This window comes from Chryseobacterium sp. JUb7 (genome assembly GCF_024806495.1).
In the GTDB taxonomy this organism is placed as follows: domain Bacteria; phylum Bacteroidota; class Bacteroidia; order Flavobacteriales; family Weeksellaceae; genus Chryseobacterium.
Map to the genome: position 1 here is coordinate 57,672 of NZ_JANUFF010000006.1, position 115,343 is coordinate 173,014.

A 115,343-nucleotide genomic window follows, 5' to 3' on the forward strand; every position below is an offset into this window, starting at 1 on the left:
AGGGTTATATCGTAGAGGAAATTCTTACGCCCTTACTCGCATTAAGCAATAGCAAAAGAGAACTTTCTTTAATCAAAAAGCACTGCACAATGGACGAGAGACGGGCAAATGCGTCTTACCGCTATTACATCAACCTCAAAACCAAAACAGTTAACCTGTTCGAGGAAAATTATAACTACCGTACAGACCGATTTAAAAAAGGCAAGGATTTAACAGAACGCTACACAAGCTACTTAGAAACCTTAAATAATGGAAACCATGAAAAAGGAAATTGAAACAGCGTTTCAGGCGCTCGCCATTATCGCTGAAATGGTAACGAAATTCGGACAGCTCTACGTCCTCAATATATCATCCGAAGATTGGGAGCAACTACAGTATGTCAGGGACGGGCTTGAAAAGGTCATTCACGATAATGGCTACCGAATGAACTACGATAAAAATATTAAGCAGAACATTATTAAAAGATAACTATGGATACTTTGGCAAAATACAAGTTCGCAGATTGGTTATTCAACAGGTTTGTCGAAAAATATAAAAATCAAAATGTCGTGGAAGCGTTCATTTTCTTGGACATCCTTTCACGCTATCAGCTATTTGCACAGGAAATACGCAAACTTTCTGACCAACGAAGACATATCAAAGAACTGCACAGAACCATCACTAAGGCACTGAAAGAAGGAACAGTGCACAGACTTCACCTTGCAGGCGAAGAAGGAACAGCAGAATTTAATAGGGTAATGGCAGAATATGAAGCACAATTAAGGGAAATCGGTCTATCCGAATCATACATCACTGACCGCGTAAGCGACAAAAAAATGAATTATTATGGAAGCAACTAATTTTTTCAGACAGATTGCTAAAATGGAAATGAACAGCAAATTAATGCTAACCATTACCAAAGCAACAGAAAATATAATTATCGTTTCGATATTGATCGAAAATGACAGTTGTGGGGACAAGGCTAAAAACCTGATTCCTCCCTTTAACCTAAAAGGTACGCCCGAAGAACTTGACGAGGGATTTTTTACCCACATCAAAAAACCTGTAGAGACTGCATCTGGTTTGCTGTCCAATATGGAACATTTTATGAAACAGGTAGAACTTGCTCAGGCGAATTCTGCGATGGAAAAACAAAACTCCAATAAGGAACAAAAGGAAAAAGACAACAGAAACAAGAAATATAACGAAGCCATGCTAAAAGCGGATGCCTTTGAAAAGGAAGGAAAATACAAAGATGCTTGGACGGCACTCCCTAAAGTCGGGGATTATCCTGAACATTCCGAAGTTATCAAAAAGAAACAGGAAATCTACGAAAGACAGTTTGCCCCTAGCCTATTTTCAGATACAGTAAAAGAAACAGTCGAAATCACTCACGAGAATAACCCTTAAAATCAATAGTATGTTAGTAGCAACAGCACTTCCAAGAGTATTCGTACTCAAAGAGAAAGAACAGGAAATCAGGCTTGACGACCCTGAGCCAAAATGGAGCGTACAGGCAGTCCTTAATTTTTATTCAAATAACTATCCTGTACTCACCACTGCGAAAATTTCACGTCCCACGATTGCGGATGATACGATTTTCTATCGTTTTGAGACGGTCATCGGAACTAAAGGTTAACTAAAAAATCAAACACATGAATTATGCAAACACAATATCCCGAAACGGTAAAGTTACCAAGAAAAGAAAACCAAGCGCAACTGCACCGACAGTTGGAGCAGTTCGAACGGTGGATGAGAAAACCAAAGGATGCAGGGGAAATACAAAAGGACAAACAGAAGTCCGTACCACCTGCGATGTTGCCAATGCCTTTTTAGGAATGCGCTTTCCTCCACGATTGCAGGAAACCGAAACTATACAGGACTGTGATAGATTAAAAATGGACAGGGATTTTAAAAAATCCCTGTCTCTAATCGCTAAAAAATTTAATCTTTCTTTACAGGATTGTGAAAATATCCCTTTTCCGTATAACATTGCTGAATCAATGGCAGACCTTAAAAAACAGCTTAAAATTACGGAGACGGATTGGAAAGAAGTCCGATTGATACATCATAATAACAGCACCTACTTCGCAAAGGAAGACAGATACGATACAGGAATGACTTTATACTATATCCCTGTGATTCCACTTTATGGTATCCTGCACAATTCAGAAACTGAACAGGCTAGTAAGCTTTTACTTTCTGTATGTGCCTACATCTATCAGGTTCTCGGTGTACCCTACTACAGAACTGATGATTGCTATCTGTACTCTATGTATGAAATACATGAAAATTGGATGTACGATGACGGTGCGGAGGAAGAGTTTATAGCCGACTTCAATGATGCTAAACACATCGGTGATTTTATCAAAAAAATAATCAGTGACCCGATAAACCTGCACAGTTACACAAACCGTTTAAAAACATTTGTCGCAAAAACCGATTTTGATAAAAAATGCCTGACTGTAGCAAAGTCTTTTTATAAGATTTTTAGCGCCTATCCTAATGTTCGAATCAATAGAAAATTCTATCCCTTGCGTTTCAGGGAAAGAATAGAAATTGATGAGCCTGCAATTTCATTGGATAACTATGTTTCATTTTGCGCTTCGATTCACGGTAGTTTATTTGAATCGCTCTGCCAGTCCGTTAACGATGATTTACAGGAATACTGCGAAATAGACGAGCCTACACGCTTTATCCCCTACGACAACAGGAGAATAAAAGAAAACAATTTTGATTTTGAAAGCAAGGTTTTTAATGCCATTGATAACCTTATTCAAATTTGGCAGGAACATCAACTCTAAAATTTAGAAATCATGGAAGATATTACAAACAGCTTTGGAACCTATTTTTACCCCTCAAGCGCATTGGTCTTTTATCAAAGCAACGGTGGCTTAAATGATACTTATGTCGAACACTTTGATATGCACAGTGATGGAGCGCCCGTTAATCCCCACCCCCTCACAATAGGTGAAGCAAAAAGGTTGGCGACAGCCCTAAATATTGATGAAGACAGTCTCACTCAGCTAAAATCAGATGGCATTTTACCCAATAACCTATTGTCATTTGACGCAAAATCCGCAACCATAATCTGGTATAGCAAATCTCAAAAAAGAGAACTTCTATTTTCTGAGGGGCTTGGAATAAAATCAGGAATGGCACAAACCCCGCCTTTGGTCTGGATGGCAGACCGAGAATCACTCCATGTCTATGCATTAGCCATCAATAGAAAACCAACAGCAAACACCGCCCTGCATTATGCGCCTTTTTTCAATGTATATGAAAGTGGTGAGGTCTGTATGGGAACAGTGGACATAAAAGCAACCGAAACAGGTTCCATAAAAGAGCTGATGACCTTATGGGAAAACTATTTTTTTAATAGCTATTTCTCCCACCTGATGGCTGACCATAATCCTGTTGACGGAAACTGCGTACTGCTGTGGGAAAGCTTAATCGGAACTGATACCATGTTCCCAACTGATAGACTTATCAAAAGCAATCAAAAACTTAAAGATATATTACGATGAGAACGCCAAAAACAAATGTCCACTTTTTGGACAATTATCTGCTAAGCCCAACAAACCCCATCCGTGTCAACGTAATCGGTGCAGGTGGAACAGGTTCAAAATTTATGACTGCGCTGATGGAAATCAACCACAGTTTATTGGAACTTAACCACCCAGGATTGGAGGTACATCTTTGGGATAACGATATGATAACCTCGGCAAACGTAGGTCGCCAAAGATTTGCAGAATCAGAAAAGGGACTTTATAAATCTCAGGCAATTATCAATAGGCTGAACCGTTGGTCGGGTACAAACTGGAAAGCCAAAACAGAAAAATTCCAAAGGGATGAAAAAGGAGAAATACCGCTCCATGCAGGTGCATCAATTTATGTATCCTGTGTCGATACCGTGGGTTCAAGATTTACGATTGCAGAAATATTACAGGAACTAAACAGCAAATACGCAAACCACAGGGATAAAGGAAGGTATTGGTTAGACCTTGGGAACACCAAATACACAGGTCAGGCAATACTGTCAACCATTGGAAAAATAGAGCAGCCCACATCAAAGAAATTCAAAACCTTTGATTCGCTTCCCTCCATTATTGTTGAATACGGTGATGCAATGCTCAGTTCTGAAAAAGAGGATAACACACCAAGCTGCTCGCTGGCTGAAGCTCTTTTAAAACAGGACCTTTTTATCAACAGCACCATTGCACAAATGGGAGCTTCCCTCCTTTGGAATATGTTTAAAACGGGAATGACAGAAAATAGAGGCTTCTTTTTAAATCTAAAGAATTTCAGAACTCAACCTATTTGCGTTGGCAGTTGAAAAACTGCCGGCGCCAAAATTCGGCTCCTCCTATGGTCGGAACCGAATTTTGGCAGAAAAGCGGTGCAACCAGTTTTAAAAATAGCACCCGCGGAGCCATTCCATTTTAAAAACCGCTTGCGGCTCGTTCATTATTTTGGTTTGTTTTCTTCTAACAACTAAATTCTGTTTATCAATTTATATTTTTTTCTAATTCTTTTATCAAAAGCCATTCCCACAAATTTGCCATGATTTTTAAAAAAAATCTATTTATAAAAGGGACTATTTTTAAAGTTTATAAACAATAAAAGCACCGACGGGTACTTTTTAAATTTCATTTAATGCTATGATTTTATATTTATCCAGCCTTCAAAAAATAAATTCTTAGGTATATTTTAGGCATTAATTTTATTTTAAAGTTTTCAGAAAAAAGCTGTATCGGTTGAATACTAATCTTTTATAGAGATAATCAAAGAAGTCAGGTAACGATTTGGTAACGGTGCTTATTGCTTTGCTTTTCAATGTGTTTCCGCTAGCTCACAACAAATATAAATAATTTTAAGTGTTATTTCACAATATCTAAATTCTAATTGCTTTAACAACGTCAGCTTGTTTACGAACTGACGTTGCATAATTAATAGAAAGCACTGTTCTTATTTTTTTACTTTTATTTCAATTTAATCTTTTTCTCAGCAGGGTCGTATTCGTAGTTTACTATATTTTCATTTAAAATCAATTGAATTGTTTCTTCGATTACTTCAAAAGGAACTACAAACCATTCTCTCGGATTTAGTCTTTGTCCTTTTTCATTAAACAAGTCAATGTCTAAACAAGCTTTTGCAAAAAATCTATGCAAAAGACCTTCTAGTTTGTCAGCATTTCTATTATAAACTTTGTAAGTCGCAATTTTCTGTACATCCGCAAATAAATAGGTCGCTTCATTTTTTGCATTTTTTATTCTCTCATCTACTGAATTTCTGGCAAAACCAACTTTATATAAGTCTTTAATGTTTGCTATTTGAGTGTTGCTTGATTTTGATTTCAGTACATAAATCCAACCTGATTGTACATCTTCTTCCTTTACAAGTCCTGTATTGACAAATAAGTCTTGTTCGATTTTCTCATAAGTATTGGTAATCAATTTTCCGTTTTTTTGGATTTGCTTACCTAAGGAACGAAAAAGCATATTGCTGTAAGTTCCATTTTCAAAAATTGTTCTCGTACGCCCTTCTGTGCGAACTCTGTTTCCTGAACCTAATTCTTTTTCTTCTGTTTTCAAATTCGCAGATTCTAAGTACAAAAGAATGCCATCCATTAAATAAAAATCGCCTACGTGAAGATTTTTTTCAATGTTTTTAAACGGCTTTATCTTTCTTTTTCCTTCTTTGATTTCCTTATGTACTTTGAAAAACATTGCTTCATACTTCTCAAACTCTTTTTCTTTAATTGGCTTCCTTTGTGCAACAAAATCTGCATCAGCTCTCTCTTCTGGTTTTGGTGTGTGTTTGAATTTGAAAATGTCCAAATCCTTATCTGAATCTAATAAGCCAAGTTCATCATCTTCATTCAGAATATCATCAATTGTTGTTTTTTCCAATTCAACGTATCCCAATAAGTTATGCTTGTCAAATGGTTTTAGAATCTTCTTTTGAGATTCATTTTCTCTAAAGTTTTTCAATTTTGCCATCAAACCATATTCAGACATACTTGACTTATTTGGTTCTCTTTTGTTCTTATCAAAGAATCTGTTTATTTCTTCAAAGGAATCAATAAGTCTTTCTTCATCTGTTTTCACAGAAGAAGTTTTGGCTTTAGAATCTAACAAGCCAAAATCGTCATCATCAAAAATATCGTCTATAGTTAATTTCTTTTTAGCCATTTGCCAATGCTTTTTTACGTTTTAGTTCTCTCAAAAAAACTAGTGCTTCTGCCATTCTTTTCTCCTTATGGTCAAACGCTTGAATGTTTGGTTGTTCTCCATTATTATTCTTAACCCATTCTTTTATTTTTGGCCATAACAAAATCGCTTCTTCTTCGGTCATTTCAAATTTAGTAGACTGAATATGCTCGTCAATCAATTTTAAAACTTGGGTAGTTACCGATTTTGATAAAATTTCAAAAGCTTTTTGAAAAGGATTTACTTGGTCTATCAAGTCTATATGAATATCATCAATGTTTACAAAACTACCTGCCATTCTTATAAACTTCTTATCGCCTTGTTCTTCAATAGTACTATTTTTTATAACAGAATCAACAACTACGTGTTGTCTAACTGCTTCAATATCATCATCACTTAAGTCAGGATAAATTTCTCGAATGATTTTAGGGATTAGAACTGTATTAATAACCTCCGGTTCAACATTCCCCGGCATTGCTTTAAGCATCTGAGGATTCTGTAATAACTTTGCTTTTAAGTCATTCAGATCTGTTTCAATGATGTCTTTGGCTCTTTGTGAAGTGGGTAATTTAAAACCCCTAATTTTGATAGTTTTCTCATCATCTTCGTCTTCATCATCCTCATCTTTTTTTAGTTTGAACTTGAAGTTTGGGGCTAAAACTTGTTCCATAAGCAGAGATGCGGTAATGGCTTTTAACATATTGTTTACAGACAATTTCACATCATCATCTTGAGCATCAGGCTGAGCAATGAGGTTGGTAAATTGTGCGTGAGATTTGTTATTACTGTCTCTCGTAGCTCTACCTATAATCTGAATAATTTCTGTCAGTGAACCTCTATAACCTATTGTTAGAGCGTGTTGGCAATAAGGCCAATCAAAGCCTTCTTTTGCCATTCCTAAAGCAATAATAATATCAATGTCATCTACCGATTTCACTTCACGTAAATATCCACTTATTTTATCCCTCGATTTTGGATTGTCTTGAACTAAGTCTGCAACTTTTAAAATCTTGCCTGTTTTGTGACTTTTTATGTATATCACTCCCGTGATTTCGTCTTGATATTCTATTGTTCCCAAAACATCAATAATATGGTCAACTTCATCGTGTTTAAGCTTTGAAGATTCGGCAGAGTTTACACTCGGAATATGAATAATGGTTTTTTGATTCTCATCTAATATTTCTGCTAAGGCAGAAATTCCTGTTTCAGGATTTTTTTTGAAATATCTACCTGTATAAAAATGATAGCCAATCCCTAATGACTTTAAAAACTCATAACCGTTTAATTGTTGGTAATAAGTATAAGTTACTTTCGTAAATTTCGCTTCATCTTCTGGCATTAAAACTGGTACACTATCACCTCTAAAGTATGAACCTGTCATAGCAACAATATGAGCACTGGAATTTGCCATAATGCTTTTTAACACTTGCCCTAAGATATTGTCACCTTCTGCTGATACGTGATGAAATTCATCAATAGCAACCAAAGTATCATCCAACTTTTTCACGTCCAAACCATCAAATGCAAAACGCAAAGTGGCGTGTGTACACACTAAAATTTGTTCGTCAGATTCTAAAAAGTTTAAGAATGCCGTTACTTTGTTTTTCTCTTCGCCTGGCGTACATAGGTTGTATCTTGGATTGGGATTCCAATCGGCAAAAAAACCGTATTTTTTTAGTTCTGTTGTGCCAAAAGATGCTCCAATGGATTTTTCAGGAACAGCAACAATTACTTTTTTAATGCCTTGATGTTGCAATTTATCCAAGGCAATAAACATTAAAGCCCTCGATTTACCAGATGCTGGCGGTGCTTTAAGTAATAAGTATTGAGCAGTTCTCCCTTCGTATGCTTTTTCCTGCATTTCCCGCATACCTAAACGATTGGTACTTTTGCTTTTTCCTGTTTGGTCGTATGTTACGTGTACTATATTTGGCATTGGTTATTTCTTTTTCTTGTCTACTAATTTTCTCATTTCCTTATCAAAATCGGAAATATAATTTTGGTCTTGAATCACACGGAATTTATCATACTCACTTTCGGCTTTTAGCTTTGCTTCCAACATTGATATTTTGCCGTTGTCTTTCAAAATAGGATAATCTGCCAATTCCAAAAATTGGACTAAAAAGTTATCCCAATCCTTCATATTCATTACCTATCTGTTCCTTGCTCGGTTTTCTGCTAAGTCTAAGTAAGAAGTAACTATTCTTTCTAACGCTTTTAAATGTTCTACGTTCAAATAATTACATCACTTTTTAAAATCTTTCCGTCTGGGGCTTGTTTCCAAGTTTTTAAGCCCATATAAATCTTGGTAGCATCTGCTTCTGTATAATAATCTCGGCAGCCGTTTTCCCAGTTATTGCCCAATGTAGTTTGTTTTGAACCGAAGCAAAAAAGTGTTGGGTTATTTCCGATTTGTTGTCATAGTCAGCAGAAAGAGCGTAGATGTCTGTAATTTTTTGATATAAACGCCTTTCACTTAATCGAATCTCACGGATTCGCTCCAACATTTCTTCGAAATAATCTTCTCCAAAATGTTTGATTTGTTTCAATCGCTCATCATCCATAGCAAAACCTTTGATGATGTATTCGTGCAAAATTTCAGTCGCCCATTTTCTAAATTCAATGGCTCTTTGGGAGTTTACCCTGTAACCAACCGCTGTTATGGCTCTTAAATTATAGTATTTGGTTTTATAGGTTTTGCCGTCTTCGGCAGTGTGTCGGAAATCCCGACATACTGAAGCTTCATCCAATTCGGCATCTCCAAATATTTTTTTGAGGTGTTCGGTTATGGTTGAACGTCCTTTCTCAAAGAGTTCAGCTATTGTTTTTTGAGTTGACCAAAGCGTTTTGTTTTGATAAAAAACATCTATATTTACTTTACCATTTTCAGTTTTAAAAATAACAAAGTTGTTTATAGGCTGTAAATCGTTATTTTGATTTTCTTTGCTCATTTCACTGTCTTTTTTTCGTTTTCTTCTGCTTCGCAAAAAGCGTGTCTTTCTGCAACATTTCTTCGTACTGTCTAAACAAGTATTCCAAACGCTCGGTGTCGTTTTTGAAAGGTTGCAAACGGTAACATTGTTCTATAGCAGTATCTAATTCTTGATGTGCTTGTAGCAAACCTTTGGGCATTGTGGTTGGATTATACAGTTGTGACATTGTTTTGCTGGGATGTTTGGCTCGCTCATCTAATATGGCAAATACATAAAGGTTTAAATTTTCCTTTTGCTTGTTTGTAATGTCTGGAAACGGAAAGGTGTTGAAGCATATTGAAGAGGAGAATATATAGTCTGTTTTGAATCTTCCTCCAACTGCTTTTACCCAAACTAGCATCATTGTTGATGAAATTATACCAAACATATAAGGATCAAAATCATACACAGCTTGAGCTGTATTTGAAACTATATGATTTTCATCAAGAATTCCACACGGAATATAATTTCTTCTTACTGAAGTAATTGTTGGGACAATGATTACTTCTTTTTTAAAATAACGTACTTCACCAAATTTATGTGGAGATGAAGCTAACTTGTTGGTCGCTGACTTTGTACTATTTAATCGCATTATGGTAACAGCATCAAATCTTCTTTTAATTTCATCACAAGAAAAAATATTTTCTAAGTCATTATCATTTACCCATAAACAGTATTTACTATCCCCATCAATAAACTCTTTTGTTCCAACAAATGGTTTGATAATTTCCTTTGAGCTTGAACACTTTTCAATCAAATCATCTTTCTCTTTTTGAGACAACAAGAGATTCCCGCCATCTGTTGGCTGACTACCTTTCATCATGATTGGAAGTGATGAAATTGGTTTACTTCTTTTTGTTACAATAATATTTTTGGTGTCAGTCAAATAAGGATTTATATTTTTTACACTTTGCTTTAGATTTTGATTGTAAAGGAATTTCTCTGTACCGTCAATATTTCTTACTCCAATTATTACTACTGCGACTCCTGCATTTCCTTTGGCGTTGTTGGTCCATTTAAAAGATTGGTGTGCAAAGTCAATTTCTTGTCCTTTACTTAAAACTAATGGCCACAATAAGGCTACTTGTTCCCCTTGCGTTATGGAATTGGTCGTTACAAAAGCATATTTAGCTTTTGTATTCTGGATGTAATTGGTTCCCTTATAAAACCAACACGCTATGTAATCAAGTTTTTTATAGTTATTTACTCGTGAAAAGACAATTTTCATATCCTCCTTTTGAGTTTCGTCTTGTCGGCTATAACCCAAATAAGGTGGATTCCCAATCACATACACTTCGTCTGTTGAAGAAATTGGGCATACTTCATTCCAATCTCTTCTCGTAGCATTACCTTGTTTTATTTGCCCTGCTTCTTTTAATGGTAATATAGGTTTCGATTTTCCGTAATCAAACAATCGTTCTTCAAACACTTTGTTCATTTGGTGTTCTGCCAACCAAAGTGAGAGTATTGCCATTTCGTGGGCAAAGTCATCTATTTCAATGCCATAAAATTGTGAAAGCTGTATTTCAGTCCACTTTATAGTAGGACTTTGTCCTTCTAAATCTGTAATTTTCTCTAAAATATTGATTTCTAAAAGGCGTATTTCTTTGTAGGTAATAATCAAGAAATTTCCACTACCACAAGCAGGGTCAAAGAATTTGATTTTGGAAATTCTTTTGATGAGTGTTCTTAAATGGTTTACTGTGGTCGCATTTTCATACGCTTCGTAGAGTTCATCAAGAAAGAGAGGTTTAATTAGTTTTAAGATATTTTCTACAGAAGTGTAATGCATTCCTAAATCGCTTCGATATTCAGGAATTACTACTGCTTGTATCATTGACCCAAAAATATCAGGGTTAATATCTTTCCATTGTAATTCACCTAACTCAAGAAGCGTTTTTCTTGCTTTTGTGGTAAACAGGGGTGAGTTTATTTTTTGATTAAACAATCCTCCATTTACATAAGGGAATTTGGCTAAAAAATCTGGATAATCTTTTCCGCTTTCGCTATCTAAACGGGCAAACAAATCATCTAAAAACGTATGAGTGTCTCTTCCGTTTTCGGCAGTATGCTGAGCTAGTGTATTGGTAAAAATGCTGTCTTGATCAAATATCTCGGTATCTTCTGCAAAAAAACAAAACAACAAACGGGACAAGAAGATATTGAGGTTGTGAATACTTTCTTTTGAATTGTAGATACTCGGATTTTCATCAATCAACAAATCATACAAAGAAGCCATTTTGTAAGATGCGTTTCTGTCTGCTTCATTATTGTTGGAAGCGTTATAAACTTCGCTACCTGCTAATGGCAAAAAGAAATCAAAGTAATTGGGTAGCTCTTTTAATTGAATATCTAAGTTTTTACCTAATTTCAAGTCTTTAGCAACTATTTGTTTATTGTCGGTAAGAATTGCAAATCTAGGTTGATGTTTTAGGATTCTTTCTTCTTTTGCAACCTCTTCAATACTACTCAGCAGTTTGTTAGATGCTTCAATTTTAAAGAATATTTTCTTTTTGTATAGTATTTCTCCATCAACTTTGGATAAATTGTAGTCTCCTTTTTTTAGTCGTGTTACAGATGTTTTAGAAATGCCGTATGCAACCAGCAACTCAAAGACAAATTCTTCTTTTGAGAAGTTGTCAATCAGATTCTCAACGTTATGCTTTATTTCAGTTGATTTCATTAGTTATTTTGTTCAGGTTTGTTAGAAACTAGCAATTCTTTCACGTCTATGTCTAAAACATCCGCTATCTCCATTAAGGTTTCCAATCTCGGTTGTTGCCTGTTCTGAGCATAAGCGTTTACCATATTGTAGCTTTTTCCGAGTTTTTCAGCCAACCAAGTTTGCTTAATTCCCTTTTGTTCCAACACTTCCTTAATTCTGTTCATTGTAATTCGGTTTTGTACCTTTTAAAAGGTCTCATTGAATTGCTTTGCTTATTTCAAACGTTAATTTGTCTGTCGCTAAATTAGTAAAATTATTTAATGGTATCTCGAAAAACTGTGTATATAATGTGGTTATTTTGTTTAGCTATAGGAGGAAAGGGCTAAACCTATCATTGGCTTTTATGATGACGCAAAATGAACAAGAAAACAGAACAAGTCGATTATCTTTTTTGACGAGGATATTGCTTCTTTTTCTTCATACGGTTAGCAAACTGTTCTTCCTCGTAGTCCACGCCCTGTGTGTCTGACAATAAGTTGAACAATCCCAAATCGATACTTTGCGAATGTTCCTGTGGGATAAACTCAAAAAGGTCTTTTGTTGGCAAATCATCTATTGTATACGTTTTGGAAACAGGGCTATTCTGTATTTTCAGTTCAGGTTTGTTTCCGTTGTTCCACCAATCGTTAAATACATTTGCCGATAGGTTTCTATCCAAAGCTGAACCGTTCCAAACGCTACGGCTTCGGGGCATTCTTTTTAAGGTAGAAAAGCACCTTAAATGTTGATTTTTTTGTCGTTTCCATACTCACAATTCTTAATGATAAAATTAAACTTATGTGAGCCACGGAACAACATGAAAAATTGCGCAAAAATCTGAAATACAACATTTTGAATCGATTGTTTGCGATGTTTAAAAGTAACGTTTTAGTAACCTTACTTTTGCCAATCGTTGCTTTTTCCTGCTTTTTACCACATTACCAAAAAATCATAAAACGGCTGTAAAGCCTTTATTTACAACCGTTTTTCCTGTTTTCAATCTTTGATGTATATTTACTGAAAATTTATTTTAAAATCGATTTTCTGTTAATGTCAAAAATATCAATTTCATTTTCTTCTAACAATGTCTCTAAAGCATCGGAACCTTTTTGCTTAAATAATTCAAACTCAAGTTCTGATATCGGGATAGCAAGAAGGAAATGGACTTCTTCATTTTGTACCATAAAATCTTCAAGTTTATCCTCCCACAAATACGGTGTAGTAAAATAAACATGTTTCATTTCAGAAGTAGGGTAATACATTTCAACAAGTTTTTCAAAAACCACCCCTTCAGAAACCTTCCATTGATCTTTAATGCAAAAAAAAGCACTTGTGCTCAAAATATTCCCAACTTTATCTTGCGCCGAATATCCTGAAATCATTAATTCGTACTTTTTATCCCCTAAAGAATAGTCAGACAATCCTATTGTAGCATAAAAAAAAACATTTTTATCTAAAGGATCGGGACATTCCATAATGAAAATGGCATTCTCACCAGTATCATCTATGCTGCTCCCCTAAAACTAGACATAAATTTAAGGTATGAAATAAATAGATTAAATTAGCAATATTATGTCACGTACACGGAGAACATTTAGTAAAGATTTTAAGAGCAGAGTTGTATTGGAGTCACTCAGAGAGAAGGATACGATAGAGGTTTTAGCGAAGAAATATGAGTTGTTGCCGACTCAGATTTCGGCATGGAAAGCAGAAGCCATCCGGAATATGAGCAAAGTTTTTTCAAAGGATACAGGAGATTCCAAAGATAGCAATATACCGACGGAAAAGCTCTTTGCTCGTATTGGAGAATTAAGCCTAGAAAACGAATTTCTAAAAAAAAAGCTTTACTAATTCCTTTATCGGAGCGTTTGACTATGGTCAGCAAAAAAGATGTATTAAGCTTTAACAAGCAGTGCAATGCGCTTGGATTGAACCGTAGCACGCTTTATTATAGGAAAAAAGACAAATCAGAGCAGGATAAGGCTATAGAGTTGTTCATGCAGGAGCAATATGTCAGGACGCCATTTTATGGTTACCGAAAGCTTACGGTACTTTTACGGGAGGCGGGTTTTCAGATCAATTCAAAACGTGTTAGGAGACTGATGAAAGTAATCAACTGGCGTACGATTTACCGCGAACCAAGCACCACCGTTGTAAACAAGGCGCATAAAAAATATCCTTATTTATTGAAGGGGCTGGAAATCGATAGAAAAAATCAAGTCTGGGCAACCGATATTACGTATATACCTATGAAAAAGGGGTTTATGTATCTATCGGCGATCATTGACCTGAAGACGAGATATGTCTTAAATTGGGATATCAGCAATACAATGAGTGCGGAATGGTGTACAGATCTATTGAAAGAGACCTTGCATATGCATGGTAAACCGGAGATATTCAATACCGATCAAGGTAGTCAATACACGAGTGACCTGCACACCAAAGAACTGTTAGATAACGATATATCTATCAGTATGGATGGAAAAGGCAGGGCCTTGGATAATATTTTTGTTGAAAGATTATGGCGGTCTGTAAAATATGAAAACGTATATTTACAGGCCTACGATAGTCCAAGGTCTCTCCGTGCTGGGTTACGGTCTTACTTTGAATTCTACAATCAGGAACGCTTCCATCAGGGAATAAACTATAATACTCCGCAAAGCATGTATTTGCAAGCGGATGCGGCATAAAAATAGAATAACTTTTTTAGGCTTTCAAGAGCCAAAAAGTTATTTCCATTTTCAGCCCTAAAACAGAAAATACTATATAAAAATTAGAAATTTCTGTCTAAACAAACGGGCGCAGCTTAATCTCCATATTTAATGACTTTTGGTTCTGTACCTATTAATGGGGAAAGCTTTTTATATAATTCCTTTTGTCTTTCTGTTGGTTTCATCTATAAAAGCATTTTAAAAAATAACTATCAAATATTAGGGTTTCAGCTGGCAAAATGTAATAAAAAAGCTACCTAAGAGGCAGCTTCCATTATATCACTAATACCTATTTAAGAGTATTTGTCTTTTTATTCGATCTTGCCTAAAGCTTGTGCAACGATGGATAAATGCTCTCTTAATTTAACTTTTTGTAAATTTTCTACTTTTTCCGGTCCCCCGAGCCCTAGAATAGGCACGTAACCATAACATTCATCTGATTCAACTTTTCCAAGTCTTTCTTTCGCTGGTTCGTAATTATCTAATAATAATTCTTGAGAGAAATATTCCCAATCAGTCATTATCGAATTGAACAAAACATTAACTTTTCTTCCAATCACCTTTGAAACGCCATGACGGATGTCAATATAAATCACACTTCCACCCTCATACGAATATAATCCCCCAAAAGCATCCCTAGCAAAACAAATTGATGGTTCGTGGACAGGAACATAAATTTCCTTTAAAATAGGATCAAATTGCACCGGATCAACTACCCAAAAAAAACTATCCATATAACTTCCTGCACCGTTCGAAATAAAACTGAAAAGCTCATCCGGTAAAAAGCTTTTTACTTGTTCAAGGTGATCATTTGGCAACTCGACTTTATGCTCAATATTTCCGTATTCTTCAATAAATTTTTCAAACATGAAATCTTTTTTACTATAACAAATATGATCATTTAAGCCTACTACGGTAAAGTTCGACGTTTAAATATGACTTTAGCACTTTTATCCGCATACAAATTATCCACATCATGCATCGTTTCTGTCTTGTAAACTTACAATGCCAAAATAAAGCCGACAATTTAGCGGCTTGTATGTTTTAATTATGTGGAATCGTGAATTTCTTACTCAATTTTACCCACAGTCTGTGCTATCAGAGAAATGTGTACTTTTAAATTAACTTTATCCAAATTTTCAGATTTTTCAGCACCTCCTAATCCCAGTAATGGAACGTAGCCAAACGATTCCTCAAAATTTAAATCACCTAGTCTTTTTTTGGCCGCTACAAAATTCTTCCCTGAAAGATCCGAATCAATATAAGATGAATCTGTTAAATCTTCAAATAAATATTTTAATCCTGATTCTAATACTTTAGATATCCCGTGCCGATAATCTAGTAAAACAGTATGACTATTCTCCCAAATAATCAAGTCTGACAAACCAGTTGCAAACATAACAATCGGATTTTGATAGACCGGGCTATAAGAATCATCTAGAATATTAGCAAATTCATCAGGATTTACAACTTTTAAATAGCCGTCCATAAAAGATCCAAAACCATACTCTTTCCAGAAAGTAATTAGCACTTCTGGTAAATGATTCTGATACTTTTCAATGGTTTCATTCGTAGGTTTTTCCTGTATTGTGTAATCAGGATACTGTTTAAAAAATTCTTCAAACATATTTAATATTTTGCTTTTACAAATATAACTATTTCCAATGAGTTACGGGTATAAATGAACATTCAAATAAGTACTTTTCCTCTCTGCCTCAGACATTTTTTCTGCCGCATCTCTGACACTTTTATCCAATTCGTCTATCCGTGTTTTCCATTGACTTCCAAGACTGGAATTAACTCTCTTATCACCTAGACCAGTAACTTTATCACCAAAGCCACCAGCAATCTGATCAGGGTCATGCAGTGCTGCCTTATCCTGCATAAATTCATCAGCTTTCTTCTTCGCTTCCTCTCTGGTGAAGCCTTGATCTCTAAATTCTCTCACCTTATTGCTATGTGCTTCCTCTCTAAATCTTTTCTGAGCTGCACTACCTTCTGCTGATCTTCCATTTTTTAAATATTCATCCCTATTCTTCAAAAAATCGTCTACACTTAGTTTATTTAAACCTTCTTGTTGTCCTTTTAATTGTCGGATGAACTCATCTAAATCATGCTCTAGATTTTTTAAAAATGGATTTGTTAACTTAAATTTGGGTAGCATACTTCTTGTCACTACAGCTGCTATATCATCCGCTTCTTTCTTTGCTAATTGCTCTAAGGTTTCTGCTATACCCCTTTTTGCACCAGCTTCCAATGCTTCTTTACCCGCTTTTTCAGCTCCAGCCTCGGCAACTTCCTTTACAGTTTTTTCAACAACGACTTCTGCACCTTCTTTTAATGCTGTCTTACCTGCGGTAGCTGCCACCGAGCCACCAGCAGTGTACACAGCTGCAACAGCATCTGGTATAAATTCTCCAACTGTAGTACCGATCTTCCGAGGATTTTTAGCGATCCATTCGCCCGTATCCTGAGCTCCCTTGACAATATCATTTCCAAGCTTGTCCCAATTCTCTTCCTTGGAAGCCCAATCCCATGTTGAATTTGCTGCTTTTTCTAGATTCCCCGGTGTCGTACTCCATTTGTATGCCTCATTAAGTCCTTTAGTAGTCGCCTCATACCCCTCTTTCACCATTCCTCCTAAAGCTTCGGCAGTACCTACCGGGTCTTGCCCAACCTGATAGATTACTTCCCCAAGCCCGACTACTCCATTCACCGCCCCTTCAACTAATCCCGTTCCAAGATCATCAAACCAATCCTTAGCCCCTGCAATAGGTTTCATCCAGTCAGGAATCATCTTATCCCTTTCAGCTCGATTTTCTTTTGTTTTTTGTTCAAGCCAGTCAAATCCTTCTTTGATGTAATCGCTGGGCATCTTCCCTTCTCCTATACCATAAGCAACGGCGGAAGCCCTATCAAAAAATATACTGATCTTACCTCCAAAAATACAATTGCAGGTAGAATCTTCTAGAAGCATCCTGTTTCCATTAATTTTTACACCATCCTTCGGATTATCCCATTGCAAGGTAGTAGGTAAACAGGTTACACCCGTAGCCCATTTTGCAGGACAGGTACAAAGTCCCATTGGTTTAAGGTGAAAGAAAGGCAACTTATCTGCTTCGGTTGCCATTGGCACCGCATAAATAGTCGTATTTTTGTTAAAGCTAACCCGTAATGTCGATGGGCTCGTTCCTTTATCGCAGGCGAGAAAAGCACCCTCTGGCACATACTTTTTTGCCATGATCCACTTATTTATAATTAACGTTCTTAACGCAGGTGCAGATTTCTACCAATTTGGTTTTTCTAAAAATCCGCTCCAATTCACTTAGGTTTTCTTTCGACTCCAAGACCGTGAAATCAGGAATCTTTAATATTTCCGATACCAGACAACCTGATAAACGTTTAATCTTTACGTTGTCGGCATAGATATCGAGACAGTTTAGTTCTGCTAGTTTATCGGCATCCTTACTGCTCAGTAGTATAAAGTATCGGTCATTTTGAAAGACAAGATCCTCTATCTTAAAAATCATATTGCTTTTAAAATATTTCTTTCTTCACGGTACAGCGTACCGGGAATTTCAGCTATACTCATGCACATACTCTGTTCAGACCAAGGCCATTCATCCAAACGGTATCTCTCGATGTAACCTAACTGTAGCTGTGTAGGAACACGTGGCCTATTTTTCAGAATCCTGATCATGGCAGTAACTTTCTCCTGTTCAAACTTTTCATCGTCAATTGTCCCTTGAACTTCAATTTGGATTTTACCATCTTCTAATTCTGTAAGTGTCTCCACGGTATTAATAGGAATCATTTTTGCCGCCAAAAAATTGGGAAGTTCACGATATCCAATTGTCTCCTCGTCTTTTTTTAACTGATTTCCATGAATACCGGGGAATAGAAGAAGATACGGCTGTGCAAAACGCAAAGCATCCGATAAGTTGTCTGCGTTTTCCAAAAGTTCATTAATACCTGTGATAAAAATATCTTTGTGCGCATCTTTCTTATGTACTTTTACAAGCTCAGGTTTAATTTTTTCCCATTTCCGGCGTATATCTTCCATATTTAAGATAGTATCTAATTGCCCTTTTTCATTTAGTGTAAAAATCAGTTCATTCCTAATCTCATGAATATCCCCCACCCAACTGTACAAGCCAGTGGCATTACTCTGCTTATAGTGGATGGTATTAATTTTAAATGTGGGAACTCCTTTACTCACGGACAATAACTTTACATCGAGACCAATTTCCAAATGATTTTCATTGCGTAAACCCTGAAATTGATAACGCTCTTCCCTGAGGAAAGCATACTTTCTTGTTTTCCCCACATCCTGAATATCGAACTCCATAATTATCCCTTATTAATTTCTACATCTGCCCCTGTAATATTGGTCGGCCCACTTGAATTGATCTTGGAAGATTTGCTATCAACAGCTAAGTCAGCATCGGTCTTGATATCCATGTTGCCATTACTATGAATAGTAAATGTTCCTGCTGTCGCATCGAAACTGATGTTTCCATTGGTAACTGTTCCAGTAATCCCCTTTTTGTCGATGACAATTTTATTTCCGCCAACCTGAAAGGTTATACTTGTCTTGCCGTCAAGCGTAATATTACCTGCTGCGTCCATATTTAAGAGAGATTGTGGCGGTGCATTTTTTTTACCGCCGACATTAATGGAACTATTGCTACCAGCATTAACACTATGGGCTGTTTTTGCATTTGTTGTGGCATTTCCCGCTCCGTCGAAATGCATGTTTGCTCCGCCCTGATCCTGTAGGTTCATAGAACCTGCACCATTATGAAATTTTAATTCTGCTCCACTTCTACCACTGAAACTCATTACATTATTCCCTTCACCACCACCTGCGCCAACTTTTCCATGAAACATGCCTCCCATAACAAATGGCCGATCGGGATGCAGATGGACAAAATTTACAATAACCTGATCCCCCACTTCTGGCACAGACATAAAGCCACGGTTTTTGCTGACCTTATCGCTACTACCCGCATCGGGAGACATTACACGGATAAATTCAGTTGAATCTTTTCCACGTTGCCAGTCCAGTTGCACCTGCACGCGCCCTTGATTGAGTGGATCTGTATTTGACATTACTTTCCCAAATTGTGGTTCCGCAGTGGGAACAACAAATTCCGGTCTTGGAATGAATCCTGTATCGGATGCAATTGCCTGAAATGAACCATAGTAGTAACCACGAGCATCAACTTCGTGCGTCACTTCAATAAGCATCAGTTTTGTAAAGTATGAAGTTTCGCTACTATCAGCTTTTCTCATCTCGATATCCGCTATACAGCCAGGATGAAGAAACGGAACCGTCGTATTTCCTGAGGTGACAAAAACTTCCGACGCTTTGCTCCCGGCAGTACCTTTCTGCGATGCGTCAATATCCATAAAGGTTGCAGCTTTTATAGGGGCAACACGTAAAGATGGTGTTTGAAAAGTCCGTTCAGAAATCTCATATGCTCTTTTGGCAATATCTGATTTATGGTCAATTTTGCTTTTTCCACCAGCGAACTTTTCATCTTTACTGCTGTTATAACCATAAAATGTTGGATTTACGTGCTGGGCTTTCATTTTGATTTTCACATCAGTCAGATTGCTGCCATAAGTAAGTACAACAGGTTTTTCCTGCGGTGGTAACTGTCCAAAATGAAGGACTTCACCATCATAGAAAAATTGTTCACCATAAGCTTCTGCCATTCTAGCCAGATAGTTATAATGTGTCTCCTCGTACTGACAACTATAGGGTACATTTCCGTAGCGGGAATCAACCCTGAAATCAAATTTGTCGGCGCCTAAGCCTTCTTTGATGACTTCACTTGCTATACTATTTAGACTGATAGGTTTTGATCCGCCGAAACTTTGGATATGTGGCGCCGCATCCAATAATATTGTGGGGCTATAGCCTGTCATGACAAGATTGCCCAGACTTCCTTTTTCCTGACTAAAACCTACTTCTGTAATAACTCCTACAAAATTTCTTTCAGGGCTATTATCTACATCTTTGTATTTAAAGACAATTGTTATTCTTTTTCCTAGAAAATTTTGCGCCTCTTCCAGATTGTGATTTTCCACTGCTCCTAAGGTATCGTGAGCAAGTGTAAGCTCAAACTCATGGTGCTTCACAGCGCTTTGGGTAAGTTTAAAGTGCTTAAAATATTTGATTTCTTTTCCATCGACAAAAATATCGAGCTTCACTACCCTATTGATACCTGCAATTGCATTTTCAGGAATCCCTGCTGCATTAAATATTTTGGAAGTAGGCTGTTTTGCCCAAACTTTTTCCTTGAGAGTGGTGGGGACATTTGGTAATAATGGCTGATTCAGAAACTGCCGCCCCGTGTCGGTTATATTTTTTGCTTGTTTAAGATACTCTTTTTGTGGACCCGGAATTTTAGTAACGTCATCTAAATTGACGTCACTTAACGAATCCAAAACGTTTTTCTTGGATGAATCTATTCCTTTACTGGAGAGATTATCTTCTTGTTGAAACATGATAACATAATTTTTTTCGGTTGTGTTATTTAAAAAGGTTTATCACCGAGCGGTGAATTCAATTACCAAAGCTACAAATTAATAAGCATGTAGTACTTTCACAAGGCTATCATAATAGAGATCTGATAATGGTACGAAAAGAAATTCCGTGGGTCGAAATTACTCTTTAAGTATTAAGATACGCGAACTATTGTTGGGTTGTATTCATTCTTTTTCATAAGCATTTTAATGATTTTGGTTTTGCAATATAATACCTTACAACTTCACGGCAAAATGATTTTGACATTATTTTAAAAATTGTCGTAATTCTACTAATCAGAGTTTTACATGTAAATTTTATGAAATAATGAACTTCAATCCGAGAAAAAGAATGCAAAAAAAATATTTAAATTACCCCACCATACTTATTTCACTATTTCTTCAGTTGTAAACCGCAGACGGATTTATTGGGAAACTGCTTCAATGGCAAGATTCTGATCCAGATCTAAATCATATTTACGTCTTTTTATGAAATCTGCTGGTCCTATTCCATTGATTTCTTTGAAAAGTTTCGAAAAATGATTTCTTGAGCCCATGCCACATTCTTCCGCAAGTGTTTCGATCTTATATTTTCGGTATTCCGGGTCATTATAGAGTTTATCAGTTATATATTTGATCCTTAAATCTATGAGGTATTTAGTGAAATTCATGCCTTTGTATTCGTTCACGATCTGTGACAGATAGAAATGATTAGTATCAAATTTATCCGCCAATTTATGCTGTGTAATCCCATTCTCCCTAAACCCTCCCTTATCCTCAAAGTCCTGTAATTTATGCAGTATTTCTTCTATAACTTTTGGGTCAATTTCAAGTTTATTGCCATCTTGCTTTTCTTCTATTTTAATTGCCATATTAGCGCTATCTCTAGCTTTGATCTTTTGCTCCAGAATGTCATATTTCTTTCGGATTCTTTTTTCTCTTCGTTTATAAAACAGCATGGTAGCAGCTAAAGTGACTGCGACTGTTCCTAATCCCCATTGGGCCACTCTGTCTCTTATGGATTTATCTTCAAGTCGCTTCTTATCTTCTTTCAGTAAACGTGTATCATACTCCTTGCTTATCTTTTTGGACAGATAATTGAAATCTCTGAATAAGACGCTATCTACTTTTAAAAGCTGATTGGTATAATATAATTGCTTCTCTATGCCATTATTTGCTTTGTAATGATCAATCAAAAGTTCATAGGTATCCCGAACTTCGGGAACAATGAAACCATGCTTCTGAAAAATGGAATCGACTTTTTCAAAGTTTCTTAAAGCATGGGGTTCATCCCCCAATTCAAGATAGGATTTCCCCAAATATGAATAGTTTACAGCTAACCATGAAAAATCATTAATTTTCGAAAGTGCTACTGATGAAGCGATAAGTGAGGCGATAGCAGTTGAAAATTCCTTCTTCCGAAACTCGGAAATTCCTTTCTCTTTTATAAAATATCCCGATTCCTGCCTATGTTCGCGGGTAGAACCGATTTCTGTAAGTCCAATGCTAACAATAGAATCGGCTAGTGAAAATTTTCCCATATTTCGATAACAAATAGCCATCTGATGAAGACTATTATAGTTACCTCTCCTAGAATCGTATAGAATATTAGGATCTTGCTGTTTCTTTAGCTCTGACGCAAAATGGTTCCGTGTCTTTATAAAAATGGGCAATGCCTCATCGTAGTGGCCTATATAGCTTTTGACAACTCCGATCAGATAATTTAGCCGGTTCTGATAATAGGGATCTGTATCTTTTGGAGCATACTGAACTGCTATAAGAAACTCATTTAATGCCAATTGGTATTTTTTAAAATGGAAATAGTAAACAACTCCCTTTTCGAGGTATGCAGAACTTACTAACGCCTGTTTGCGGGATAATTTGGCGGCAATGATTGTACTGTCTGCAAATTTAAGTTTTTCAGTACGATCAGCAGAGAATTCGACACCGTCTGCATATCCCTGATACAATTTATCATAATCCTTATCCTTTTTTGCTTCAGCAATGTACTTACGTATGAATGGAAGTGCCCTGAAATCATTCTCTGAGAACACTTCATAATTTTTCCTTATATAATAATACTTACTGTACTCCTCTTGCTGGGCACAGAGAAATTCACAGTGCAACAAACATAAAACAATTATGATATGAAAAGAGGAGAATTTCATAGGTCAAGTTTATATAAAATTAGTAAAAATCGCCAAACCATTATTTATCAAAAACAAAAAACTGCAACATACCATAAAAACATTTTAAAACCCTGATTATCAAATTTATAACAATGCTCAATTTGAACAATTTGCGCATTCAAATTGTTCAACGGGCGCACTAAACAGTTTTTCCGTCTTCCAATGCCCTCTACCTTCGCTCTTGAATTCGAAATAACCGGCCGGGATAATTCTTAAAATTTTTAACAAAATGAAAACTATTATCTCAACAATATTAATCATCGCAGGAGCGGTCATTTTACACTCCTGTCGAGAATCCGAAATAGAGGAACCGTTAGAACTGGGAAAACTGAATATTGTCAACTCAAAAACGGAAATGTCAAAAAATAGCGATACAATTCAAGCAGGAGTCGTTTCCAACGACGACACTGATGAAACGATCAAAGACCCACCGATCAGACATGGTGGCCAATGGAAAACCTCTAAATAATACTCGATTTAAACTGTGTGTGAAATAACTTTTCAACGTAAATCACAAAATACTCAAACCATGCGAACGAAAAACTTGATAGCCGAAACAATTATATTCTTACTCCTACTCATGTGGGCATATACATTTGTCAGTAAGGTCCTTGATTTTGACACTTTCAGAAGGCAGATCAATGGTGCATATCTATTATCGTCTTTTGCATTACCGCTGCCTTACTTTTTACAACTACTGCATTTGTCACTTGTGATACTGCTGCTGAAGAAGTCGTGGAGGAAAATAGGACTTATAACCTCGCTATCTGTCCTGCTGTTATATACAGGATATCTCATCTACATCTTAAAGTTTGCGCCAAGCATACCATGTTCATGTATTTCGCTTTATAGGGGGTTGAACTGGAATGATCAACTGTGGATTAATCTTGCGGTGCTGACGCTAAATATCATTGGTCTGATCATGTTTTCGTATAAAAGCCCACCACACAGTAGTCATGTTCAGACCACGTACTAAATTTAAAACTAATAACCAAAACAGGGGAAGCCGAAAACCTGAAACCCAGAGTAGGCAAAAAACTAAAGTTTAGCTTTTTGATTTATAAAAGCACCAAACATCATGAAATCACTTAGAATTACCTTAGGAGTTGCAGCAATTGCACTAGGTACGTTTACAGCATTTTCATTTGCTCCGGCAAACACAGTGAACGAAGACGAAACAGGAATTTTTTACGTAAATCCAGATGGATCTATGGGTGATGCCTATAATCCGCAACTACATCCATGCGATCCAGGTCCACAAACTTGCGCACGAGAATATGATTTGGAAACTGAGTTACCTACTGGACAAAATGTAATACAAGGAGTTAAGAGACAATAATGATAATTCCTTTGTATAAAAAAGGAAGCTTGCTTCGCACGCTTCCTTTTAAATTTCTACTTTAAGCACTTCTTTATGTACTCCTTGAAACCATCTGGGTCTTTTCCTGGATGAGGAGGAATCCCAACTATCCTACCTTGTTTATCCAAAACGATTAATGTGGGATATGCACCAACTTTTGCGAATTTTATAATAGGATGATCATATCTCCTACCCTCTGTGTAAAGCTGTAATGCACTTTTTATGGAAAAAATGCCTATTCCACGTTTCCAAACGGGTATTTTTTGATCCACACTAATTGAGACAAACTGAATTTTTTCATGCTTTAAAGAAGGTTCAATCTTTTTAAGTTCAGAAACCATCGTTTTACAGGCTCCGCAACCAGTAAACCAAAAGTCCAAAATAACGACTTTTCCTTTTAACTCTTTTAAACTATGATACACACCATTTGTATCTGGCAAGTTAAAATTATAAAAAGGCTTTCCATGTTGTAGCACATCTTCTAGTGTCTTATATTCATTGAGAACATTCTGAAAATGCGGATTATTTTTATTTACATTTGCTACATAAAATTTATAAATGTCTTTAGATTTCTGTCCGTACCAGTTCTCACGAAAGGTGCTAATCGCATTATCGGAAAGGAGATAGTCATTTACGTAGGATATATTTCCAAATTCTTTTTTAACCAAGGAGGCATATTCCAAAGGGTAGTTGTACCTAAATAAATCATATCTTGGACCCAATTGGTGCATATTAGATAAAGAAATATATGCAGGAAGCACGTGAAGCCCACCAAAATAATCTAGTGTTAAGCTATCAAGAAGTGGTGTGATTCTTTTCTTTTGTTTGATAAACTGATTAAATAATGTCGCAACAGAATCGTTATATTGTTGTATTGACTGCGACATTATTGCATCCAAAGTTTGATTAACCAGTTGAGCTTTTGCTAACCTAAAATCTCTGGTATTCTTTTTAGGATGTCTATTAAAAATTGAATCAATAATATCAAGTGATCTATCCACTTCCAGATATCTTTCTGTTATATTTTGTTTATGGTAAGGTTTTTTAGAAAATTTACTTGAAAACATTATTTTTGTAACTTCTTTTGTCATGAGTAATTTTTCCGCACCCTTACCGGTTATTTCCATATTATTTAATCCCGATTTATTATCCCGAAGGGTCAAGTTTAGACTGTCCCCAGGATTGACAATAATATTGAAAGTTCCTGGGACAAATAAAAGACCTCCGACCATATTTGAATAAATGCATACTGTTGTAGTTTCTTTCAGTGGAAAATCAAAATGGAAATTGCCGTCTTTTCTTTCCAAGACATACTCCTGTGCACTATATAAGGCAAATTTGCCATCAAAGATTGGAAACGATAATCGAATAACAGAATCTTTAAAATTTTCAAACTTTATATTTAGAACGGTTCTTTTTTGAGCAATGGAAAACTGTACCATAAGTAAATACAGCATAGTACTAAATAATATTTTTTTCATGATATGTATTAAGTTATGTTGACATATTAGTTCTTTTCTATGCCGTTATAATCGATAATATATTGGGGAATTGGAAATAGGTAACGTTTGTCATTGGGTGGGAGCGTATATACTTTATTACCAACAATTCTTGTCAATGTTTTCGCATAACGAGGATCTTTATTTAAACGTTTAAGATCTTGAAATCGAAGTCCTCTTTTCAATAATTCTTTTCTTCTTTCTTTCAATATTAAATCAAGCGCATCTAAATCTGAACTGGCCGACAACGGCAAGAATTTGCCTTTTATATATCTTTTAATAAGCAAAGTATTGAGCATTTCCATCGCTTTCACTTTATCTCCTAATCTGGCTGCACATTCTGCTCCAATGAGAAAAACTTCATCAGTCGCAGTACCCGATAGATTATTACCAATGGGAGCACCACGCCAAACGTTCTTCCCGTTTTGCTTTCTAAAATATAATAGTTTTCTAAGATCATTATTATCATAAAGATCATACAATTCGTCTGGTATTGAGGAATAGCTATTTCCTGAAGTACCATACCCTGTTGTCATTTCAATCATAATATGCACTTCTTTACTCTTTGACAGAATGGGGTAAGATTCTGAAGGATCAAATGTATTGTAATCATCAAGATAAGAATTTAGGTTTAGTGAATTCTGAGATGCATCAAATGCTTTTTTGTAATCATTCATATATAGATATGTCCTTGCAAGTAATGCATATGCTCCTGAATTTGTTATGTGAGTCGATGAAATCGCGTTTTGAGGTAATAATGTTGCAGCCAAACTTAGATCTTCCGCGATCCGCTGATAAGTTTGCTTTAAACTGCTCCTAAAAATTGGTTCATTGATATCATCATTTATTTTTAAAGGAATGCCAAGATCCGTATCAGCAGTATTGGCGTCATAATATTTACAAAAAGTCATTGCTAGGTTTAAAAATGCTTTTGATCTGTAATACAATGCAGAGCCTTTAATTCGGTCATATAACTCAATATTGCTTGATGTTCGCTTAATCTTTTCAAGTGCTTTTAATGTTACATTACAAGCTTGGATCTGGACATAAGGTAGCTCCCACTCTTCCTGGGTAGTACCATAACCTAATTTAGGAAACACATCTACTGTCCATGTTAGCAATTTACGTTCAAAATCTATCCACAACGAATTGTATTGTTCAAGAGTTACATCAAAATCGTCACAAGATACTTCCATTGCACCTCGGCCGTCGTAAAGAAATTGACTCGAATTCATAAGTAGACTCAAATCATTAAGTGTCGTAGGTATAATAAGTTTTATGTCTTGCTTTTCCTCAAGCCACTCTTTCGAACAAGAAAGCAGAAGAAATAGCAGAGTTAATGGCAACAATAGTTTTATTTTCTTTTTCATAGCAGTCTGATTAAAGGTTACAGTTAAGCCCCAAAGCAAAAGTCCTTACGGGTTTCGTTGTTGGAAAATCAGGGTCTAAATTTTCTTTGTTAGCTTTCCAAATCATGGCGACATTATTTACATAGCCAAAAAGACGTACGTTTTTAAGATGAAGCTTTTGTAATACTTTGGAATCAAGGTTGTAACTTAAGTTTATATCTTGAAGCCTAATATGATCACCTTTACATACCAATATTTCTGAATTAAGATAATATTGATCAGCGACGTTCACTCCCGGATAGACCATTGCTGGAACGGTCGTCGTCAGCTCATCTCCTGGTTTTTGCCACCTTCTATAATAATCGCCATGTGCATAATAATTGCTATAGAGAGAAGAGTACATTATAGAATTTCGTTTAAAATAGTACCCAAAACGATAAGTAATATTAAACGATAGGTTAAAGTTTTTGTAACTAACAGTATTCCGCAAAGCCCCAAAATATGGTGCTAATGCATTACCATGATATACAAGTCTATTCTCAGGATCCTCCGCCAGTTGTTGAGTTATCTGGGCATACTGTGTAGAAGGTTCGCCATCTAAGAAACCTCTAGCTTGACCTGTTTGCGGATCTAATCCTGCCCACGGATAAGAATAAATACCAAACAGCGATCTGCCAACAATGGGATTGTATAACGTTGCGTTTCTAATTATACTATTATCAGCGACAAAATTGGTAAGGCTAGTTGGTCGTTTATAAGCTGTTATTATGTCCTTAGCATAAGAAAAAATTGCCGTTGTTTTCCAACCAAAAGATTCTGTTTGAATATTTATAGAATTCAGTTCGATATCAATACCTTTACCTGTCATATTTGCTACATTCCCACGAAAAGATGCATATCCGGTAGTAGGATCTATATCTCCATTCCCTATAAGGTCTTTTCCTTTACGGTTAAAATATTCAATACTTCCAGAGAACCTATTGTCTTTTGAAGCGAAATCAACGCCGATATTAAACATCCGGTTACGCTCCCAACGAAGTTCATTATTTGGCGGCGTTACAAGATCCGCGTTTGGTAAATTATTGTATAAATTCCTTGAGAGACGGGCAGTTGTATATGCTGTTGTAGTTCTGTCAATGTTTCCACTATATCCGAAAGTCGATCGAAGGCTTAATTGCGAAAGCCATTCCAGATGATAAAAATCCTCTTTGTTAATATTCCATTTGACACCCGTAGACCATAAAGGGACAGACTTTTGATTGGTCTTCACTCCAAAAAGATTGGATTGGTCTATGCGGGCACTAGCAGAAACAACATAGCGGAGATCATAATTATAGGCTCCATTTAAATAGTATGAGCGGATTCGATCAACTGTACCAGAATAGTTATCAAAATTTGATATAGTAGCAGTGCCATTTCTTCCATATTGTGTAAAACGGGTTATATAATCGACTAAGATGCTCGAACCTACATTCGGGTCAAAACCATATTGCCTTGAACTGATTCCGTTAGAATTTGTTTCTCGAACTTCAAATCCAGCAATAGCATTAACCTGATGTTTGTTCCATTTTTGATCATAATTTAATTGAAACCTACCATTCAATGCATTAAGTTCTGTATTTGTATTATCAAGCCGTCCACCCAGTGGAATGTTACGGGTCAAAACCCCATTGTTAATGGTAGTAAATCTATTAATTTGATCACGCATCAAGTAACTGTCCTGATCATAATAGTTTTTTCGTCGACCCAACTGATTTTCGTATTGAAATCGTACTTCAGCAGAGAGAGCTGGAATAAAAGTGTACTTTATGGCTGTATTTAAGCGAAGTTCGGACTGTTTATATTTGTTGTTCTGATAATCCAATTCTTCCAATGGTACAAAATCCCAATTGAGCAGTCCAGCAGTAAGTGCTTTCTCTTTTAAAACATTACTTGCATCTTTAATTACCCGTACAGCATCCCCTTTGTCATCAACCAATCGTGCATACGGATACATTAATTCAGTACCCATATTGTTAAGCATTGAAATTACATTGGATGTAGATTGATTATTCTGGTTGTAAGCAAGACCCACAGAAATTTCCAGTTTTTCTATTGGACGGAAGACCTGATTACTGTTCAAGCTTATCCTGCTGAAGTCGCTGCCTTTTTCAGTATTTTGGTTTTTATCGAATCCTGCGGAAAAATAATAAGTGTATTTATTTGTTCCTCCATTAAAGTTTAGCGCATACTGCTGCTTGATGCTATTTCGATAGAGATACTTGCTCATGTCATCCCGTAGATGATTGTTTCGGAGTGCATCAATCTGGTTGGTGGCTTGCTGTTCCGTCAATATTCCGTTTTTCTGGTCATTCAAAATGCTGACCACAGGTGAATAAGGTCTATTAGCAGCAGTATTGCTGATAATCGTATTGTAGAAACCTTTTTCAAAAAGCATCTTTTCAATGTCAATGAAATCTGTTGGCTTTATTTGGGGGATGTAATTTAAATCAGGCTTCTGCCCGATCGTGACATTGCTCGTAAATCCTATGTTCATGGGCTGGTCTGCTCGTCCCTTTTTAGTCTTAATGACGATCACACCATTACCAGCACGAACTCCCCAGATTGAAGCGGCAGCTGCATCTTTTAAAATATCAATGTCGTCTATGTCGTTCGGATTGATATTGTTGATATCACCTTCATAAGGGAAATTGTCAACAACAATTAGGGGTTGATCGTTACCAAAGATCGTAGCCTGTCCCCTGATGGTTAGCTTTGGGCTACCTGACCTCTCATCAAATAGAATGGACGGCGCTATACCTTTCAGCCTGCTAATAACATCGGTTGAAACCTGCCTGTTAAAGGTGGCATTATCGACCTTGGAAAAAGACCCTGTTGCTCTTTCCTTTGGAATAGATTGATATCCACTGGCAACAACGGATACCTCATCAATAACATTGCTATTGGTTGTCAATGTTATCCGGTCAATGTATTTTGCTGATACCGACATTGGTGCATAGCCTAAAAAGCTGATCTTTAGCTCAGATTCAGCATACTCCGAAGGCAATTCAAAATTTCCGTTGTTATCGGAGTTCGTCACAAAGTTGCTGCCCTTAACCTGAATAGTCGCGCCAGCTAATGGATTGCCCTTTTCATCGACGATCTTTCCCTTTATGGTTTCCTTTTTTTTTGAATTGGAAGTATTCGATGTTTTCCGCTCCTGCAAAATGATAATGCCATCTGCAATTTCAAATGCGATCGGTTGGTTTGCGAAGAGTGTCCTTAATGTCTCTTCTAATGAAGCATTTTTCAGGTTTACAGTAATAGGCCCAACTTTTTTCAGTAGATCCTCATTGTAGACAAAATCATATTTGGTCGCTTTCCGAATTTCTGAAATTGCTTTTGACAAGGGCGCTTTCTGCAAGGAAAGGCTAATCTGTTGAGCCTGTAAAGCTGTACCGCTGGCAAGCAGTATAAAAAGTGCAGCACTCTTTATACCGTTTCGCAGAAGTTTTCTCCTGTGGGAAAACAGATCCACCCACAGCGGAATGTTTTTCTTGTTGGAAAAATCATGTTTTTTCATAGATTTGTGTAGGGTTAAAAAGTAATTTTCGTTGCTGGAAATTTATGATGTAGACCCGATCGCCGGAGTGCGCTAACACTCCGGCATATTTTCAGGCCAACATATGAAACTATAAATTCTTATTTCTGAATCTCAATCCTCCTTCCTTTCGATAGGTTAATTTGTAAATCTGTAATTTTTTCAAGTGCATATAACACGCTGGAGAGTTTCTTATCTCTTGAAATGGTTCCGTTAACCTTGATATTTGGAATATTGTTGTAATCAACGTCAACGTCATACCATCGTTCAATTTGTCTCAAGACTTCCTGCAAAGCTGCTCCTTTAAACTGAAACTCATTTGAAGTCCATGCTGTAAAAGGTTCGGTATCTACGGAATTTATGGCAAAACCGTCATTGACTAGCTTAGCTTGCTGGCCGGGAACAAGTATAACAGTTGCCTTGTCACGGCTGCTTAACAATTCAACTCGCCCACTGACCAAGGTTGTTCTGACAGCAGGTTCATTGGAATAACTGTTGATATTAAACTTAGTTCCAAGTACCTTCACCTGCTGGCCACCCGAAGCAACAATAAAAGGCTTTGATTTATCATGCGCCACGTCGAAAAAGCCCTCCCCCTGCAATTCAACATACCTGTCTTTATCAGTGAACTTTGTAGGATAACGTAAAGAAGACTCCGCATTTAGCCAGACCTTAGTGCCATCGGGAAGCGTTATCTTATACTGTCCCTTACGTGGGGTCGTTAGTGTCGCAAACTGTACTTTATTTTCTGATATGCTCGTGCCATCCATATAGGAAGTGCCCTGTTCATTTACTTTTATAGCTTTCTTATCCCCTGCGAGCGAAAGAACTTTCCCATCTTCAAAAGTTAGCGTTGCTTTATCTGTACCGGGCAGAATATCGCCCGATATGGTAGTTGTTGCTACCTCTGTTGGTAGAATCTTGTCTGATTGGTAAAATTTATAAAGCCATAGGGAAATGGAAATGGTAAAAAGAACCGCTGCCGCAGTCATCAATCTGAACCAAATGCCCATTGGCTCAGGTTTATCAAGAATTTTATTGAATTTTGCGAGCTCATCGTCGCTCGAGGAACCCGATTCTTTCAGTTCGATTAGATCAGCAGCCAAACGGTGTTGATCCAATAGCTGTTGGAAAATAGCCCGATTGGATTCACTTTCTTCTATCCAGTCTTCAAGGAACTCCCTATCCCAATAAGGGAGCTTTTGTCCAGTAATATACTTATGTAGTAATTCCGTGATCTCAAATCCGTCGAACAATTGTTCCTCTTTCATGTTTCGCATTTTATATAAAAACCGGAAACTAATAGAGGTTGTCCAAAAGAAAATGAAAAAATTATAAATAAAATAACAAAAGTGCGATTCCTTTATTTGAAAGGGTCTTTTTAAGTATAGAAATTGCCCGTGCTTTCTGGCTGTTCACAGTACTGACACTAATATCCAGTTCCGCCGAAACCTCTTTGGGAGTTTTTCCATCCATCAATTTCTGCATAATGTTCCTGCATTGTTCTGGAAGAAATTCAATGGATTGGCTTAGCTCCCGAAGTACTTCAGTATGGATCATCTTGCTTAAAATATTCTCGTCATCAAGTTCGTCAAGGTCCTGTGTATATTTGTTAAGACGATTTAACCTTACTTTCTCTTTCTCAATGACATTCAGGCATCTATTTTTTGTGGAAATATACATAAATGCCTTGACGCTCGCATAGCTCTTAAAGGTTTCCCGCAGCTCAAATGTTTTGAGCATAACATCGAGAACGACTTCCTGCGCACTGGCCTGATCAAAATTGAAAAGTAGTCTGTTGGCAAAAAAGATCAATGCCGGATGATAGAGCCGGAAAATCGTATTCATTGCGCCCCTATCACCGCTTTGAAATCGTATAAGCAGTGCCTTTTCTTCGATCTCATGTCTGGATGTCATAATAAGGCTATTGATAGAAGAGTAAAGTTAGTTATTTTATTTTACTAAATTAAATTTAGAGGCTCTTAGGGCTGAAATAACGTAAAAACACAATAATACGTTTATCTGAAACACTTTTATAAAGTACTGTTATGAGGTTCAATTATCTTTAACTGCATAAAGCAAAAGAATAGAAACATCAGTCCTTACAGTATTTTTTTAATTGAAGGTTGCATAAACAGATTATAATTGCTACTTTTCAAGTAAAATATAACCATATTAACTCTGTTTTATCAAGTGAAGCATCCTTTAAACGAAAGTCTCAGGACTCAGGTATTAGTTTTACCTGCCAAGCACGGAGATTCAATAATCGTAAAAACATTTGACAGCCAAGCAAATCCGTTAAATATAGTTATTGATGGCGGAACACCGGGGACCTTCGATGAAGTACTCAGAAGAGAATTTAAACTTATTCCCATAATCGATATTATGGTTCTTACCCATATTGATTACGATCATATTGGAGGACTCATAAAATTTGTAAAGCATGCGTACTTTAATCCCGAGCAGGTAAAAAGATACTGGTTCAATTCAAAAAATATAAAGTTTACTACCGTAGGAGATAATATACACAGCGGCCATGCCAAATCGTTTGAGGAACTCCTTATCGACAGGGGAAATATTAAGGATAAATGGACAGAAGATATTATTGTAGGTAGTGATTTGAAGATGCCTGAAGGCATTACAGTAGAAGTTGTTTCTCCTTCAAAAGAGATCCTTGATGAACTATATTCAAAGTGGCCGGATCTCAGTGATGAATATAACCAAAAATTGGAGGACCTTTCAATTTCCGCTGTCAAACCTTCACAGATATTACGGGGCTCATTGGTGGATCTCTCCAAAGAAGATGATACACCCGATAAGACGATCATCGAAGATATTTTCAACAGTTCTTCGATCGCATTTATCCTTAGAACTTTTGACATGTCCATTCTTTTTCTGGGGGACGCACACCCTTACTTCATTGAACAGACCTTGAGAGCAAAAGAATATTCGATAGGTAATAAACTCAAAGTGGATTTTGTAAAAGTATCGCATCATGGTAGTAAAAACAACACGACAAATGCCCTTTTAGACTTAATAGATTGTGATAAATTCGTAATTTCAACTAACGGTGGAAATTCAACACACACTCATCCGGACAGGGAAACACTCGCACGGATAATTCATCATCCCCAAAGAGTACAATCTAAATACATCAAGAAACGAACAATATATCTGAACTATCCAATAGCTAACATAGAACAGAAGGCCGGAGAATTTATAAATGAAGCCGACCTGCAGCAAGGGAACTGGGAACTGATTGAAAATACAGGTGTTTTAGAAAATGAATGAAGATTTAATTAATAGAATATGTGTGCGAATCACCCTCCATATAGGTGGGAAAGATGTGAGCTACGGCACTGGAACCTTAGTTAAAGGAAAAGATTATTTTTACGTGGTTACGGCACATCATTGCGTATACGGAGATGAAAATGCTTATCCTGATATACAGCTAGATCAGATAATTTTACAACAACAAAGGGCCTTTAATGCTCCTTTTGAAGATGTTGAAGTATTGGAAATAATAGGTTCAGATTTTAAAGAAGACTGGGCGGTTATAAAAGTAAAGCATGTGGATAAAGATGGTATGCATCCTCACATAGCAGCGACAGTGAATTTCAAGCGCAACGATGAAATACTATTTACAGGGTTTCAGTTCGCAAACAAAAATGAATCCAGATCATTTAAAAGTACGGTTCAGAACGGGATAGCCAGTGGTGAATTCCGCATTACGTTGGCCGACAAAGATACCTTTAAAGCTGGTGGCGATGATGCGAAAGGCCTTTCCGGTAGTGGTGCTTTCCTGATTGATGGTGAGACGTTTCTGTTGATAGGCGTTTTAAAAAATGTCAAGGGGGATGAAGCATTAAATGATGATATCAAATGCTGCTGCATGGAAAAAATTGCTCCCCTGATCGGTCTTGAGATCTGTGAAGAGTTTAAAGATCACTCGACAGACACTTTCGGAAGCAAAAAGTTTGGTGAGATTATAATTAACGACAAAAGAACGCTGATGGAAAAGATTCTGGCCGTCAACAACGATTTTTCCGAAATGAGGATGAAAAGACTGCGCCGTCAGCTTGCACTGGGAAAGGCCGAACTCGAATTTGTGCAGGAACGTGATATGAGTGCCATAAAGTACCGTTTATTTATAGAATGTCAAGAGATGCTCGAAGATTTTGTTGATGAAAATATTGGCACAGTTTTGACTCAGGAACAAATAGAAGATCTTCTCAAAAAATTTACGGACAGCGCAATTACAATAATCGAGGTAAAATCAAAAATGTACAAGTACCCGATAATTGACGATAACTTAATGCGCAAAATTGTTTTGGATCTGATAAATGAGTGTTATCTGTCATTTGATAAAGAAGGGGTATATGAAACAGAATAGAAGCTCAGCAAAAAAAAGATTGATGTTCATCCAAAAGGAGGACTACAATTATTTGGCATATAGTACGATAATACTGTTGAAAGTCTTAGACTGTACAACCGAAGAAAAGAGATTTAGGGATTTTAGAAAAATTGCCTATCTGGTTGATTTTGTAAACGAAGGCGGAGAACCGAGCCAATTTGAAACACAGCGACTGGCCGATATATATAACAAAGCACAGATAAAGAAAAAGCTGCTCCATCACTTAGTCATCGTCCTCAAAAACAGGGAACTTATTAGTGTCTCGGTTAACAAATCATCACAGACAATTGATCTTTGGCTAAATAAAGAACTTATACCTGTGGACTTCTTTGACGCAGAAATATTTGAAAATGAGATAGCGAATGTCGCAGAACTAAAGAGAGCAATGACCTTAAGGGTCAGAAGTATGCCAATAAAATCTTTGGTAGAAAAAATATTTAATGATAATAATATACTGACGTGGGGAGTTTAATTGTTAAAAAAGTAAAGTATTCAGGAGAAAAGTATTTCTACGAGTCTCCGGAACTAGATGCTGGAATAAATGTTATCTTGGGTGACAATGGCTCAGGGAAGAGTACATTCAGCTATTTTATTGAATATGCACTGGGCGGTAAAATAAAACCCTTTGAGGACGATAATGAAGATGCTAGATATTCCTTGATCATAGAGGATACGAACAATTTTGTTCACATTGATATACTAATCGATCAGGTTCCCTATTCACTGAAAAGGTTTATAGGTGCGCAGGATGTTTTTGTGGACAATGGAATAGCAACCGAAACTTATCCTATCAATAGAAGAGGTGACATCCAAATTTTCTCCGACTGGATATTAGATAAATTTAAAATCCCTGTCTTTGAACTGTATATTGGTGCTGTACATTGGTTTTTCAATTTCAATGACCTTTTTCGGCTATTGAACTACGACCAAAATACAGAGCCGAGAAAAATCTATAAATCGCCTATTGCCGAAAACTTTATTGCCGACTCCATTATTATCAGAAAATCTATCTTCGAAATTCTTCTAGGAATGTCCTCGGCGGAATACTTTAAAAAATTAGATATCCTTAAGGCAGCAACAAAAAGAAGAGATACAGCAAAAGCATTGTTGCAAAATTATGAATCTACGCATGACGCAGTGCAGAACAGTGAAGCGTTGCTACAACGCCAGGTAGAAACAAATACAGAACTGGCGAAACTTGAGGAAGAACGCGATGCTTATCAGATAAGAGAAACTACTGTAGATGACAAAATTGGAGAATTGGCTAATATTCAGTCCATGCTTGTCGATCTTGAACTTAAAACCTCAAGGGAAAGAATTTTTCTGAAATCATTGGAGAATGAGCAGATAAAGGTCGACCAAGTCCACCGTACCCTGTTGGAAGAAATACAGCAGATTCAGAAGATTATCTTCACCCATGACAGGCTTGACCTATTTTCGATGGAAGTCTGTCCCTTTTGTATGAACAAAAAGGAGATTGCCACAGGTTTCTGTATCTGTGGCTCTAAATTCAAAGAAGATGATTATGAAAAATTTGTTTACAACTCAAGTGAATATAAAGATATCCTTTCCCACAGACAAAATAGCATTAAGGCTATTACTCAGGCCAAAGAAGACTATGCAGTGGATGTTCGAGAAGTAAAAGGAAAAATAGAAAAAAACTCTAAACTTATTGATGAGTATACTACCAAGCTTAAAACAGTAATTGAAACAGCACAATTTGCAGGAAGCACAACAGTTATCGATGATTATAATGACCAAATCTTAAAGCTGAAAGAACAGTTGATGGAAATTGGTTACGCATTAAGAACAAGTGCTCAATGGAAAAAATTATTTGATGATCTCGAAACAAAAATTGAAGAACTTAGAACTGCTCAGCAAGAATTCAATACTGCAAAAATTCTGTATGATAAAAATAATGCAAAAACGATTGAACTTTTTAATTCAGTCTACAGTTTTCTTTTATCCAAATCCTCCTACGAAAGTACTGAAGCACATATTGACGAAGATTATATGCCTTTTATAGATAATCGAGAATACAAAGCTAATAGTAGTGATGTTCCAAAAAGGCTGATGTACTATTTTACTATCCTTGCGCTGGCACTCAGGTTACCTTCGGTTAAGCATCCAAGATTCCTTTTGATTGATACACCAGAAGATTCAGGAATCGATACAGATCACCTCAATCAAAATCTAGAACTGTTACTTGAAGCAATCCGAGTTGGAATAAATGGAGATCCAAAAGGTAAAGAATTTCAGGTAATCCTAACCACCGGATATGGTAAATTCCCTGCTTCATTCCAGGGTTTTGTCAAGGAACGCTTCTCAAAACAGGATGGTAACTTTATCTTAAAACAGAAAATGCTCAAAATTTAAAAATAAAAAAGCCTCGAATTGCACTGCCCCAAAAAGTTAGACACTTATTGGGGCTTTTTTAATTACCATCAATGTATATTAAGTTATTAAGTACCATTGAAGTAAACATCTTTCTCTAAAATACGTTCCTTAAGAGATAGTTTTATATCTTGGCAATCCAATTTCATGCTCCTGCGGATAGGGTGCACGGAACGTCATACTTACATCTTCCTTTATACGCTCTTGGGCTTCATATCTCTTCTCTTCATCATGAGAATACCTAGGATCAGAAATAAAAGGCATTTTTGCCATTTTTGTAATTGTGATCGTAGGAAAATGAAAATCTACTTCCACCACTCCTAAAAGTAAATAGCACCCACCCCCCTGAAATGGATGCTTTTCAAGGCAGTCCGGGAAATGTGCCGTATCAAAATAGTCCCCATTGACATCGACCCAGGTTCCAAAATACATTGTCCCCCTTTTCGTCGGAACATGTTTTCTCGAAATCAAATAGGCTAGCATTTTAACTTGCTTCTTATGATATTGAACAAGCTCATTTGCCATCACTGTTCCCCTGTACTTTGTCTGTAATAGATCAAAAGGTGTACAGGACACTGGAAAACTTAAAATTTCTATCTCATCAAAAGCATCTTCAAAGATGTTTCTTTTCAGTTCCGGAAATTTAAATTCCTTTACAGGCTCCTCAAACAATGTTTCAAACCGATGTTCAGGTTTAAAGTCTCCAAGCAGTACCCTGGCTTTTAATAATAATTCATTCTTAGGAACTCCGCAAAATCGAAAAGCACCAATAAATATCAATATCTGCAACGTTTCTATGCCAATAGGTATTCGTTTGATAAAGTCTTCCATGGATTTGTATTGTCCATTCCTTCTCCTGTCTTCGGGAATCAATTGTCCAAGTTTTGATTCCACTTTTTCAAGGTGCATAAATCCCAAATAAATCTCATCGCCATAAATCGTAGCTTGGTGCTCACTCCTGTTTACACATGGATTCATAATCTTTCCACCAGACATCCTTGCTTCATGAACATACACTTCCGTCCGGTAAAAACCACCCGTATTGTTGATAACTGACACCATAAATTCCAACGGATAGTATACTTTCAGATATAAACTCTGATAACTTTCTACAGCGTAAGACGCAGAATGTGCCTTGCAAAATGAGTAGCCCGCAAATGATTCAATCTGTCGGTAAATCTCTGTACTCAGTTCTTGCGGATGTCCCTGTTGTCTGCAAGATGCAAAAAAATCGTCTTTTACTTTTTGAAGTGCCGAAAGTGACCTACCTTTTCCGCTCATTGCCCTTCTGAGAATATCACCATCCGCTGCGGATACTCCCCCATAATGCAGCGCAATCTTAATAACATCTTCTTGATACACCATGATGCCGTAGGTATCTCCGAGTTGCTCTTCAAAAACTTTATGGAAATATTCAAACTTATCTGGATTGTTGTGCCGAAAGATATATTCCCGCATCATGCCGCTCTGAGCCACTCCTGGACGTATAATCGACGATGCTGCCACCAGTACTTTATAGTTGTCACATTTTAACCTTCGCAGCAGCCCGCGCATCGCAGGACTTTCGATATAAAAACAACCTATTGTCCTTCCCTGGCTTAAAAACTCATTGCATTTTTCTTCATCCTTGGAAATGTTAGTGTCTTTGATGTTTACCTTAATTCCTCTTTTCTCTTCAAGAAGCCTAACTGTATCATTGATTGTACCCAGCCCTCGCTGAGATAGGATATCGAATTTCTCAAATCCAATTTCCTCTGCCACATGCATATCCCATTGCACGATCGGAAATCCCTTGGGCGGCATTTCCAGTGCGGTAAAATTTGTTAGGGGTTCTTCAGAAATAATAATCCCACAAGAATGCATGGAACGCTAATTTGGAAACTTTTCTAAGAGCTTTCCATACTTCTGAACTTGCTGTACTATCTCATCTCGAAATACTCTTTCAGGATATTTCGACAATTCATCGAGTTCCTCTTTTGGTAAACCAAACACCTTCCCTACCTCCCGGATAATAGATCGGTACTTAAACTCAACATTCGTCCCACAGAACGCAACGTAATCTTTGCCGTAACGGTCAAAGATATACTCCAATATAGTATCCCGATCCTGCCAGCTCCAATCGATATCAAAGTCCGGTGGGCTTTTTCGGTTCTCATTTAAAAACCGCTCAAAATAGAGATCGAGTTCCAAGGGGCAGATATCGGTAATACCCAGACAGTAAGCGACAATACTATTTGCACCACTCCCCCGTCCCACATGCATGAACCCCATACTATTACTATACCTGATAATATCCCATGTGATCAGGAAATATCCACTGAAATTAAGTTCATCAATAACTTTCAATTCCTTTTCGATCCGCTGTTTTGCCTGTGTGTGACTTTTCCCATAACGTCTTTCCAGTCCAGTAAAAGCTAACCGTGTTAAAAGCCGCAGGTCATCTTTCTTAGAACCTGTATAAAATTTTCTATTGCGTGGTGTTTCGAATTCAAAGTCAAAACCGCACTCCGAAAGAATTACAGTTGTATTCTGGATAATTTGCGGATAATTCCGGTAGGCATTTAAAATTACTTTTGGAGATTTTAAATATGCTGTTTTCGAGCAAATTTCGCTTTCTGCTAATTTAGAAAGCAGCATATTATTATCAATAGACCTCAAAATCCGGTGCAGATTGAATTCCTTCTTCGTGCTGAAAGTCACAGGGTGTAATATGACCATTTTGGGAATCAACCTTTGATATTCTTTGCGGATCAACATATTTAGCTCTTCCTCCTGAATTCCAATATATTCATTATCATTAAGCTGTTCAGGTCTGTGAGCATTCAGTGGATAAATGATAAAACAGTGTTCAAAATCAGGTCGCTCAGGTAGATCGATACCATCACAATTATAAGATGTTAGAGCCCGATTTACCTCTCCTATCCCGGTAAACTCTTTTGCAATGACAATATAGAGCAATTCACTCCCCTTACGTATCTCAACACCAACAATAGGCTTTATTCCTTTCCCTTCACATTTTTTCTTAAATTCATAAATGCCCGTAATCGTATTGATATCAGTAAGAACAAGCTCTTTAATACCCATTGCGGCTGCCTGGCATACAAGATCGTCAATGGATAACGTTCCATAACGTAAGCTGTGATAGGAATGGCAGTTCAAATACATAGTTGAGAAATTAGCGTGAAAAATTAAAACCCACGGCCCTGCCGACCGCATCTTTTCCGAAACGATTCTTAATATTGTCCATTGCCTGATACAAGCTGATGAGCTCAGCATTATCCTCAAATAAATTCATCTGATAACTACCATGGACAAGATCAGTAAATCTTAACCCCACTAAACGGAGACGCATCCTTCGCACATATACTTTATCGAAAAGTTCAAGCGCAACCCTTGCCAAAGTATGATCAGATGATGTATAGCTTACACGGCTCTGTTTGGTTTCGGTGTCAAAGTTTGAATACCTGATTTTAATTACTACAGTTGCTGTCAACCACTTTTCTTGGCGAAGCTGATGGGCCAACTGTTCAGCCATTCCCGAAATAATACTTTTAATTTCATAGACATCCATCGTATCGCTATTAAAGGTTCTTTCTTTCGAAATTGATTTTCTCTCTGAATATGGTATGACAGGAGTTTCATCAATTCCATTGGCTTTCTTCCATAGATCAACTCCATTCTTTCCGATCATCTGTTGGAGCACCTCAACCGGCATTTCTGATAATGTGCCTATAGTCCTTATTCCAACTCTTGAAAATAGCTGAAAAGTTGCATTCCCTACCATAGGCATCTTTTTGATCGACAAAGGATTTAAAAATGAATGAACGCCTACTGAAGGTATCTCACGATGACCGTGAGGTTTGGATTCTCCCGTACCAATTTTGCTCACTGTTTTATTTATTGACAACGCATAACTGATCGGAAGTCCTGTTTCTTTTTCAATTCTGGCACCTAACTCATTCGTCCATTTATATGCCCCGAAAAATTTATCCATACCAGTAAGGTCAAGATAAAACTCATCGATGGAAGCTTTTTCCATTACCGGTGCGCTTTCTTCAATAACTTCTGTAACAGTATGGGACATCTTACTGTACAATTCCATATCTCCCTTCACTACTTTAGCCTGTGGGCAAAGACGTAGTGCCATTTTCATTGGCATGGCGGATCTAACGCCGAAAGTTCTTGCTTCATAACTACAGGAAGAAACCACACCGCGGTCTCCTCCACCAATAATCAATGGGATACCATTAAGCTGTGAGTTTACAAGCCGCTCGCAAGAAACAAAGAAGGTATCTAAATCCATATGTACGATAGACCGATTCATTTTTACTAAATTATTTAGCAAAATTGAGAAGATTTATCACAATTTATATTACTTTTGTTGTGATAAATTGTCACAAAATGTCAACACTCTCTATTCTAGCGGATAACATAAGGTATTTGCGACTTAAACAGGCACCTAATCTCTCACAGGAAAAAATTGCTGAGAAATTGATGATTTCCAGAGACTCATACGCAAAATATGAGACTGCGAAATACACTCCTCCTCTGGATGTATTGTTAGCTATTTCCCGCTATTATCATATCAGTACGGACCTATTATTGACTGTTGACCTAAGAAAATATAAACTGGAAGAAATGCTCAATCTGCCGGATAACAGAATACTGCTTCCTATTAAGACGGACTCATTAGGGGAAAACAAGATAGAAATAGTTCCCTACAAGGCTAAAATGGGCTATCTTAAAGGATATGCAGATCCTGAATACATCGAGGGGTTACAGACAATGTCCCTTCCGTTTCTAAGAAATGGGAAGTATAGGGCTTTTCCCGCAGAAGGCGATTCCATGCCCCCTTACAAAGATGGTACTTATGTTATTGGAGAATACGTAGAGCGTATTAGTGATATAAAATTAGGTAAAGTTTATCTCCTTATCACACGCACCGATTTTATATTTAAGCGGATAGAAAGCATAAATAAAAAGTCCATCACTGTGAAATCAAATGAAAGCTTCTATGAAAACTATGAAATTCCTTTTTCTGACTTATGGGAAATCTGGCAACATGCTGGAAGCTATTCACCCCAGGAGCTTGAAATTATCGACTTTGCAAGCGAAGATGTAAAATCAATGCTATTGCAATTAATGCAGGAAATAAAGGAATTAAAGGCAGCTATAAAGAATTGAGTGAATTTAGGAAAACAATCGGGAGGCTATCACCTTAGGAGACTCCCGATTGTTTTGAAGATAACTGTTGCTATTCAGATTCATATTTAACCCAGGCACAGCCTGAAATATAAACTGCAAATTCAGTATCCCCAATGTGGCAGATCGTAAACTCGTCTTCCCTATCCGTATTGAATTTTTTAGTGAATTCTACACCCCCAAAAATAAACTTTTTATTTTCTGGGAGCGATCCTAGCGTTATTTCTTTCGTCATTGTACCAAAAATAATAAACAAAACACAGAGATTTTACGGTTTACCGTAATTCTTTGAAATTTAATTAGATCTATATTTTTATCAGCTTTGATATAAAAGAAATATCAGAACTTTTAACTATGACCCTAACGCCAGAAGGATATTCTATCATGACTGGAGTTTCAGCATAGTGAGAATCTCCTTCGACTGCATTCCCGTTCATTAATTCATTTCTCACAATCTCCAATGTATGACTTTGCGGCGGAGTTGGCTCATGAAAGGTTTCAGGAGCTTTCACTTGAACAGATAACATCGAATCGGATACACCATGTTGTTCCAGATATGGATTGATCGGTTTTCCAGTTTCCTTATGCTTTAAATACGCAAAATAGCTATATGGACGTGGTGTAAAATTCAAAAGCCAGGCAGCCATTTCTATAGCTAGTTCAGAAGTATTCTTGTCCTTTTTCAGAAAGTAAATTAAAGGCTTAAATTTTGCCGGATTAATCATTTTAACTTCCAAAAGCGAAACCTCGTCCTTCATCGACTTATCCATGAAATTTTTGAGTGTACGCATATCGTAATGGTTCGAAATTTCCATGTAGCTCATAATACACTCATTTCTAACCTTCGCTGGAGATAAGTACAGCATATTATTTGAAATTATCCCTTGTTCTTTGAGCATCAAATAATGGTTTCTTACAGCATCTCTATATTCATTCGTCATAATTTAAATTATTTATATGTCCTAACTATGATTTAAAGTTCATAATTTTTGGCATAATTTAATAATTCTGGACTGCTATAAAACTATAATATCTTTTGTTAAAGGGAAATTTATTTGAGTACACTTAAAAACTAAACCGAACTAACGGGACAACCTCGTGTCTTCATATTTTTTTCGTTCAGTTTTTAAAGAAACCAACCATTCCAAATACATTCCTTCAGGCATATTTCGATAACCTATTTCATGAATATGCTTATATTCTTTATTCAACAAAGAAAGCAATTCTTTTGCTTTTGGTTCAGTAGCAACTAGTTTTTGATATTGCTCCTTATGCGTTTCAGCTTTTAAAATCAATGCGGTCACTAAATAAGGATAAACCTGCAAAGCTCTTTCAGCACATTTCAGGGCGAAGCTTCCATCATTTTCGGGAAAAGATCTCTTGTAGCCATTGGCAAGATCCACCAAACATAGGGCAAGACTTTCATGATCAGTTAAAGCCTTCATATAAACACCGTTCTGTATCGCATCCAAGTGTATAAATCCCGACGCCATAAGCCATGCATCCTGTGGGAAAACACCACTCGTCAATTCCGTATTGTACCAACCTATTGACTTTATATTATGCTTAATATAGATGTGGTTTGGAGCTAGCGCCAAACTCGCATCAGCACCAATCTCTTCTGCAAGTATTTTATATAGGTAAGGTAGAGAATTACAGTTACCTTTCTGCGTATTGACCAGTTTGGAAACAAAAAGGTTTGTTAGCTCTTTATGACCAAAAACGTCATTAAAATCATAAGAAAAGGGTTTATAATGAAGCGTATCCTTATTTATAACAATCGGTGTTTCTTGGCAGATAATTGAAAATATAGCGGCATATTTACTCACAGCTACTTTATCGTTTCCGTCATAGGTCAAGTCTCTACTTTCTATAATTTTTTTTGCAAAGTTGGCCATGAATTTTATTTTCCGGTTTACTTCGACTGTATCCAGCTTACCTTGATAATAAGCATCTTCAACACTTAGCACAGCAGTTTTAAAACTATAAGCCTGTTTATCAGCCAACATATTATTTATCGTCTGAAAAGCATCATCGTAAAACTTATTTTGTTGTGCTTTGGCAAAATTGGTTATTGAAAGAACAAGGGTAATAATAAAGTATTTCATAATTTGGAACTCTTAATCATAAAGAGTATTAGATTTTATTGTTATCAAGATGATCAATGATTTCGATCACCAATACATCATCGGTTTTTTTATCATATTTCGCAAGGAACAAATCTATTAGTCGGCTTAATTCCTTCAACGAGCACAGACGTTCATAACTAATATTATCCGCTTTTAGCAATTCGCCCATACCTCTTTTTGACTTAAAAAACCGATATTCTGTATCTGTACTAACAGAATGTTCTGCAAAAATTATAATCTTGTCAAAATCCAGGTCTATATACTGATCGCCTAACAAGGTAGCTAGTGAATTGCGTCTGATTGCTTTAATAATATCTTCTAATTTCATCTCTATTCGCATTTCATAATTAATTTCATTCAACAAGGTTCAATACTTTCCAGCCATCTTTGCCAGAATACCATACCCACAGTCTATTTATAGTAACTGTACCGTCACTGTAAATAACCTTCTCCTCTATTAATTGCTGATCTTCTCTTTGATATTCAATGGTGAAAACCCTGTCTAAACCTTCAAATTTTGGAAACCCATTTAACTCTAACTCTTCAAAAAATGATACTTTCAAGGCTGATGTTATCATTTCATGGGTCTTCTCAGTAATTTCTACAGAATGTTCTATCATAATATTCTCAGCTTCCTTCCTGAAATCTTTACAGGAAATAATTCCATCAAGATCTTTGTGACCATAAAACTCCTCAATACTTAAAATTGCACCTTCAGGCGTAGAACGATCTGGTCTGAAAAAATCATTACCCTCGTCAATTCGAAATCCACATTCTATTTCAAAATTGAGTTTTTCCTCTTCTCCCAGCGTATTCCAATAATGTCTTATAGAGTAGCCTCCAAGCATTCTTTGCTCCTCAATAATCATCCAGTCTATAGCTGTATTTAAAGGGACTTTTTTCGGCTCATTATTTTCTGACAAAACTCCACAGTAATAACTATCTTCAATCCTAATATTTTCTAACCAAACAAAAATGCCATTCTCATTCTGAAATTTGATCGCAGAATAACCAGTATAACCACTTTTAACTAGCTCGTTGAAATACCAGATTGTGTTTTTTGCTTTATATAATAAATAGAGATATTCTTGATTTACCTCTAACTGAAAACTTTTATTCATGTTTCACAGGTGAATGTCACCGTTGTTTTAGGGTTATATTATTATAGTCGAGCAGACATCTTTTAATTTATAACTTTACACATCGCATTTTGGGTTATACAATGCAGATCAATTTATCGAGGATTATTCATCACAAAATAGCTCTTATCCACTGTGCCGATTTCAAAAATCGTTTTGCTGTATCATCCCCCCATTGCGCCCCATAATCAAACTCAAAGTTTTTGCAATTGTCATTTTTCAAAACTGTATTGGCGGTTAGTAAAAGCTTTTTACTATCAATAGTTCCTGAAAGCTCCTGAAATTTCTTTTTCCAACCTGCGGATGGATTAGCACCACGCCCAGTATCAAAGAAATTAATAAGCTGAACTTTAATGTCAAAATCATCCCAATCGTCTTCAGCAATTTCTAAATTAAAAATGCCATTCAAGATTTTATAACAGCCCTGCTGATTTTCCACTTGAAATTTTTTCAAATAATCAATTAATGCGACATCCTTAGGCGAAACCAATTTTAAAATCTTTTTAAAACAGATAATATCATGGTGAAAGGTCTTTTGCTGAATAATGTGCAATATATTTTTCAAAGTTGAAAACTTAACTTCGTTAGTAGCCTGTTTAAAAATTCCACGAACATGTTCTATTTTTAGAATGTCTTCTATGAAATTACTGTTGGGCGAAACGAAATAGTTATCTCTAAGATAAACAGTAATATGAAAAAAATCTTCTGGTGAATATACAATCATCTTGTCCTTTACAAATTTGCCTATCAAATTATCTCTGAGTAATGCACCTAATCTTACAACATATAATGACCTCAAAAAAGCATCATTGAATACATTGTTGTAATGCAACAACTTAGGAAGGATGTATTTGTAACATTTCCTTTCGATTTCAGATGAAATAAGTTGGTTGAATTTTGCTTCCAATTCTTTTTCTGTTTTTACCTGCTCCTCCATATCATGAATCGCTTGCTCATGTTTCAAGAGCAATAAGTAAAACCAATTTTGAATTTTAATAAAATCACTTTCAGAAATATTTAGCTCTTTAGCTAAAATTTCAGATTTCGCAAATTCATCGTTTTTAAAAGTCAAATATGGATTATTTGTCATGATTTTTTGAATAAATTCTCACCAAATATTACTTTCTTATTCTCTATTTTATACGGATATAGTTGCTGATATCTGTCTTCTGGTGATAGGATAAACTCTGTTACTAATACATCTTTTCCTTGATACTTACCATCCATAGCTATAGCATAAACCCGAACATCTTCATCTTTAAGATCTTCATACGCTCCGGCCAATAAAACATCATACATTTCTTTTGAATCGGTTGATTCTGAGTAAGCGGAAATATAAGTCAGTTTGCCATTTGCTCTAACATAAGTAGCATATGGAGCAAATTCACCATTTTCAAGTAAAAATTTTTCTGCTTGCTCTTTAATAGCGTCAAGCAATATTTCAATATTAGTCATCATTAAATATAATAAATTTAACACTATGCACAACCAGGAACACCGTTACAAGGATCTTTAGGTTTTGGTACAGGCATAAGCTTTGGCGCTGGAGCAGGAGTAACTTTCATATTATCTATTTTTGGTTTTGGAGGTGCAACATATCTTTGTATTTTAATACCAGAATTTTCTAAAGGTTTAGTAATTTCTGCTGACTTATTTAAATGTAATATTGCCTCCTGACCGTTGCCTTTAGAAATTTGTTGTTGACCCCTGAGTTGTTTAGTGAAAGACTGTTTTACTACATGCTTAATTTCAATTGTTCCACCTTCATCTGTCATTGCATCTGGAATGGTACGCCCTGTTTTCCCTGTTTTTGGATCTGTAAATTCATAAGTTTGCGTATTTTTATCCTTCCCCATTTCAGCAAGCTCCTTTTTCTCAACATATCGACCAAAATTAAAACGTTCCTGTCGAGCTGAATTTTCTGCTGCTTTAGTTCCTACTTCTCCTGTTTTTGTAAGCGTTTCAATAACAGTTGGTTTAATTGAGGACTCCTCAAATAAAGGCATTAGCCGAAGCCACCAGCAGCATCCATTAACCTCTTCTGGAGCTCTACCATCAGGATCAATAAACTTTAGTGGATTATTAAAAGACATGTTGTAGGGACTCCAACTACTAAATTCCTCACTTAGGGGATCGGGACTGATCCAGCGACCATGTGTGTCTCCGATCGGTTGAGCATCTGGATCATCAAGATTCACTTCTAAAAAATCGACAACTTCGCCCTTTTTTACATTAAATCGCACCGATCCAATAGTAACCACGCTATCCTGATCGTGAAATTCAAGGTATTTTCCCTTGCTTAACGTCGCAACCTTGGGATAATAGCCATATTTCTTAAAGGGATTTCCGGCTTCAATGTTCTTTCTTCTTCTTTCAGCTTCCTGAGGGCTCAGACTATCTCTAGTTTTTAGTACCTCAGTCATATAGGGGCGAGATCGCTCTTCCTTGGTCAGTTTAACGGGATTTCCCCATTCCTTTTGTTTTGTGTTCTTTTTCTTTTGATTTACCTGCGCTTGCGAAGAGCAGACAAGGAATAGGAAAACAAAAAATAAAATCTTTCTCATAATTTATTTGTCTTTTGATTTTTTTTTATAAAAATTCCTTTGGAATCTTGTAGATCTTTGGGGATTCTTTTTTCGGTGTGATTGGTTTTGGCTTTTTATTGGCTTCTTTTTGCTTTTGTGCATTTAGGATCTTAATCCTTTCAGCGATTTCATTACTTTTTTGCTGGTTTTCTGTACTCTTTAATGATCCAAGCCATTTTTCGTACTGATCAAGCGGCATCTGGGTAAAGCCTGATTGATCAATATAATCAAAGCCTATATTTATTTGGCGAAATTGATTTTCCAGTGGTGGATAATTACGGATATTTTGAAGCTGCTCTTTAATTTGAGGATCAATCCCAAACCTACTACAAGCCTGCATAAAGCGTACTTGATCCGTGTTACTCTTCCATAAGATTGCATTTATATTATTTGGATTGAGTATTAATGCTTTATCGAGAACTTTGGAGACAAATTCATCATAACCATATTTGTGGATATATCCGCTGGCAAGATCCACATAAGTCTGTGATAAGATCTCACGCTTAGTTAGATTCTGCATATATAGTTTGTTCTTTAGTGCTTCTGCTTTAATATACCCCGAATTAAGAACAAATGAATTTGCAGAAAACATCCCATTGGTAAGCTCAACACTTAACATTTCGCCATCAGCATCTTTAAACCGGATATAAGAGTGATTGGGTGACATAACCAAGTAAGCTTCCGCACCGATCTGTTCAGCTAAAATAAGGTATAACAAGGGCATCGAATGACACTGTCCTGTATTGGTTTTCATCAACTTGGAAACAAACATTTTGGAGTAATCCTTTGCGCCCATATAATCATCAAAATCATACTTCATTGCTTTGTGCACTACTTTTCCGTTAAGTTTACTGTCTTCCGCGAAGTATTTGAAAATGGATAAATTTTTAGAAACATTGTCGGAATCTTCAATTCCCCTATTTTTTATTTCTTTACGAATGATATTTGTGGCTTTTTGGATTTGACCCTGATATGTTGACTGGAAATTTTTATCATTGTTATTGTATGCATTTTCCACTATAAAAACTGCATCAGCAATTGAATAACTTTCAGAATCAAGTTTTGAAAGATTTTCAAATGCATTATAATAAGCGCTAGTTCCTTTCTTGTCTGACAATGGAGATAGCTTAAAATTTCTTGAAAATGCTTCCGCACGAATCTCTGCGATCTGACGTTCAACTTCTTTATTCAGATGCTCTTGATCAGACTGGTAATTAACTTTCTTCTGCGGATTTACAAAATTTGTGTAATTATTCGCTCTAGAAGACAAATTGGATGTCTCATTCCGAATCACCGGAACACTATTTAAATTAGCTTGCTGAGGAGTTTCAGGAAGTTTTGGTAATCGTTGGCCATAACAATAACATCCAACTATAAAATAGTAAAGTAAAATAATTTGTCTCATCGGTTTTAATGTGTTCTTATAGGTCGATTTTGGTTTCGCAATATATTTATTTTATAAAAACTAAAACCATATGTGTCCTAAATAAATTTTAGGATTGGATTTCTGTGGTACAAGCATAGCTTTTTTCATCATTTCGATATTGACCCCTATTTTTCAATCTGCGAAGATCTTTAGCTGTCCCTTTTTTCCTTTTATAGGCGGCCTGAGAAAGGGATCATCTATCCATTGCCAGATGTTTATTTTCACGAAGATATTCATTCTGATGAATGCGACCAGATTGGACAGGTTCCAGTCATATTTGGCCTTTTTTTGTAAGTATTTTAACAGTAATATGCCAATGAGTGAAGTCCAGATCTGGATCATCACTGCATTTTCAGAAGTCCCTATGAATGTCGATACTTTTAAGCGCTGCTTTAGATGCTTGAAGAAGACTTCGATATGCCAGCGTTGTTTATAGATGTTTGCCACCAAAGAAGCCTTCCACTTCGTATTATTGGTCAAAAAGTGGTACTCATTGCCAGTGGTGCTGTCCCAAAAGTGGACTAGGCGTAGCGGCTTGCCGTTGTATTTATTGCAGGCAGCACCGGATAGCTCAATGAGCTCATCCTTAAGGATCCCCTTTTCCATGAGTGCTTCACTCTGATAGGACTTGATAACCTTGTACTTCATATTAACTTTACTCCTGGTAACGAAGTAACACCCCCTGCTGTCCAAATCCCCAAGCCAGCTGTAATCCACGTAGCCACGGTCCACTACCACCACGCTTCCCTTGGAAAAACTGTAACTACCGGCTCGCTGGCTCTCATGTACTTTTCCATCGGTAATCTGCATAAAAACAGGTAGGCAGCCATCATAATCCAAGACAGTGTGCAGCTTTACGGCACCTTTGGTGCTCCTGAATTTAGCCCAGTCAAATACAGATAGACATAAGGGGATGATGCTTGCATCCATCAGATATACTTTACGCTTTAGCTGACCAAGATCTTTGCGAAAATGGGTGTCCTTTTGCCAAAGCCTATCCAAAACAGAATAGTAAAGATCTTTGAAAAGTTCATGGGTACGGTGTGTGTTGATATAGGATATATTAGACTTACTTGGAGCTCTTACTACACCTAAGTGGTTCAGATTACCAGTGGTACTGCGTAGACCGTTACTAATATCACGAACCGAATCTGCCGAGGAAAAATGACAGAAAAGCATACTGACTAGATGCGTCCAGCTGTTGATCCCTTTCTGATGTTTGTCACTTTTGTGCTTTGAAACCAAATCTTTGAATAATTCGCGGTCGATAAGAGATAAAATCTGACTAAAAACATTTAAATTTATCATGGCGGTGTGTTATAATTTTGCAATTTAAATATAGCAACTTTGCTATATCCAAACACCGCCACTTTTTAAACGTTTAGGACGCAAGTGAACTAAAACATAGGTGTTTTCACGGAATTTTGAATAATTTCCTCTGTTTAGCTCTTCATTTCTAATTCTTTAAAAACAAAATTAAACTGCGATAACGCCAAAACCTGTCGTAATATAATAGATGTTATTACGAATTTGCACTCATGTACTTTTTAGGGGTAAAATACAAAAGGCATGGAACTATGACGCTATGTTAGAGAGGTACTGCGAGAACCCGACAACCATATAGACGACCTAGCCCATGCCCATATAATGGTACACGGGCGTAAGTCTGTCAAATAATGGTTGTAAAGAAGATTCGCAGTTTTCTCTAACCAGTTGACAGCTTACGCTTTATTTTATTTTCGATAAATTTTAGGATGTAAATATATAAATATTTTTTAAACGAAATTTAATTTCACCATCAAAGGATGTAATTACACATATCTAGACAATTATTGAGCAATTCCAATTTTACATAAAATTATTCAAATAATTGTAAGATTCAATGCAAATCTATCACAAAAATTAACTCATTCAATAAAATATAATTAAATTTGTAACGCGAGACCCCCGAAACCTTTTGTAATGACTTTCTTCTCTAACCATATAATTGATGTAGAGGATATGTATAAATCCATATATAATACATATCGGGAACGTGTGTTTCATTACATCAAAGGAAAAGTTAAGAACAGAAATGATATTCGTGATATCGCACAAAATGTGTTTTTCCACCTATGGGAATATAAGGAGTCGCTGGGAGGTGCGAATACTGAAAATATAATTTTTAAGACCTGTAATCAGGAAATTTCAAAATTTTTCAAAACACAGCGAAAACATGTATTTGAAAATGATCATGCTATTCCTGAAACACCCGACGATGCTGTCGATCAGCTGGATTCCAAACTCAAAAAAGAACAACAACTGCAAGCGGTGCAGGATAGCATTGAATTGCTTCCGGCTTCAAGTAAGAAAATGTTTACAATGAACAAACTAGAGGGTGTCAGTCAGCAAAAAATTGCCGCTCAGCTTAATTTGCCAAAAAAAACTGTGCAAAAACAAATTTCTAAAGCACTGATTTTTCTCCAAAATTTTCATAAAAACTCTTAAAATAAGTTAAAGTCAGCTAAAAAGAGTTAAATTAATACTCCCTGAGGGGATCTTTTTTCATTTCGTTCCTAAATGTAATAAAAGACCCTTTCCTATGAACAATAATGAACCTTACATAGAACCACTCACCCCCCAGGAGGCAGAAGAAGATTGGCTCGCTATTATCGCTCGGATAAGAGCCCACGAAGCCAAAAAGAGAAAAAGAAAAATCACCCGCTTTGTATCTGCAATTGCAGCATCAATCCTGCTGTTAATCGGTACTATTATAACTTACAGAATGTATGTGCTACCTGACATATACTTCGCTAAGAATAATGATTTGGCAATAACCTTAACGGATAATTCTCATATTACCCTTTCCAAAGGTGCAAAATTAACAGTATACAAAACCTTTCCTTCTGATACAAGGGATGTTTTTCTTGAGGGTAATGCAGTCTTTGAGGTCAGCAAATCAAAAGAGCATCCATTTATTGTACATGCTGGTTCCTACGAAGCTAAAGTTTTAGGAACTGTATTTAAAGTGGTGCAAACAGGCGCTACTTTTAACGTGGATCTTTATGAGGGCAAGGTTCAGGTGAGCAACTCTACAAAACCCAAAGAATCTTATATCATACGGCCCAAAGAAACATTTTCAAATATGGGCTCCAATCAAGTTGCTACTGTAGCACCAACAGTCCATGACGATTTCAAAAAGAAAAAGATAAGCGCTACGCTAGCTTTTACCGACTTCTATTTACAGGATGCCTTAAAGATCATAGAAAGGACTTATGGGATTAAAATCATATTTCCCGCGGACCGGGCCTCTTCAAAAATATCTATTTTGAGTAAGGATGCCACGGTAGATCAGCTAATGGAAAATATTTCTATACAATTAAACCTAAATATAAAAAAAGCCAATGTTAATACTTTTGAACTGGAGGAGTAAACTCCGGTCTTTGATTACTGCGGACATGATCCCAGACATTTGCCCTAAGTTAGCTTGGACTTAATAGAGAAGACCGACGGGCGCAACCGTCGGTCCTGTATCCAACTAATAAAACTGAACGGAATTATTAATTTTTAAATACATGCAAAAATATGAAAATTTTATGCAGTGCCGCTGTATTTCTATTATTCGGCTGGCACGGGCTACATGCCCAACAGAATCTCTCCCAAATGAGGGTAAGTTTTGAAATCGGTAAAACTCCTGCAACAAAAGCAGTTGAAAAATTTCTAACCAAAAATAACATACCGTATAACTACTCTAATGATGACCTAAAAAATTATACGGTTCAACCGCTAAAGTGTAAGAACGAACCTGTAATTGATTGTTTAAACAAGCTACTAAGAGATATACCGGTTGAAGCTTTAATAAATAATAATAGTGTTATTATTCGACCAAAAAAGAACAAGATAACATCTGATAATATTGAATTGTCTGAACCCTCTATCGCAAAAGCAGATACCTTACGCGAAGCATCTAAAATTCAAACCATTGAAGAAGTTATCCTAAATGCTGGTTACTATAAAGTGAGAGACAAGGAACGCACTGGTAGTATTTCTAAGGTAACAGCAAAAGAAATAGAAAACCAGCCTGTTACCAATGTGTTATCAACTGTTCAGGGACGTATGACAGGGGTCAACATTATTCAGAATAGTGGTGTACCTGGCGCAGGATTTGAGATTCAGATCAGAGGACAAAACAGCTTAAGAACAGGAACTTTTACAGAACAAAACGGTAACGTCCCTCTCTATGTTGTGGATGGCGTTCCCTTTAGTGAAATAAGTCCCCAGAAATCTCAGATCTCATCGACAATCATACCCGGAGGGAATATCAACCCATTAAATACAATCAATCCTAATGATATCGAAAGCATCGAAGTACTAAAGGACGCCGATGCCACAGCAATCTATGGTTCAAGAGGAGCGAATGGTGTTATACTGATCACTACAAAAAAAGGTAAATCCGGCAAAGTAAGCCTGAATTTTTCTACCAATTATGGAATAAGCGAAGCTATATCCAATCTTACCCTGCTCAATAAAGATGAATATCTAAACATGCGCCGTACAGCCTATAAAAATGATGGTATTACTGCCTACCCATCAAATGCCTATGATGTAAATGGTGTGTGGGATCAGCAGAATGGAATTAATTGGCAAAAAATTTTGATAGGTAAAAAGGCTACGACCAATAATACCCAGCTATCAGCAAATGGAGGAAGCAAAACCACAAGCTTTCTGGTGAGTTTAGGTCATAACGAACAGACAACGGTATATGGACAGGATTTTAAATACACTTCTTATAATTTTAGCTCAAATCTATCACATCGCTCAGAAGATAACCGATTTCAGATCAATGTTTCAAATTTGTTCACACAACAAAAAAATAATGTTATTTATAGTGATCTGACAACAAGAGCGTTTACACTATCTCCTATATCACCTCAGCTCTACACCCCTGATGGTAGTCTGAACTGGGCTAACAATACATTTACAAATCCGCTAGCAGCCTATAATGCATCCTATAACAATGACACAAAGCTGTTCCAAACAAATTTAAACTCAGAATACAAGCTTTTTAAAGACTTTAAAGTTAAGGTTAACGCAGGACTAAATTATACGATGGTCGATGAGTTGGCCCTACAGCCAAATACCATCTATAATCCTAACATTGGAAGTGGCCTTTCGAGTGCAAATTCACAGGCACGCCAGAAAAAACAGAACATTTTCTCCTTTATTATAGAACCACAGGTAAACTGGGCAAAAAGCTGGGGCAAACATAATCTACAGATTCTTTTCGGAGGAACTTTTCAGAGTATGGTCAGAGATACCGAAGAAGAGCTGGGTTTTGGTTTTGAAAGCAATCAGTTCATCAGTAATATAGCCGCTGCAAAAACTATAATGATGTTGGAAAACTCCAACATTGAGTACAAGTACGCAGCAATCTATGGTAGGCTTAACTATCAATTTAAAAATAAATACATACTGAATTTAACAGGCAGACGCGACGGTAGCAGTCGTTTTGGCCCCAATAATAGATTTGCAAATTTTGGTGCCATAGGGGCAGCCTGGAATTTTTCGAAAGAAAACCTTTTAAAAAATCTGGAATGGTTGAGCACAGGTAAGTTACGTGGTAGTTACGGATCTGCTGGAAGTGACAATATCGGTGATTTTCAGTTTCTTAAAAATTATATTGCTTCATCAACATTGATCTACAACAATATTACTGGCCTATCTCCTTCCCGTCTTTACAATCCGGATTACAGCTGGGAAATAACGAAAAAAATGGAAGCCGCAGTTGAACTGGGCTTTTTTAAAAATAGATTAAGCCTCAGTACAGCCTTGTATCGCAACCGCTCTTCAAGTCAGTTGGTTGGATATCAGCTTTCCGCAGTGACAGGATTTTCCAGTGTTATGGCAAATCTGAACGCGACTATAGAAAATAAAGGACTGGAAATAGAAATTACAGGTCGCCCGATCGCAAAGAAAGACCTGCAATGGGAATCAAGTTTTAACATAAGCTTCCCCAGTAACGAGCTGCTATCATTTCCCGGACTGGCAGGCTCATCCTATGCAAATCAATATGTTATTGGCCAGCCCACAAATATTGTAAAATTATATCAGTTCGAGGGAATCGACCCATCAACCGGTCAATATAGATTCAAGGATTTTAATGGTGATGGTAAAATTACTAGCCCGGAGGACCGACAGGTTGTAGCCGATATTGGCATCAAATATTTCGGTGGATGGAGCAACAATTTCCGATACAAAAACTGGGATTTATCCATTCTCTTTCAATTTGTTAAAAAGAAAGGTTGGAATTACAACTCCATCATGTCACTTCCGGGAACAATGAGCAATCAGCCTACACAAGTACTTGACGTTTGGTCACCACAGAACCCTACAGGTTACTACATGCCATACAGTACCTTAAACACGAATATACATAACCTATTCCGTACTAGTACTGCCGCAGTTTCTGATGCTTCCTTCATACGTTTAAAAAACATTCAGCTTGCGTACACGCTACCACTAACTGAGGGTACATTCAAAAATGTAAAAATTTACTTTCAGGGCCAGAACCTCTTGACCTGGACAAAATTTTTTGGCGTAGACCCTGAAGCATTGACATCTGGTTTTTTACCACCACTCCGAACATACTCTTTCGGAATTCAATTTAACCTTTAAAAAAAAGAAAATGAAAAAGATAAATTTTGTCATACTGATGATATTCATTTTAACAGCCGCATCATGCGATAGATTATTAGATGTAAATACACCTGACAACCAGATCGACCAAAGTAAAGTTTTCGAGGATATTCAGACAGCAAATGCTGCTCTTGCTGCACACTATGCCGATCTGATGAAAAGTTCCCCAATTGCGGGAGGTGATCTTGAGACTTATTTGAGCTCATATACAGATGAACTCCGTAATTATACGACAAACGCATCTGATAGCAGAGATCTGTTTTTAAATCTGCACACAGATACAAACAGTATCATGCTTAACGCGTGGGCAACAGCTTACAAGCACATCTACACTGCGAATGCTATTATAGAGGGAATTTCAGGTTCACAAGGAATTTCAGCCAGTGAAAAAAACTGGTTCCGCGGGCAGGCTCTACTGACAAGAAGTATTATGTTCTTCTATTTAAACCAACTTTATGGAGATATTCCCTATCCTGAATCAACAGATTACAAAGTCAATAATGTCATTAAAAAAACATCATCAATCACCGTATTGACAAATTTGGAACGTGATCTTCTGGAAGTCTCTTCGCTACTTCAAAATGAATATAAAGATCCCGAGAGGATTTACCCGAACAGATTTGTAGCGAAACTGCTACTGGCTAAAGTATACATGGCTGGGCAGAAATGGGATAAAGCTGAAATTTTATTGAAAGAAATTATACAGAGCTCCATGTATCAGATCGAATCTGACATTACAAAGGTTTTTACAAAATCTGGAAAAGAAGTAATATGGCAACTAAAACCTAACAACAATGCTTCTTTACAGCAGGCCACAATATTTTATTTCACCAATTCATTACCAAATATTTACGCAATTTCGGAATCGTTGATCAACACATTTCAGGATAATGATCTCCGTAAACAGAACTGGATAGGACGTGTAGATTTCAACGGCGTTTCCTACTACAGAGTGGAGAAATATAAAAACCGTAATAACACCAATACCAACGAATATTCGATTGTGTTTAGGCTTGAAGAAGCCTATCTCTTACTGGCAGAAACACTTGCTCAGGAGAATAAGGTTGATGAGGCACTGCCCTACGTCAATGCAATAAAACTGCGCGCGCAACTTGCTCCTCTTACAATGCCAATCTCTAAGGAACTACTTCTGCAGGAGATCCTACTTGAAGATAAGAGAGAATTTTTTGTGGAAATGGGACATCGTTTTCTGGATTTAAAAAGAACAGGAAAATTGAACACGCTACAAGCGACAAAACAAAACTGGAAAGATTTCCATCAATTATGGCCAATACCTCAAAAAGAAATTCTTTTAAATGCTAACCTGAAACCTCAAAACCCTGGATATTAATGTTGACTATAATAAAAATATTACTGCTGTTTACAGGTTGTATTTGCGTTTCGGGACAAAGCTATCCGGACACTATAACAGCCTGGAAAACGAAGTTCGCCAAATTGGGAGGAGCACCAAAACTTTCTCCCGCAGGTAAATGGATATCTATCAATAAATTTTCCAGGAACGCCACAGACACTACCTACGTTGCTGAAAGTCTGTCTGGAAAAAACCTCCACAAAATAGTGGGCAGTGCCACCTTTTTAAATGACCAGCTCGTCATAGGAAAAAATAGGGATAACGTTGAAGTTATCAATCTTCAAAATGGAAGTAAATCTTTGCACGAAAATATCAGCAATGTTTATGCATTAACTGCTCTAAATCGATATGCTCTGCTAACAAGGGCAAAGACAATCGAAATATATGATCAGAGCGGTAAATTAGAACAGTTAAACAATATCGAGGGATTTGGTATCAATAAACAAAATAGATTGTATGTGGTACGCAAAGTTGAAAACAGCCATGAAATCTGGGATCTCTCCTCGAAACATATCCGTTGCGCTTATAGTACACCTCATAATATAAGAAAAACCGATATTAGTATTTCTGGTGACAAACTATTTATTACCGAAGGGATTAAAGGTGAGCCAGATGACCAGCTTGTAATCGTTGGAACAACTGGAACTGACATTAAAATTCCAATACCCAAACTGGCAGAAATAAGTTTTACAGAAATCCAGAAAGGTAAAGCATTCCTACTGGAGGCGAAGGTTAAATTTGACGAGATTCACAAGGAGGATGTAGAAATTTGGTATGGTAATGATACGTATCTGGGACAGGATAAACTGTATTTTAAAGCCAAATCACAAAAATTCTGGTTTTATAATCCGACTAAATCCATTATTAAAGAGTTAACATCGACCAAAGGATTCGAAGTTAAAGCGCTAAATAATGAAAGATTTTTCTTAACCTATATTCCCCGTAAAGACTTCAATTACCTGACATCTAATCTCAGTCCAGAAGACCTCAATGATGCGCATATATATGATAGCTTTTCGGATACCTTCATCCCCATCGGCAATTTTAAGGCGGTCAGAAGGTTAAACCGCAGAAAGGTACATAAAACAATTTTTGAACAAGTTATATCTTCGCCCGATGGCACCAGATTTCTTGCGAGCACAGATGGACTTAAATGGACTTTATTTCATGTTTCAGGAAAAACTAAACGTGTAATAGACAAGGAAGGATTAGAACTTCCTGTCTTTTCGCAAGACGGTAAAAATATCTTTTTTGAAAGTTCGGATGACCTCTGGATTTATAACCTCAAGAAAGAACAGCTTAGTCCAATGAATATTGCACATGGTCAAATAACTAGGATTAAAGACAACGTTTATAAAAATGATAACCGCGCTCCATCTCTGTCTGTGCAAGAACCACTGTTGGTTGAAGGTTATAGTTTGCTGAACAATACAACCTCCTACTACCTTATCGAAAATAGAAAATCAAAAACAGTTATTCCGTCTACTGATAATCGGATCAACAACATCGTATTTGATCAAAAGTTTAGGAACTTCTATACTGTAGAGGAAAATTTCAATAAACCACCGTTTTTACGGCACTATAGTGGAGCAAAGACAGCAAAGATAATCATGGAATGCGATGGAGGCGATAAAAATGCTAACAGGATCAAACAGGAAATCATCACTTTTGATGCCATCGGAAAAAAACTAAATGGTATTTTATACTATCCTACTAATTTTGATCCAAAACGGATATATCCAATGGTTGTTCACATCTACCAAAGACAAAGACAGGAGTCAAATGAATATCTTTCACCCAATAATGAGTTTCCAGTAGGATTCCAGATAAGGACTTTAATTGAAAGAGGCTACTTTGTCTTCCTACCAGATATTTTATACAATGACTCAGGTACCGGGTTATCGGCGCTAGAATGTGTGGAACGAGGTTTAGACCGCGTGCTGAAGAACCCCAATATTAACGCGACAAAAATTGGGCTCGGGGGCCATTCACATGGTGGATATGAGACAAATTTTATCGCCACCCATTCAAACCGATTTGCCACTTACGTTTCCGGAGCTGGTAACAGTGATATTATTCGCTCCTACTATTCCTATAATTACAACTTTATCAGTCCCTTTTATTGGCAGTTTGAAAATGAACAATATGAACTGGGTAAATCCGTTGCAGAAGACAAGTCTTTATATCTGAAAAACAGTCCGATTTTAAATGTAGAAAAAGTGAATGCCCCAATACTCCTATGGGCGGGCAAAAAAGATGAAAATATTCAATGGGATCAGGTAATGGAATTTTTTATTGGCTTAAAACGCTATAAAAAAAATGTTATAGCTTTATTTTATCCAAACCAAAGCCATGCTTTTATCAACGGTACATCAGCTGAACAAGATCTTAGTACACGGATAATACAATGGTGGGATTACAATCTGAAAAATGAAAAAAATATAGACTGGATCAATCAATTGAAAAAGGATGCCGATTAGGCATCCTTTCTTTTCTTTACGGCTGACTTCTGTGCATTTCAGTTGAACAGGTTGTTTCGTTCAATTTGAATTGGTACAACTGCACGGAACTTGATCCATCTAAAGTACATAGAAAAGAGCCTGCATTATCACAGTCTTGCTCCACTTGTACACATTGATTTCCTTCAATACGAAAAGTAGGAATAATTTTAGATGATTTGCTTACCTGATTTCCAGCAAAAGCTGCACCTATACCTACTGCTACAGTAAGAACAGGAATAAGTAATTTTTTCATGCTATCATAATTTAATCGGTTATCGCCTAATCTATTACAGGGTTTTCGGCTAATTCCCTTTTTTATCCCTATCCACCGACGGCTCCCAGAGCTGCCGATTTCGCAAATAATTCTAATTAAAAGCTTCTCCCCTGATTTTATAACGGCGCAACTCATTGCCAACAATTGCATACAGATCATTCCCGTTTACTAACCATGAAGATAGCGCTTCACCTTTTTTATGATCAATATAAAAACTGCCCATGTACTGCTGTCTCGCTGTATTATACACGTCTATTATGGACGAGGTTCTCCAAGCTTCAGATGGCTCATATTGACCTTTCAGATTTGATTCGTTAAACAATAAGTCACCATAAATAACTGATCTTTTATTCACGGTAAATGGGGGTGCTCCCATTTTTTTGCTACCATCCGATAATTTTGTTATTGTTATTTTGGCATGTGTGGTCGTATCTATTGTTTGCAAACGTTTATCAATTCTCAAAGTACTATCCATGACAATAAACTGATTTCGATAAACGTATGTATAAACCAATTTCGTCGCATTGCTATTGGAAATTAGTGAGCCATCAACCGAAAATACACCATCAATCTGTCCTTGAAGTACATCTGATTTTAATTTTACCTTCGAATTCCTACTTAGATCCAGCAAAGCTAATGTATAACTCCGGTCTGATCCTCGCTGTGTTCTGATGGCAAACCTCGTGGAATCGAGAATGACCATTTGATTAAAAAATGCATCCTTATAACTTAATGTCCGTGCGATAGAATCACCAAGATGTCCTCTATATATTATAGGAACTGTACCGTCAAACACATAAAAATATGGTTTTCGGACTTGAAGCTTTACATTGCGGAAATTATAATCTTTTTTATCAATTATTGTATGCATTTGGGAAAACACGGTTAATGATGTGTCAATTGTCGTAACAATCAACGGTGCACTGATATTTCCAAGATATAGAATACCCTCTTCAATTCCTGCCAGATAGAAAGAGTTCACTTTTAAGTCTTTTGTTTTTTCAATGAGTACAGGGTGCTGCAAGAATCTTCTTATGAAACTATTTTCACTTTTAATGATATGTTCTGAGCTTCGAAAAAGTCCAATAACAACGAGACAGCTGATAACAATAATTAGTCCTCCAACTCCAAGTTCTTTAAGTCCAGACCTTCCTATTTTTTTCACCAAAACAATTAGCGCAATAAATGATAACACTAAAAAGAAAATATTAAAGATCAGATGTTCAGTCCATCCTAATTTTTCTAGAATACCTCCACATGAGCATGGAACGAAATCGCTATAATTTAAGATAAGATATATATACAGTGTGAATGCTGACATAAGGCCGATTGATGCATATAGTCCTACCTTATTGCTATTTGGAATCAATAACATGATTGCCACCAAAAACTCAATGACCAAAATTCCGTAAGAAATAACTCCAGCATAGGCACTCAATAGTGGAGATTGGGCTAATTGAACCTGAAATGCTTCAAAGTCAAATAATTTACTGGCAGCTGCATAAATGAACAGTAAGGCAAGTAAAATACTGACAATCTTTACTAAGTGTTTCCAAATAAAATTAATAACCCTCATAACCATTGGCATTGATTATTACAAATTTCGCCAATACAGGAAAATATAATACGGACAATATTGATGATAATATTTCCATTTTGAGGAAAAACATGCCAAATATTTATTTACGAACCTTTAGCTTTGCCAATCGAGGAATATCACCAAGACGAATTTCATTCCTTACAAAAACCTTGTGCATGTTCTCGTAATCAGAGAAATTATTTTTGAATGCTATTTCCTTCAAACTAAGGGTTGTAAAGGCGATATCACTAACAGCTTCCAACATCTTAATTTTTAACCAAAACCGATAGAAGGAATCACCAAGACAGATCTTGGAGTCGCGCTGAAAATGCTCATAAATATAACCTTCGGATTCAATATAATTTTGAAGAGTCTGTTTAAATCCTTGGTTATATGACTTTAGTAGATCCTTTATATACGAGACATCGGATGGAACATCTTGCAGTACATGTTTTGGAACGGAAAGATCGACAAAATGCAAGTAACCATTCCTGATATCTTCCAAGTATGCTATTCCAACGACAAGATGCATGCTGTCCCCTTCAGTATAACGGTGATGAACTGGAAACACATCCTTAAAAGCCTGGGCTTTCCAATTCAACTTAGCAATAACATCAAGCACGATGGGGTCGTAATCATTTAAATTTGTAAAATCAAAACTACACACATGTTCCTTCTTGAATGCTTTATTCGGAATAATATCAAGCTTTTTTAAAATTGCATAAAAGTTATCCACAATACTTTGCAAACGCATAGATAATTCCAGTTGGTCGGAGAACAAAACGGCTGGCTTCACAAAGTTTAAATTGCAAAATTTAGAGATATTTCGCCCCGCCAAATCATCCAATAATGAAATGGTGTAAAAATTCATTGTAACCTATAGTTAGTTTTCAAAGTAAGACCGATCTCAGAACTGGCATTGTAATAAGTTTTCGTATAGTGTAATTTACGGCCTATAGTTTTTTAAATATAATATTTTTAATCTAATAAAGAAATAACATACAATAAATTACCAATTAAATGCATTACAACACATTACCGATCCTTTAATTGTAACAAAAAAGGACGGCTTTAAAGCCGTCCAATCGAGCATGGGCTCATTCTGGTAGTGTAGGATTTTCGTTTTATAAAAGTAACAAACAATTCCAGATTTAGAAATTATCTAACTGGGCCAATAATAATGGGGCCTAGCTTCTTATTGTTAAACTGGAATGATAGCTGCTTTTCATTACCAAAACTATCACTGATCCATACGTCAAAATTCTGTGCTACAAATGACTCAGAGGTATAATAAAGTCTGAATTCCTTTTGCATTAACGGGTATAGATCATTTGGCAGGTAAGGTTTATGATCAAAATACCTCAATGTTCCTTGTCCGTCGTTCTGAAAATAACGTATATGATACTTATTTTCAGCGTACTCACCACTGGAGATAATCGATATTCTCATTTCCACTGTTTCACCCAGTGCTATATCTTTTGGTACAGGCATTACCTTTACATCAAAAGGAAAATTCTCCTGGATATCCAAAGTATCTTTTGTACAGCCTGACAAGAAGATAATTCCAACAATCGCCATCAACCCCAGTACAAGCGTACCAAATGACATTTGACTAATATGCATTATATTTTTCATAACATTATTTTTTCAAAAGTTAATGCGTAATCCAATCCCTGAAGAGGGTCTGAATTGATCCAAATCTGTTCCCCAAAGCACTCTAATGCGTCCCTGTAAAAGCAAAACGATATTATCGGACAAATAAGTTTCAAGAGATAATCTACCTGCCGTGCCGAACATGAAACCACCATCATTCAATAACAGCGCGCCGTCTGAAAGTATTCTATCGCCACGATTCAAAACTTCATATCCGGCAACACCGGTCAATCCCGCATTAAGTGTGATAAACTTTCTTGCATCCGAAAGCAACTGTACACTATATCCAATCTCACCCAAATAATTTTCCAACGGGAGCGTCCACTGCTTATAATCTGTAGTACGACGCTGAAATTCTGCACTCCAAATCCAGTAGTTCCCGCGCCTGCCGAAGCTATTTAGGGTTAAATTGACGTAGTAATTAGAACTTACATCTTTACTTGCCAGCATTCCGCCACTTACCTCTAGCGCTTTTTGTTTATAGACCATGCGTTGCGAATATCCATGAATACTTATAAGCATAAGTATCAAAACAATGATATACTTTTTCATAAGATATTTTTTTACTGACTAATTTTGATTTTCATATCCGAAACAGATTTCGCATTCACCAGATCGGAATTTTCTATTTCTAACACCTGATTTCGACCTCCATTCTTCTCATACAATGCGATCTTTAGAACCTGATCATCACTAATGGTAAATTGATCGAGAAGCACGACATTTGATGCCAATGATTCATCTGAAACGATCTCCATCATCGGATATTCACGTAATGGTGCAAGCTGTTTTTCCTGCGATACTGTCCTTTTACCAACCTGTTTATCCACAATCTTGAAAGTGCAATAATCAATTAAGTAAGGAACGTTCGATTTATTCTTGACCTCCGTATGAAAGTAAAATTTACCATTGTGCACAAATATGCCCTTCAGGATAAATTGCACACCATACGATTTAGATCCTATGTGTCTGATGTACCGTTTGTCTTGCTGATAAATGGTCTTCATCACCGTTTCCGTTAATGATGGTGGGTTAAAACCTAGTTCCTCAAACTGGACATTTTTTTGCTCGACACGTTCCCCCTCTTGTTGCATTTTATGCAGGTCATAATTTAATGTTTGCGGATAACCATTGTATGTCACATTAAAATTATAGAATTGCCCATCCTTTGTAATTACACTAAAATTAGTTTCTTCACTAAAATCCTTTACCGCAGCTTTAACACGCAGCACGTTCTGAGCATCTTCCGCGATTCCAGCAGTAAGCAACTCTGAACCCAGATCTGCATATCTTATCGCAACAGGAAAGATTAAATGAGTAGTCTTGTTGTATGTTACCTCAAGCCTATAGGCTTCGACCCTTCCCTTTTCAAGATCGGATTGTTGTCCAAAAGTTTTTATAAATAGTCCCACCAAAAGGACTATTAAAACTGTATTCCTTATGATATTCATCTTTTTGATTTTTGTTAATTATTCTTTTTCGTAACCAGCAAGACTTGCTGACCGGCTTTAAGGGTCACCTTGACAGTCCTTATTTTTTTTGAAAAATATCCCGAAACTCCCTGCACAAGACCGCGTGTCAGGTCGCCAACAACCTGCTGTCCTGCTGAACGCGACATGGAAATATTCATACCGGAACTTTGGCTCATATTAGCAGCTATCTCACCAGCGGCATTGATTTCATCAGACCTTGGAACGGATAACCCTAATTGACCATTCACATCATAAGCAAGTATCTCAACAGGCAGGATATTCCCCTTGACCTCAACTGATGAAACTTTTAACTGTAACCTATTCCCCTGAAATTTTGTACCAGCCTCCATTTCTGTCCCTTTGGGAACGCTGTAGCCCGCAATCGTTGCATCTTCCAGTAATCTCAGCTTTACAGAGCCATCCGCCGTAACAGTTTTAGTTTCCATAATTATAGCACGTATACTATTCCTTGCAATCCCCATTTTTTCTCTTGCCCCTACCGTTAAAAAGGAATGATTCCTTTCACCTTCCAGACTTGCTAGGAAAGTGCTGTCATCTTGTTCGCGATACAAAGCGCTGACTATACTTTTTCTTAGTCCCTTTAGACTTTCCGTTTTTTCGGTTTTGCTTGGACTTTTATGATAATTATAATTTGCTGAATCTTTAAAAGATGCTGCTGCTGTCATATCCGTTCCTTGGGTTCCACTGGGAAGATATTTTGATGCCATTTGATACGACTTTTCCATTAAAGTTAGCTGGTCATTCAAGGTAGGAGCAGCCGGAACATCCTTTGCAGAAAGCTTCTCTTGCAATTGATCAACTTTCCTGCGCAATTCCAATTTCTCCCTATCATCATCTTGATAAAAGGAACTCAGCGTACTTTGTGCATTTCTGTAGCTCGTTAACGAATTATTTTGGTAACCTGGGTTTCCAATATTTCCTGATGTATTTCCAACACTTGCGGTAGACCCAGGAAATTCTCCTGCTGTAGTGCTATCGCCGTTGTTATTCCAATAATCAGCCAGTGATTGCAATGAACTTCTTTTTTCAGCTTCCTTTTCATCCAACATCTCTTTCTCGTATGCCTTTTGTTTATCCGCCTGCAAACCTTTGTCCGTAGCTTCGGGAACAACATTTTTTAATCCCTTTTCATCTATCGCGCTACCAGAACTTTTTGGCTTAAATATCAAATACAGGCACGCAATAAAAACAATTCCCATGATTCCAAAAATCAACGGTTTTTTGAACTTGTCAACTTTTGATTTACTATCGGTTAAATTGGAACTATCACTGCCAGTTTCATCATCGACGATTATACTTATGCGTTTATTCTCTCTCTCTTCCATTTCTATATTTTTTATAGTTAATTAGGATAGAATCCTTCCTCGCAGATGAACCATCATTAATGGAGGGAGATTCTATATGGCTTATTTCCATTTGTCGATCCTCTTTGCCCAGATCATAGCATACCTTGACAAGCACACCAATGCCCATTGTGAGGTAAAAAGCAAAAAGAATAATGACATACCTGCATTGGGTCTTTAGCGGTAGTGCCTGCCACCTATTATCGAGTTTTTCTAACTCGCTTTCGATTGTATTTCTAAAATTTTTCATGTTATTTTTTTTAGCTATAATGAACCTTCGTTGTGCAGATTTTTCATTCGTCTACTACTTGTTTCTACCGCTCAATAACCTCTTCGTCCTTATTTGCTAATACACCGAATTTCAAAATCTGAAATCCCTGTGGATTATTATCTGATTTCACACTGTTCAAGAGTGTACAGGAAGTAACCAAACTTCGCCTGGTCAGATTACTGGATCTTATAATGAACTGCTTGGCATAGGTAGTCACAGCATAGGGGTAAGAATTAAAATTGCATACAATGCTATCAACCTCAATACGTTGCTGCACATTACCAGAGATAATCCGATTATAGTATCCCTTCTCTGCAAGATCATGGTAGTAGTCGTAGGCACTTTTGTCCGCCAGATCAAATGCGCGTTTCATATTACTTTCAATGGCAGCTTTGTCGGGAGCAAGCGTAAAAAACAGCTCGTGAAATCTACGCACATGTTCTCTGGCCATAACCGGCCTATTAATGGCAGCGTCCTGTGATAAAGCCAGCATTAGGGATTTACCTTGATCCAAAACATAAATCTTTTCCCGCTGCACATTTGCAAAAGAATAGGATTTCCAGACTGAAAATCCAGTCACTCCAAAGCAAAGCAATGCAAAAACAATAGCGTATAGCCGGATCTGTCTAAAGCTATTCTCTATATTTCTTAAAGTTTTAAACTCCATAACTATTTCGTTTTTTGCCCACCTTGATTATTACCCATAAGTTGACCTCCAACTTCGCCGATGGCAGCTCCAGCACCAGCAGCAGCGACATTTCCGCTACGCATAGCCATTTGACTAACATTTCTGGTAAAGTTCCCAGCGCCTCCAGCCTGGATAATCCAGCCCGTCACTGTAGGTATGGTGAAGTAACCAACAATTCCAATGATCATGAATATCACATATACGGTGTTACTGGTGTCGGGAATAAATGTTGGATCGTTGAGCATTTCAATATCCCGCTCTAATATCAAAGACTGGATTTTCGCAAGCATTGCACTGAACATATCCGCCACAGGAAGCCATAGGTAAACACTTATATACCGTGTCAGCCACTGGCTTAATGTACTCTGAAAACCATCCCATACGCTGATCGCAAATGCTATGGGGCCTAATATAGAAAGCACGATCAGAAAAAATGTTCGAATTGTATCGACGACCAAAGCAGCAGCCTGAAAGAGGATTTCCAGCAGTTCCCGAAGCCACTTTTTTGTAGCCTGCTCCATATTATAAGCCGTGCGATCCATATACATTCCTGCCATAGTAACCAGATCATTTGGCGCCCAGCCCAACTCTTCCAGTTTTTTGTCGAATTCCTCGTTATTGACCAGATAGGCTGTTTCTGGATTTCTCAGTGTTGCTTCCTTTTCCAATAGGTCCTTCTGCTCCTGTAGCTTATTTAGGTCAAGCACCTGATTGTCCAGCATACTATGTGTTCCTTGCACAACCGGACTTAAAACCGCATTAATGGTTCCCAGTACGATGGTTGGAAAGAACATGATGCACATTCCAATCGCAAACGGTCGAAGTAAAGGGAAAACATCGATAGGTTCCGCTCTGCTCAATGCCTGCCACACTTTTAGTGCGACATAGAACAATGCACCCAATCCGGCAACACCTTTGGCAACGGTTGCCATTGTAGCAGACATCGGAAGCATCTCATCGTAGAGCCCCCGAAGGAGCTCATGTAGATTATTAAATTCCATAATTCTTCTTTTGATTTACCAATACTTTTGTCCATCTGTTCCATATAATTCCATTACCCTTTTGGTATTGTTTTGCTTCTTTGCGCGAAGAATACTGACAGAAATGTTTTTACTCGTATAGTATCGAACAAGGCTGTGGTATTCTTTGACCTCCTTATATACGCGGTCGATAATTTCCATTCGTTCCTTATCATTTAATGAAAGACTGCTTGAAGTGACGATCTGCTTGAGATCCTTAAGCAGCTCAGTACTCTCATTTAATAGTGCAGAATAGCCGTTACCGATAGCCATAAGTTCATTCGGAGAAAAATTATTGTCATTCAACATTTTCCCAAAATTGTTTACATACATTGAACTGACATCTCCGACCAGCAATACCGTCTGCTGCACCTTCCTGGCATCTTTGACTAAATTGTTTACGGCCTTTAGCTTATCATAGTATTCCTTCCCCTGCTCGTAAACTTTCTTGACTTCGTTAAAATTTTTCACAACATTTGATACAGTGCTGGAGGTCTGTACAATTTCATTGGCAGAATTTAAAATTCCAGAAGCCAGATTTGTCGGGTCGGTTACGACCCACTGTGCTTGTACTTTTTGGGTAATGGCTACTGTTAACACCATTACTACGGTGATAATAAAATTTTTCATTTTCTAAATTTTTAGGATTGTTATTAAATAGTTAATTGTCTTCTCTCGACAGTCCCTTGATCCTTCGTAGGGATATTTTCTTGATCGCTCCCTCAACATCGCCACCCATTTCCTGCGCAAGATTCATCACTTCTAATTTTTCAGATTCTTCCGTTGTATACGCCAAATACTCGTGGTGGCTCACTTCTGTGGCATATACTGCGGAATGCGTTCCACCTAAACCGATCCAAACTTCTTTGTAGAGGCGTGTGGGGTCATTATCCTGGTTAATACTTAAAATCTGAGATTTTTCGCGTTCGGTCAGCCCCAGCATTTTTTGAATGTCATCAAACTTATTAGCGTACTTTCGTTGGTCGAGCAGTATTTTGCAGTCTGAATTATTAATGATACTTTCACGTACAATCGGTGAATGAATAATGTCGTCCACTTCCTGGGTTACCACTACCGCTTCGCCAAAAAACTTCCTAACCGTTTTAAAGAGATACTTTAAATATTCCGCCATTCCTTCCTTCGCAATGGCCTTCCAGGCTTCTTCAATTAGTATCATTTTACGAACACCTTTTAATCTGCGCATCTTATTTATAAAGGTTTCCATTATGATTATTGTCACAACAGGAAATAGGATTTTATGATCTTTTATAGCATCAATTTCAAAGACAATAAATCTCTTATTAAGTAGATCAAGCTCTTTTTCTGAGTTCAGCAAATAGTCATATTCTCCACCTTTATAATATGGTTCCAGCACATTTAGAAAATTTGCAAGGTCGAAATCTTTTTCGCGGACTTCCTTTTCCTGAAGTACCCTTCTATAGTCTCCTTTCACATATTCATAAAAGCCATTAAAACTTGGTTGAACAGTTGATGATTTTATTTGCTCGATATAACCCGCAACCGCATTTGACAAAGCCACCTCTTCACTACGCCTCGGCGCTTCGTCATCACGTTTCCAAAGGGTAAGGATAAGCGTCTTGATGCTCTCTCTTTTTTCGATATCAAACACATTATCGTCCGTGAAGAAAGGGTTGAACGAAATCGGATTATCTTCGGTGTAAGTAAAATAAACGCCATCACCGCCTTTCGTCTTTCCCTTGATAAGCTCGCATAAACCTTGATAAGAATTTCCAGTGTCCACTAAAAGCACATGCGTCCCCTGCTCATAATACTGCCTCACCATATGGTTGGTGAAGAATGATTTTCCACTTCCATTTTTTTGAAGGGTTGGCGGGCTACTCAATTAAGGGTAGCCCGCCAACCCCCAGATGGCCCCAGAATGAAACGGTTTCTATTGGTAATAATGCCTTTTTTCATAGGCAAGTCCGAAATATCCAAATGGATTGGCTTACCCGTCAGCCTATCTGCGAGTTTGATCCCAAATGGCGACAATGAATCCTTATAGTTCGTTTCCTCCGTAAAAAAGCAAAGAGCTGGTTCAATGAAGGTGTAAAAGGATTCTTCAGAAGGGAAGTCACCTGAGTTGCCTGGTATCCCCGCCCAAAATAATGTGGCAGCGTCAACTGTGTTATGACGTGGTTTACATTCCATCAATGCCAAGGCACTTCCTACATCGTTCTTTATTTGTCGTAATTCTTCTCGATCTTCAGACCACGCAAATACATTGAAATGCGCCCGAATAGAAGGAGACCCATGAGAATGTGCCTCATTCAAATACCTTTCGATCCATTCCCTATTTATCTGATTGGCACGGCTATACCTTGCAAGTGAATGCATATTACGGGCAGATTTTTCAAACTTTCGTAAATTATCGGAACTATTGTCAATGAAGAGGTATTGATTATAAATGTGATTACAGCTCAACATTAGCCCAACGGGGGAGGCAAACGATAACATACAGTCACTTCTGTCGGTCGATAATCTGTCATATCGTTGCGATTCAGAAACGACACCAGGTAGATCATCGGTATCTGAAAGCGTATGCAAAACCATTCGGTTGCTTCCTATTCGTAGTTCCTCAGCACCTAGTGCCAGGTCTTCTAAGGGCACATCTTTTCCGCGTGACAGTGTGAAATACTGATCCAGTATTCCACTTCCATCCTTAGTTCCGATAATGTCAGACTCTTCGAGCTGATTCATTTTGATGTATCCGCTGTCATTGATGATACGCTGGAATTGCGCAACGTTCTCTACAAATCGTCGCATACCTTCCCTATCTCTGACCTCCTTTGAGATTAAGTTTCCCTTACAAAGACTACTAAAGTTGCTTTGCATACGCATCCTATCTTTAGTAGTTTTAGTTATAAAAACATAGCAGTAGTGATTTAAAAAGGGGCGTTCATTAAAATGCATTTGAAAGGAACGCGATAAAAAACTATGTTCAGCATTTTCTAAGTCGGGTCTATATTCTTCTTTTAAGTACCAATCCTGCTTATGTACGATGGTAAAATCAGGAAGTGTTTTAACAGCCTTGCTCCACGTAGAATGAATAGACTCATAAACATCAGCTCCTACGGTGAAGAGCTCAGGAAGAAAAATTTGAAAACATAACGTGATATCCCCTTCCTTTGAGATGATACAGTTATTTTCTACGGCCAGCAATGGAAATCTACTTTCCAAGGTGGTAGCCTTGCTAATATTTTTCATTGTAAAGATTTTTGTTTTTTTATTATCTACGGTTGCGCAGTTTTCTTGATTGGGCTCGAAGCCGCTGAGTGGCAACCCATTTTTCATTTCGGACCAACTCGATTGACCTGCCAATCTTTACCGTGTCTACAAAGATTAAATCAGGATTCTGTTGACCGTTTTTATGATCCCGAAGATCCTTACACAGTGGTGGGCATCGAAGTTTTCTGTCAATGTAGAATCCTATCTGGTCATTGTTAATATCCAAGTGAAGATCCTGGCGAGTCAACAAGTTGAAGGGGTTTTCCTTTTCGCGAAAGCAAATGTTCTGAAACTCATAGAGAAACTTTATTTCTGCTATTTCAACTTCGATTGCTTTGACACGTGGATGCATCTGTCCTACATATTCCCATAGTAACCTCGATCCCTCGCGGTCGTAAATTTCAAGTTGCTGCAAATGAATTTCCTTATACTGATCCTTGTTACCGCACGAAAGCTCTCCGACATTTCTGGTCTCTTCATCAAAATGAAAGTGAAGCTCACGACCACAGTGATTAATATTTCGTCCACTGATTATGTTGTTTCTATCCTGCGTATCAATCAACCGATAGTTCAATGCATCCACATAAAAGTCCGACCCTGGAACTAAACTGATCATCGGTAACAATCTTTCTTCATTCGCCATATCCATGTTATTTTCCATTAGGTGACTTACATACTAGATACTTGGTAATAATCTTTCTGCTGATGATATACTTTGGGTGCTTATTTTTTGCGCCAAGCTTCATCAGGCCATGCTCGCCATATTTTGCATTAAGCGCGAAAGTTTTCCAGATAATAAGTGAAGCAGTACTGAGACAGAAACTAAGACACAGGTACATGTGGATTCCAACCATATACATGATCATCACAAGGATGAGAGCAGTAAGCAGCCCACCGGCAAAAACAAAAAGGTATTGAGCTTTCAAACCTTTGAATTCAACCGTCCTCCCTATTCCTTTATTAATATGATACTTCATAGCAATTTTATAGAAAGAATGAACGCAATATTGTTGCAGCCACAATCAGGAAAATACATGCCCCAAACCAGCTCGCCGCCGTTTTACTCGTGTCAGGGTCTCCAGATGAAAATTTATTATACACTTTCACCCCTCCAATCAGTCCGACGACAGCACCGATCGCATAGATCAGCTTGGTTGCAGGATCAAAATAGCTGGTTACCATTTGGGTTGCTTCTGATATACCTGCTACACCATTTCCTTGGGCTAGGAGCACATTTTGGAAGGAAAAGCAAATGGCAAATACTAACAGAATTTTTAGTCTTCGATTTTTCATGTTTCATTACATTTTTAGTTCGTAATCCCCGCCTGTGCGGGCTTGGAAACAAAGGTGTCACGGGAATGAAATGAAATTGGGGAGAGTGGTATAGAGTGGACTAAATTGGCCTAAGGTTTCCTAATTGAACATATTCTTGATACAAAAAAAACCGCCAAAGTACTCAACTTTGGCGGCTCCTTACTATTAGCCATTTATATATTTATAGCTTTGGTCCTCTTTTGTTTTTGAAAGAATTTTCCTGTGCTTTGACGGCTTTCTGAATAGGTTTCTTTAATCTGTTTTCAGTAATAAGATCATCTATCCCTGTTTGTTTCCAGGGAACGATCTTAGCCTCAAATTCAAGCTTCAATCCAACCCACTTTAGATCATCTGTTTCAGGCCATCCGTTTCGCCTGTTCCAGCCGACAGGATCGAGTACTTTCACATCTGGAATTTCAACGAATAACAGATCCTTTGGATATTCAGTGATATTCTCATAGTCCAGCTTTCCAATTTCATGCGTGCGTGGATTGTAGGGAAATGCATAAGTGTTGGTTTCCACAACATAATAATCGTCAAGGTCGTCAAAACGGATTCCCATTGTTGAAAAATCATCTTTGGGCCTTAATAAATCTATTCGGGCATCTGCATAGAAAATACTATCGGCAATTGTAATAGTTGGAAGTTGGCCGGAAGAAATTCGCTTTTTAAGCAAGTCCTGATCAACCATAACCTCAAAATCACTTGACCCCTGAATTTCTTCCACTGACTTATTGTATTTTAATGCCATACCATTCGGATCCAAGGTTACCAGTGGAGGCAGATCGACCATAAAGGATTTACCGGTAGATTCATCGTAGTGCTCAAACGAATAACCTTCTTTCCCTAGATCGTTCATTTGAAACATAGAATAAGTATTTCTGGGATTTGACGTTTCTCGCACAGAATTATTTTCAACATCAACAAGAAATTCGAAATTTTCCCATTTGTAAATAGGCAGGTTTGTTTCCATAACATTTTGATTTTAGTTTTTCTTAATTCCAAGACTGCTAAAATCTGCGGAAACAGGAAAAGGATGCACAGAATGAGATAATTAAGTACTAATTATTCCTATAGTGTCCCATTGATGCATTGTTTTCGTCAAGCTCTACCTTGCAATCGAAATTGATCCTATCATAAAAAATTACCAATATCAAAATCGTCCAACTGGCCTTCAGATGGTGCCACAACGTTCAAGTTCTTGCTATCTAAAGTTTTATCAAGTAAAATTGCTACCCTTTGGGAAGCACCTTCAATTGTATTCTCTAAAACATTGTATAAATCCGTCCCCTGTATTTTTTGCATAACATCAATTACCTTATTTTGCTGCTCCGATTCGAGATCATTTTGCTGGAGCAGTTTTCCTACCGTCAACAACTCTTCAAGGGAAACACCCTGACTGAATCTTTCATCATAGGGTGGAAATTCATCCTCCAACCATTCTTCATCTTCGATCGGATCAATAGGTACTTCGCCCTCCAGTTGTGGATTTAATTGATTTTCCAAAACTTTGTTAGGTTGATCCAATTTATCAGTTTTAGGTTTTATCAATGGCCTACCGCTAATTCTGTCTTCACTTAACCTATGATCTGTGTCCTTATGGGTTTTGCCCATAACATCAGGTAATTGGGAAGAAACCGCCTTCGGTTCCGGTGTTTTCACGGACTTAACTATTTTAACCTTATCAATAGCAAGCAAAACGATAATTGTAAAAAGGCAGACCAGGATCACAATTTGTATTAAACCTTCCATAACACATCAAAAAAGAGGTTTACAGTTAGCTTCAAATTCCTCAATTATCATCGACTCAAATAGGTCAAAATGATGTGAAAGTATATTGTCGAGGTAGGCATAGAGAGGGATCTTATCTCCGCCAATGATTTGGGCAATCCGGGATAAACGTTGGTGGTACTCTTCCCGTAAATAGATACTTTTTTCACCTCTTTTTTCCATATTTTTTTTGTCTAGGAACAACTTTTCATATGTTCCCTTAGCAATTCCTGTTTCTTGATTTACCTTAATAGTAACTTCAACTTTGTTTTGTGTCTTTTTCATTGTCAATTATATTATCGGTTTAAAGCGGTCATTAAAGTAATCAGTGATGTCACCCCCAAATTCCCTGAAATGATATTCCAAAATATTGTCTATGTAAGAGTACAGCGTTACTTTATCTTCCCTTGTCAATTGTACGATCCGAAGCAAACGTTCATGGAATTCCGATCGAATGTATACAACCTTACCACTTCTTCCCGAAGGAAAACGGTTGACCAGAAACGTTTCTTCATAATCAACTTTCTTAGCTAATGATGATTTTGCCCGTTCGCGGGGTTTGCTCTCTTTTGGTTCATCCTGTTTATCGATAATCTTATCTAGAGTCGGCTCATCCCCACTCATAATCTGCATGAGATAATCTTCATCGACGACAGGTCTGTCAAAATCTTTTCGTTCCTTTCCTCTTGTCATTTCTTTAAAATTTATAGGTGAATGATCTTTAGAAACTCCGTTATAAATAGGTCAAAGCGGGTAACCTTCAATAGCTGCAATTCAGCTGGTAGCAGACTGGATCGAAAAACGTAATTAATCGTATCATCCGTCTCTTTTCTAAACCGCTTACTATCCCGAATACCTGTTTTCATCATATGTAAACCAAGCTCCTCGATCACCTCTTGGTATGCATTGTAGAGACCTGTCTTTTCACGTCCATCAACTTGGTTCCAAAACAGCCAGAGGGCTAGCCTTTCGTTCTCATCATCTGAGGGAGGAAGTTGAAGAAAGGCCTTACTGAATGCAAGTGTACTCTCCACGACAAGACGATCAGCAGTGATCGGAGAAAAAATAAAATCCATCGACTTTAGCGCAGATAAAACTCCTTTTGTATTGGCTGTACCCGGTAAATCAAAGAATACAATATCTGGCTCAACAGAAAGCTGACTTATATTCTCTAAAGCTGTTTCCAGAGCTATATCCGCCTTACTCTTAATAATCGGGTAAGCTTTCTTATTAATGGTCTGGAATTGCTTCATAGCGGCCTTTTTGTGATATCCACTATTCATGACACTTACTTTATCTCTTTCTCGCATATTACTCAGACTATGCTGTGGGAAGTCACAGTCCATAACCACAACATTAAAACCTAGCCGATAATGCAGCATACTTGCCAGCAAAGTTGTGATTGTGGACTTCCCCACTCCTCCTTTTTGCGTATAAATGCTGACTTTTAAAGTTTTCTTCTTTTTTTCCATTGCTTATATATTATTAATCATTTTAAAACATAACTCCACAAGTGGGAACACAGAAATATATTTTACCTTTTTAACTTCTAAAATCGCTGTGTACAAAAACTTATACATAAGTTGTTCTATTACCTTTTGTATAATTACCAAGTAGGAAATATGCCCATAAAAAAAATTGTAAAAACATATAGCTATAGCTACAAAAGACATTTTGGGAATTTTACCGCTTTTACACTTTTATGTTTTTATGTTTTTATGTTTTTAAAACCTAATACTTTTATTACCTACTTATTGACATGTTACCTTCCTGACCAAAATGAAGGTTTACCAATCTTCCCCATTTGTTGTAAAGGAAAACAGTTTTAATAGGCATTAATGCTATCAGGAACATACTAACCTATCTTTTCCGAAATTGACTTAATCCTTTTAGGATTAACTTCTACTGTAGTATTTCTTTTATTTCTGTTCCCGTGAACAGAGCAAGTTGTGTTTTGAGTGCCTCAAAACTCGTTTTGTGCCCCAAAACGACTTGCTCCTGCCGAGAGCTAAGTACATCCTCCGAAGTCGTATGTACTATTTAATTTTTTTATCAACTATTGTCTTCTTTTCGGCTATTAAACGCCGACTTAGGAAAGAATAGGTAAAAACCTGGTTTGTTGTTTTTAAAACAGATATGTTTTGGCAAAAAGATATGAAAGCTCATCACAAAGGCGGGAGAAATCCAAAAATAAACAGAGCGATACACCGCTATGTATTCCGATTGACCGAGACAGAAAACACTAGGTTTTTATCACTTTTCGAGCAGAGCGGATTGGATACAAAAGCAAAGTTTATTGTCTCATTATTATTTGAGAGACGCATAAAATCAATTAAAATAGATGCTGGCGCAAACGAATACACAACAAAATTATCGCATTTCTTCGCACAATTCAGAGCCATCGGCGTAAATTATAACCAGGTTGTTAAGGTGCTACATACAAACTTCAGTGATAAAAAAACCATACTTTATGTTGGTAAATTGGAAAAACATACCCTTGAATTAGCCAATTTATGTAAGGAAATACTGATTCTCACCAAACAGTTTGAAACAGAGTACCTGCTAAAAAAAGAAAATTAATGGTCGCAAAAATCGGAAGAGGAACTAATATATATGGAGCTTTACTGTACAACCACAGCAAAGTTCTCAATAATAATGGCGAGATTTTGCACCTTCATCATATGAAGGAAACTGCTGACGGAAATTATACGGCAATGCAACTCTTAACTTCTTTTGCCCCTTATTTACTGGCAAATAAAAACACCGAAAAAACAGCGCTTCATATTTCACTTAATCCAGATCCAAACGATAGTATTTCTGATGAGGACTATATAAAGATTGCTGAGGAATACATGCAAAAATTGGGCTATGGCGAACAACCTTATGTCGTCTTCAAGCATACTGACATCGAACGTACGCATATACACATTGTATCAACAACAGTTGATTGTAAGGGTATTAAAATTCCGGATTCATTTGAAAAGAAAAAATCAATGGATATCTGTAGAGAACTCGAAACAAAGTTTAACCTATCGCCTGCACCTGAAAAGCAGTTCTTTGAGTCCAGCATCCCATTAAATCCTGTTAATTTTGCCACAGGAAATATCAAAGCTCAGATCGCATCAATTGTTCGTCATCTTCCAAAATATTACCAATTCCAGAGCCTGGGCAGTTACAACGCATTGTTGTCACTTTTTAATATAACGTCTGAGTACATCAAAAAGGAACACCGAGGGGAAATCAAAGAGGGGTTGGTTTATTTCGCTACAGATGAAAATGGGAATAAAGTAAGCAATCCCTTTAAATCTTCATTGTTTGGTAAACAGTCCGGCTTAAAAGAACTCAGAGCGCATTTTGATAAAAGCAAGGAAAAGAGCGCATCAGCAAAATCTTCGCTTACGCAAATTATAGTGCAAGCAATGCAGCTAAATTCAAACGAAAAGACCTTTAAGGAATATTTGATCCAACATGGAATTAACACTGTTATCAGGAGAAATGAGCAAGACCGAATTTACGGCATTACCTTCATAGACCATAATACAAGGAATGTGTTTAACGGTTCCCAACTAGGAAAGCAATTCTCAGCGAATGTCTTTCAAGAACTATTTTCTAGTCACGACTTAAAACTGAACCAAAATAAAATAGTACAGCCAATTATTATTAATCAGACAAATTCAACTAATAATACGGCCACATCAGATAACTTACATCCGTTTTTTGATTTTATGGTAAATCTTTCTAACATTGATGGTTTTGGGTTCCTCGAATCACTACTCACTGGCACATTTGCCGAAGATCCCGAAGAGCAAGCCTTTGAATATCAGATGAAGAAAAAACGAAAAAAACGCCCCACCTGATAATCGCCAGCAAAAGCGTCAGAAAGATGGTACAACCTACAAAAAACCGTAAGTGGCCCACATTTCCTGAATACGGTCTTCTAATCTCTCTGCCATATATGAACTTTTATAGACGCGATCCTGCCATATTTCAACGCACCAATATCCCAGTTCATCATTCCACCATACAAGCCCGTGAAAATTACTGGCCGTAAATTCAGCACAGTAATTCTTTCCCTGTATCCACGATGCCACATTATAATCCACCTCATTATCAAAATTTGAAAAGACCGACCATTTTTGGTATATAACAAACTTTTTAGGTATCCTCAAATCTACTTTCATAAATGACCTATAATTTTTATTGACTGAATTCCCAAAAATGTAGACGATTAGGCTAACTTGGATATCATAACCTATAACGAAGCGCTATTTGGCGCCAGATGTCTTCTGCCAGATCCTTATCTTCGCCATGTGCAAAATGCCATTTTCCATCTCGCTTAATAAGAGTCTGAACCAGCCCATCTAATAAAACAGAAAATTCTTCTTGGTCCTTCGTTAAATTTTTTTTCAATAAAACAATCTGGAAATCACGGTTTTTAAATGTAATCCTAAAAGTCTGCTTATTAAAATGTTCTTCATATTGTCCGATTGTATCCAGCATGATAATATATTTACTTTCGAAATTCTTTTTAATAATATGAATTTTGTCTCAAAATAGAAATTCTCTGAAAATATTCCAATTTTAAAAACCCACATTCAAACCAATTTTTCGTGTCTCTAAAAACTTGTTTTTATCCTTGATATAAGACATTACAGGACAACTTATACCGCTTGGAACAACTTCCCAAATTTTCATCCGCAGAGATAATATCTATGGTGAAAATTTTCACTTATGCAAGAAGACGATTTGCGAGGATTAGCCAAAATTATGGCCTTTATGCGCGCAGTAAGTATCCTATTGGTACTTATGAATTTCTACTGGTTCTGTTATTCTTTTTTCTACGACCAGGGATGGACACTTGAGGTTCTGGAAAGGATATTAAAGAACTTTCAAAGGACAGCCGGCCTGTTCGACAATTCGCTATATAGTAAAGTATTTGCGTTGATCTTATTGGCGCTCAGTTGCCTTGGGACCAAAGGTGTAAAAAATGAAAAAATTAAATGGAAAAACATTTACATATGCCTGATATCCGGTTCAGTTCTTTTTCTTTTAAATTTTCCACTCCTTAAAATTTCAAATCCTCTTTATATACTTACTACTTCAGCGGGATTTATCCTGCTGATGGTAGCTGGCTTATGGATGAGCAGGCTACTAAAAAACAGGTTAATGGACGACCCTTTCAACAACGAAAATGAAAGTTTCATGCAGGAAAGCCGTCTTATCGAAAATGAATACTCCGTTAATCTACCTACACAATTCTATTATCAAGGAAAATGGAACGATGGATGGATAAATGTTGTTAATCCTTTCCGTGCTGCAATAGTCGCCGGTACTCCAGGATCAGGAAAAAGTTATGCTATTATAAACAATTATATCAAGCAGCACATTGAGAAAGGATTCTCTATGTATGTATTCGATTTCAAATTCGACGATCTTTCATTAATCGTATATAACCATTTGTTAAAACATTATGATAAGTATAACGTCAAACCACAGTTTTACGTCTTAAACTTTGATGATCCCCGTCGCAGTCATCGATGTAATCCTTTAAGCCCCTCATTTTTGAGTGATATTTCCGATGCGTACGAATCTGCATATACGATAATGTTAAATTTAAACAGGACATGGATTCAGAAACAGGGAGATTTTTTTGTAGAATCACCCATCATTCTGCTCGCCTCCATTATTTGGTTCCTCAAGATATATCAAAACGGTATCTATTGTACGTTTCCCCATGCCATTGAACTTCTGAATAAGAAATACTCCGATCTATTTACGATTCTGACAAGCTATCCAGAACTTGAGAACTACTTAAGCCCTTTTTTGGATGCGTGGGAAGGTGGAGCGCAAGACCAGCTACAGGGTCAGATCGCATCCGCAAAAATACCATTATCAAGAATTATATCTCCAAAATTATATTGGGTAATGACCGGAGATGATTTTTCACTTGACATAAATAATCCAAATGAACCCAAGATCTTATGTGTTGGTAGTAACCCGGACAGGCAAAATATATATTCCGCTGCGCTAGGACTTTATAATTCAAGAATTGTTCGTCTAATCAATAAAAAAAAGCAGCTAAAGTGCTCCCTGATTATCGATGAGCTACCCCAAATTTATTTTCGAGGCTTGGATAACTTGATTGCCTCCGCCAGAAGTAATTTAATATCCGTATGCTTGGGATTACAAGACTTTTCAATGTTAACGAGAGATTATGGCGATAAAGAATCTAAAGTAATCCAAAATATAGTAGGTAATATTTTCGCGGGACAAGTGGTTGGCGACACTGCAAAAACATTGTCAGAAAGGTTCGGGAAAATTGTACAAAAAAGACAATCCATCAGTATAAACAGAAATGATACCAGTTCTTCCATTTCCACACAGCTCGATAGTTTGATTCCTGCATCAAAGATTTCAACCTTATCACAGGGTATGTTCGTCGGAGCCGTAGCGGACAATTTTGGTGAAAAAATAGAACAAAAGATATTTCACGCCCAGATCATAGTGGATACAGAAAAGGTAGCTAATGAAACGAAAAATTTTAAGCCTATTCCACAGATACGATCCTTTCTATCCGAATCTGGGGCAGATATTATGGAACAGGAAATTAACGAAAATTACCGGCAGATAAAATTGGATGTTTCGATTATAATTTCGAACGAATTGACGAGAATTGAAAATGATCCTGAACTGGCTCATTTAATCCGACAGGAATGATTTCAATACGATGAAGGATAACCCGAGAGCATAGGCTGAGAATGTACCCTCCTATCTCCCACTGATCATAACGAACCTACCATTTACTAATAGAAATTAAAAAAAATAAATTTAATATGGATTCAATCAAACCTAAACAATCTACAACTAAAACCTTATATCACGGAACCAACAGCGATTTTAATGAATTTTCACTAGAATATCTAGGCCAAAATACAGATAGAGACAATTGTCATCGGGGTATTCATTTAACGGAGGAAATTGGTATAGCACAACTTTTTGGTGAAAAAGTTTTTGAGTGTCAGGTTCACCTAAAAAAATGCCTGAATTTGGATGATGTCTTTGGCTGCGCTGACCAAGCACCCGACATTGTTAATATTGTATTTGAAGAGGATATTACCGATCCTAATGAAGCTTTGGAATTTATAGATGATAATATCGGATTAGGGGAATATATGGAATTTATGGAAGCCTTTAACTCACAAGATAACCTCAATATGTTTAAAGAACGTGGTTACGATCATATTATAGCTGGATTTGCCAGGGATAAAGTAGAATATTGCATTTTTGAACCTGCTGAAATTTCAATTCTTAATAAGGATTTTATTTCTCTTTTTTCAAAGAATGCGTACCTTTCTGTACTGCCTGCGAATTCCCGTCAGATTGAAAATATTTTAAAAGCTCTACAATCAACGAATGATCGGGAATTAAATATCCTGTATAAGCAACTGTTAAAAAATATCAATAGTATTCCCAACAAAATAGACGGTTTTGAAATAGATAATTTAAAAAAGCTAAAGATACTGGCTGGGAAAGATAATACAGAAGGTTCTCTGTGCTATTCTATAAATAAGGGGAAACTATATCGAGAGTTGCCTGGTACGCTGGACGGAAAATCGCCAGTTCTAAAGCTGTCTGCCGATAAAGTCAAAAATAAGGGCTTAGGAATCTCACGATAAACCATTAACTGTACAGCAATTCACATTTTTCTTCTAAAGGACCTTTAAAATTAGATCTTATGCTTATTGACTACTTTAGTATTTTCTATTTTGTTTTGTCCGTCTTCTGAATTAACAATACTGTTTTTGCTTTCATCCAACGAAATCTGAATGTTACGCTCCACTGCTGCAAGTTCAGTCTTTAAACCAGCTAGATTCTTTTCCTTATTCCACTCACCATTTACAATGTCATCCAGTATAGTTTTGTCCTTTTTTATGACTTCTATCTGTACTTTTTCTTCGTCAATTAAGCGTGGTATTTTTTTCAGGGCATTAAGAAAATTCAAGCTGGCCTTTTCGGGATCTGCAGCGATAATTCCATTGTTATGAGTGTATTTTATATTGCCCTCTCCACAGATATAAAAACGGTTATCCCTTTCCATTATATTCTCTTTTTCCCGAATCTCGGTTTTTACAAGAATACGAAAACCATAGAGAGAACCAATTTCTTCATAATCACCGCCTGTTCGGGCGCTTGCAGCAACTTTATTAAGATATGAACCAATTTCCATAATTCTTGCATTTTTTGCCAGCCCATTTAATTGTATAGGATTTAATAGAGTACCGTCAGAAGATTTAAGAATACGATTTTGAAGATTATCCCTATCAACCATAAATCTTTCCAACCTTGAAATTCGCCCTTCCAGTTCCTCTTGCAACAATCCAAGTTTGGAGCCTGCACTCCATTTAGACCGTAAAAAAGCATTTTTTTCATTTTCCATCGCCACAATCTTCTTTTCTACTTTTGCCTTTTCCAATAAGTCAGTATTTCCTGAGAGTAAGGCAACATACTCCGAAAAGTTCATCCCGGAAACCTCATCCATCCCTCCCTCATCGATAGTACGCACACTTAGACTATTACTTTTTAACTGACCAACAAATCGCTGTTTATTAGCAAGCGTATTAAACTTATAAGCATCCAGCGATTTTTCAACAGCATAAATAAAGACATCCACCGTATTATTGGCAAAGAATTTCGCGATTTCATTTCCTTTGCGGACAGCGCGGCCATTGCGCTGTTCAAGATCTGACGGTCGCCATGGAATATCCAAGTGATGTACTGCAACTGCTCTTTTCTGTGCATTAACACCAGTTCCAAGCATATCTGTAGAACCAAAAAGAACTCTTACCCTTCCATCATTCGCGGCCTTTATCAATTCATTACGTTGATCCTCCGTCTTGGCCTCCTGTATAAACCGAATTTGATCAACTGGAATATCATGATCCTGCATAAGCTTTCGCTTTATCTCGGAATAGATATTCCATTCACCAGGCTTGTAGGTTCCTAAATCTGAGAAAACGAACTGCGTACCTTTCTGAGCATTATACTTTCTGTAATATTTAGCTATGTTTGCGGCACATACAGAGGCTTTATTTCCAGCATCATCGGCATATTTAGATGAAATCAACCTCATATCCAGCGACATTTTTCTCGCGTAATCAGTAGCAATCAGCATTTTGGCTTTTTGTTCTGTCGGACTTAATGGTGGCCTTCCAAGCAATTCTGCATTTCCAGACTTAGCAAATTCCATCAATTTTTTGATGAAAATCTCCTGATCCGGAGTTGGTGGGATATTATACAATATCTCATTTTTTACAGGCCGGTCAATACCAATGTCTTCAGCAGTACGGTAATCGGTTATCTCTGCATAGAATTGTGCCAGCTCGGGTACTTTGATAAAATGACGGAATCTCTCTTTTTGCACAATATTATTTGCAACAGAAAATTCATAATCAATGGACTTTCGCGCAAATATCGCAGCCCAGGCATCGAAGCAATTAATACCCTGACGTTCCAATGCTTTTGGACGTAGATACTTAAAAAGACAGTATAACTCGGTCAGTGAATTGGAAATGGTCGTTCCCGAAAGAAAAGTTGCCCCTAAGTCCTTACCGCTTCTTTCCTGGATTGTTCTTATGGCAAAAAGAAGATTAAGTGCTTTTTGACTGCCTTGCGAATTGCCCAGACCGGCAACACGCTCATGTCTTGTATTAAACATAAGGTTCTTGAATTTATGGCTCTCGTCCACAAAAAGGTGATCGATCCCCATCATTTTGAAGTCCACAACATCATCTTTTCGGTTTTCTATATCATGTTCTAAGGTCTTTAGTTTAACATTCAGGTTTTTCTTACGGATTTCTACTCCTTTAAGCATAGCACCCGAAATATCTTTACCCTGACTTCTTAAGACTGAAAGATTTTGCTCCACGCCATCCAGTTCAGCCTGTAGAATATCCTTTTGAAGTTCTGACGACTGGGGGATCATCCCAAATTGATCATGCGTGAGAATAATGCAGTCCCAATCGTTATTCTTGATATCGCCAAAAATCTTAAGCCGCTTTTGTGGGGTAAAGTCCTTTTTTCCGGGATAAAGTATTTTTGCATGGGGATAAGCTTCCCGATAGGTCTTGGCAATATCATGCACATTTGCCTTTAATGCAATAATCATCGGTTTATGAACAAGCCCTAATCGTTTCATCTCCTGGGCCCCTGCACACATAATCAGGGTTTTGCCAGCTCCCACTTCATGATCACAAATTCCTCCGCCATTAGATTTTATCATCCAGATAGCATCTTTCTGGCTGTCATAGAGGTCCTCAATGTTCACCGCCCTCCGATCCAGTCCGGGAAAGCTCTGATGGCTACCATCGTATTGCGGTCGTACATAACAGTTAAATAATTCATTATACCGTTCTGTCAGTTCATTTTTGAACGCATCATCCTGCTGATAGAGCCATTCTGTAAATTCGTGACGGATTTCATCTATCTTCGTATTGGCAACCTGAATAGTCTCCATATCCCGTACCTTCACAGCTGTACCATCAGCCAAATATTCTGTTTTTGTAATATCTGGGGTAGTATTAACAAGTGCATGTCGCAATAAATTCAAACCGTCAAAACTGCGGCTTTCGGATTTCACCGCATACTTTTCTGTGATCTTCAGATTGCTGGATTTTGAACTGACAAAATAGTCATCACTACTTTCAGAATAATGAATACTAATCGTTGTGTCAAAAAGATGGATAGCAAAACGATTATAGATATCGGTTCCGATCCAGCGTTCTCCCAGATTAAAGTCAAGAGCCTCAAACTTAATAGGCTCAGGCCGTACCTTTTCAAGCGCTTCAAGACCTACTAGAGCTTCCTGATCATTAGGATTATCGACAATGTAAGCTTTTACTTGTTTTGCTTTTTCAACGACATCACCAGAAAGAAATTTTTGAGAGACTTCCAGCTCGCCACTTATCGGATTATAGTAAATACGTCCCTGTAGGCTTTCTCTTAATGCATCGGAAGACAGACCACTGATCTGTTCCATATACCTCATATCAACATTACCGGAGCGGTTCAAAGAAGCCGACAAAGCTTCCTGCGGAGAAGCCTCAGAGATTTTCATTCTTGCAAAACTAACCGGATGGTCAAAAATATCCGACTTATGGATTACACCTCCGACAACCCGTTCAAGTGAGGGAATTTCATTGCCCGAGGGATCCATTTTTATAACCTTAATATTTTCGGCAGCATTTAGATGACCATATCTTCTGACAAAATCATCATAGAGCTTATTCAGGAGTCCCCGATTGGTACTATCCTCTTCCTGATTTTTAGTTTCGTAATTATACAGATCATTATAACAGTCCCTTACTTTTATATAGGCATCAATTCGTTTTCGCTGGATCTCGCTAAGCGCTATTGGTTTAAAACTATGATTTCCCTCGGGTGCATTTCGTTTGATCCTGCCAACATGTCCCCTATAATTAACTAGGGTATCCTCTCGATAGTAGCTTTTAACTTCAGCATCAAAAACCTGCGGTTCCACACTACGCTGTTCCTCATTATCTTGAAATAAGGAAAGCATGGAAACTGCTTTAACGTGTTTGTTCCCGCCATCTTGCTTCTTATCTACGCTGGAAGGCTTTATTTTTACTGTAGTATTCTGTGACCGCACCTGTTCATCCAAATTCTCCGCGAACAGTGACAACTGTTCAGTCACCGTGGGCTTATTTGGCGTATTGCTTCGCTTTTTCCTATTTGTTGGTGACTTTGTAGACTGAGCAACCTCATCTTCTGTAAAAAGGTTGAGCTGAACTGCATTTGATGTGGTCGTATCAAGTAGATTGTATGATAATTTATCGCTTACCGTAGAAGTTATTTTTTTCTCCGAACCACTGACATCTGATAATTTGGCTCTTTGAAATTTTCTGTACAAATCAGGATTAAAATAATTTTTAAAATCAGCTTCAAGCTTTTTCGCAAGATCTTCACCGATACCAGCCAGTCCCCCTTCATGTAGATATACTGTGCCGGGTTTACCATATTGATCGGTACCGACAACAGCTTTTGTATAAACAATGTGATCAGAATTATAGAAAAGTAGATTGCAGTTTTCTCCGCCCGGTTTGACTCCGCTTTTTATAAAATCTCTGGCCCTTTGGGACAATTCCCTGTTTTCAGTTCTTTTCTGTAAAATAAGGAGGTCCGTTCCAACTGATGTGCCAGCCTCATCAAATAGGTTATTTGGCAATCTTACCGCAGAAACCAAATGATGTTCTTTCATCAACACTTCCCGGATAGGTTGATTGGAGGGACTATCCATCACTCCCTGAGAGGTGATGAATACCAAAATTCCTCCTTCTCGTAACTTATCTGTTGACTTTAAAAAAAAATAATTGTGAATCGCTGAAATAGAAGCTTTTCGGGCCAGATCCGTTCCTTTTGAATAAGAAAGATCAAACACAGACGTTTTTCCAAATGGAATATTCCCAAGAATCACATCGTACTTACTATCTTCCTCTATACCTATATTTTCAAAACCTTCGACATTGACCTTAGACTGTGGGTACAATAATTTTAGGATCAAACCTGTGAGTGGATCTTGTTCATATACTGTAATTTCAAGATCACGAAGGTTTGAAAATGGTTTGATGAATGAACCTACACCCGCTGATGGTTCCAACAATGTCTGAATCTCTACATCATTATTAATTAAAACCTTTGAAATCGTTTCTGAAATGGGTACAGGGGTATAAAAGGCATCCAGAATTGATGCCTTTATTCCATCTATATATTGCTTATATGTTCTGTCATTCTCGCTGTTCTCCAATATCAGATCGTAGAGTGTCTTCGTTAACTCAAAAAGAGGTCGGTCAGCCACACTCCACTTCTCAATGTCATCAACAGACTCTGCTGGATTTAGGATAAATTTCAGTCCTCCAAATCCGGCATACAACGACATCTGTCTTAGCTCCTCCGAACTTCCTTCCCTTTTTTCTTTGTGCAACAGAAAAGCAATTTTCAGGGCATCAATATTCTGCTGGAGGTGCTGCCTCTTATTGAATGCCATTCTTTTCGATCCATATGGCGATGAAACCTGTCAGTTCCGTATATAGCAGGTCATAATCATTTGAATATGCAAAATCATCGGTTAGATCATACTTTGCAAAAACCTCTGCACAGATAGGAAGTATTTTTAATGCAAAGTCCCGATATTCAAAGTCAACGAACAGATCTGTAAACTCATTGGTCAGGACATCAAATAGACTGTCGTATTTTGAAAAATGTAGACCTTCATACAAAATATAGTCGGCTATTTCATCACATTTGTGAACGCCATTGCCAGACCTGAATGCTCCTTCATACGCATTGGCCGCCCATCGAGCCCGTTGGCCGATAAATTTTGTATCCTCTAATTTCTCAGGAAAACTCGCTTCTATATGTTCCTGTAGCTTTAATTGGTAGTAGGAAAAATCCTTTTGCTCTTTTTTCATGTGTCAATTGTTTACTTGTCAGGTAAACCTAGCCACAGAAGCTCTCGTAATGCAGTTTATGAGGTATTCTAACCTAAGAAGTCCGTCATTTTCCTAATTGAAAAATGAGGTAAAAAAAAGAAGCCTGAAATCACCGGGGATCTCAGGCTTCACACCAAATCACATCATGAAAATTATCTGAACTTTCGTTTCTTTTTCTGCTCAAATTCAAAAGAAGTAGTACCGTCCTCGGATAACACAATATAGGCATCAAAAGGTTTTCCACTATGCCCCATCATCCTTCTGATAAGTGGCGTCCTTTTTTTCGTAAGCAAAGCTTCTATATTTTTATATGTTAACTGTATGCCACAAACCTTACGAAAAAGTATCCAGCCACATTCTTCACTACTACATTTAAGAACCTTTTCGCGCAGAGATGCCTTACTACTACATTTTGGGCAGTATAGGTTTTGCGGTCCCACCTCCGCAATTTTCTCGGTCAACAGTTCTTTGGTAACCTCTTGTGTCAGCTTTTCAAGTTCTCCATGAAATTCCGTAGCAGACATTTCATTATTCTGTATCTTTTCAAATGCAAGTTCCCATTGCGCTGTCATAGACACGTCTGCTATCTTTTTATCCGCTACGATCTGATAAACAAGAAGGCCCTTCTCAGTAGGAATGATCGACTTCTTCTCCCGGCGGATATAATCCCTGTCGAAAAGCGTTTCAATAACCGAAGCACGGGTAGCTGGTGTACCTATTCCAATGGTTTTAAGTGCCTTTCTCTCCGCAATATCCGCAATGGTATTACCGGCATTTTCCATTGCTGATAAAAGTTCTGCTTCAGTAAATAATGCAGGTGGCTTTGTTTTTTTGGAAAGAAGCGTCGCAGCGGTTACCTGTAAGAGATCGCTATTGTGGAGTTCCGGCAGGTCAAAAACATTGTCCTCCTCGTCTTCATTAAAATTTCCATTGATCAGCTTCCAGCCTGGGGAAGTAATCTTTATTGCTTTAATTGCAAAATTATAATGTAGGATTTCTAACGTTACCGAAGTAGTTTCCCTATGGCAGGCTGGTGAAATAACTTCAAGAAGTCGGCAGGCGATCATATCATACAGTGCATTTTCCTGCGCGTTCAAAATACTAGGTATATTCTCCGTTATTAAAATTCCATGATGGTCAGTCACTTTCACATCATTGACGATATGTTTGTTATATCTCTCCCATTTAACTTTTTCAACCTTTTCTTTAAATGCGTTGGAAGCCCCTAAAGCGACAATCAGATTTGGAATTTCGCTCCAGACATCTTCGGGAATGTACTTTGATCCCGTACGGGGGTAACTTATCAATTTCTTCTCATACAAGATCTGCGCTATTTCCAGTGTTTTTTCCGCGGAAAAACCCAGCTTCCTGTTGGCCTCTTTTTGTAAGCCTGTCAAATCAAAAAGTAATGGTGCCTGCAAGGAACCGGATTTCTTTTCAACATCCACAACAAGTACAGTTCCTGCACGCTCAATAGATCTTATTGCAGATTCTACTCTAGTACGTTCTTCCCATTTATCAACCGATAAACTCTTGAAAATAATCCCCTCTTTTTGATGTTCCAGCTCAATCTGGAAATAGCTTTTTACTTCAAACGATTTATGATCTATATATCTTTTGCAGATAAGCGATAAAGTAGGTGTCTGAACACGTCCTAAAGAATATAAACCATCTCCTAAACTGATCGTAAGGGCTTGCGTGGCATTGATCCCTATCATCCAGTCAGACTGTGACCGCTCGCGTCCCGCATAATAAAGACCATCAAAATCAGCCCCGGACTTCAAATTGTTTAATCCGCTTATGATTGCTTTCTCTGTTAAACTACTGATCCAAAGCCTCTCAAATGATTTATGGCAGCCTAAATATTCATATATGTATCGGAAAATTACTTCACCCTCCCTACCTGCATCGGTAGCAACAATAATGCTGTCGCACTTTTCGAAAACTTCGCCAATTATTTCTAATTGCCGTTTTGAACCTTCATCGTAAACATAACCATTACCAGCCTTTACTTTTCTACAGGTAAGCATAAAATTTTCTGGTATGATAGGAAGGGATTCCCTGTTGAATCCCTTTATTCCATAGTCCGCAGGCATCGCCAGTCCTACAAGATGTCCATAAGCCCATGTGACCATAAAATCACCCCCCAAAAAATATCCATCTTTTCTTTCAGTCGCTCCTACAATTCGGGCTAGTTCATGTGCTACAGAAGGCTTTTCTGCTAAGATTGCTTTCATAATGGCTTACTTTAGTGAAGTTTCGGTCGTCTTGTAGGTGTCTTTCTTTCTTGCGCATCAGTCTTTGCAGTATTACGTGCGGCCTGTTTTGAATCATCTTTTTGCACCGGAGATTGTCGCTGTTTCTTCTCTTGATTTGTATCACCAAGGACTTGCTCCAGCTGATTTTCCAAATGAGGTTTCTGGAAGGAGAAGTCAACCTTTCCTTTTTGTTCATTGTAGAAGGCGTAACCTGAATATATTCTATTTTGATCCTTATTGACAAGATCTTCCAGATAAATAGCTTTACCCTCTTTTAGCTGATCCTGTTCTTTTTCGCTAAGCTGTCGATCTCTGAAGACGGGTGGAATTACCCTTGTAAGCTGTTGCTCAATATTTAGGGTTTCTTTATTGCCAGCAAATACAATTTTTCTGTCATCCGCACTGAACTGCAACGTTTGGCTGAACAGTTCCCCTGTTTTTGTATTTACCATACCATCAACAAGCACCGGCTTTCCTTCCATGAGTTCCTGTTTTTGTTCTTTACTTAACTTTACACCACCGAATTTATCATTGATTTTAATCCATTCAAGCGGATATGATACCGGCTCCTTTGTATATTTGTCCAAACTGATCAAGGACTTTACTGAAATACCCTGTGTATTCGTCAGTTCAGCCACCCGTCCCATATTTCCAGTTTTTATCAGGTTCTCCTTATCCTCTCTAGTAAATCTATGGCCATAAAAAGGATTTTCCAAAGGAGCTTTATGTCGTATACCATGCGTCAAAATAACAATCTTATTATCGACTTGTCTTAAAGAAAGGCGAGCATCACCTTTTAATGCCAGCCCTTCAAAATTTCCTTCAATCTTAAATATTGTATCTGATTTGTATCCTTTTAGCAATTTGTCCAATTGTCCATTTTTCTCTAACAGCTCCCTGTTCAAGCCAAATTTATGAGCTGTATTCCAGTCAATTTCATCTGCATTATAACGATACACATTTTTTGTATCATCTTTGGTTTTCCCTTGATTTACTTCTTGTTTCGTTTCCATATCCTGCTTTTTTTGTTTATTGTCATGTTTCACTTCCAATGCCTCCAGCAATTTATTTCCTTCTGGTGTTGGATTATCGAGCGCGGACTGTAGTCTTTTTGCAACTGCCTCCATATCAATGTCCGCAATTTTAAAGAACTTGTATCCTGTGGGATCGTTGAGCTTTCGCCAGAAATTAGAAAAGAAATTGCTGAAAATGTCATTTTTGTCTACGCGCATAAAATCCAGCAAATTCTTCTGCTTAGGTTCTCCTGTTTCCAGTTTCCCATCCTTATCTACTCCTTTTACTGCTTCAATCCTGTTCTTAACTTTGTCAAGAACCAATAGGATATCGGACAGCGGCTCTAACGCTTTGGCTACCTTTTCGTCAGTGATTGTTTGTTCGTTCATAATAAAAAAGTTTTAAGATTATCGAAAGTAGAATGGGAATTGTTGCAGTTTTATATCTATTCCGTTAGAAACCTATTTTTGCCTATATTTTCCGCCGTGATAGCTGTCTCTAATAAACTGTTGCACATCAGAACTCTTGTAATAAATTTTACCACTGATAGTGAAAAACTTTATTCTGCCGATTGTACGGTAACGCTGAAGACATCGGTAAGTGATCTTTAGCATTTGAAGCACGTCTTGATTATCGAGCAGTTCATCACCGTCGATACTCAATCTCTTTTTGTCGCGGATTTCAAGATCCCCTGCGAGTATATCAAATCGCTTCATGATACGATCCATCCACGCGAGGAATTCAACTCGATCTATATTCATAGCCTTTTACATTTGGTTTACATACCAAAATTGGCCTTGATTTTCCGCTAAATCGTACAAGGTACTACCAAGGATGTACCAAGAGAAATGAACTTTTTTTTCGTTATTTTTTTAATAGTGGCGCCAGTTTGCATTGGTATCCTATGACTAGTATATTGGTACATACTAAAAGTATGAACTGTCGAAGCCAGTTGTGTAAATTTCAGGTTAGTTATTCTACGAATGAATTCAGTATAACAGGACAGTATAAATTTCGGCAATAAAAAACAGGTCATCGATATGATTACCTGTCTTGTACAATAGATTTACTACCTACCTTAAAGTTCTCTATCCATATATTGTTCTAGAGAACTTTTTAAGAAAAGTAAATAGCTGGTTTTCTCTCCTGCCCTGAACTTCATCTGATGGAATGCATGATGAATATCCCCCAATTTGATTTCAAACACTTCCTCAAATAGTTTACTCATTTTTCGCAGGCCAGCTCTGCCATTAGACACACTACCTGCTGCATGTAGCGCATAAATCAGTTCAATTAACGCATTCTTGGAATCCGTCCAAGAAAAACTTCCATTTTCAGGCATAGGGGAACTACCGGTATTATTGGAGTCTTTCTGACTAATTTTCGACAAATAATAGGAAAAAAGCAAGTCCATCGCTATGATCTGAGCGACTTTATAATCATAATAGGTAGAAAAGTCAATATCAACTTCAAAGAAAAAACTGTCTACACCATCGAAGAAATTAATATTACCTAATCTAAAATATGAATTGTCTTTATCGCAGCGACCAGAACGATAATACCAGTAAAAATCCGAACTCTCCAGGTGCTTTTTATATTCTTTATTTAAAAGCTTGATCTGCTCGTTGTAATAAGCTTGTACCAAATCATAAAGTTCCGGGTTAATAACTTCCAAACGGACAAGCTTATTGTAGTAAATGAGTTTTCCTAAAATCTCGGGCTTGACAGTCTTAAAAAAGACTACTTCGTCGTCGGCTGTAGCAAAACCATTTTTTGCAATTTGGGTTTTAAGATCGCTTAATAATTGGCGAAGAAAAGAAACCATATGATAAGCTTCTTCAATGGTGCTTTTCGTACTTCGTTCTAGATTCTTCTCCTGTTGTTCGATTGATAATAGAATATTTTTATATAATTGTTTCATGGTTACTTTTTTAAAGTGAATAACCTCCACACAGTCGTTTTCCCTTTAAATTATATCTCTCCACGTTGAGATATAAAATTAAATATACAATATATTTTTTTTCTAATAATCAATAGTTTAGGCCAGTTATTATTCGCCGACACTAAATCAGAATTCGTACCAATATACTCATAATCTGCAATTGAATGAAATATGTTTGCTCATTAAAAAATTATTATTCTCCAATAAAACAAAGATTATTCTTTAAGATACTGTAAAAATTAAACCAATGAAATTTATTCCTTTTATCTAATATAAAATGAAACAAAAGATTTTTAATCAAAATCCTGGTTAGAATTAATGCATAAAAGAGACCACCATTTAAGTAATCTCTTCTATTGTACCCTAATCTAATCGGGGAATTTTTGTAAATAAATCTTTCCGTTCAAGAATTTAATAGCCTTACTTGTATTCTCTAGCGTACCATGCGAGATGAAAAATATCAGATGGATCATATTCAAATCCTGCATTTGGCTCGATTTCCATTGTTAATTTATTAAATGTAACCTTGTACTTTATAAAAAAGCCAATTGGTTGGAGGCAGTCCTCTTTAGCGTCTTTGATAGCCTTGATCGCATCGCTACTTGGTAATGTTATTTTAATCATATTGCTAAATTACATTTGCGGATATTTTTATTTTTACGGTTACCCGTAAGATTATAATTTTTATAAAAATTTGAATTTTGATGGTTTAGGTTTTATATTAATCTACTTAGAAAATGTAAAGCTAATCCGTTCAAGTGCTCCTTTCGGAAATCCTACGACAAAAGAAGCAACAAATGGAAAACTTTTCATCAAAACATTTTTTTTATGGAATTTTGAGACTATATAAAAAATATGGTCTTTATGGGTATTTCGGAGCAATGATGCCAGTGATTTCGGTCAAACCGTGCCACTTAAAAGATCACACAATTATATAAAAAAGCTTTGATTATTCCTTTTTCAATATTCCTTTTCTTAGCGATTCACCTTTTTTATGGAAAGCTTTCCATAATAAAGGTTATGACCACAATATGGTTATGGAAACTTGATGACTAAGATTTGTCCAGGGAACTCAACTTTAGCGGTTTACAAAAACACTATCCATAACCCCTTTCCATAACTTTAATGTGAAACAATGCAGTTTCAACATTAAAAGTAAAAGTTATGGAAATTCAAAAGCTTATTGAGCAAGCCAATCGGCTTTTAATAGAAGCAAGGTATTCGAGTAGCAGAATCTACACCTATAATTGGTTGTGGAAGAAAGGCATCCTCGCGTATATGTTATCACGGGGTCTGTTGGACTATGAGGAGAGCATCGGCAATGATTTCGTGCTGACGTGCCATGATGGTTTCAGTGTTACACTCCATCATCGTGACATTGTCAAGAGTGTTGATGTATTAACCCGCGTGTTGTTGAACAACAATCTCGGAGGAAGAATGCATTGTGCGGTACAATTCCCATTAAGGGGTGAAATTGGGGAGGCCGCGAATCAGTACCTCGATTTTTTGAAATCCCGGCGTATTAACGAGAAGAAAACTCTCCAGCGTTACAAAAAGTCTATTAGCAACTTCATAGAATATCTGCTTGAGAATGGAATAAACAACCTTTCCGGCATAACTGAAGAGATAATAACACAGTATGTTGAGAGCCGCGAACATCAACGGAAGGAATATATCGATAACACAAGGCGCTTTCTTTCGTTCCTTTTTCGGGAAAAGGTTCTTTCCAGGGACTTTTCACGTATGCTGAGCTCACTTGGCAATAGGTTCAAGCGCACGAAAGTTCCTTCGTTTTATTCCCAGGATGAAGTACGGAAGGTAGAGCAATCGATATCCCTTTCGAACAATGTCGGCAAACGTAATTATGCAATGGTGTTATTGTGTTCCCGGCTTGGGCTCCGTGTATCTGATGTGTCCAATTTGAGCTTCAGTAACATAGATTGGGAAAACAATAAAATAGCCCTTGTACAATATAAAACAGGAAATCCATTGACCCTGCCGCTGTTATCCGTAGTTGGCAATGCGATTATAGACTATCTACGGTATGCCCGTCCAAAGTCCATGTCCGAGAAGGTGTTCCTGAGCTGTCGGCCACCGTACAGGGAACTTGATGGTGGAGCCGTCCATTCTGCAATCCTTACTGTTTTTATGTCATCCGGAATAGATTTCGGGGACAGACACCGTGGAGGACATGCCCTAAGGTTCAGTCTGGCCCAAAGGATGCTGGATAAATCAACACCTATCCCGATCATATCGGAAACTTTGGGCCATTCGAAAGCAGATACCACCAGAACCTATATACGGATTGACCTATCACATATGCTGGAATGCGTATTGAAAGTGCCGGAACCAAAGGATTACTTTTATATGCAGAAAGGGGGATGGCTCTATGACTAACCCGTTCAACTACCAAGGACCTCTTTCTCCATATATGAAAGCCCTTATCCGCATAAAAGAATCCTGCGGGTTCAATGTGATATCCACAAAGTGGACATACAAAGAGTTTGATGAGTTCACCGTTCATTACGGTCTAAGGGAACCTGTCATTACGAAAGATCTGATAGTTGCTTGGTCAACGTCCAGGATGAATGACTGTAGCAGGACATTCTATGGAAAATGTTCCAAACTGTCACAACTTGCCAGATATATGAATGAGCAGGGAGCTAAATCATATATAATGCCCTTGCCCAAATGTGTTAATGACCGTGGCTTTACGCCCTATATCTTCACGGAAGAGCAGATGCTGGCAATATTCCATGAATCTGATAGCCTATTGCGTGAAAGTCACAGGAAGGATGACCCGATCATATCGGTGCCCTGCCTGATCAGGCTTTTGTACAGTACGGGTATAAGGATCACGGAAGCCGTTTCATTGAGGAACAAGGATGTGGATCTGGACAGGAATATCCTAAAAGTCGGAACGTGGAGCAGTACCAAAAATGGTGAAGAACGTTTGGTCCCGATATGTGACAGCCTAAAGGAAAATATCCTGAAATACCTGCATTATCGGAGCATGGTACCGGTAGAGGGCATATCTGCCCCTGACCACCCGTTCCTCATGAAATTAAACGGCACGGCACTATCATCTGCCAATGCCTACAACTGGTTCAGAAAGATATATACAAAATGTGGAATTGCATATAGGGGTGAACGCTTTGGCCCACGTGTGCATGATCTTAGGCATACCATGGCAACACACTCTCTAGCGAAGATGGTAAAGGGTGGTATGGACATATATTCCGCCCTGCCTTTGTTGTCAGCTTGCCTTGGACACAGGTCCCTTCATTCCACTGAAGGGTATGTAAAACTCACCTGCCAAGAATACCCCGAATTATTGGATCAGTGCACTACTCTCAATGACTTTATATATCCTAAAAATGATGGCAACGAATAACATAGCAAAGTATATTACAGCATTCTTGGGAGAATATCTCCCCCACGAACGGAATGTTAGTCCAAATACGATATCTGCATACCGTGATTCTTTTGTTTCCTTCTTTTCATTCCTGAGGGACGAGCAACAACTAAAGGTCGAGAAGGTGACATTGTCGGACATTAACAGAGACAATGTACTGGAATATCTGCGATGGCTGGTTGAGAAGAATGGTAATAGCATTGCAACCCGTAACAACAGATTGGCAGCGATACATTCCTTTGTGTCGTATCTTCAATATGACAGCATAGAGTATCTGGATCAATGGCAAAGAATCTTGGCAATCAGAAATCTGAAAAAAATGCATCCAACTCCGGTACACTATACAAAAGAAGGAGTAAAACTGCTACTGGCGCAACCGGATTATACAAACAACAGGGAACTGAGACACGTGGCTATACTTGCGCTGATGTATGACACGGGTTGTCGGGTACAGGAATTGGCAGACCTTACAATAGAATCATTGCAGATACAGTATACACCATTCTCTATCAAGGTGTATGGGAAAGGACGAAAAGTGAGGATAGTACCTATCTCAGAACATGTAGTTGAAATACTCATGAAATATATGGACCGGTACAATATTGATTGCGCGATAAATATGAAAAGACCTATCTTCTGGAATAGTGCCGGTAAAAAACTTACCAGAGCGGGAATCACTTATATCCTGAAAAAATATGCAGATATGGCCCGGGCACACAATCCTCACCTTATACCTGATGTAACTAGTTGTCACCAGCTAAGGCACAGCCGGGCGATGCATCTGTTGCAATCCGGCGTAAATCTTATTTGGATCAGGGACTTGCTGGGCCACACTTCCATCCAGACCACAGAGGTTTATGCCAGAGCAGATTCTAAACAAAAAAGAGAGGCAATAGAAAGGGCATCAGAATGTCTTACTCCTTCTATACCTAATGGAGAATGGGTTGATAACAGAAACTTGATAACTTGGCTGAAAGAGTTCGGTAAAAGGTGATTATTATGGAAAGTCTAAATGTAAAGTAATAACGCAATAGTTTATTTATCCTTATATCTTGCAATGGACTTTCCATAACCATATTGTGGTCATAACCTTTTAGGTCAATTCGGTGTGAAGAGTTTACGATCCGGTCCAAGATGGCATCGGCAATAGTGCCCTCTCCGCCGATGACTTCGTACCAGGCCGATACCGGTATCTGGGATGATATTAGGGTTGATCTTTTACCATGTCGGTCGTCGATAATGTCCATAAGTGTTTCGCGATCTTGGCTATCAAAAGCCTGCAAACCAAAGTCATCAAGTATCAGCAGTTCCGTTTTCGTTAGTTTTTCCAGTTCTTTAAGGTATGTTCCGTCAACTTTGCTCAATTTCAGCCTTTTGATCAGTCTTGCAGTTACTGTATATAGGGTTTTTACCCCTGTAATACATGCCTGATTTCCGAGAGCCTGTGACAGGTAGCTTTTTCCGCAGTAATGTAAACTTTTACATTACTGCGGAAATGTAAACCATATGATAATGTAAAGTAATTTGCTAATGTATAACCAGAACCTTTAAACGGTATGGGATTGTCTAAAGTTTACTTTACATTACATTTCTCATCATCATGATGTTATTGTCTGTAAACAATATATCATGAATACAAAAAAACAAACAGTGGATGATTTGATGAACGACTTCTTTAATTACATGAGAAGCATCTATCGCACAGAAGGAAGCCTAAAGCGTTATAAGCGCATATGGCAAAGAATAAAAGATTTCATGTCTGCTCAAAAGCTTAAATACTACAATCCAGCAGTAGAACAGGCGTACTTAAAACATGAACTTGGAGATTACGATTATTATCAGCTTGATAGGAAAAAAAGGGATCTAATAAATATAACTGAGGCCCTCGGAGAGTTTCAGAAAACAGGCCGGCTGTTTATGGGGGCAAGAAAACATCGCCCTAAAGAGTTTCGTGGATCAGCTGCAGCAAGCATCAAAGCCTTCATTAATTATAAGCAGGTTGTGTTAGGCTTATCAGAAAACACTATTGGATCTTATATTTTCCATCTTTATGCATTTTGCAACTATATACATAGAAATAAGATCAATCTAAAAGCGATAAAAGCTTCAGAAGTCTTGCTTTATGTAGAGCAAATGAATGCCAATAAACCGGCAAACAGGTATGTGTCACTGAATATCCTGCGGAACTATTTCAAACATCTGTACGAGAATAATACGTTGTCCTTGGATTACTCCAGAATTATTCCCAAGGACAATTATAAGCAGCAGCCTAAGTTGCCATCCACATTTACAGATCAGGAGATAGCAGCCCTGTTAAAATCAGTAGATCGTGGTAATCCAAAGGGGAAACGGGATTACGCCATGTTGCTATTAGCAATTAGGTTAGGTCTTAGAGCTTCAGATATATGTGAACTGACCTTTGATAATATCATTTGGGAACAAAACATCATCCAGATCATTCAGTACAAAACAGGAAAAGCATTAGAGCTTCCGCTCTTGGCGGAGGTTGGCAACGCCATCGTAGATTACCTTAGATATGGCCGTCCCGTTACCAAGGATAATCATTGTTTTATTCACGTACAGGCTCCTTATGAAAGAATCCATTCCACAGATATGGGCAATATGGTTCGAAAATATATGACGCTATCTAAAATAAACTATTCTAACCGGAGGCATGGCCCCCATTCCCTACGTCATAGCTTCGCCAGCGCCCTTCTGAGAGAAAAATTACCGTTGCCAATCATATCAGAAGCCTTGGGGCACAGTTCTATGGAATCAACTATGCTGTATTTGCGTATTGACAAGGACTCCCTAAAAAAATGTGCAATTGAAGTTCCCCTAGTTCCAGTGTCGTTTTATAAACAGAAGTGAGGTAAGCTATGAACAGAATCTATTATAGCCTGTATGGGCCCTACATTGTGAAATTTATAGCTTTAAAAAACAGCCTTGGCTACAAATATAAAGACGGAGGAAATGCACTAAGGTTGCTGGATAACTTGGCGTTGAGAGAGGATGTCACTGAAGTTCCTATCACAAAAGAACTTACTAGTAAATATGCTGAAATAAGACCTAATGAATCAGAAAAGACCCGGTATAACAGAATGCAGATATTAAGGCAGTTTGCCCAATTCCTATGTGATTTAGGGCTGAGATCTTATATCCCCAGGCTTCCAAAACTAAGCCGTACGTTCATTCCCTACATCTTTTCACAGGATGAAATTCAAGCCATCTTTGCCGTTTGCGACGGGCTTTCACCATCCTGCCGTAACCGTAATTCCGGAGTATTCCAGATCCCTTTTTTGATAAGACTACTTTATGGTACAGGAATAAGGATCAACGAGGCTCTTTACTTGTCATACAATGATATAAACCTTGCTGAGAAATACCTTGTACTAAGAAAAACCAAAAATGGAAAAGACAGGATGGTACCAATGTCAGACTCCCTAAATGATGTATGCAAAGACTATCTAACCTACCGATCCCTGTTTACTGGAGCTGATAAAACAGAGAGAATATTCATGCTGCCCGATGGGACCCCATTGAATCAGTATACTTCTTATAAATGGTTCAGAAAGATTATCTGGTGGGCAGGCATATCTCACGGAGGAAGAGGAAAAGGCCCTAGACTACATGATCTGCGTCATACTTTCAGCGTTCACTCCCTAGCAACAATGGCAAGAGAGGGACTTGATCTGTATCACTCTATGCCTCTATTATCGACCTATCTTGGGCACCAATCTCTTGAAGCGACAGATGGTTACGTACGTTTAACTGCTGAAATGTATCCATACCTCATCAAAAAATCAACCGACTTATCCGCCAGTGTATTCCCTTTGCTTCACCTAAACCAAGATGATCATGAAACCGACTGACTTTTCCCGACATCTGACTAACTTTCTTTCACGCTATCTTCCGGGAGAACGTGGAATGAGTAACCATACGATATCATCCTACAGGTTTACCTTTATTCTGTTTATCTCATTTATTGAGCAGGTAAAAAAAATACGTGTTTCCAAATTGGTATTGAGCGATATTACTAAAGAAATAGTTGTAGAGTTCCTTGATTGGCTGCAGTCAGAAAGAAAATCCTCCGCTGCTACCCGAAATGTGCGGCTGGCCGCATTACATTCCTTCTTCAGTTTTATGCAATACCAGCAGCCAGATCACATGGCAGAATGGCAACGTATCCTCTCCATAAAAGTTAAGAAGATCGCAAAAAATGCTGTCAGTTATCTTTCTGTAGAGGGTCTTAAGCTCCTATTGGAACAACCTGACACCTCTAGTCGTAAAGGAAGAAGGGATCTTTCCATGCTGGCCTTGATGTATGATTGCGCTGCCCGGGTACAGGAGATAATTGATGCGGAACCATCCTTTATCCGATTAGATAAACCCTTTACAATGAAGATTACTGGTAAGGGAAACAAGGCCAGGGTAATTCCTTTGATGGATGAGGCGATTGTTCATATAAAAAGATATATGGATGAAAACCACTTACTGGAACCGCAAATGCGCACATCCCCCTTGTTCTGTAACAGTCGCAGAGAAAAACTGACTAGGGCAGGAATCAACTGCATACTGAAAAAGTACGCCTGCATGGCCAGGAACAAGAATCCAGGACTTATACCAGAAAAGATAAGCTGCCATTCATTAAGACATTCTAAGGCGATGCATCTTTTGCAGTCTGGAGTACATCTCGTTTATATAAGAGACTTCCTGGGACATGAATCCGTTCAAACTACGGAAATATATGCCCGTGCCGATTCACAACAAAAAAGAGAAGCTATAGAAAAAGCGTATGTAGATGTGGTTTCCAAGGAAATACCTGAGTGGGTTGAAAATAATGACCTTTTGGAGTGGCTGAAGGCCTTTAGATAAAGGCTAATATAATGTAAAGTGGATTGAATGATAAAAGCTTAACATAAGGATACTAAGTATAAAAAACTTTCTGCTTTACATTATCATATGGTTTACATTTCCTGTGCCGGAAGCACCACAGATAATAATGTTTTCTTTTCGGAGCACAAAGTCCAGTGTACCCAGACGCGCAAACATATTTTTGTCCAGATTTCTTTCGCTGGCGTAGTTTATATCACCTAGACTGGCATTATGCCTAAAGTTTGCCTGCTTGAGCAAACGCTCTATCTTTTTATTTTCCCGGTCTTCCCACTGATGGTCAGTAAGTAACGCGAGATATTCGTCGCAGGTCATACCTTCGAGCCTGTTTTCCTTAACGTACTGCTGGTGTAACTGTGCCATAGCTCCCAGACGCATGTCGCGTAGTTTTTCAACTGTCTGATTGTTCATTTTCTTGATTTTTGTTTATTATTCATATGCGGAAGCACCGCGTATATTGCTGTGAAAAGGTATATGTGGTTTTTGGGTCTCAAGCTCATTCACAGATAAAAGCAGCCTGTCCATATTGTTTTTCAGGATATTCTTTATCCGTAGATAGGAGCAGCTATCTGTATCCAATGCTCTTTTACACGCATTGTTCAGACGCCCGGATCCATAGGCTCGGTGCAGGTGGATAATTCCAAGGGAGCGTTTATAGTTTATTTCGGGATAATCATGGGAAGCAAGTATCTTTTCGATGCATGCCAGGACATATTCCCCATGTGGCAGCGCTTTTTTTCTAAAGAACTCAGGGCTCCATTCCGAATAGAACTTATGTGTGCTGCTCAGGTGATCTGCGTTGGTGATGTAGCTGCCTTTGGTCAGATTGCGCGGGTGTAGCGCAATTCTTTCATGATTATAAAAGATCTCAATACGACTTCTGGTGTAATGGATCATTGTTTCCTTTCCGATATACCGGTATGGAACACTATAATAACACTTCTCGGGAGAAAAGTATACGTAACCCATTTTCTGCACTTTGGCCCTTTTGTAATCTTTCAGTTCATATGGATCAGCGGGAAGGGCTTTGAGATATTCTCGTTCAATACTCTGGAAGAGCTCGATACGGCTCGATTCTTTTCGTTTGAACAATAGATTGTTATAACGCTCCAGTAGTACTGCAATTTCTCTATTGAGATCTTCCAGCGAGAAGAAAGTCATTTCACGTAATGGGTAATAGATACGCTGATAGGCCAGATGCACCGCATTCTCAACCAGCGCTTTGTCCTGTGGAGCGTAACTACGAGTCGGGTTGATGACACAGTTATAATGGCGGGCAAAGTCCTTGAAGCTACGGTTGATGTCCGCTTCGTATCTGCTCGATCTATTGACGGCGGACTTTAGATTGTCGGACACTATCGCTTTGGGCGATCCACCATAAAAACGAAGCGCCGCTGTGCAACAGGATATCATATCTTCGCGTTTCTGGCTCCTGCATGCCTGGATATAGGTGTACTGGCTGCACGGTAGTATGGCCACAAATACTTCCACAGCGATAACCTCTCCGGTATGTTTATCGATGATCTGCAGCTTCTTCCCGGCAAAGTCCACGAACATTTCTTCGCCCGCAATATGCTGAAGTTTCATTGAACCCTTTTCTTTTGGATATTTACGACGGTAATGTTCGAGAAACTGCGTGTAGCTATATGGTTCTGCGGCCAGCTCAACATATTGCTGATAATGATACAGAAAGGTAAAGCCGGGATGATTCCGGGCCTTGTTGACCCCCTCAAAGTAAAGCATGAGTTCATTGTGGCGGGTAGCGTCCAGCGTCGTATGGGATGAAAAGAGTTCGGATAAAACAGCGGTATCAAAGCCCAGAAGCTCCTTGAATGAGTAGCCGCTGCCTGCAAATAGCTGCATGTAGGTATTGACTGTATTGCGGGAAATACCGAGAACGGAACCTATTTTACGGTTACTGTAACCGTCCAGATGTAATGTGAGTATTTGTTTTAAGTCCATCGGATCAAGTTTGTTGGCCATATCGCTGTATTTAAAGCGACAAGGTAATTCTTTCTTGATCTTTTTAAAGTGGCACAATTCAAACCGTAAAAAATACGGATGGACGGACTAAAACTATACCACTAAAGTGGCATCATTTGAACCGTAATAGCTGGCACCATCCGACCGAAATGACTGGCACAAATCAAACCGTAATATCCACTTTAAACATGGAAATAAATTTATCTAGTAGCCCTATATTTAAATGTAACCTTCGGCAGCAATTTTAACATACACTTTCGGATCTAAATAATGTTGAAATAGCTGATCTTTTGTCAAAGTGTTGAAACAAAAAGCACCCGATTAAAAATTATCAATTGGGTGGTACAGCTATGATTGAATTAATATTCGCACACTAAAATTATTAATTTTGAAATCGCATATTGGTAGACAAACCACAATAGTAAAATAAAAGAGTTAGTAAAATGCTGACTCTTTTATTTTTCAATGCAAAAAATGATTTTAAAGGATTGGTTCGGATCTGCGTAGAGGTCAACACCTAATTTGAATCGATCAAAAACTTGACAAAGTTTTAAATGAGCGATGCTTGTCTAAACAAATTCTGGATAACACTAAAGGAAAAAACAAAAATAGAAAACCATGAATGCATATAAGCAAATAACAAACATTGCTCTCTTATAATATTCTTGCGCCATAACCAAATGCGAAACCTTCATATTTATTACAGCCTCATTACCCTTTATGATTTTGAAAAATGATGAAATAATGTCTCTTTTGTATTTATTTTTATCGCCTGAAATATTTATATCCTCATTGCCTAGCACATGGTAGGTTCCCCTTTCCAAAACTTTTACTGAAAACCATACCGTTCTGAGAGTATAAATTGCTAAAACGATTGAGATAAATACCGAAGTTTTGATAACTCCACTTGGAATCTCCTTGCCCCATATTAATGTATTTGCACCTATTACAATAGTATTAGCCAAACTTAAAGATCCCATAAATAAAGCTGCTTTGGATTCGGTACCTTTTCTGCGATCATCTTCTTCTTGATATATCTTACCTTGTAATTGCAATGCAAGATCCAGGTTTTCATCCTCAATTTTCAGAACTGGATTTTCCTCAAGGTCTTCGACTTCTTCTGTTAAATACTGATTAGATATGTAATCAGTATTATCCTCTTCAAGCAACGGCCAGACCAGCTCTCTAAGTTTAAGTAGTTTCTCGTTCATCAATTTTATCTTTTAACAAATTTACTATAGCACCCGAAATATCTAAACCGAGTAATTTTTCGAGCCAAGCCCACTGGCCATTGGGATTAATTTCAAGGAATACATATTCACCATTTTCATTTAAAATGAGATCTATCGCACCGAAATTTAAATCTAACTCTCTCAGTAGATTGATACAATTAGCTGAAATATCTTCTGGTAACATATAAATACTGTGTTTTAGACCATCTTGGCTAACTCTCCAATCCACTTTTGAGTCGTCAGAATCTTGTGAGTGTATGAAGGCAGCAAAAACCTTCTCTCCCACTACAGTCACCCTGATATCTCCTCTCTTTTTTATATGCTTTTGGAAAAATGTTGGACATCCTTCTACACGCTGAGCATTATTTTTGTCGAGGTATATTTTGTTGGTGAAAATGATCGCTTCTTCATTTCCGTCATCAGATATTAATCCTGTACGAATCGGTTTAATAATACAATCCTCTTCATTCATTCCATAAAAATTCATTGCTGAACCAGCATTGGTCGTAATCAAACTGTGGGCAATTGTAAAACCTATTTTTTTCGCTAGTCGCAGCTGAAATATTTTATTTTCAGCATTTCTAATATTTTTAACATTATTTAACCAGTATGCGGAATTTAAAATTTTATAGATACCTTCTAATGTATAACTAATCTCATTGCGTATAAATTGATTTTCAGCCCGACTAAGCTCTGAATTATCGTTGGGCAGTTCTGGTCTACGAAAATACACACTTCTAATATCCAAAAGATCTATTTGATTACCAGTTGTCCTATCAGATATTTTAAAATTATCTTTATGAAAGTCCAAATTTACCTCAACATTATCGCCTAACTCTTCAGTGTTTAGTCTGTAAAACTCTATTTTTTTCTCTTTAAGTTTTTTTACCACAAAATCAGTTGTAATATCTGCTTTATTGGTTATAAGGAGTACGCGTATCATCATTTTCCATTTTAACAAGAGTTTTTGTAGTATACATCACATAATCTAAATGATAGTCATCTTTTTCACCACTTACCTTAGTTCTGGTAGTTAAATCAAAAGACAATGCACTAGTATCACTTTCAGCTTTAACTTTTGTGACGGTAGCTAACGCTACCATAATATTGGTCGATGCATCAATTAGCGGGATCTTTGTACCGTCAATTTCCAGCATATTGAGGGATTCTAATGAATCATATTGGTAGTTGGGAGCAAAATCTGGCTCCGAACGAACAATCTTATAGTCTAATATTAATGGCTTCATATCTTTATCAGGTATATCTCGTAAAAATAATAATTATCCTTTCAATTTTCATCAGAAAAAACTAAACATATTAGAAACAGAATGGTTAACTGTCTATAAAAATCTTGAGCAATTGATTCTTTAGATTTAAGCGATTCAAGAATGCTTTTCTTATTCAAATTATTTCAATAAATGATATATTTGAGTTTTATTTTAAACTGTTCACTTGGAATGCCAGATATAGACCTAAACTCAATTAAAATTTTTAAAAGAAATGGCGATGCAATTTCAACAAATAGAGGTTTCTATTATCAGTACTTATCTTTCTTGAAAAAATGGATAACCAACTTTATAAATGGAGATGACAGTCCCATTTATACAGAAGTTGACAATGATATTAAAGAGGTTGGGAAGATCTTTGTATTTACACAATTAAAATGCTATAGTTCAGATTTTAGTTTAAATTCAAAGGAGATAAAACATACTCTGTTTGATTTTTTTATAACCTACCTTAGGTACAAGCAAAATAATATTACCCCAAAATTCTCCTTTGTTACCAATTCTGGAATACAAAAAAGAGAAAAATTATTGGGAAAATGGCTTAACAGGGAAGTTTTTGATAATTCTACAGACTTCGAATCTTTAAAAAAGAAAAATAGGGAAATACTAAAAGCCGAATCTAACAAGATAAGACAAGCAAAACTCAGTCGCCAAAATATTTCTTCAGTAAAAAAGCTTGAGATCAATAAAAGTTACAAGGCGCTCTGTGATATTCTTTCGGATGATTTAATCGTTGAAGATTTTTGTAGAGCTGTCCACTGGGATTTCGGGGAAATTACGACAGAGGAAGCTATTTTCCAAATTAGGCAAAACATATTATCCTTATTAAAGAACAAGGTGTTTGGTGATAAGCCGATCGAAATTATTTTTAGGGTTCTTTTGTCTGAAATATACAGATGTTCACAAGAAACCGAAACTTCAATGCGATGCCTGACAAGCCTAGACTTACAAAACCTTTTAAATTTAACAGATTCTGAAATATTGCAAAGAATTGATTCAAAATTTATACAATTAATTGGTTTTGAATTAGAGGAAATAAAGGATAGAATTAAAGCGGTTGAATCCATACAAGAAAATCAAGCTGTATTAATAGAAAATCTAAGACCAAATACATTAGAAAATCTTGATTTGACATTAGTTCCATATGTCAATGATGTAGAGGAAGTATTTGGCTGGGAAAATGAACTTAAGGAGGCATTTGATATTCTCAACAAAAAAAAACTTATTACAGTTAATAATTATGGTGGTGTTGGAAAAACAACATTTGCTAAAAAATTTCTTACCATTAACCGCAGTAAATATAATAACGTCATATGGTTAAATATCGAAAAATCAATAGAAACCTCATTTGTCTTTAATAACCTGTTACTTGCTAACTTACGTATCAATTTGGATAAGGATAAAACTGTAGATGAACAATTTAATATTATATTGAATGAGCTAGATAAAATTGGAGGAAATAACCTCATCATACTAGACATACAAGAAAATGACGAGACTTATTCTGCGCTAAATACCATTGCGAGTTTAAGAAATTGGAAGAAAATATTTCTTACACGAGCGAAACTTAAAACCTTAAACCCGTACTTACTACCGCACTTGGATTATGACAGTGCGATCAGCTTGTTTAAATTACATTGTTCAAAGGAATTTGACGAAATAGTATTTAAATCTTTCTTAAATTATATTGAGTTTAACACCCTCATCATAGAGCTTGTTGCGAAAACTATTGAGAATGGATTTGATCTAACTTTAGAGTTTGTATTTGATTCCTTAGAAACACAAAATCTAAATAATGAATTGCTCAAAATAGATATTGCCCTTTATGATAAGGAGAATAAAGTAACGGCTATATTTGACTTTATTCTACAAAAATTTTCTGTAAAAGGTATCAACGATAAAGAAAAGTTCTTTTTGGATTATCTTGCCTTACTCCCATCTACAGATATTATCATTGAAGATTTAGTATTAATTTGTGGTAAGGAATTTTATGATGGTAACAAACTAAGCTATATAAACTCTATTAATTCTTTAGAAAGGAAAGGGCTTGTCCAATACGAGAATGACAAGAAAAGTATACGAGTCCATAAAATACTGCAACAAACAATTATATATCGATTAAGAGCCGGGAATAGCGATTTTATTGGTTTCATGTTTTATATATCCTGGATAACGCATAGATTAACAGAAGGTTATAATAACCCGAAAGAATCATTCAGATTTTTAAAATATGCAGAATCAATTTTAAGTACCATTAAAGAAGGGTATCGGACAAGTATTTATCAGCCACTTTTACTTCTTGAAAATGAATATTTGCATCTATCATCATTCTTCTTTATACGTGAAAATAGTGCTGAATTATGGGCAGACTTGATAAGGAGAACTGAAAAATATTTAGGAAAAGATGCGCTTTGTTTAGGAGCAATGTATAACAATCTAGCTTCAACATTAAACATTGAAAATTCTTTGGATGATATTATTAAATACCAAAGAAAAGCTAACAATTTATATTTGCAACATTCCCGCGATTTTAAAAAAGGTGATTTATTAATGTTTATTACCTCATTACAAAATCTAGCCCAGGCATATCTTTTAAAAGATGATCCAGAAAACGTACTAAAATGTCTTCAAAAAGTAGCAGCCCTTAGAAAACAAAATTATTTTTATAGTGATGCACAAGTGGGCGTAGGTTACACTATATTATCTGAACTTCACCGAAAGACCAAAAATTTTGATGAATCTGAGTCATTGATTAAGAAAGCTATTAAGTATCATAATTCAATACCTATAGAAAAGAGAAATGAATTTTTATTATCTAGCTACTACAATAAATTATCAGAGAGTTCCATTTTGAAAAACAATTTGGATGAAGCAATAATACATCAATTAAGATGTGTCGAAATTCTGGAATCGCAAGGAATAAAAAATACACATCTTGTAAAGATGTATCAGTTTCTCATTGACCTATTTAAAATATGTAATGATCCTGATAATTTTAAAATTTATAATGATAAGCTCGAATCATTAATAAGACAGAATTAGGAAAGGTGTTGCACTTTCTAATTCATAATTAAGCACAGGAGATACACATATTATTCTTAGTGTTTACTATTCAGTTTAACCCTCTCAATTGGAGTTGATTTATTATCAACCCCAATCTGAAAAATACCTATATTGCCATTATCAAAAGTCCGAAAACTTAATAAAATCAATTATATTAAAAATTTAATCTCCTAAAATTTTCGAGTGCAAGTTCGAAAATTCTCTCCCGTAAACATAACTTAGCAGGAATCAAACTAAAAGAACAAAAACACAATCAACTGGTTTTCAAATACATAAATCTAAAATATTTTCGATATCATTATAAAAATAGTTTGGATAGCCTACCAGCGAGTTCACTTAAGGAGACAACTATTTGATAGTTGTCTCTTTTTTTATACACATAAAATCTCTTTGTCAAAATGTTATAATCTGATTTTCGGTGTTCGATATAAATAGTCTTAAAGTGCCATAATATTTTTTTATTGTTTATAAGTTCGACTTAAATCTCAAATACAAAATTTTTGATTGCTGTTCTATAAAAAGTAGTTCAATTGGTAATTGTTATAGTTAGATTTTCAAAAATTATTTAAACTATTTAAAGTTAAGCTCTACATTATTTAACGATTTGATTATTAACATCCCATCGGCATATGATCCGAAGTGAGATACATTGAAATTTTCATTCATTCTTTTTACATTTGCTGATTTTGGAATAATAACGGCTTGTTTTGAATTATCCATTTTTTTCGCAGGATTAAGAAGCATTTGGAAAATTATTGGCGAGTAGAGAAAGAATATTTATGAAAATTGTTAATAACCAAAAACTTCACTAAAAAATAAGCCTCAACAAATGTCGAGGCTTTTATAATTAATTAGCATTCTTTAGGACTGAAGATACTAGAAGTATTTCCTATATTTTAGATATCAATTTATTTTGGTAGAAAATTCATTGATTGGCAAACGGGCTTTTGGAACCGATGCTAGATAATCGTTGGCAGAATTCCGATAGCCCAATGTCAATATCACTGAGGGATGCAGCCCTTTTTCCGACAGGCCTAAAACCTCATCAAATAATTTCGGATCAAAGCCTTCCATAGGCGTTGAATCAACTTTTAGTTCTGCAGCAGCAATTAAGGCTGTACCTAAACCTATATACGCCTGTTTGCTTGACCAGATTGCATTCTGTTCGGGCGTTTGGGTAGAGAAATAGTCGATTAAAGTATTTTTTAGTGCATTCAACGCTCCGCTTTCCAGACCTCGCTGCTTTTGTATCATCTCAACATAGTCTGTAATGTAATCACTGGTGATTTTATTGAATCCTGCAAAAACCAATAAATGGGAGGAAGCGTGGATCTGCGTATTGAATGAACCCTCTCCCAATCTTCGTCTTAACTCAGGATTGGTAATTATAAACAGTCGATAGGGCTGTATTCCACAAGAAGAGGCACTTAGATTAATGGCTTCAATAATCCGATCAATCTTATCTTCGCTTACTGATTCATCTGAATATTTCTTGACTGCATAGCGCCATTGTAAATTTTTGATTAGATCCATTTTTTTTATTTATAAATTAGAATAGCAAAGTTATATGTTCAATGTGTATATTTGTAACCAAGTGACAAAAAGTTATAGTGACAAGCGGGTAACCAAGTGAATAGTATGGAACAAGAATTTGATTTAGTTAAGGATTGCAGCCAAAAAATATTGGCAATCAGTGATACAATGGAAATTTTAAATGGAAAGTGGAAAATGTCCATTATTGCTTGCTTGTGTTATAAACCTATGCGGTATTCTGAGCTCCTGAAAGAGGTTAAAGGGATTTCCGGTAAGATGCTCAGTCGTGAGTTAAAGGATTTAGAAATTAATGAATTAATTGAACGTAATGTATTAAACACGGCACCTGTAGCAGTAGAATATCAAATTACAGACTACGGTAAATCGCTTAAACAACTCACTAATACAATAGCAGACTGGGGATTTATACATAGAAAAAGGATCATATCTGGAATGAAGACTAAAATTTAACAAGGAAGTGTAAAATGATTTTTTATAAAAGTTGACGTTTTAAACACTTTTTATTTCTCCCATATTGATAATTGATATAATAAATCAAGTCAACTATATATTTTAGTGTATCAGATTATATCTATAAATTACTTTCTTCTTAAAAATCTGCTTATAAAAAAGACAAGCGCAGCTAACTAAAGACTTATTATTCCATTACTATTTGTTTCAAATTCCCACAAATTAAATTACAAAATATTAAAAATTGAATGATAAGTTAGCTATAGTCAATTGTTGTTTAATTTGACTCAAACGAACCAAATCATCGATAAAAGTGTTTGTATAGACGTGCGTCAACGTCACTTAAGGAGACAACTATTTAATAGTTGTCTCTTTTTTTATAGGCATAACAAATTATTTATCAAACTATTACAGCTTAACATTTTATGGTTTGAATTTTTTCATACGAAATATTTAGCCTATCTAAAATATACAGCCTAAAAGTGCTACATCAGAGATTTCATCGGTATTGAAGCGTAGTTTAAATATCGATGAAAACGGAAAAGTATCAATTCCTCTTCATTTAATAAGGTCAGTACCTCATCAGGCTCGATGAAAATATTCAACATGAAGGTCTGTTTAAAGGAAAAAAAATCTTTGCAGAACGACACCGCTGTGATTACAGCCTTATTGTAAATTAAAATCAAAAAAAGATACGAATTTGATGTTCGTATCTTTTTTATGTATAATCGCTGTCGCTTATTTTAAAGCAAATAATATTGTTCCGCTAATAATTAATAAAGCTCCGATTGCGGTTTTTAAAGTCAATGTTTCTTTAAAAAACAACACCGCAAATATGATGGCTATTGCTACACTTAATTTATCAACTGCTGCAACCTGCGAAACTTTTCCAATTTGTAAAGCTTTAAAATAAAATAGCCAGGACAATCCCGTTGCAACTCCGGAAAGAATCAAAAATATAATATTGGTTTTTGATAATGCCCCTATTTCCTTTGCCTCACCTTTAATGAAAACAATGCTCCAGACTAATATCAAAATAATAATTGTTCTGATACCTGTTGCCAGATTAGAATTGATATTAGACACTCCTATTTTAGCAAAAATTGCCGTGAACGCTGCAAATAATGCTGATAATAAAGCATAATAGAACCACATTTTTATCAATTAAAAGTTTTTAACAAAACCTATTCCTATCGTTTTATTTTGGTAGTAAGGCATTATCATTGCAGAAGAATTTTTATTTTTCCCGGTAATCAAATTATTGATTTTAGGGTACAGCCAATACGCCAGCTCTGTGGAAAGAATTCCGAAACCTGCACCGCCGACCACATCTCCTACCCAATGTTTATCGTTCAGCATTCTGTAAATTCCGGTAAAAATTGCGAGAGAATATCCAGAAATTCCCAACAGAAAATTCGTATCCTTATATTCTCTGAACATAAACTGAGCAGACGCAAAAGCGATTGCCGTATGTCCCGACGGAAAAGAAAGATTATTGGACTGATCCGGTCTTTCTTCCTTCACGATATGTTTTAAAGGAACTACAATCGCAGAAGTAATCAACATGGAAGTTCCGTAAATAATCGTTCGGTCTCTAAAATTATGTTTTCCTTCTACACCAACAGCATTTAAACCATAAACCAAAGCCGCAGGTGCAAATTGAGTATAGTTATCAAGTCTTATGTGATCAGGTTTGTGTTCGTTAATTTCATCTCTGGTGGAGAAATTCAGTTGTTTTAAACCTCTTACACTTAAACTTGCCACTCCGTATCCTATAAATGCGGTGGGAATGATTAACTTTTTATAACTCAGTGTGTTTTTTTCTATGATTGCTGTAACTGTACTGTCTTTTTGTGTTTCCTGAGCCTGAATGGTATCATTATTTTGAGCTTTTCCTAAGACTGATATTAAAATGAAAAGACCAACTACAGTTTTCTGACGATAATTTGACATTTCTTTTTGGGTATTAAAATTTATTGGAATAATTCATGAGCCGGACGTTAACCTCTTTAAATTTGGCGAGAACATTTTGTCCGTATTCTGTAAAATATTGATGATTTCTAAAGAAATCACGGTTCTCCATTTTCCATTCTTCATCGGTAAAAATGAGCCCAAGGTATTTTTCGAACTCCAGTCTTAAAGCTTTTTCATATTTAGAGTAATTGGTTTTCGTTAAATGAAACATATCCGCATCACACATCACCTGATCTGTTAAGCACGTTGGATGTTGAGGATATTTTGTAGATTCGATACAGCGTAAAACAGCTTCAATAAAATATTTTTCACATCCGAAATTTTCTAAAAAATTCTTCGCTATTTTCTTGCTTTCCTCCTCATGACCGATATAGGTATTCACATATCCACAATCATGAAACCACGCGGCAATCTGTACAGTATACATTTCTTTGTCAGAAAGATGAATCTGGAAACCAATTTCACGCACCGCACCTACAGCATCATACGTATGACTGATATTGTGAAATGTAAGCTGATCCGAAAGATTTTCCAAAAGAAATAATATTACATAATTGCTTACAGCTTCTATTAAATTATTCATGACTGTTATATTTAAAACTTATATTGATAACATAATCAGACAACCTGCAGTTTGCAGTGATTTCGACTTCTGCAGGATTCATAAAATAGGCAATAAAACATAAAAAATTTTCATCCGTACTTTGATATCATTGATATTATACTGAAACAAAATTGATGTAAGATTTAGAAGAAATTTTGAATTCTATTGATTTTTTTTTGATGTAACTAAAAAATGGAAGCTTCTAAAAATTTAGTAGCTTCCACTTATAACCATTCCACTTAAATACTTAATCTTTTTGAAGTTTTACAAAATTACCCTTGGCATTAAATAAAGCATCTCCACTCTCCACCTCAGCTTCGTACATTACCGTACCATCAGCTTTGGTAATTTTAGATGCTTCCTTAATTGTGCCCAGTTTATTTTGTGCGATATACGAAGAAACTCCTGCAGGAAGCTGTTTCACATTGATTTCGGTTTCCCTTTCTTCCCAAACACCATTCGCGTTATAAAGAACACTCATTTCCTTTCCGTTATACTTAAAACCTGCTTCATATTTTCCATCTTCATTTTCCCATTCAGCTTTTACTTTTGGATATGCTTTCTGAAAAGCTTTTTCTACCATTGAAGGCA

General features: G+C 36.9%; 102 protein-coding genes and 4 pseudogenes (2 of these 106 cut by a window edge). 35 read left to right on the forward strand and 71 right to left on the reverse strand.

The annotated features are described in order from the left end of the window. The 8 genes in view from M2373_RS12590 to M2373_RS12625 are tightly spaced (at most 16 nt apart) and all read left to right on the forward strand, a layout consistent with a single transcriptional unit that may run on beyond the window. Positions 1-275: the 3' portion of a penicillin-binding protein gene (locus M2373_RS12590; RefSeq protein WP_123871770.1), read on the forward strand. Its footprint begins 82 nt before the window's first position; the window shows 275 of its 357 coding nt (coding positions 83-357); the start codon falls outside the window, past its left edge; its stop codon occupies positions 273-275. Continuing rightward, entirely contained in the window at positions 259-468 is a 210-nt protein-coding gene (locus M2373_RS12595; RefSeq protein WP_259111225.1) for a hypothetical protein, read from the forward strand. The genes M2373_RS12590 and M2373_RS12595 overlap by 17 nt, the downstream gene beginning before the upstream one ends. A 2-nt stretch (positions 469-470) precedes the next feature. Continuing rightward, on the forward strand, positions 471-839 hold the full coding sequence (locus M2373_RS12600) for a hypothetical protein (protein ID WP_123871772.1): 369 nt from the start codon (positions 471-473) through the stop codon (positions 837-839). Then, on the forward strand, positions 826-1,389 hold the full coding sequence (locus tag M2373_RS12605; protein ID WP_123871773.1) for a PRTRC system protein E: 564 nt from the start codon (positions 826-828) through the stop codon (positions 1,387-1,389). The genes M2373_RS12600 and M2373_RS12605 overlap by 14 nt, the downstream gene beginning before the upstream one ends. Positions 1,390-1,399: 10 nt before the next feature. Further along, the gene (locus M2373_RS12610) at positions 1,400-1,618 is read left to right on the forward strand and encodes a PRTRC system protein C (RefSeq protein ID WP_123871774.1); all 219 of its coding nucleotides are present in this window, start codon (positions 1,400-1,402) and stop codon (positions 1,616-1,618) included. A gap of 16 nt (positions 1,619-1,634) precedes the next feature. Beyond that, positions 1,635-2,783, forward strand: coding sequence for a hypothetical protein (locus tag M2373_RS12615; RefSeq protein WP_123871775.1), 1,149 nt, complete (start codon positions 1,635-1,637; stop codon positions 2,781-2,783). Positions 2,784-2,795: 12 nt separating this feature from the next. Next, a complete protein-coding gene (locus tag M2373_RS12620; RefSeq protein WP_259111231.1) occupies positions 2,796-3,506 on the forward strand; it encodes a PRTRC system protein B in 711 nt (236 codons plus the stop codon). Further along, positions 3,503-4,315: a PRTRC system ThiF family protein gene (locus tag M2373_RS12625; protein ID WP_123871777.1), complete on the forward strand. Its 813-nt coding sequence runs from the start codon at positions 3,503-3,505 to the stop codon at positions 4,313-4,315. The genes M2373_RS12620 and M2373_RS12625 overlap by 4 nt, the downstream gene beginning before the upstream one ends. A 646-nt stretch (positions 4,316-4,961) precedes the next feature. Here M2373_RS12625 and M2373_RS12630 read toward each other — a convergent pair. From M2373_RS12630 to M2373_RS12660, 7 genes and pseudogenes are all read right to left on the reverse strand, one after another. Then, positions 4,962-6,173, reverse strand: a complete 1,212-nt coding sequence (locus M2373_RS12630; protein WP_123871778.1) for a GIY-YIG nuclease family protein — start codon at positions 6,171-6,173, stop codon at positions 4,962-4,964. Further along, complete coding sequence (locus M2373_RS12635) at positions 6,166-8,127, reverse strand: DEAD/DEAH box helicase (RefSeq protein WP_123871779.1); 1,962 nt, start codon at positions 8,125-8,127, stop codon at positions 6,166-6,168. The genes M2373_RS12630 and M2373_RS12635 overlap by 8 nt, the downstream gene beginning before the upstream one ends. Positions 8,128-8,130: 3 nt before the next feature. Beyond that, a pseudogene (locus M2373_RS12640) lies at positions 8,131-9,142 on the reverse strand (virulence RhuM family protein). A gap of 1 nt (position 9,143) precedes the next feature. After that, positions 9,144-11,846 (reverse strand): DNA methyltransferase, encoded by a 2,703-nt coding sequence (locus M2373_RS12645; RefSeq protein ID WP_259111239.1) that lies wholly within the window; start codon positions 11,844-11,846, stop codon positions 9,144-9,146. Then, complete coding sequence (locus tag M2373_RS12650) at positions 11,846-12,052, reverse strand: helix-turn-helix domain-containing protein (protein WP_259111241.1); 207 nt, start codon at positions 12,050-12,052, stop codon at positions 11,846-11,848. The genes M2373_RS12645 and M2373_RS12650 overlap by 1 nt, the downstream gene beginning before the upstream one ends. A 218-nt stretch (positions 12,053-12,270) precedes the next feature. Further along, on the reverse strand, positions 12,271-12,582 hold the full coding sequence (locus M2373_RS12655) for a hypothetical protein (protein WP_228459660.1): 312 nt from the start codon (positions 12,580-12,582) through the stop codon (positions 12,271-12,273). A 310-nt stretch (positions 12,583-12,892) separates the two neighbouring features. Continuing rightward, positions 12,893-13,342, reverse strand: a complete 450-nt coding sequence (locus M2373_RS12660) for a suppressor of fused domain protein (protein ID WP_259111246.1) — start codon at positions 13,340-13,342, stop codon at positions 12,893-12,895. Positions 13,343-13,439: 97 nt separating this feature from the next. Between M2373_RS12660 and M2373_RS12665 the strand changes: the two genes are divergently transcribed. After that, complete coding sequence (locus M2373_RS12665; protein WP_145331133.1) at positions 13,440-13,718, forward strand: transposase; 279 nt, start codon at positions 13,440-13,442, stop codon at positions 13,716-13,718. A gap of 23 nt (positions 13,719-13,741) precedes the next feature. Beyond that, positions 13,742-14,557, forward strand: a complete 816-nt coding sequence (locus M2373_RS12670) for an IS3 family transposase (RefSeq protein ID WP_259111252.1) — start codon at positions 13,742-13,744, stop codon at positions 14,555-14,557. Between the two features lie 332 nt (positions 14,558-14,889). Here the strand turns inward: M2373_RS12670 and M2373_RS12675 are convergent, their stop codons facing one another. The 7 genes from M2373_RS12675 to M2373_RS12705 all read right to left on the reverse strand — a co-directional run bounded on the left by M2373_RS12675 (position 14,890) and on the right by M2373_RS12705 (position 23,280). Next, complete coding sequence (locus M2373_RS12675) at positions 14,890-15,447, reverse strand: T6SS immunity protein Tdi1 domain-containing protein (protein ID WP_123871782.1); 558 nt, start codon at positions 15,445-15,447, stop codon at positions 14,890-14,892. A gap of 200 nt (positions 15,448-15,647) precedes the next feature. Continuing rightward, complete coding sequence (locus tag M2373_RS12680; RefSeq protein WP_123871783.1) at positions 15,648-16,205, reverse strand: T6SS immunity protein Tdi1 domain-containing protein; 558 nt, start codon at positions 16,203-16,205, stop codon at positions 15,648-15,650. Positions 16,206-16,247: 42 nt separating this feature from the next. Continuing rightward, positions 16,248-17,819, reverse strand: coding sequence for a polymorphic toxin type 15 domain-containing protein (locus tag M2373_RS12685; protein ID WP_123871784.1), 1,572 nt, complete (start codon positions 17,817-17,819; stop codon positions 16,248-16,250). A gap of 7 nt (positions 17,820-17,826) precedes the next feature. Then, positions 17,827-18,108: a hypothetical protein gene (locus M2373_RS12690; RefSeq protein ID WP_123861430.1), complete on the reverse strand. Its 282-nt coding sequence runs from the start codon at positions 18,106-18,108 to the stop codon at positions 17,827-17,829. Continuing rightward, positions 18,105-18,926, reverse strand: coding sequence for a hypothetical protein (locus M2373_RS12695; RefSeq protein ID WP_123871785.1), 822 nt, complete (start codon positions 18,924-18,926; stop codon positions 18,105-18,107). The genes M2373_RS12690 and M2373_RS12695 overlap by 4 nt, the downstream gene beginning before the upstream one ends. 2 nt (positions 18,927-18,928) lie before the next feature. Then, complete coding sequence (locus tag M2373_RS12700; RefSeq protein ID WP_123871786.1) at positions 18,929-21,094, reverse strand: type VI secretion system Vgr family protein; 2,166 nt, start codon at positions 21,092-21,094, stop codon at positions 18,929-18,931. A gap of 443 nt (positions 21,095-21,537) precedes the next feature. Beyond that, on the reverse strand, positions 21,538-23,280 hold the full coding sequence (locus M2373_RS12705; protein ID WP_259111263.1) for a helix-turn-helix domain-containing protein: 1,743 nt from the start codon (positions 23,278-23,280) through the stop codon (positions 21,538-21,540). Between the two features lie 250 nt (positions 23,281-23,530). On the opposite strand from M2373_RS12705, the gene M2373_RS12710 reads away from it, so the two are divergent. From M2373_RS12710 to M2373_RS12715, 3 genes are all read left to right on the forward strand, one after another. Beyond that, positions 23,531-23,770: a hypothetical protein gene (locus M2373_RS12710; protein WP_123871788.1), complete on the forward strand. Its 240-nt coding sequence runs from the start codon at positions 23,531-23,533 to the stop codon at positions 23,768-23,770. A gap of 60 nt (positions 23,771-23,830) precedes the next feature. After that, positions 23,831-24,277: a MauE/DoxX family redox-associated membrane protein gene (locus tag M2373_RS22585; RefSeq protein ID WP_409013204.1), complete on the forward strand. Its 447-nt coding sequence runs from the start codon at positions 23,831-23,833 to the stop codon at positions 24,275-24,277. A 102-nt stretch (positions 24,278-24,379) separates the two neighbouring features. Beyond that, the gene (locus M2373_RS12715) at positions 24,380-24,640 is read left to right on the forward strand and encodes a hypothetical protein (protein WP_123871789.1); all 261 of its coding nucleotides are present in this window, start codon (positions 24,380-24,382) and stop codon (positions 24,638-24,640) included. Between the two features lie 56 nt (positions 24,641-24,696). Here the strand turns inward: M2373_RS12715 and M2373_RS12720 are convergent, their stop codons facing one another. The 5 genes from M2373_RS12720 to M2373_RS12740 all read right to left on the reverse strand — a co-directional run bounded on the left by M2373_RS12720 (position 24,697) and on the right by M2373_RS12740 (position 33,006). Continuing rightward, positions 24,697-26,142, reverse strand: a complete 1,446-nt coding sequence (locus M2373_RS12720; protein WP_123871790.1) for a TlpA disulfide reductase family protein — start codon at positions 26,140-26,142, stop codon at positions 24,697-24,699. Positions 26,143-26,168: 26 nt separating this feature from the next. After that, positions 26,169-27,530 (reverse strand): RagB/SusD family nutrient uptake outer membrane protein, encoded by a 1,362-nt coding sequence (locus M2373_RS12725; protein ID WP_123871791.1) that lies wholly within the window; start codon positions 27,528-27,530, stop codon positions 26,169-26,171. A gap of 10 nt (positions 27,531-27,540) precedes the next feature. Then, positions 27,541-31,071, reverse strand: coding sequence for a SusC/RagA family TonB-linked outer membrane protein (locus M2373_RS12730; RefSeq protein ID WP_259111269.1), 3,531 nt, complete (start codon positions 31,069-31,071; stop codon positions 27,541-27,543). 119 nt (positions 31,072-31,190) lie between these two features. Beyond that, positions 31,191-32,360 carry a FecR family protein gene (locus M2373_RS12735; RefSeq protein ID WP_259111271.1) on the reverse strand — a complete coding sequence of 390 codons (1,170 nt, stop codon included), beginning with the start codon at positions 32,358-32,360 and terminating at the stop codon, positions 31,191-31,193. A 61-nt stretch (positions 32,361-32,421) separates the two neighbouring features. Further along, positions 32,422-33,006, reverse strand: a complete 585-nt coding sequence (locus M2373_RS12740; protein ID WP_259111273.1) for a sigma-70 family RNA polymerase sigma factor — start codon at positions 33,004-33,006, stop codon at positions 32,422-32,424. Between the two features lie 276 nt (positions 33,007-33,282). On the opposite strand from M2373_RS12740, the gene M2373_RS12745 reads away from it, so the two are divergent. From M2373_RS12745 to M2373_RS12760, 4 genes are read left to right on the forward strand one after another with little or no spacing between them, the layout of a single operon-like run. After that, positions 33,283-34,380 carry a ComEC/Rec2 family competence protein gene (locus tag M2373_RS12745; RefSeq protein WP_259111275.1) on the forward strand — a complete coding sequence of 366 codons (1,098 nt, stop codon included), beginning with the start codon at positions 33,283-33,285 and terminating at the stop codon, positions 34,378-34,380. Beyond that, positions 34,373-35,482 carry a serine protease gene (locus M2373_RS12750; RefSeq protein ID WP_259111277.1) on the forward strand — a complete coding sequence of 370 codons (1,110 nt, stop codon included), beginning with the start codon at positions 34,373-34,375 and terminating at the stop codon, positions 35,480-35,482. Before M2373_RS12745 ends, M2373_RS12750 begins: the two co-directional genes overlap by 8 nt. Beyond that, a complete protein-coding gene (locus tag M2373_RS12755; RefSeq protein WP_259111279.1) occupies positions 35,469-35,975 on the forward strand; it encodes a hypothetical protein in 507 nt (168 codons plus the stop codon). Before M2373_RS12750 ends, M2373_RS12755 begins: the two co-directional genes overlap by 14 nt. Continuing rightward, on the forward strand, positions 35,963-37,879 hold the full coding sequence (locus tag M2373_RS12760; RefSeq protein WP_259111281.1) for a hypothetical protein: 1,917 nt from the start codon (positions 35,963-35,965) through the stop codon (positions 37,877-37,879). Before M2373_RS12755 ends, M2373_RS12760 begins: the two co-directional genes overlap by 13 nt. A 129-nt stretch (positions 37,880-38,008) precedes the next feature. Here the strand turns inward: M2373_RS12760 and M2373_RS12765 are convergent. Then, positions 38,009-41,062, reverse strand: a pseudogene (locus M2373_RS12765) (DNA polymerase III subunit alpha). 10 nt (positions 41,063-41,072) lie between these two features. Beyond that, positions 41,073-42,221: a DNA polymerase IV gene (gene dinB, locus M2373_RS12770; protein WP_259111284.1), complete on the reverse strand. Its 1,149-nt coding sequence runs from the start codon at positions 42,219-42,221 to the stop codon at positions 41,073-41,075. Positions 42,222-42,298: 77 nt separating this feature from the next. Between dinB and M2373_RS12775 the strand changes: the two genes are divergently transcribed. Then, positions 42,299-43,081: a LexA family transcriptional regulator gene (locus M2373_RS12775; RefSeq protein ID WP_076351058.1), complete on the forward strand. Its 783-nt coding sequence runs from the start codon at positions 42,299-42,301 to the stop codon at positions 43,079-43,081. 323 nt (positions 43,082-43,404) lie between these two features. Here M2373_RS12775 and M2373_RS12780 read toward each other — a convergent pair whose 3' ends face one another. From M2373_RS12780 to M2373_RS12820, 9 genes are all read right to left on the reverse strand, one after another. Then, positions 43,405-44,040 carry a hypothetical protein gene (locus M2373_RS12780; protein ID WP_259111289.1) on the reverse strand — a complete coding sequence of 212 codons (636 nt, stop codon included), beginning with the start codon at positions 44,038-44,040 and terminating at the stop codon, positions 43,405-43,407. 141 nt (positions 44,041-44,181) lie between these two features. Then, entirely contained in the window at positions 44,182-45,207 is a 1,026-nt protein-coding gene (locus M2373_RS12785) for a hypothetical protein (RefSeq protein ID WP_259111291.1), read from the reverse strand. A gap of 28 nt (positions 45,208-45,235) precedes the next feature. After that, a complete protein-coding gene (locus M2373_RS12790; protein ID WP_259111293.1) occupies positions 45,236-45,568 on the reverse strand; it encodes a hypothetical protein in 333 nt (110 codons plus the stop codon). 13 nt (positions 45,569-45,581) lie between these two features. Further along, complete coding sequence (locus M2373_RS12795) at positions 45,582-46,349, reverse strand: DUF2314 domain-containing protein (protein WP_259111295.1); 768 nt, start codon at positions 46,347-46,349, stop codon at positions 45,582-45,584. A 130-nt stretch (positions 46,350-46,479) separates the two neighbouring features. After that, positions 46,480-47,457, reverse strand: coding sequence for a hypothetical protein (locus M2373_RS12800; protein ID WP_123871804.1), 978 nt, complete (start codon positions 47,455-47,457; stop codon positions 46,480-46,482). Next, the gene (locus tag M2373_RS12805) at positions 47,454-47,825 is read right to left on the reverse strand and encodes a hypothetical protein (RefSeq protein ID WP_228453198.1); all 372 of its coding nucleotides are present in this window, start codon (positions 47,823-47,825) and stop codon (positions 47,454-47,456) included. The genes M2373_RS12800 and M2373_RS12805 overlap by 4 nt, the downstream gene beginning before the upstream one ends. A gap of 20 nt (positions 47,826-47,845) precedes the next feature. Continuing rightward, on the reverse strand, positions 47,846-48,931 hold the full coding sequence (locus tag M2373_RS12810) for a putative toxin (protein WP_129058462.1): 1,086 nt from the start codon (positions 48,929-48,931) through the stop codon (positions 47,846-47,848). Positions 48,932-48,956: 25 nt separating this feature from the next. After that, positions 48,957-50,357, reverse strand: a complete 1,401-nt coding sequence (locus M2373_RS12815) for a transglutaminase family protein (protein ID WP_259111303.1) — start codon at positions 50,355-50,357, stop codon at positions 48,957-48,959. A 153-nt stretch (positions 50,358-50,510) separates the two neighbouring features. Continuing rightward, positions 50,511-51,686, reverse strand: coding sequence for an IS4 family transposase (locus tag M2373_RS12820; RefSeq protein ID WP_103290968.1), 1,176 nt, complete (start codon positions 51,684-51,686; stop codon positions 50,511-50,513). Between the two features lie 654 nt (positions 51,687-52,340). Between M2373_RS12820 and M2373_RS12825 the strand changes: the two genes are divergently transcribed. The 5 genes from M2373_RS12825 to M2373_RS12845 all read left to right on the forward strand — a co-directional run bounded on the left by M2373_RS12825 (position 52,341) and on the right by M2373_RS12845 (position 60,905). Then, entirely contained in the window at positions 52,341-52,865 is a 525-nt protein-coding gene (locus M2373_RS12825; RefSeq protein WP_259111308.1) for an RNA polymerase sigma factor, read from the forward strand. 94 nt (positions 52,866-52,959) lie between these two features. Further along, positions 52,960-53,790 carry a FecR family protein gene (locus M2373_RS12830; protein ID WP_129058465.1) on the forward strand — a complete coding sequence of 277 codons (831 nt, stop codon included), beginning with the start codon at positions 52,960-52,962 and terminating at the stop codon, positions 53,788-53,790. A gap of 152 nt (positions 53,791-53,942) precedes the next feature. Continuing rightward, entirely contained in the window at positions 53,943-57,032 is a 3,090-nt protein-coding gene (locus M2373_RS12835; protein ID WP_259111312.1) for a SusC/RagA family TonB-linked outer membrane protein, read from the forward strand. Positions 57,033-57,042: 10 nt separating this feature from the next. Then, positions 57,043-58,404, forward strand: coding sequence for a RagB/SusD family nutrient uptake outer membrane protein (locus M2373_RS12840; protein WP_259111315.1), 1,362 nt, complete (start codon positions 57,043-57,045; stop codon positions 58,402-58,404). Further along, entirely contained in the window at positions 58,404-60,905 is a 2,502-nt protein-coding gene (locus M2373_RS12845) for a prolyl oligopeptidase family serine peptidase (protein ID WP_259111319.1), read from the forward strand. The genes M2373_RS12840 and M2373_RS12845 overlap by 1 nt, the downstream gene beginning before the upstream one ends. A gap of 16 nt (positions 60,906-60,921) precedes the next feature. Here the strand turns inward: M2373_RS12845 and M2373_RS12850 are convergent, their stop codons facing one another. The 20 genes and pseudogenes from M2373_RS12850 to M2373_RS12945 form a co-directional block, all read right to left on the reverse strand. After that, complete coding sequence (locus M2373_RS12850; protein WP_076351028.1) at positions 60,922-61,179, reverse strand: DUF6520 family protein; 258 nt, start codon at positions 61,177-61,179, stop codon at positions 60,922-60,924. A 112-nt stretch (positions 61,180-61,291) separates the two neighbouring features. Then, positions 61,292-62,788 (reverse strand): DoxX family protein, encoded by a 1,497-nt coding sequence (locus M2373_RS12855; protein WP_259111322.1) that lies wholly within the window; start codon positions 62,786-62,788, stop codon positions 61,292-61,294. A gap of 91 nt (positions 62,789-62,879) precedes the next feature. Continuing rightward, entirely contained in the window at positions 62,880-63,650 is a 771-nt protein-coding gene (locus M2373_RS12860; RefSeq protein ID WP_259111323.1) for a helix-turn-helix domain-containing protein, read from the reverse strand. A gap of 287 nt (positions 63,651-63,937) precedes the next feature. Beyond that, positions 63,938-64,414 carry a DUF3872 domain-containing protein gene (locus M2373_RS12865; protein WP_123871813.1) on the reverse strand — a complete coding sequence of 159 codons (477 nt, stop codon included), beginning with the start codon at positions 64,412-64,414 and terminating at the stop codon, positions 63,938-63,940. Between the two features lie 12 nt (positions 64,415-64,426). Beyond that, positions 64,427-64,984, reverse strand: coding sequence for a conjugal transfer protein TraO (locus tag M2373_RS12870; RefSeq protein WP_250253551.1), 558 nt, complete (start codon positions 64,982-64,984; stop codon positions 64,427-64,429). Positions 64,985-64,995: 11 nt separating this feature from the next. Further along, on the reverse strand, positions 64,996-65,883 hold the full coding sequence (gene traN, locus M2373_RS12875) for a conjugative transposon protein TraN (RefSeq protein WP_259111328.1): 888 nt from the start codon (positions 65,881-65,883) through the stop codon (positions 64,996-64,998). 14 nt (positions 65,884-65,897) lie between these two features. Further along, positions 65,898-67,250, reverse strand: coding sequence for a conjugative transposon protein TraM (gene traM, locus M2373_RS12880; protein WP_250253553.1), 1,353 nt, complete (start codon positions 67,248-67,250; stop codon positions 65,898-65,900). Then, entirely contained in the window at positions 67,231-67,518 is a 288-nt protein-coding gene (locus M2373_RS12885) for a TraL conjugative transposon family protein (protein ID WP_076352062.1), read from the reverse strand. The genes traM and M2373_RS12885 overlap by 20 nt, the downstream gene beginning before the upstream one ends. Before the next feature lie 64 nt (positions 67,519-67,582). Then, the gene (gene traK / locus M2373_RS12890; RefSeq protein ID WP_259111333.1) at positions 67,583-68,206 is read right to left on the reverse strand and encodes a conjugative transposon protein TraK; all 624 of its coding nucleotides are present in this window, start codon (positions 68,204-68,206) and stop codon (positions 67,583-67,585) included. 2 nt (positions 68,207-68,208) lie between these two features. Next, positions 68,209-69,228, reverse strand: a complete 1,020-nt coding sequence (traJ, locus tag M2373_RS12895; RefSeq protein WP_076351014.1) for a conjugative transposon protein TraJ — start codon at positions 69,226-69,228, stop codon at positions 68,209-68,211. Positions 69,229-69,243: 15 nt separating this feature from the next. Then, positions 69,244-69,849 carry a DUF4141 domain-containing protein gene (locus M2373_RS12900; protein ID WP_378114386.1) on the reverse strand — a complete coding sequence of 202 codons (606 nt, stop codon included), beginning with the start codon at positions 69,847-69,849 and terminating at the stop codon, positions 69,244-69,246. A 58-nt stretch (positions 69,850-69,907) separates the two neighbouring features. After that, positions 69,908-72,474 (reverse strand): annotated as a pseudogene (locus M2373_RS12905) (TraG family conjugative transposon ATPase). 22 nt (positions 72,475-72,496) lie between these two features. Continuing rightward, a complete protein-coding gene (locus M2373_RS12910) occupies positions 72,497-73,138 on the reverse strand; it encodes a hypothetical protein (protein ID WP_259111339.1) in 642 nt (213 codons plus the stop codon). A 7-nt stretch (positions 73,139-73,145) separates the two neighbouring features. After that, a complete protein-coding gene (locus M2373_RS12915) occupies positions 73,146-73,472 on the reverse strand; it encodes a DUF4133 domain-containing protein (protein ID WP_076351008.1) in 327 nt (108 codons plus the stop codon). A gap of 7 nt (positions 73,473-73,479) precedes the next feature. After that, on the reverse strand, positions 73,480-73,788 hold the full coding sequence (locus M2373_RS12920; RefSeq protein WP_076351006.1) for a DUF4134 domain-containing protein: 309 nt from the start codon (positions 73,786-73,788) through the stop codon (positions 73,480-73,482). Between the two features lie 202 nt (positions 73,789-73,990). Further along, positions 73,991-74,782, reverse strand: coding sequence for a hypothetical protein (locus M2373_RS12925; RefSeq protein WP_259111346.1), 792 nt, complete (start codon positions 74,780-74,782; stop codon positions 73,991-73,993). 161 nt (positions 74,783-74,943) lie between these two features. Beyond that, positions 74,944-75,561, reverse strand: coding sequence for a hypothetical protein (locus M2373_RS12930; RefSeq protein WP_259111348.1), 618 nt, complete (start codon positions 75,559-75,561; stop codon positions 74,944-74,946). A gap of 6 nt (positions 75,562-75,567) precedes the next feature. Beyond that, positions 75,568-75,864, reverse strand: coding sequence for a DUF3408 domain-containing protein (locus tag M2373_RS12935; RefSeq protein WP_076351002.1), 297 nt, complete (start codon positions 75,862-75,864; stop codon positions 75,568-75,570). Between the two features lie 6 nt (positions 75,865-75,870). Continuing rightward, positions 75,871-76,272 carry a DUF3408 domain-containing protein gene (locus M2373_RS12940; protein ID WP_123861470.1) on the reverse strand — a complete coding sequence of 134 codons (402 nt, stop codon included), beginning with the start codon at positions 76,270-76,272 and terminating at the stop codon, positions 75,871-75,873. Positions 76,273-76,283: 11 nt separating this feature from the next. Then, a complete protein-coding gene (locus M2373_RS12945) occupies positions 76,284-77,051 on the reverse strand; it encodes a ParA family protein (protein ID WP_259111355.1) in 768 nt (255 codons plus the stop codon). Positions 77,052-77,715: 664 nt separating this feature from the next. On the opposite strand from M2373_RS12945, the gene mobA reads away from it, so the two are divergent. Both mobA and M2373_RS12955 read left to right on the forward strand, forming a co-directional pair. Next, positions 77,716-78,159: a conjugal transfer protein MobA gene (gene mobA / locus M2373_RS12950; protein WP_259111358.1), complete on the forward strand. Its 444-nt coding sequence runs from the start codon at positions 77,716-77,718 to the stop codon at positions 78,157-78,159. Continuing rightward, positions 78,159-79,436: a relaxase/mobilization nuclease domain-containing protein gene (locus M2373_RS12955; protein ID WP_259111362.1), complete on the forward strand. Its 1,278-nt coding sequence runs from the start codon at positions 78,159-78,161 to the stop codon at positions 79,434-79,436. Before mobA ends, M2373_RS12955 begins: the two co-directional genes overlap by 1 nt. A 36-nt stretch (positions 79,437-79,472) precedes the next feature. Here M2373_RS12955 and M2373_RS12960 read toward each other — a convergent pair whose 3' ends face one another. Both M2373_RS12960 and M2373_RS12965 read right to left on the reverse strand, forming a co-directional pair. Continuing rightward, positions 79,473-79,760, reverse strand: a complete 288-nt coding sequence (locus M2373_RS12960) for a hypothetical protein (protein ID WP_259111365.1) — start codon at positions 79,758-79,760, stop codon at positions 79,473-79,475. A 64-nt stretch (positions 79,761-79,824) separates the two neighbouring features. Further along, a complete protein-coding gene (locus M2373_RS12965; RefSeq protein WP_259111368.1) occupies positions 79,825-80,079 on the reverse strand; it encodes a hypothetical protein in 255 nt (84 codons plus the stop codon). 231 nt (positions 80,080-80,310) lie between these two features. Here M2373_RS12965 and mobC point away from each other — a divergent pair, with 231 nt between their 5' ends. Together mobC and M2373_RS12975 are read left to right on the forward strand one after the other, a co-directional pair. Continuing rightward, positions 80,311-82,296 (forward strand): conjugal transfer protein MobC, encoded by a 1,986-nt coding sequence (mobC, locus tag M2373_RS12970; protein WP_259111371.1) that lies wholly within the window; start codon positions 80,311-80,313, stop codon positions 82,294-82,296. A 116-nt stretch (positions 82,297-82,412) separates the two neighbouring features. Next, positions 82,413-83,255 (forward strand): hypothetical protein, encoded by an 843-nt coding sequence (locus M2373_RS12975; protein WP_259111374.1) that lies wholly within the window; start codon positions 82,413-82,415, stop codon positions 83,253-83,255. 50 nt (positions 83,256-83,305) lie between these two features. Here M2373_RS12975 and M2373_RS12980 read toward each other — a convergent pair whose 3' ends face one another. The 7 genes from M2373_RS12980 to M2373_RS13010 form a co-directional block, all read right to left on the reverse strand. Further along, positions 83,306-88,639, reverse strand: coding sequence for an N-6 DNA methylase (locus M2373_RS12980; protein WP_259111377.1), 5,334 nt, complete (start codon positions 88,637-88,639; stop codon positions 83,306-83,308). Further along, entirely contained in the window at positions 88,626-89,063 is a 438-nt protein-coding gene (locus M2373_RS12985; RefSeq protein ID WP_259111380.1) for a DUF1896 domain-containing protein, read from the reverse strand. Before M2373_RS12985 ends, M2373_RS12980 begins: the two co-directional genes overlap by 14 nt. Positions 89,064-89,236: 173 nt before the next feature. After that, complete coding sequence (locus M2373_RS12990) at positions 89,237-91,321, reverse strand: type IA DNA topoisomerase (protein ID WP_259111384.1); 2,085 nt, start codon at positions 91,319-91,321, stop codon at positions 89,237-89,239. An 11-nt stretch (positions 91,322-91,332) separates the two neighbouring features. After that, positions 91,333-92,745 carry a DUF3945 domain-containing protein gene (locus tag M2373_RS12995; RefSeq protein WP_123871839.1) on the reverse strand — a complete coding sequence of 471 codons (1,413 nt, stop codon included), beginning with the start codon at positions 92,743-92,745 and terminating at the stop codon, positions 91,333-91,335. Between the two features lie 72 nt (positions 92,746-92,817). Beyond that, positions 92,818-93,117, reverse strand: a complete 300-nt coding sequence (locus M2373_RS13000; RefSeq protein ID WP_076350974.1) for a helix-turn-helix domain-containing protein — start codon at positions 93,115-93,117, stop codon at positions 92,818-92,820. Positions 93,118-93,434: 317 nt separating this feature from the next. After that, a complete protein-coding gene (locus M2373_RS13005; protein WP_076352060.1) occupies positions 93,435-94,277 on the reverse strand; it encodes an RteC domain-containing protein in 843 nt (280 codons plus the stop codon). 441 nt (positions 94,278-94,718) lie between these two features. Further along, complete coding sequence (locus M2373_RS13010; protein WP_259111392.1) at positions 94,719-94,922, reverse strand: hypothetical protein; 204 nt, start codon at positions 94,920-94,922, stop codon at positions 94,719-94,721. Between the two features lie 540 nt (positions 94,923-95,462). On the opposite strand from M2373_RS13010, the gene M2373_RS13015 reads away from it, so the two are divergent. Genes M2373_RS13015 through M2373_RS13025 form a run of 3 tightly spaced genes read left to right on the forward strand, consistent with a single transcriptional unit; the run spans position 95,463 to position 98,707 of the window. Further along, positions 95,463-96,695 carry a site-specific integrase gene (locus M2373_RS13015; RefSeq protein WP_259111395.1) on the forward strand — a complete coding sequence of 411 codons (1,233 nt, stop codon included), beginning with the start codon at positions 95,463-95,465 and terminating at the stop codon, positions 96,693-96,695. A 34-nt stretch (positions 96,696-96,729) separates the two neighbouring features. Further along, positions 96,730-97,692 (forward strand): tyrosine-type recombinase/integrase, encoded by a 963-nt coding sequence (locus M2373_RS13020; protein ID WP_259111398.1) that lies wholly within the window; start codon positions 96,730-96,732, stop codon positions 97,690-97,692. Further along, a complete protein-coding gene (locus tag M2373_RS13025; RefSeq protein ID WP_259111607.1) occupies positions 97,679-98,707 on the forward strand; it encodes a site-specific integrase in 1,029 nt (342 codons plus the stop codon). The genes M2373_RS13020 and M2373_RS13025 overlap by 14 nt, the downstream gene beginning before the upstream one ends. On the opposite strand, the pseudogene M2373_RS13030 reads toward M2373_RS13025, so the two are convergent. Beyond that, positions 98,643-99,167, reverse strand: a pseudogene (locus tag M2373_RS13030) (ATP-binding protein); the annotation flags it as partial. The gene M2373_RS13025 and the pseudogene M2373_RS13030 sit on opposite strands and share 65 nt — an antisense overlap. 175 nt (positions 99,168-99,342) lie before the next feature. Here M2373_RS13030 and M2373_RS13035 point away from each other — a divergent pair. Genes M2373_RS13035 through M2373_RS13045 form a run of 3 tightly spaced genes read left to right on the forward strand, consistent with a single transcriptional unit; the run spans position 99,343 to position 102,588 of the window. Beyond that, entirely contained in the window at positions 99,343-100,584 is a 1,242-nt protein-coding gene (locus M2373_RS13035; RefSeq protein WP_088159863.1) for a tyrosine-type recombinase/integrase, read from the forward strand. An 8-nt stretch (positions 100,585-100,592) separates the two neighbouring features. Continuing rightward, positions 100,593-101,585, forward strand: coding sequence for a tyrosine-type recombinase/integrase (locus M2373_RS13040; protein ID WP_088159864.1), 993 nt, complete (start codon positions 100,593-100,595; stop codon positions 101,583-101,585). Next, positions 101,572-102,588 carry a site-specific integrase gene (locus M2373_RS13045; protein ID WP_088163413.1) on the forward strand — a complete coding sequence of 339 codons (1,017 nt, stop codon included), beginning with the start codon at positions 101,572-101,574 and terminating at the stop codon, positions 102,586-102,588. Before M2373_RS13040 ends, M2373_RS13045 begins: the two co-directional genes overlap by 14 nt. Positions 102,589-102,663: 75 nt before the next feature. On the opposite strand, the gene M2373_RS13050 is transcribed toward M2373_RS13045, so the two are convergent. From M2373_RS13050 to M2373_RS13070, 5 genes are all read right to left on the reverse strand, one after another. Then, on the reverse strand, positions 102,664-103,017 hold the full coding sequence (locus tag M2373_RS13050; RefSeq protein WP_232475545.1) for an ATP-binding protein: 354 nt from the start codon (positions 103,015-103,017) through the stop codon (positions 102,664-102,666). 18 nt (positions 103,018-103,035) lie between these two features. After that, complete coding sequence (gene istA, locus M2373_RS13055) at positions 103,036-104,589, reverse strand: IS21 family transposase (protein ID WP_259111410.1); 1,554 nt, start codon at positions 104,587-104,589, stop codon at positions 103,036-103,038. A gap of 590 nt (positions 104,590-105,179) precedes the next feature. Next, positions 105,180-105,800 (reverse strand): hypothetical protein, encoded by a 621-nt coding sequence (locus M2373_RS13060; protein ID WP_259111412.1) that lies wholly within the window; start codon positions 105,798-105,800, stop codon positions 105,180-105,182. Next, complete coding sequence (locus tag M2373_RS13065; RefSeq protein ID WP_259111416.1) at positions 105,781-106,767, reverse strand: MvdC/MvdD family ATP grasp protein; 987 nt, start codon at positions 106,765-106,767, stop codon at positions 105,781-105,783. Before M2373_RS13065 ends, M2373_RS13060 begins: the two co-directional genes overlap by 20 nt. Next, on the reverse strand, positions 106,736-107,068 hold the full coding sequence (locus M2373_RS13070) for a hypothetical protein (RefSeq protein ID WP_076549615.1): 333 nt from the start codon (positions 107,066-107,068) through the stop codon (positions 106,736-106,738). The genes M2373_RS13065 and M2373_RS13070 overlap by 32 nt, the downstream gene beginning before the upstream one ends. A gap of 210 nt (positions 107,069-107,278) precedes the next feature. Between M2373_RS13070 and M2373_RS13075 the strand changes: the two genes are divergently transcribed. Further along, positions 107,279-110,149, forward strand: coding sequence for a tetratricopeptide repeat protein (locus M2373_RS13075; RefSeq protein ID WP_259111423.1), 2,871 nt, complete (start codon positions 107,279-107,281; stop codon positions 110,147-110,149). Positions 110,150-111,073: 924 nt separating this feature from the next. On the opposite strand, the gene M2373_RS13080 is transcribed toward M2373_RS13075, so the two are convergent. After that, complete coding sequence (locus tag M2373_RS13080) at positions 111,074-111,703, reverse strand: nitroreductase family protein (protein ID WP_259111425.1); 630 nt, start codon at positions 111,701-111,703, stop codon at positions 111,074-111,076. 105 nt (positions 111,704-111,808) lie between these two features. On the opposite strand from M2373_RS13080, the gene M2373_RS13085 reads away from it, so the two are divergent. Next, the gene (locus M2373_RS13085; RefSeq protein ID WP_259111427.1) at positions 111,809-112,174 is read left to right on the forward strand and encodes a helix-turn-helix domain-containing protein; all 366 of its coding nucleotides are present in this window, start codon (positions 111,809-111,811) and stop codon (positions 112,172-112,174) included. A 485-nt stretch (positions 112,175-112,659) separates the two neighbouring features. Here M2373_RS13085 and M2373_RS13090 read toward each other — a convergent pair whose 3' ends face one another. From M2373_RS13090 to M2373_RS13110, 5 genes are all read right to left on the reverse strand, one after another. Further along, a complete protein-coding gene (locus tag M2373_RS13090; protein WP_259111429.1) occupies positions 112,660-112,782 on the reverse strand; it encodes a hypothetical protein in 123 nt (40 codons plus the stop codon). Between the two features lie 130 nt (positions 112,783-112,912). Beyond that, positions 112,913-113,329 carry an EamA family transporter gene (locus tag M2373_RS13095; RefSeq protein ID WP_259111432.1) on the reverse strand — a complete coding sequence of 139 codons (417 nt, stop codon included), beginning with the start codon at positions 113,327-113,329 and terminating at the stop codon, positions 112,913-112,915. Between the two features lie 9 nt (positions 113,330-113,338). Further along, positions 113,339-114,127: a phosphatase PAP2 family protein gene (locus tag M2373_RS13100; protein ID WP_259111434.1), complete on the reverse strand. Its 789-nt coding sequence runs from the start codon at positions 114,125-114,127 to the stop codon at positions 113,339-113,341. Between the two features lie 13 nt (positions 114,128-114,140). Then, complete coding sequence (locus M2373_RS13105; RefSeq protein WP_259111437.1) at positions 114,141-114,731, reverse strand: HD domain-containing protein; 591 nt, start codon at positions 114,729-114,731, stop codon at positions 114,141-114,143. A gap of 268 nt (positions 114,732-114,999) precedes the next feature. Beyond that, positions 115,000-115,343: the 3' portion of a PepSY-like domain-containing protein gene (locus M2373_RS13110; protein WP_259111439.1), read on the reverse strand. 91 nt of this gene lie beyond the right edge of the window; 344 of the gene's 435 nt are visible here — the last part of the coding sequence; the start codon falls outside the window, past its right edge; the stop codon is at positions 115,000-115,002.

What these genes read in the sequence shown, in the direction of transcription:
- M2373_RS12820 (WP_103290968.1), bottom strand. Translation starts at nt 51,686, where the DNA reads ATGATAAATTTAAATGTTTTTAGTCAGATTTTATCTCTTATCGACCGC.
- M2373_RS13035 (WP_088159863.1), top strand. Translation starts at nt 99,343, where the DNA reads ATGAATACAAAAAAACAAACAGTGGATGATTTGATGAACGACTTCTTT.
- M2373_RS13065 (WP_259111416.1), bottom strand. Translation starts at nt 106,767, where the DNA reads ATGATGATACGCGTACTCCTTATAACCAATAAAGCAGATATTACAACT.
- M2373_RS12855 (WP_259111322.1), bottom strand. Translation starts at nt 62,788, where the DNA reads ATGCCAATGGTTATGAGGGTTATTAATTTTATTTGGAAACACTTAGTA.
- M2373_RS12925 (WP_259111346.1), bottom strand. Translation starts at nt 74,782, where the DNA reads ATGGAAACAAACCTGCCTATTTACAAATGGGAAAATTTCGAATTTCTT.
- M2373_RS12755 (WP_259111279.1), top strand. Translation starts at nt 35,469, where the DNA reads ATGAAACAGAATAGAAGCTCAGCAAAAAAAAGATTGATGTTCATCCAA.
- M2373_RS12655 (WP_228459660.1), bottom strand. Translation starts at nt 12,582, where the DNA reads ATGCCCCGAAGCCGTAGCGTTTGGAACGGTTCAGCTTTGGATAGAAAC.
- M2373_RS12650 (WP_259111241.1), bottom strand. Translation starts at nt 12,052, where the DNA reads ATGAACAGAATTAAGGAAGTGTTGGAACAAAAGGGAATTAAGCAAACT.
- M2373_RS13105 (WP_259111437.1), bottom strand. Translation starts at nt 114,731, where the DNA reads ATGAATAATTTAATAGAAGCTGTAAGCAATTATGTAATATTATTTCTT.
- M2373_RS13050 (WP_232475545.1), bottom strand. Translation starts at nt 103,017, where the DNA reads ATGAACAATCAGACAGTTGAAAAACTACGCGACATGCGTCTGGGAGCT.
- M2373_RS12960 (WP_259111365.1), bottom strand. Translation starts at nt 79,760, where the DNA reads ATGAAAGTAGATTTGAGGATACCTAAAAAGTTTGTTATATACCAAAAA.
- M2373_RS13080 (WP_259111425.1), bottom strand. Translation starts at nt 111,703, where the DNA reads ATGGATCTAATCAAAAATTTACAATGGCGCTATGCAGTCAAGAAATAT.
- M2373_RS12700 (WP_123871786.1), bottom strand. Translation starts at nt 21,094, where the DNA reads ATGTTTCAACAAGAAGATAATCTCTCCAGTAAAGGAATAGATTCATCC.
- M2373_RS12685 (WP_123871784.1), bottom strand. Translation starts at nt 17,819, where the DNA reads ATGGCAAAAAAGTATGTGCCAGAGGGTGCTTTTCTCGCCTGCGATAAA.
- M2373_RS12940 (WP_123861470.1), bottom strand. Translation starts at nt 76,272, where the DNA reads ATGACAAGAGGAAAGGAACGAAAAGATTTTGACAGACCTGTCGTCGAT.
- M2373_RS12840 (WP_259111315.1), top strand. Translation starts at nt 57,043, where the DNA reads ATGAAAAAGATAAATTTTGTCATACTGATGATATTCATTTTAACAGCC.
- M2373_RS12600 (WP_123871772.1), top strand. Translation starts at nt 471, where the DNA reads ATGGATACTTTGGCAAAATACAAGTTCGCAGATTGGTTATTCAACAGG.
- M2373_RS12720 (WP_123871790.1), bottom strand. Translation starts at nt 26,142, where the DNA reads ATGAAAAAAATATTATTTAGTACTATGCTGTATTTACTTATGGTACAG.
- M2373_RS12605 (WP_123871773.1), top strand. Translation starts at nt 826, where the DNA reads ATGGAAGCAACTAATTTTTTCAGACAGATTGCTAAAATGGAAATGAAC.
- M2373_RS12610 (WP_123871774.1), top strand. Translation starts at nt 1,400, where the DNA reads ATGTTAGTAGCAACAGCACTTCCAAGAGTATTCGTACTCAAAGAGAAA.
- M2373_RS12660 (WP_259111246.1), bottom strand. Translation starts at nt 13,342, where the DNA reads ATGGAATGTCCCGATCCTTTAGATAAAAATGTTTTTTTTTATGCTACA.
- M2373_RS12715 (WP_123871789.1), top strand. Translation starts at nt 24,380, where the DNA reads ATGAAATCACTTAGAATTACCTTAGGAGTTGCAGCAATTGCACTAGGT.
- M2373_RS12965 (WP_259111368.1), bottom strand. Translation starts at nt 80,079, where the DNA reads ATGCTGGATACAATCGGACAATATGAAGAACATTTTAATAAGCAGACT.
- M2373_RS13045 (WP_088163413.1), top strand. Translation starts at nt 101,572, where the DNA reads ATGAAACCGACTGACTTTTCCCGACATCTGACTAACTTTCTTTCACGC.
- M2373_RS12815 (WP_259111303.1), bottom strand. Translation starts at nt 50,357, where the DNA reads ATGAGACAAATTATTTTACTTTACTATTTTATAGTTGGATGTTATTGT.
- M2373_RS12885 (WP_076352062.1), bottom strand. Translation starts at nt 67,518, where the DNA reads ATGAAAAATTTTAGAAATACAATCGAAAGCGAGTTAGAAAAACTCGAT.
- mobA (WP_259111358.1), top strand. Translation starts at nt 77,716, where the DNA reads ATGTTTTGGCAAAAAGATATGAAAGCTCATCACAAAGGCGGGAGAAAT.
- M2373_RS12995 (WP_123871839.1), bottom strand. Translation starts at nt 92,745, where the DNA reads ATGAACGAACAAACAATCACTGACGAAAAGGTAGCCAAAGCGTTAGAG.
- M2373_RS12865 (WP_123871813.1), bottom strand. Translation starts at nt 64,414, where the DNA reads ATGAAAAATATAATGCATATTAGTCAAATGTCATTTGGTACGCTTGTA.
- M2373_RS12690 (WP_123861430.1), bottom strand. Translation starts at nt 18,108, where the DNA reads ATGATTTTTAAGATAGAGGATCTTGTCTTTCAAAATGACCGATACTTT.
- M2373_RS12680 (WP_123871783.1), bottom strand. Translation starts at nt 16,205, where the DNA reads ATGTTTGAAGAATTTTTTAAACAGTATCCTGATTACACAATACAGGAA.
- M2373_RS13015 (WP_259111395.1), top strand. Translation starts at nt 95,463, where the DNA reads ATGGAAATTCAAAAGCTTATTGAGCAAGCCAATCGGCTTTTAATAGAA.
- M2373_RS12945 (WP_259111355.1), bottom strand. Translation starts at nt 77,051, where the DNA reads ATGGAAAAAAAGAAGAAAACTTTAAAAGTCAGCATTTATACGCAAAAA.
- M2373_RS12955 (WP_259111362.1), top strand. Translation starts at nt 78,159, where the DNA reads ATGGTCGCAAAAATCGGAAGAGGAACTAATATATATGGAGCTTTACTG.
- mobC (WP_259111371.1), top strand. Translation starts at nt 80,311, where the DNA reads ATGCAAGAAGACGATTTGCGAGGATTAGCCAAAATTATGGCCTTTATG.
- M2373_RS12975 (WP_259111374.1), top strand. Translation starts at nt 82,413, where the DNA reads ATGGATTCAATCAAACCTAAACAATCTACAACTAAAACCTTATATCAC.
- M2373_RS12830 (WP_129058465.1), top strand. Translation starts at nt 52,960, where the DNA reads ATGAACAATAATGAACCTTACATAGAACCACTCACCCCCCAGGAGGCA.
- M2373_RS13005 (WP_076352060.1), bottom strand. Translation starts at nt 94,277, where the DNA reads ATGAAACAATTATATAAAAATATTCTATTATCAATCGAACAACAGGAG.
- M2373_RS12910 (WP_259111339.1), bottom strand. Translation starts at nt 73,138, where the DNA reads ATGGCGAATGAAGAAAGATTGTTACCGATGATCAGTTTAGTTCCAGGG.
- M2373_RS12630 (WP_123871778.1), bottom strand. Translation starts at nt 6,173, where the DNA reads ATGGCTAAAAAGAAATTAACTATAGACGATATTTTTGATGATGACGAT.
- M2373_RS12695 (WP_123871785.1), bottom strand. Translation starts at nt 18,926, where the DNA reads ATGGAGTTCGATATTCAGGATGTGGGGAAAACAAGAAAGTATGCTTTC.
- M2373_RS12800 (WP_123871804.1), bottom strand. Translation starts at nt 47,457, where the DNA reads ATGACAAATAATCCATATTTGACTTTTAAAAACGATGAATTTGCGAAA.
- M2373_RS12850 (WP_076351028.1), bottom strand. Translation starts at nt 61,179, where the DNA reads ATGAAAAAATTACTTATTCCTGTTCTTACTGTAGCAGTAGGTATAGGT.
- M2373_RS12665 (WP_145331133.1), top strand. Translation starts at nt 13,440, where the DNA reads ATGTCACGTACACGGAGAACATTTAGTAAAGATTTTAAGAGCAGAGTT.
- M2373_RS12615 (WP_123871775.1), top strand. Translation starts at nt 1,635, where the DNA reads ATGAATTATGCAAACACAATATCCCGAAACGGTAAAGTTACCAAGAAA.
- M2373_RS12740 (WP_259111273.1), bottom strand. Translation starts at nt 33,006, where the DNA reads ATGACATCCAGACATGAGATCGAAGAAAAGGCACTGCTTATACGATTT.
- M2373_RS12645 (WP_259111239.1), bottom strand. Translation starts at nt 11,846, where the DNA reads ATGAAATCAACTGAAATAAAGCATAACGTTGAGAATCTGATTGACAAC.
- M2373_RS13095 (WP_259111432.1), bottom strand. Translation starts at nt 113,329, where the DNA reads ATGTGGTTCTATTATGCTTTATTATCAGCATTATTTGCAGCGTTCACG.
- M2373_RS13010 (WP_259111392.1), bottom strand. Translation starts at nt 94,922, where the DNA reads ATGATTAAAATAACATTACCAAGTAGCGATGCGATCAAGGCTATCAAA.
- M2373_RS12825 (WP_259111308.1), top strand. Translation starts at nt 52,341, where the DNA reads ATGACTTTCTTCTCTAACCATATAATTGATGTAGAGGATATGTATAAA.
- M2373_RS12730 (WP_259111269.1), bottom strand. Translation starts at nt 31,071, where the DNA reads ATGAAAAAACATGATTTTTCCAACAAGAAAAACATTCCGCTGTGGGTG.
- M2373_RS12780 (WP_259111289.1), bottom strand. Translation starts at nt 44,040, where the DNA reads ATGACGAATGAATATAGAGATGCTGTAAGAAACCATTATTTGATGCTC.
- M2373_RS12620 (WP_259111231.1), top strand. Translation starts at nt 2,796, where the DNA reads ATGGAAGATATTACAAACAGCTTTGGAACCTATTTTTACCCCTCAAGC.
- traJ (WP_076351014.1), bottom strand. Translation starts at nt 69,228, where the DNA reads ATGGAATTTAATAATCTACATGAGCTCCTTCGGGGGCTCTACGATGAG.
- traM (WP_250253553.1), bottom strand. Translation starts at nt 67,250, where the DNA reads ATGGAAGAGAGAGAGAATAAACGCATAAGTATAATCGTCGATGATGAA.
- M2373_RS12805 (WP_228453198.1), bottom strand. Translation starts at nt 47,825, where the DNA reads ATGATGACTAATATTGAAATATTGCTTGACGCTATTAAAGAGCAAGCA.
- M2373_RS12790 (WP_259111293.1), bottom strand. Translation starts at nt 45,568, where the DNA reads ATGCGAATAGAGATGAAATTAGAAGATATTATTAAAGCAATCAGACGC.
- M2373_RS12985 (WP_259111380.1), bottom strand. Translation starts at nt 89,063, where the DNA reads ATGAAAAAAGAGCAAAAGGATTTTTCCTACTACCAATTAAAGCTACAG.
- dinB (WP_259111284.1), bottom strand. Translation starts at nt 42,221, where the DNA reads ATGAATCGGTCTATCGTACATATGGATTTAGATACCTTCTTTGTTTCT.
- M2373_RS12725 (WP_123871791.1), bottom strand. Translation starts at nt 27,530, where the DNA reads ATGAAAAAGAAAATAAAACTATTGTTGCCATTAACTCTGCTATTTCTT.
- M2373_RS12795 (WP_259111295.1), bottom strand. Translation starts at nt 46,349, where the DNA reads ATGAATAAAAGTTTTCAGTTAGAGGTAAATCAAGAATATCTCTATTTA.
- M2373_RS13025 (WP_259111607.1), top strand. Translation starts at nt 97,679, where the DNA reads ATGGCAACGAATAACATAGCAAAGTATATTACAGCATTCTTGGGAGAA.
- M2373_RS12835 (WP_259111312.1), top strand. Translation starts at nt 53,943, where the DNA reads ATGAAAATTTTATGCAGTGCCGCTGTATTTCTATTATTCGGCTGGCAC.
- M2373_RS12810 (WP_129058462.1), bottom strand. Translation starts at nt 48,931, where the DNA reads ATGAGAAAGATTTTATTTTTTGTTTTCCTATTCCTTGTCTGCTCTTCG.
- M2373_RS13100 (WP_259111434.1), bottom strand. Translation starts at nt 114,127, where the DNA reads ATGTCAAATTATCGTCAGAAAACTGTAGTTGGTCTTTTCATTTTAATA.
- M2373_RS13070 (WP_076549615.1), bottom strand. Translation starts at nt 107,068, where the DNA reads ATGAAGCCATTAATATTAGACTATAAGATTGTTCGTTCGGAGCCAGAT.
- M2373_RS12595 (WP_259111225.1), top strand. Translation starts at nt 259, where the DNA reads ATGAAAAAGGAAATTGAAACAGCGTTTCAGGCGCTCGCCATTATCGCT.
- M2373_RS12870 (WP_250253551.1), bottom strand. Translation starts at nt 64,984, where the DNA reads ATGAAAAAGTATATCATTGTTTTGATACTTATGCTTATAAGTATTCAT.
- M2373_RS12920 (WP_076351006.1), bottom strand. Translation starts at nt 73,788, where the DNA reads ATGAAAAATCGAAGACTAAAAATTCTGTTAGTATTTGCCATTTGCTTT.
- M2373_RS13090 (WP_259111429.1), bottom strand. Translation starts at nt 112,782, where the DNA reads ATGTTGAATATTTTCATCGAGCCTGATGAGGTACTGACCTTATTAAAT.
- M2373_RS12705 (WP_259111263.1), bottom strand. Translation starts at nt 23,280, where the DNA reads ATGAAATTCTCCTCTTTTCATATCATAATTGTTTTATGTTTGTTGCAC.
- istA (WP_259111410.1), bottom strand. Translation starts at nt 104,589, where the DNA reads ATGGCCAACAAACTTGATCCGATGGACTTAAAACAAATACTCACATTA.
- M2373_RS12750 (WP_259111277.1), top strand. Translation starts at nt 34,373, where the DNA reads ATGAATGAAGATTTAATTAATAGAATATGTGTGCGAATCACCCTCCAT.
- M2373_RS12930 (WP_259111348.1), bottom strand. Translation starts at nt 75,561, where the DNA reads ATGGAAGGTTTAATACAAATTGTGATCCTGGTCTGCCTTTTTACAATT.
- M2373_RS13000 (WP_076350974.1), bottom strand. Translation starts at nt 93,117, where the DNA reads ATGAATATAGATCGAGTTGAATTCCTCGCGTGGATGGATCGTATCATG.
- M2373_RS12635 (WP_123871779.1), bottom strand. Translation starts at nt 8,127, where the DNA reads ATGCCAAATATAGTACACGTAACATACGACCAAACAGGAAAAAGCAAA.
- M2373_RS13075 (WP_259111423.1), top strand. Translation starts at nt 107,279, where the DNA reads ATGCCAGATATAGACCTAAACTCAATTAAAATTTTTAAAAGAAATGGC.
- M2373_RS22585 (WP_409013204.1), top strand. Translation starts at nt 23,831, where the DNA reads ATGCGAACGAAAAACTTGATAGCCGAAACAATTATATTCTTACTCCTA.
- M2373_RS13040 (WP_088159864.1), top strand. Translation starts at nt 100,593, where the DNA reads ATGAACAGAATCTATTATAGCCTGTATGGGCCCTACATTGTGAAATTT.
- M2373_RS12900 (WP_378114386.1), bottom strand. Translation starts at nt 69,849, where the DNA reads ATGGTGTTAACAGTAGCCATTACCCAAAAAGTACAAGCACAGTGGGTC.
- traN (WP_259111328.1), bottom strand. Translation starts at nt 65,883, where the DNA reads ATGAATATCATAAGGAATACAGTTTTAATAGTCCTTTTGGTGGGACTA.
- M2373_RS12845 (WP_259111319.1), top strand. Translation starts at nt 58,404, where the DNA reads ATGTTGACTATAATAAAAATATTACTGCTGTTTACAGGTTGTATTTGC.
- traK (WP_259111333.1), bottom strand. Translation starts at nt 68,206, where the DNA reads ATGGAGTTTAAAACTTTAAGAAATATAGAGAATAGCTTTAGACAGATC.
- M2373_RS12935 (WP_076351002.1), bottom strand. Translation starts at nt 75,864, where the DNA reads ATGAAAAAGACACAAAACAAAGTTGAAGTTACTATTAAGGTAAATCAA.
- M2373_RS12625 (WP_123871777.1), top strand. Translation starts at nt 3,503, where the DNA reads ATGAGAACGCCAAAAACAAATGTCCACTTTTTGGACAATTATCTGCTA.
- M2373_RS13020 (WP_259111398.1), top strand. Translation starts at nt 96,730, where the DNA reads ATGAAAGCCCTTATCCGCATAAAAGAATCCTGCGGGTTCAATGTGATA.
- M2373_RS12710 (WP_123871788.1), top strand. Translation starts at nt 23,531, where the DNA reads ATGAAAACTATTATCTCAACAATATTAATCATCGCAGGAGCGGTCATT.
- M2373_RS12915 (WP_076351008.1), bottom strand. Translation starts at nt 73,472, where the DNA reads ATGAAGTATCATATTAATAAAGGAATAGGGAGGACGGTTGAATTCAAA.
- M2373_RS12990 (WP_259111384.1), bottom strand. Translation starts at nt 91,321, where the DNA reads ATGAAAGCAATCTTAGCAGAAAAGCCTTCTGTAGCACATGAACTAGCC.
- M2373_RS12735 (WP_259111271.1), bottom strand. Translation starts at nt 32,360, where the DNA reads ATGAAAGAGGAACAATTGTTCGACGGATTTGAGATCACGGAATTACTA.
- M2373_RS12670 (WP_259111252.1), top strand. Translation starts at nt 13,742, where the DNA reads ATGGTCAGCAAAAAAGATGTATTAAGCTTTAACAAGCAGTGCAATGCG.
- M2373_RS12775 (WP_076351058.1), top strand. Translation starts at nt 42,299, where the DNA reads ATGTCAACACTCTCTATTCTAGCGGATAACATAAGGTATTTGCGACTT.
- M2373_RS12980 (WP_259111377.1), bottom strand. Translation starts at nt 88,639, where the DNA reads ATGGCATTCAATAAGAGGCAGCACCTCCAGCAGAATATTGATGCCCTG.
- M2373_RS13085 (WP_259111427.1), top strand. Translation starts at nt 111,809, where the DNA reads ATGGAACAAGAATTTGATTTAGTTAAGGATTGCAGCCAAAAAATATTG.
- M2373_RS12860 (WP_259111323.1), bottom strand. Translation starts at nt 63,650, where the DNA reads ATGAATTTTTACACCATTTCATTATTGGATGATTTGGCGGGGCGAAAT.
- M2373_RS12675 (WP_123871782.1), bottom strand. Translation starts at nt 15,447, where the DNA reads ATGTTTGAAAAATTTATTGAAGAATACGGAAATATTGAGCATAAAGTC.
- M2373_RS13060 (WP_259111412.1), bottom strand. Translation starts at nt 105,800, where the DNA reads ATGAACGAGAAACTACTTAAACTTAGAGAGCTGGTCTGGCCGTTGCTT.
- M2373_RS12785 (WP_259111291.1), bottom strand. Translation starts at nt 45,207, where the DNA reads ATGAAATACTTTATTATTACCCTTGTTCTTTCAATAACCAATTTTGCC.